A 112,530-nucleotide genomic window follows, 5' to 3' on the forward strand; every position below is an offset into this window, starting at 1 on the left:
GCGAAGAATGGGGGATCTGCAGGAAGCCGTCAGCCTTTACGTGAGCCGGGCCGCTGTGAAACTGCGGCGTCAGGCATCCCTAGCAACGGTTGTTCAAGTCTTCATCATGACGAACCGGTTCAAGTCAGAAGTGCCCCAGTATTCCGGCGCCCTGGCTGTACCACTCACCGAGCCCACGGACGACACCCTGCGGCTGCTCCGGGCCGCACGATATGGGTTGCAGCGGATCTATCGGCCAGGGTTTGAGTACGTGAAAGCTGGAGTTTCTGTGTTCGGTTTGGTGTCCAGCACAGGATGGCAGCCGGGTTTGTTCGAAGCTCCTGGACGAGCGGTGGAGCGTGGCCGGCGGATCGCGCTAATGGCCGCAATGGATCAGGTCAACGCGAAGTGGGGGAGGGGGACACTTGGGCCGGGAGTTGTTGGGCTACAGGAAAGCAGGGTGTGGTCAATGAAACGCGGGAAGATGTCGTTACGCTACACAACCCAGTGGGACGAGTTACCGCTGGTTTTGGCGAAGTAATGGACCCGAAAATAGGTGGTGAGCGTTCTACAAAACGCACTGGCGGCAAGCAACCATGCGGGATACGAGCGAGGAAGGATCGGGCGTTAGTAGATTTGGAATCGGCGCAAGGTGCTGAATCGCAAAGAAACTGCTAAGGATTGTGATTCCAGGTGTCACCGGTTCGATCCCGGTATGTCGCCCCAAAATAAATCCCGCATAATCGCAAGGTTATGCGGGATTTTTCTTTTGTGTTTTGAATCGCTTGATTCGGTCAGGCTGTTTTCCCTCCCTTTACGAGCGTTCAGTGCGATACAAGGCCAGCTTCACGCTGGCCTTGCCTGTTTTGGTATGATAAATCCCTGTCTTGCCCTTGAGAATTTCTCTTGCTCGCTTGGGTGAAGCGTATGCCGAGAGAGGCTCAAAGTTGCAGTTTTACGGTCATTCGTAATTGCTGGCAATTTTTTCCCCGAAATTAATAAATTCCATACCGCATTCCCGGCTTTTGGTGAGTCACCGTATTGTGTTTTTATCCAAGACCAATCCGGGGCTTTCAAGCATGCCTAAGCCTTGTCCCCAACTCGCAAGGGGCTCTGAGGGCGTGTGGGGCATCCGTTGAGACAATCAAGGGGGTAAAGTTTTCTGTGTGGGTTGGGGGAGCTCCTGGAGCGACTCGCTCACATCCCCGTTTGCATCATGACTTTCGAGGCCATCGCGACCGTCGGAAAGCTGCTTGCACCAGACCCGCTCGTGCAACTTCCATCCAGTGACCACTTTGCGCATCACCCAAATCTGATCACCCCGGCGGCTGAGGTTGGCAACCGCGCTGCTAGGTGTCCATTCTCCATCTTCGACATGGACGTGCAGGGGATCAGCTTCCGTTTGCTTGAACTGGTGGAGAAAAACCTGATCGATCACCCCGTGTTGCATCGTGATCATGGAAATTCCGTAGAAGCCCATGGCAAGCCTCCTTGCGCCAAACGCAACAAGCTTCTCTCTTATCCTAGCCTGCCTGCCAGGGAGCACCAGGCGGGCTGCGGGCTTAGTGGTGTGTGGTGATGGCTTAGGAGGGAGGGGGCTGCTTGCGATACGGGGAAGCACTGGGCGCGCCATGCTAGGCCTCATGGGGCTAAAAGGAACCATGGGGCGTCTCGTAATGCGCGCCTGAGCTACGGGTCAGCGATTTTCCAGACGGTTGTAGTCGAGCAATCCCCCTTCGATGGGCGCGCTGCGGATCACTTCGGTGTGGAGCGCGTCGCTGACACTCCAAAAATCCGAGCGGCTGCGCCGTACGCCAAAACGGTCGACCAGGGCTTGGTAGCCGTCATCGGAGCTAAGTTCGGCCACGGCTGCGGTGAAAGCGGGGAGATCCCCCTGGCGAACCCGGTAGATCGCGTTGGGGTAGGCACCAATCAGGCCGGGCAAGACATCCAGGCTGTGCTCTTCGGGAACGATGGTCTTGCTCTCCAGAAGCAACTGGGAGACGTTGAGGTGGCCAGTGTTGCGCACCAGGGTCAGGTAGTGCGCGTGCCCTGCAGGATCGTCGACACGCAGGAAAGCGAGTTCCGGCACCCAGGTCAGGGACTTGCCTTTCAATCCTTGCAGTTTGGCGAGGGCAGGCTGCAGTTTGGGATCGGCCACCCAGGCCGGGTCGGGGTTGCGTGGCAGCACGGCGGCCAGGCGGTGGCCGAGTTGCGTGAACAACTCGCCTTGAGGATCTGCGCCGGTCAAGGGTACGCCGGATTCACCGTCGAAGTAGGCGTGGCGACCATAGACGTAATCCTTGGTATCGTCGGAGACGCCGCGGTACCAGTAATCGCGGATGGGCAGACGACTTTCCTTGGGCAGCAGGATGAGGAAGTTGAATTCTCCTTCCATGCGTAGAAAGTCCATGTACAGACGGGTATTGAGCTGATGGCCGATATTGCCGAACACGTCGTAGCCGGCGACCAGCAGATAGTGGATGCGTTCGAGCAGAGGGTAGGTCAATACCCAAGCCGTCTTGGGTCTTTCGCCCACCAGGCCCTTAAGGACCGTGGCGCTGTCGAAATGTCGGTAAACGGTGAGTGCGGCATTCGGGTTGCTGCCATCGCCGTCCCAGACCGTGCTCAGGGTGAGTTTATTTGGGGAGTCGATCCGCTGGGCGAGATAGCGTGACTTGGCTTCCAAGTAGTCGACCTGTTGGCGCGAGTATTTGAACCAGGGGCCAAGCACCGGTGCATTGCTTTTTAACTCGGCCGGCATGCTCAGATTGCGGCTTTCACGCTGCAGGAATTCGGTGTCGCTTTCCTTGAAGGCCTCCGGGTCCATAAAAAATACCCAGAAGTGATCTTCGATCACGTTCAGTGCAGTCTGGCCGCGGCATACCGGTCCCTTGATGAAACCCATGATGGTGAACTCCGCTTCGTCGAGCATGAAGCGATAGCGGGCTTCTACCGGTAGGGCCTGGAAGGTGAGAAAGGGGTTGGCGGCGGTTTCCGCAGAATAGGAGGGGAGTTCCTCGACTGGATAGTCCGGGGTGAGGAAGAGCTGCCGCCAGCGCGCCATACGCGCCTTGTTGAGGGCGTAGGGCATGTGCGACTTGATCGAGATGCTCTCCTGCTCCACGGCCAGCCGGTAATACACCCGTTCAAGGCCAGGGTCGTCGAAGGGGCGGCGTGTGGTCAGCGGCCGCAGCGGTGTTCCCGGTGGCGTGGCGGAGCGCACCAGGCGGAAGAAGCGGTGCTGGGGATCATCGTCGAAATAGAGGTGACCGAGGAACAGGTGTTCGTACACGTAGCGGCTAACCAAGCGTTCCTTGAGCGAGTCGCCATTGAGGAATTGCTCCCAGGCGGTCACTTGCTGCTGTACCGAAGCACTCAGGGGCTCGCTGTCCTCGTGGGGGGCGCCCAGCTGTAGCCAGTGCTCCAGGGTGGCGGTTTCGCCCGCGCTCAGGCCGGGCAGGCCGAAGGGCATACCCCACAGGGGATGGTCGCGCTCGAAGCGATCGAATTCCTCGATACGCGGGCACTGCTGCTCCCGGTCCAGGGAAAAATCGAAGGTGTCCGGCAGTACGGTGTTTTCCGGCAAAGGGTGGCGCTGCTTGAGACGCAGCATGCGCGCCAGGGGGCTGGCGGCCAGTTCAGCGGCCGGTGTTCCCGGGCGCTCGTTGAGCACCGGATAGAAGCCCTTCTCTCGCCATTCCGACGGCTTGTCGGCGTCGAGGAACAAGCGGGTGGGGGGGGCTTCGAGCAGCCGGGTGCCGTCATAGACCTGGGCCTTGGAGGCGCCCCGGGCGATACCCTCCCAGGCGCTCAGTTTGAGTTGGCAGGGTCCGTCGTAGCAGGCGTGACAGACGACGCAGCGGTTGTCGAGGATCGGCTTGATGTCGCGCCGGTACGAGATCGGCCCCTGGCCGGGCAGGGCATGGTCGAAACGGTCCGGCTGTTCCGGGCCGTAGACCTGGTCCAGGTTGTGGCGGGCCAGGGTCATGCAGCCGGCAAGCAGGGCTGCGGCGAGCAGCAGGGCGGAGGATTTCTTCATCGGCCGGTCGGTCGGGTAATGCCGAATGGTACGTCAGGCCGCCGGAATTGCCGCAGGTTCCGGCGCAGAAAACGAAGCGGCCGGCCCAGGGGGCCGGCCGAAGGGACGAGCAGCGGGAATTCCGGCGCGGCGCCGGGAATCAGTTGCCCGGCAGGTCGGCGGCGGGGAGCAGGAAGACGAACTCGTTGCCGCTTTCGGTTTCCAGCCAGGTGAACGGGGTGTCCGGGTAGGCCGCTTCCAGGTCGTCCCGATTGTGGCCGATTTCCACCACCAGGAGGCCGTTTTCCGTGAGGAAGCGGGGTGCCTCGCGCAGGATGGTATGCACCAGGTCGAGGCCGTCCTCGCCACCGGCCAGGGCCATTTCCGGCTCGCGCCGGTATTCCTCCGGCAGGGTGGCCATGGAGGGGGCGTTCACATAGGGTGGATTGGACAGAATCAGGTCGTAGCGCTTTTGCGGCAGGGCCTGGTAGAGGTCGGAGTGGTACAGGGTGACCGTGTCTTCCAGGCCGTAGTCGGCCACGTTGAGGCGGGCCACCTCCAGTGCATCGGTGGACAGGTCCACCGCATCGACCTTGGCATTGGGGAAGACGTGGGCGGCGACGATAGCCAGACAGCCGGAGCCGGTGCACAGCTCCAGCACGTTCCCGATGGCTTCCGGATCGTCGATCCAGGGAGCCAGGTCGCCGTCGAGCATCAGCTCGCCGATGAAGGAACGGGGCACGATCACCCGTTCGTCCACGCGGAAGCGGTAGGGGCCGAGGAAGGCTTCCCCGGTGAGGTAGGCGGCGGGCACCCGTTCTTCGACCCGGCGGCGCAGCATGGCCAGCACCGCTTCCCGCTCGGCCTGGGTTAGGCGGGCATCGAGAAAGGCGTCGATGCGCTCCAGGGGCAGGTGCAGGGCGTGGTGTACCAGGTAGGCGGCTTCATCCCAGGCGTTGTCGCTGCCGTGACCGTAGAACAGGCCGGCCTCTTCGAAGCGGGTCACGGCAAAGCGCAGCAGGTCGCGCACGGTGCGCAGCTGGGCGCGGGCGTCGTCGTAGTGGTCAATCATGGGCAAGGAGCTTTTCGAGCATGGAGCGGTAGATGGCGGCCAGTTGGGGCAGGGCGGCCAGGTCGATGTGTTCGTCGATCTTGTGGCTGGTGGCGTTCACCGGGCCCACTTCCACCACCTGGGGGCAGATCGGGGCGATGAAGCGGCCGTCGGAGGTGCCGCCGGTGGTGGACACCTCGGTGTCGATGCCGGTGACCTCGCGGATGGCGCTCACCGCCGCGTCCACCAGGGGGCCGCGGCCGGTGAGGAAGGGCTTGGCGCCCAGGGTCCAGTCCAGGTCGTAGTCGGCGGGGGCCAGGCCGTGCCTGGCGAGCACGGCCACCAGCCGCGCTTGCAGCCCTTCCGGGGTGCTGGCGGTAGAGAAGCGGAAGTTGAACTTCACCTCCACGGTGCCCGGGATCACGTTGGTGGCGCCGGTGCCGCCGTGGATGTTGGAAATCTGCCAGGTGGTGGGGGGGAAGTACTCGTTGCCCGCATCCCATTCCACCCCGGCCAGCTCGGCCAGGGCCGGGGCCACCATGTGCACCGGGTTCTTGGCCAGGTGCGGGTAGGCGATGTGGCCCTGGATGCCCTTGACGGTGAGCTTGCCGGAAAGGGAGCCGCGCCGGCCGTTTTTGATCATGTCGCCCAGGGTGCCGACCGAGGTGGGCTCGCCAATGATGCAGCAGTCGAGCTGCTCGCCACGCTGGGTGAGGGCCTCGACCACGGCCACGGTGCCGTCGGTGGCGTCGCCCTCTTCATCGGAGGTGAGCAGGAAGGCGATGGAGCCCGGGTGGTCGGGGTGGGCGGCGACGAATTGCTCCACGGCGACGACGAAGGCGGCCAGGGACGACTTCATGTCGGCGGTGCCCCGGGCGTAGAGCTTGCCGTCGCGGCGGCTGGGGGAAAAGGGCGGGGTGGTCCAGCGCTCCACCGGGCCGGTGGGCACCACGTCGGTGTGGCCGGCCAGCACCACCAGGGGCCGGGCGGTGCCGCGCCGGGCCCACAGGTTGCGGGTGTTGCCCCGGTTGATGAATTCGATGGCAAAGCCCAGGGGCGCCAGGCGCGCGGCGATCAGGTCCATGCAGCCGGCGTCGTCCGGAGTGACCGAGGGCCGGGCGAACAGGGCTTCCGCCAACAGGGTGGTCGGATCGTCGGGGTTGAGGGGTAGGGGGCTGGAAGTGCTCATGGATAAAGGCTCTTAAAGCAGCACCCCTGGCGATCGGCCAGGGGTGCGGAGTTTCAGAGGGGGCTGCTGGAGATCCGCGCCAGTCCTCATTCTTCGGACAGGGTAATCTTGAATTCCTGGAATGAGGGAATCGACTGGGTAAGGTCGGTGACCACCGGCGCCGGGTCGGTGGCGTCGGCCTGGGCCGGCACGCCCAGGTCCGAGTTGTTGATCAGCCAGGACAGGTTGGTGGGCGAGTCGGCGTTGGCCAGGGCCTCGTCCAGGGTGATGGTGTTCTCGCGGTAGAGGCGGAACAGATCCTGTTCGAAGGTCTGGGAACCGGGGGCCAGGCTTTGCTCCATGGCCTCCTTGATGCCGTTGATCTCGCCGCGCTCGATCAACTCCTGAATGTGGCGGGTGTTGAGCAGGATTTCCACCGCCGGGAAGCGTTTACCGTCGGGCTTCTTCACCAGGCGCTGGGACACGATCGCCTTGAGGGTTACCGACAGATCCAGGTACAGGGCCGTGCGGTTTTCCAAGGGGAAGAAGTTGATGATGCGGTTGAGCGCGTGGTAGCTGTTGTTGGCGTGCAGGGTGGCCAGGCACAGGTGGCCGGTCTGGGCGTAGGACAGGGCCGCCTGCATGGTCGTCTTGTCGCGGATTTCGCCGATCAGGATGCAGTCCGGCGCCTGGCGCATGGCGTTCTTCAGGGCCGCATCCCAGTCGGCGGTGTCCATGCCGATCTCGCGCTGGTTGACGATCGACTTCTTGTGCTTGAAGAGGAATTCGATCGGGTCTTCCACCGTCAGGATGTGGCCGGAGCGGTGGGTGTTGCGGTAGTCCAGCATCGAGGCGATGGTGGTGGACTTGCCCGAACCGGTGGAGCCGACGATCAGGATCAGGCCGCGCTTGGCCATGATCAGCTCCGAGAGCACCGGGGGCAGGCCCAGCTGGTCCAGGGGCGGGATGTTGCCCTGGATGTAGCGGATCACCACCGAGATCGAGCCGCGCTGACGGAACAGGTTGATACGGAAGTTGCCGACACCGGGAATGCCGATCGAGAGGTTCATCTCGTGGTTCTGGGCGAAGCTGCGCGCCTGGTCGGCGCTCATCAGCTCGGCGGCGATGCGCTCGATGGTGGCCGGATCCATGGTCTGCTGATTGACCGGGACCGTGTTGCCCTGGATCTTGATATGGATCGGCGCACCGGCGGAAATGTACACGTCCGAGGCCTGTTTTTCGGCCATCAGCTGGAACAGCTTGTCGAGGATCATGCGGGGCTCCGCCGGGAGGTCGGGTGGGGAGGATATAGGAGGGGGCTGCAAGGGGCTACGCACCCCGGGCCGCCGTAGCGGCCCGGGGCAGGGCGGAATTAGTCGCCGCGCAGCAGGTCGTTGATGCTGGTCTTGGCCCGGGTCTGGGCGTCCACCTTCTTGACGATCACGGCGCAGTACAGGCTGTAGGAGCCGTCCTTGGAGGGCAGGTTGCCGGACACCACCACCGAACCCGGGGGCACGCGGCCGTACATGATCTCGCCGGTTTCCCGGTCGTAGATCTTGGTGGACTGGCCGATGTAGACGCCCATGGAGATCACCGAACCTTCGCCGACGATGACGCCTTCGACCACTTCGGAACGGGCGCCGATGAAGCAGTTGTCCTCGATGATGGTCGGGTTGGCCTGCAGGGGTTCCAGCACGCCGCCGATGCCGACGCCGCCGGAGAGGTGCACGTTCTTGCCGATCTGGGCGCAGGAGCCGACGGTGGCCCAGGTATCCACCATGGTGCCTTCATCCACGTAGGCGCCGATGTTCACGTAGGAGGGCATCAGCACCACGTTCTTGGCCAGGAAGGAACCGCGCCGGGCGGTGGCCGGCGGCACCACGCGGAAGCCGCCCTGCTGGAAGCGGTGGGTGTCGTAGCTGGCGAACTTGGTCGGCACCTTGTCGAAGAAGCGCAGGTCGCCGGCTTCTTGCACCTTGTTGTCTTCCAGGCGGAAGGACAGCAGCACGGCCTTCTTGATCCACTGGTGGGTGACCCAGTCGCCGTCGATCTTCTCGGCCACGCGCAGCTTGCCGGAGTCGAGTTGCTCGATCACGGCGGCGACGGCTTCGCCGATCTTCGCCGGGGCGGTGCCGGGTTGCAGGCTGGCACGGTTTTCCCAGGCGTCTTCGATGATGTTTTGGTAATCCTGCATGGTGTGCTCTCTGAAAAGGGGGGGGTAAAACGGATTGAGGGGACTGTGAAAAATGCCGGCCAACCGTACGACGGTCGGTGCCGGCGTTTGGAATTAGTTACTGGCTGAGGCTGCTGGCGAACTGGCGGATGCGTTCTGCCGCCTCCAGGCACTGTTCCAGCGGCGCCACCAGGGCGATGCGGACAAAGTTCGCGCCCGGATTGACCCCGCCCGATTCCCGGGCCAGGAAGCTGCCGGGCAGCACCACCACATTATATTCAGCATAAAGACGACGGGCGAAATCCGTGTCGGCAATGGGCGTGCGGGCCCAGAGGTAGAAGCCGGCATCGGGCAAGGCGGTATCGAGGACTTCGGCCACCAGGGGGGTCACCGCGTCGAACTTGGCTCGGTACAGGCTGCGGTTCTCGGCCACGTGGGCCTCGTCCTCCCAGGCCACCACCGAGGCGGCTTGCACCGCCGGTCCCATGGCGCTGCCGTGGTAGGTGCGGTAGAGCAGGTAGTTCTTCATCACCTCGGCATTGCCCGCGACAAAACCGGAGCGCATACCCGGCACGTTGGAGCGCTTGGACAGGCTGGAGAAGACCACCAGCCGGGCGAAGTCGCTGCGGCCCAGCTGCTGCGCGGCGGTCAGGGCGCCCAGGGGCGGTACGCCTTCGTCGAAGTAGATTTCCGAATAGCACTCGTCGGCGGCGATGACGAAATCGTAGCGATCGGCGTAGTCGAATAGGCGCTTCCAGTCGGCCAGGGATAGCACCTTGCCCGTGGGGTTGCCCGGGGAGCAGATGTAGAGCAGCTGAACACGCTTCCATTCGTCTTCGGACAGGGCGTCCAGATCGAAGGTGAAGCCGTTTGCCGGCAGGGTGTTGAGAAAGCGCGGTTCGGCACCGGCCAGGTAGGCCGCCCCTTCGTAGATTTGGTAGAAGGGGTTGGGGCAGACCACCAGGGGCGTATAGCCCCGGGTCGGGTCGATCACCGTCTGGGCGAAGGAGAAGAGGGCTTCCCGGGAACCGTTCACCGGCAGGATTTGGGTCTCCGGGTTGAGGTCCACGCCGAAGCGGCGCTCGATCCAGGCGGCGATGGAACGGCGCAGGGGCGGGTTGCCTTGGGTCGAGGGATAGTTGGCCAGTCCGCCCAGATTGGCGGTGAGGGCTTCCTTGATGAATCCCGGCGTCGGGTGCTGGGGCTCGCCGATGGACAGCTTGATTTCCCGCAGGCTCGGGTTGGGGGTTACCCCCGCAAACAACTGGCGCAGCTTTTCAAAGGGGTAGGGGTGCAGCTTGGCGAGATGGGGATTCACGGTGAAAGCCTTCAATGATTCCGGGGGCGCCGCCAAGAGAGTCTGCCCGGTTTGGGGCAAGGTGGGCGGCGGTTGGGCAGAAACGCGCCATTATACGAGAGCTGGAGAGCGCTGGACGGCGGCGACGGTCCCCGCAGCATGGCCCGCCGGGGTGGGGGCGTACTGTGGCGGCGGGGCATGGGCACGGGAAAATTGAGGAAGTGGGCCCTTTTCGGCTATCATTCCTTTTTCCCGCAGCACGTTCTCCCATGACCAAGTACGTCTTCGTTACCGGCGGTGTCGTGTCCTCTCTGGGCAAAGGCATCGCTGCCGCCTCGCTGGGGGCGATCCTCGAATCCCGAGGCATCACCGTCACCCATCTCAAGCTCGATCCCTACATCAACGTCGATCCCGGCACCATGAGCCCTTTCCAGCACGGAGAGGTGTTCGTCACCGAGGATGGCGCCGAAACCGACCTGGATCTCGGCCATTACGAGCGCTTCACCAGCGCCAAGATGAGCAAGCGCAACAACTTCACCACCGGTCAGATCTACGAATCGGTGATCAAGAAGGAGCGGCGCGGCGAGTATCTGGGCAAGACCGTTCAGGTCATCCCCCACATCACCGACGAGATCAAGGCTTCGGTCAAGCGCGGCGCCGAAGGCGCCGAGGTGGCCATCGTCGAAGTCGGCGGCACCGTGGGCGACATCGAATCCCTGCCGTTCCTCGAAGCTATTCGCCAGATGGGTATCGAGGAAGGCCGCAACAACACCTGTTTCATGCATCTCACCCTGCTGCCGTACATCGCTACGGCGGGTGAGCTGAAGACCAAGCCGACCCAGCACTCGGTCAAGGAACTGCGCGAGATCGGCATCCAGCCAGATGTGCTGCTGTGCCGTGCCGACCGGGAAATCCCCGAGGACGAGCGGCGCAAGATCGCCCTGTTCTGCAACGTCATGCCCGAAGCCGTGATCGAGGTGCTCGACGCCGATTCGATCTACAAGATTCCGGCCATGCTGCACGGTCAGATGCTCGACCAGATCGTCTGCCACAAGCTCGACATCCTGGCCCGTCCTGCCGACCTGTCGGTGTGGGACCGCCTGGTTGAGGCCATGGAGCATCCCGAGCACGAAGTGGACGTTGCCTTCGTCGGCAAGTACGTGGATCTGACCGAGTCCTACAAGTCCCTGATCGAGGCCTTGAAGCACGCTGGCATGCACAATCGTGCCCAGGTCAATATCCACTACCTGGATTCCGAGGATATCGAGAAGGACGGCGTCGGCGTGCTCAAGGGCATGGACGCCATTCTGGTTCCCGGCGGCTTCGGCAAGCGCGGTACCGAGGGCAAGATCGCGGCGATCCGCTATGCTCGCGAGAACAAGATTCCCTACCTGGGCATCTGCCTGGGCATGCAGCTCGCCGTGGTCGAATTTGCCCGCGATGTGGCCGGCATGGCCGGTGCCCACTCCACCGAGTTCGACAAGGCCTCCCCGTACCCGGTGATCGGCCTGATCACCGAGTGGCAGGACCGCTCCGGCAAGGTGGAAAAGCGCAGCGAGGATTCTGACCTGGGCGGCACCATGCGCCTGGGGGGGCAACTCTGCCATCTCAAGGAAGGCAGCTTGGCGCGCAAGATCTACGGCAAGGCCGACGTGACCGAGCGCCATCGCCACCGCTACGAAGTTAACAACACCCTGCTCGCCGAGCTCGAAGCCAAGGGCCTGGTGGTTTCCGGCCGGGCGCCGGGCACCGACCTGTGCGAGATGGTGGAACTGCCCACCGACCAGCACCCCTGGTTCGTCGGCTGCCAATTCCACCCCGAGTTCACCTCCAATCCCCGCCAGGGCCACCCGCTCTTCTCCGCCTACGTGCAGGCCGCCATGGCCCAACGCAAGGCGGCCAAGTAAGGTTCCGGGCAGGTTGTCCGTTTTGCGAGGTAGCGCATGAAACTCTGTGGCGTTGAAGTCGGCCTCGACAAGCCGCTGTTCGTCATCGCCGGGCCGTGCACGGCCGAGTCCCTCGAGCTGTGCGTCGAGGTGGCAGGCACGATGAAGGCTCTGTGTGATCGTCTCGGCATCCACTACATCTTCAAGGCTTCCTACGACAAGGCCAACCGCAGCTCCGGCAAGTCCCCCCGGGGGCCCGGGCTGCAGGGTGGCCTGAAGATGCTCGACGAGGTGCGCCGCCAGGTCGGTGTGCCGATCCTCACCGATGTGCATACCGAGGGCGAAGTGCCCGAGGTGGCGGCGGTGGTGGATGTGCTGCAGACCCCTGCCTTTCTGTGCCGGCAGACCGATTTCATCCACGCCGTGGCCGCCTCAGGCAAACCGGTGAACATCAAGAAGGGCCAGTTCCTGGCCCCCGCGGACATGAAACAGGTAGTGCTCAAGGCCAAGGAAGCCAATGGCGGTGCCGACACCATCATGGTCTGCGAGCGTGGCGCTTCCTTCGGCTACAACAACTTGGTGTCGGACATGCGCAGCCTGGCGATCATGCGCGATACCGGCTGTCCGGTGGTATTCGACGCTACCCACAGCGTCCAGCTTCCCGGTGGCCAGGGCACCAGTTCCGGCGGTCAGCGCGAGTTCGTGCCGGTGCTGGCCCGGGCGGCGGTGGCGGCCGGTGTGGCCGGGGTGTTCATGGAAACCCATCCCTGCCCGGAAAAGGCCTTCTCCGACGGCCCCAACGCCTGGCCCCTGGACCGGGCCGAGTCCCTGCTCACCACCCTGGCGGCTATCGACCGCCTGGTGAAGGCTGGCCCCTTCGACGAAACCGCTCTGTTGCAAGGACGCTGAGATGGCCGCCTACCTGATGGCCGAAGCCAAGGTCACCGATCCGGACGCCTACGAGACCTACAAGCGCCTGGCCCAGGTGGCCATCGCCCAGTACGGTGGGCGTTACCTGGTGCGTGGCGGTGCCGTGGATGTGCTCGAAGGGCATTGGACGCCACCCCAGCGCCTGGTGGTGGTGGAGTTCCCCTCCGTGGAACAGGCCAAACGGTTTTACGATTCCCCCGAATACCGGGCGGCGCGGGAGGCGAGAGCCACCGCCGCCGACATGAACATGCTGGTGGTGGCGGGCATCTGATGCCGGCTTCCATCGCCACGTTTTTATCTTGAGAAAGGGAGTGCAATGAGCGCTGTTGTTGATGTCGTCGCCCGCGAGATTCTCGATTCCCGCGGCAACCCCACCGTTGAAGCCGATGTGCTGCTTGAATCCGGCGTGATGGGCCGCGCTGCGGTGCCGTCCGGCGCCTCTACCGGTTCCCGCGAAGCCATTGAACTGCGTGATGGCGACGCCGCCCGTTACCTGGGCAAGGGCGTGCTGCGCGCCGTGGAGAACGTCAACACCGAGATCTCCGAAGCCATCATCGGTCTGGACGCCCAGGAGCAGGCCTTCATCGACAAGACCCTGATCGACCTGGACGGCACCGAGAACAAGTCCCGCCTGGGCGCCAACGCCATGCTGGCCGTGTCCATGGCTGTGGCCCGCGCCGCTGCCGAGGAATCCGGCCTGCCCCTGTACCGCTACTTCGGCGGCATGGGCCCGATGCAGATGCCGGTGCCGATGATGAACATCATCAACGGTGGCGCTCACGCCAACAACAGCCTGGACATTCAGGAATTCATGATCATGCCCGTGGGCATGGGGTCCTTCCGTGAAGCCCTGCGCTGCGGCGCCGAAGTCTTTCACGCCTTGAAGAAGCTGCTCGATAAGAAGGGCTTCTCCACCGCCGTGGGCGACGAGGGCGGTTTCGCCCCCAACCTGGGCAGCCACGCCGAAGCCATCCAGTTGTGCATGCAGGCCATCGAGAACGCCGGCTATACCCCGGGCCAGGACGTGCTGATCGCCTTGGATTGCGCTGCTTCCGAGTTCTACAAGGACGGCAAGTACCACCTGGCCGGTGAAGGCCTGCAACTGACCTCCGCCCAGTTCGTGGACTACCTGGCCAACCTGGCCGACCAATTCCCCATCGTCTCCATCGAAGACGGCATGGCCGAAGGTGACTGGGACGGCTGGAAGCTGCTCACCGAAAAACTGGGTGGCAAGGTTCAGATCGTCGGCGACGACCTGTTCGTCACCAACACCAAGATCCTCAAGGAAGGCATTCAGAAGGGCATCGCCAACTCGATCCTGATCAAGATCAATCAGATCGGTACCCTGACTGAGACCTTCGCTGCCATCGAAATGGCCAAGCGCGCCGGCTACACCGCCGTCATCTCGCACCGCTCCGGCGAAACCGAGGACAGCACCATCGCCGACATCGCCGTGGGCCTCAACGCCGGCCAGATCAAGACCGGCTCCCTGTCCCGCTCCGACCGCATGGCCAAGTACAACCAACTGCTGCGCATCGAGGAAGATCTGGGCGACACCGCGACCTACCCGGGCCGCGAGACGTTCTACAACCTCAAGTAAGCGGTTGCCGGCATGAGAGAAAGAGCGCGAGGATTGAACGGTCCTCGCGCTCTTTTTTGAGCGCCGATACCCCGACCTCATTCCATGCGCTGGCTTTCCGTCGCTCTTCTCTTTGTCCTCGCCCTGCTCCAGTACCCCCTGTGGCTGGGCAAGGGCGGTTGGCTGCGCGTCTGGGACGTGGACCGGCAACTCGAACAGCAGCGCGAGGCCAATGCCCAGCTTGAGGCGCGCAATGCCGGCCTGGATGCGGAAGTCCGCGACCTCAAGCAGGGATTTGACGCCATTGAGGAACGGGCCCGCTTCGAGTTGGGGATGATCCGCAACGACGAGGTGTTCGTGCAGGTTCCGGAGCGTGGCGAGACCGCCGCGGCGCCTGCACCGCCTGCCGAGGCGCCACCCCAGGCCCAGGCCAAGCCCAGCGCAAAAAAAGCCGGACGATAGTCCGGCTTTTTTCTTGGCTCTTGGGCTGAGGTCGTCGTGCTTACTTGTCGAGTTCGATCTGTCCCGACACCGTCACCGTCACCTGGCTCTGCCCTGCCTCGACCGGCATCGGTGCCGCCGCGGCATCGGCCATCATCGGCGCGGCCATGCGGTACATCGGCCCCGGTGCGCGGCTATGGCTGCTCACCGACAATTGCTTGATCTTGTAAGGCTGGCCCAGGGTCGCGGAGATGCGCTTGGCGCGCTCCTTGAAGGCGGCGATGGCTTCTTCCGTCGCGGCATCCTCGGCCTTGGCTCGGGTTGCCGGCGAGGGGGCGAAACTGAGGGAGCCGAGACCCAGATCGGCGGCCTGAAGCTTGCCGAGCAGTTCGGACAGCACCGTCGGATCGGCCGATTCCAGCTGGAGTTCGGAACGCACCCGCCAGCCTTCGACCTTGCCGTTCTTGCCATAGGTCGGGTAGGTCTGAGTGCCACTGCTTTGCACCTGCACGCCGTTGGCGGCCTTGGCCAGGCGAAGGGCCTCGCCCAGCTTGCTGTTGACCTGCTTGCCCGGCTCGCCCGGAGTCGCGCCGCTGGCCTCGGTAAACACCGTGGCTCGAGCCAGGTCGTTGGGAGCGGTGCGGGTCGCTTCCGCTGACAGTTCTACCGTGGTGTCGGCCCATGCGGCCGCATTGGCACCCAGCAGGGCGCTGCCGGCGAGGAGGAGGGGCAGCAGCGCAGTGCGGCGCGGGCGAACGGCGGGCTGGGATGTGCCGCCGCGCTTGGTGGCAATCTCAATCTTTTTGCTGGCAGGATTCATGGCAACTCCCGTGACAAATGAATAACCATTCTAGGCTGCGGCGGCGTTGCCCGTCTGTGGTCGCGATGTGACGATTAGTAAGGGATGCCCGCGGTGGCGGGAGCGGGGGGGCTCCGCTAGAATTCGGCTGTTCTCCCTTTTCTTTCACCGTGGCGACGGTGTGCGGCTGACCGCCGTACCGCCGCCGCGGCCAGCCATCCGGAGCCTTGCATGACCCAGACCATTCTCAAGAACACCGTCGTCACCCTGGACTACAGCGTGACCGACCCGGACGGCAATGTGGTCGATCCTGGCGAAAAGCCCATGGTTTACCTGCACGGCGGCTATGGCGACATCTTCGACAAGATCGAGGAAATCCTCCAGGGCAAGAACGTCGGCGAAACCATCAAGGTCAAGCTGCAGCCGGACGAGGCGTTCGGCGACTACGATCCGGAATTGGTCCAGGTCGAACCGCGCAACCGCTTTCCCAAGGAACTGGCGGTGGGCATGCAGTTCGAGGGCGGGGCTGAGGACGCCGACGACGACGATTTCATTCTCTACCGCGTCACCGACATCGCCGGCGACAAGGTGGTGCTCGACGGCAACCATCCCCTGGCTGGTACCGCCCTGGTGTTCACCGGCACGGTCATGGAAGTGCGGCCGGCCAGCGAAGAAGAAATCGCCCATGGCCACGTCCATGAAGAGGACGACGACGAAGACGGCATGAGCCTGACCGTCGGCAGCAGCCACTAAGGCCCTTGCATCGCCCGGGGCATGCTCCGGGTGGTGTCTGCCTGATCACGCCACCGCGTTCGCCGGTGGCGTTTTGCTTTGCGGGCAAGCTGTAGGAGGGAGTCGGTGAGCGCCCATGAGAAAGGCCGCCTCGTGGGGCGGCCTTTCTCATGGGGGTTGGCGAGGTGCTCAGCGGAGCAGGCGGCCGTCCTGGTTGAGGATGGTGATGTCCACGTAGCGGGAGCCGGCGTGGTTGGTGCCGCTGAAGCCCAGAATCAGGCCCCCAACATCGAAGTCCTTGAGGGTCTCCAGAGCGTCGCGCACTTTCTTCGGTGTCGGGTTCGGGCCGGCGCGCTTGAGGGCCTCGACCAGCACCTTGGCGCCGACGTAGCCCTCGGCCACGGTATGGTTCAGTTCGATGTCCTTGGGCGGAAAGCGCTTGAAGGCATCGGCCAGTTCCCGCGATAGGGGGGTGGTGCGGGCCAGGGGGTCGGGCACCACCTGGACCACCGACAGTCCCCGGGCGGTGGCATTGCCGATCAGCTTGGCCACCTGGGGTCCGTCGGTGACAGACAGGGCTACCAGCTGGGCCATGTTGCCGGCCGCACGCAATTGCTTCATGAACTCGGCGGAGGCGGCGGTGTTGGACACCAGGATCACCGCCTGAGGATCGGCGGCGGCGATGGTTTTCACCGCGGCGTCCACCTTGGTGGTGTTCTTCTCGTAGCTGCCCTTGGCCACCAGGCTGGCGCCTGCCGCCTTCAGGTAGGTTTCGGCTGCGGCCAGGCCGTCGTGGCCGAATGGGTCGTCCTGGTAGAACACAGCGATACGCTGGAAGCCGATGGGCACGAACTGCTCCACCACCTTCTTCACCTCGTCGGCGTAGGTCGCCCGGGTGACGAACAGCCAGGGATTGGCCGGCTTGACCAGGGCCTGGCCGCCGGAGCGCACCGTTACCAGCGGAATACCGACCTCGGCCAGCACCTTCTCCTTGAGCAGGGCTTCCCCGTTGCCGGTGCCGACCACGCCGAAGAAGGCGATGGGTTGGACTTCCTTGGCCAATTCGCGGACCACCCGCACCGTTTCCGGCGCCTTGTAACCATCGTCCCGAGAAACCAGGCGCAGCTTGGCGCCGTGCACCCCGCCGGCGGCGTTGACCGTATCGAAATAGATTTGGGCTCCGGCGCGCAGTCCGCTACCGGTGGGGGCAAGGGGGCCGGAAAAGGGGGCGGATTGGGCAATGACCAGTTCGCCGCCACCACCGGAGCTTGCCGCGGGAGCGGCGTGGGCTGCGCCGCCGGCCAGCAGACCGAACAGAGCAGCAAGCAGGATCTGGCCGGCGGAACGGAGCGGATGGGAAAGCGTAGCGGCCCGCGGCTGACGCAGGCGGAGGATGGCGCGGTACATGTATTCCCCTGAGAGAACTATATTTATGCGTAATTTTATTGCGAACCCTACAACCCGCAGGCCGATCGGCCTATGCGGGTTTTCCACAGGGTGGCCGCGGCGTTAGCGGGGCGGCCAGGCGCGGGTTTCGAAGCGGAACAGGGTCGGGCTGGCCGGGTCGATGATGCCCTTCACCCAGCCCATGATCGGGTAGCCGAAGGTTTCCACCCGGGTGAAGCGTTGCAGCGGTTCCCGAGTGATGGGGTCGCGCAGCGGATGGTCGATGCGGTTCCAGTGGGTGTCACCGTGTACCAGCACTACTGGGCCATCGAAAGCGAGGGTTTCGGCCTTGAGTTGATCGAGGAAGTCCCGATAGCCCTGGTGGGTCAGGCCACCTTCGTAGTGCTTCCAGCCCGGATTGGCCTGGATGATCACCACTACCCCCTTAGCCCCTTCCTGGCGGGCGAGGGCGAAGGATTCGCCCAGCCAGGCCCGGTTGGCGGCGCCGCGGCGCATGAACTCGGCGCTAGGCTTGGGGCCCGGGCCGTAGTTGTTGTTGCTGCCGGTGACGTTGAGGGTGATGAAACGCACCGGGCCCAGGGTCCAGCGGGCGTTTTCCTGGTACTCGGACCAGGGACCGGTGGGCTGTTCCAGAGGCAGGGTGGTGCGGCCCAGGGAGCGGCCATGGGCGAAGAACAGGCGGCGCAGGGCGGCCAGCCGTTCTTCCGGCTGGAAGTGGCCGGCCGTGGCCCGGTCGCAATCGGTCCATTCGTTGTCCCCTGGCGTGTAGAAGAGCGGCACCGGCGAGGCGTCGAGCATGGTGTGGCGCTCGCGTAGCAGGGCGTCGGAGCAGGGCTCCCGGCCGCCCTTGATGTCGCCGTCGTGGACCACGAAGGCGACGTTTTCCTCGGCAATGGCGGCGAGCATCTTGGGCAACTCGGCCCGTTCGTAGCCCGAATAAGGCACGTCGCCGATCAGGGCGAAGGTGTAGCGCTCCTGAGCGGTGGCGGGCAGGGGCGCGGTGGCCAGCAGGGCGGCCAAGACGGCGGCAAGCCGGAGGGGCAACAGGGGGCGCTTCGCTGTCCGGGCGGCCTGCTGGCGGCGGAGGAAGTGGTTCATTGTGCCAGGGCCTTCAGTTCGTACAGGGCGGCCAGGGCTTCCCGGGGCGTGAGGGCGTCCGGGTCGATGCCAGCCAGATGGGCGGCCACGGCCTTGGCCTGCAGGTCTTCGGGCGTTGCCTGAAACCCCGCGTCCCTATTGGCTTTCCAGGGGGCATCGTCAAACTCCGCGTCTGGCGCGGAGTTCGGGGCGGGGGCGGCGAACAGGTCCGGCTGGAGTGGGTCCAGGGTGGTGCGGGCTTCCAGCTCCCGCAGCTCGCGTCGGGCCGACTTGAGCACCGCCGTGGGCATGCCGGCCAGGGCGGCGACGTGGACGCCGTAGCTCTGGCTGGCCGGACCGTCCTCCACGGCGTGGAGGAAGACGATCTTCTCGCCGTGCTCCACCGCCGAGACGTGCACGTTGGCCAGCACCGGGTATTCGTGGGAGAGCCGGGTCAGCTCGAAGTAGTGGGTGGCGAACAGGGTCAGGCTGCGGTTCTTTTCCACCAGGTGGCGCAGGATGGCGATGGCGATGGCCATGCCGTCGAAGGTGGAGGTGCCGCGTCCCACCTCGTCCATCAGCACCAGGCTATGCTCGCCGGCCTGGTGCAGGATGGCGGCGGCCTCGGTCATCTCCACCATGAAGGTGGAGCGGCCCGAGGCCAGGTCGTCGGCGGCGCCGATGCGGGTGAAGATGGCATCCAGTGGCCCGAGCACGGCGCGCTTGGCCGGCACAAAGCTGCCGACGTGGGCGAGCAGGGCGATCAGGGCCGTCTGGCGCATGTAGGTGGACTTACCGCCCATGTTCGGGCCGGTGACCAGCAGCAGGCGGCGTTCCGGCGACAGGTCCACGTCGTTGGCGATGAAGGCCTCGCCCTTGGCCGAAAGCTCGCCTTCCACCACGGGGTGGCGGCCGGAATCGATCAGCAGCCCCGGGGTGTCGGCAAATTCCGGGGCGCACCAGTTGCGGTTGGCGGCGGTGTCGGCCAGGGCCGCCAGCAGGTCCAGCTCGGCCAGGGAACGGGCCAGGGCTTGCAGGCCAGGCACCGCCGGTTGCAGCGCGTCGAGCACCTGCTCGTAGAGCCATTTTTCCCGAGCCAGGGCCCGGTCCTGGGCGGACAGGGCCTTGTCCTCGAAGGCCTTCAGCTCCGGGGTGATGTAGCGTTCGGCGTTCTTCAGAGTCTGGCGGCGCCGGTAGTCGTCGGGAATCTTGGCGGTATGCGCGTGGGTGACCTCGATGTAGAAGCCGTGCACCCGGTTGTATTCGACCTTGAGGCTGGGGATGCCGGTGCGCTCCCGTTCCCGGGCCTCCAGTTCGATGAGGAAGGCGCCGCAGTTGTCGTGGATCGCCTTCAGCTCGTCCAGTTCCGGGTCGAAGCCTGGGGCGATCACCCCGCCGTCGCGGATCAGGGCCGCCGGCTCGGGCAGGATCGCCCGGGCGAGCAGTTCGGCCACGCCTTGCGGGGCGTCCAGGCCGGCGAGCAGTTCCCCCAAGTGAGGGGCGGCCGGGCCGGTGGCGCCGAGCACGGCTTGCAATTCCGGCAGCCGGTGCAGGGTGTCGCGCAGGCTGGAGAGATCCCGGGGCCGGGCGTTGCGCAGGGCCACCCGGCCGGTGATGCGCTCCACGTCGGCGATGCCCTTCAGGCGCTCACGCACCTGGTGGGCCAGGCGCAGGTTCTCGTCGAGCAGCTCGGCGATGGCCTGGTGGCGGGCCACCGGCAGGGTCCGGTCGCGCAGCGGGTGGTGCAGGGCGTGGCGCAGCCGGCGCGAGCCCATGGCGCTGACGCAGGTGTCGAGCAGGGAGAACAGGGTGGGGGAGGGTTCGCCGCGCAGGGTCTCGGTCAGTTCCAGGTTGCGCCGGGTGGCCGGGTCCAGGCCCAGGTAGGCCGATTCCCGCTCCACGATGAGGCCGCGCACATGGGGCAGGGCCCGGGCCTGGGTGGCCTGGGCGTATTGCAGCAGGGCGCCGGCGGCGGCCAGGGCGGGTTTCACCCCCTCGGCGCCGAAGCCGCTCAGGTCCTGGGTGGCGAAGTGGGCGGTGAGCAGGCGCTTGGCCGCGTCCAGGTCGAAATGCCAGTCGGGACGGCGGGTCAGGGGCACGTCCACCGCCAGGGCCAGGGTGCCGAGCTGGGCGCTGTCCGGCACCAGCACTTCGGCCGGGCGGATGCGCTCCAGCACGGTGGCGATGCGCTCCGGTGCCACGTCGGAGACACGCAGTTCGCCGCTGGCCAGGTTGAGCCAGGCCAGGCCGTGGGCACCCTTGGCCGTGGTGCCGGGCAGCCAGGCGAGCAGCAGCAGGTCGCGCTTTTCGTCGAGCAGCGCCGCGTCGGTGATGGTGCCCGGGGTGACGATGCGCGACACGGCGCGCTCCACCGGCCCCTTGCTGGTGGCCGGGTCGCCGACCTGTTCGCAGATCACCGCCGATTCGCCCAGCTTGACCAGCTTGGCCAGGTATTGCTCGACGGCGTGGTGCGGCACCCCGGCCATCTTGATCGGCATCCCCGCCGACTGGCCCCGGGTGGTGAGGGTGATGTCGAGCAGCCGGGCGGCTTTTTCGGCATCCTCGAAGAACAGTTCGTAGAAGTCACCCATGCGGTAGAACAGCAGGGTGCCCGGGTGCTGTGCCTTCAGACCCAAATACTGCTGCATCATCGGCGTGTGGGCGGGCGCCGTCGCCACGGCGGATTTCTCGTCTTTTTTATTCAATTTCAAAACGTTGCTGCCATCAGGGCAAAAGGAAGAATCAGGAGAGTCGGGAAAGGCGGGGCGGCAAGCTTAGCGTGCCTTGAAATCGTCGAACATCGGTACGGCGGCCAAGAGCAGGAGCAGGGCGGCCAGGGGAACAGTGGAAACGAAACCGATGTGCTTGAACCCCAGGGCGCCGAGCAGGCCGCCGATGAAAAACATTCCGAGTAGGGAACCGAGAAGCTTCAAGCGACGCCGATTGGCCAGCACCGGCGGGGGGGCCTCCGCCCGGTCGATACGGTTCCAGTAGAACAGCTTGCCCAGTTCGATGCCAATGTCGGTAACCAGGCCGGTGACGTGGGTGGTACGGATCTCGGCCTTGGAGATCTTGGTGATGATGGCGTTCTGCAAGCCCATCACGTAGCAGAGCAGGGCCACGGTGGTGGGCACGAAGAGCAGGCGGTGCTGCTCCAGATTGGCGCCGAGCAGGCCAAACCCGAGCAGCAGCAGGGCTTCCAGCAGCAGCGGCAGGGCGTATTCGCTATTGGCGTTGTGGCGCCGCCCCCAATTGATCAATACGGCCGAGGTCGCCGCACCGATCAGGAAGGCGAGAAAGGCGCCCAGGGCGGAGATGGCCAGGGCGATTTCACCGATGGCCAGATCGTCGGCCACCGAGGAAACGATGCCCGACATATGGGAGGTATATTGCCCCACCGCGAGGAAGCCCCCGGCGTTGGCCGCGCCGGCGACGAAGGCCAGGGAACGCCCCAGGTGCCGGTTGGCGTCGTCGGTACGCTGACGTCCCGTGAGGCTGCGGAGGTAATTGATCGGCACGCGGCGGGTCCAGTGAAGAGGCTGGTGGGGCAAGGGGGCCCCATGGGCAAGACCGGGAGTTTACCCGAGGCACGGGCCGCTGGTATCGGGACAAAAGACGACCGGTCGGCCGCCCGGGGTCGGCTTGGCGTTGGGTTTGCAGGCCGGGGGCTCGTAAGCTGGGCGAACCCGGTCGGGGAATTGGCAACGTTTCAGGAAAGGTAATTCAGCCCCCTGCCGGGTTATCACCGTCGGCGATACGGCCGACAATGGCGTCTTAAGCCGTGGGTCGCGCCCCCGTGTCCTGCCGGTTCCGGCAAGGCGGCACTCGCGGTGGGCTGCGGCTATAACGGTGATGACGCTTTGGAGGATTGCACCATGCACATCGATTTGTCGGGCAAAACCGCCCTGGTTACCGCATCCACGGCCGGCATCGGCCTGGCCATCGCCGAGGGCCTGGCGCGGGCCGGGGCCGCCGTGGTCATCAATGGCCGTCATCAGGAAACGGTGGATCAGGCCGTGGCCGGGATCGTCGCGCGCATCCCCGGGGCGGCGGTGCGTGGCGTGGCCGCCGACGTGGCGACGGCGGCGGGGTGCGCCGCCCTGGTGGCCGCGCTGTCCCAGACGGATATCCTGGTCAATAACGCCGGGATTTATGGCCCTCAGGATTTCTTTGCCACCGACGACGCCGAGTGGCAGCGCTATTTCGACACCAACGTCATGTCCGGCGTGCGTCTGGCCCGGGCCTACCTGCCCGGCATGGCAGCCCGGGACTGGGGGCGGGTGGTGTTCATTTCGTCCGAGTCGGCCTTCAATATTCCGGCGGACATGATTCACTATGGCTTCAGCAAGACGGCGCAACTGGCCGTGTCCCGGGGGCTGGCCAAGCGGATGGCCGGCAGCGGCGTGACGGTGAACGCGGTGCTGCCCGGTCCAACCCTGTCCGATGGAGTCAAGGCCATGCTTCAGGATACGGCCCGCGAGCAGGGCAAGAGCATCGAGGAAACCGCCCGGGATTTCATCAAGCAACACCGGCCCAGCTCCATCATCGGTCGGGCGGCCACCACCGACGAGGTCGCCAACATGGTGGTCTATGTCTGTTCGCCCCAGGCTTCCGCCACCACCGGCGCTTCCCTGCGGGTGGATGGCGGGGTGGTGGATTCGCTCTAGCCGGATGCGGATGGATACGCCATACGATTCCCGGCCAGCCATCGTCCATGAGCCGTTGGATGTGACCCTGACGCGGCAGGCCAGGGCGGGCCGGTTTTTCTCGGCCTCTCCCCGCACCTTACCGTTCGAGCCCCGGGATTACCCGGAGTGGCATCGGGGCCGTACCACCTACGGCGTCTGGATGGTCGATGCCGATATCGCACCGCTGCGTGCCCGGGTAGCCCGAGCCCGCGATCACCTGGACGGGGTGTTGACGGCGCACCAGCGCCAGCCCCACGTCACCCTGTTCGTCTGCGGGTTTTGCGCCGACCGGCCGATGAGCGACGACGATTTCACCCCGGCCATGCTGGCCCGGCAGCGGCGGGCCCTGGAGGCGGCTGCGGTGGCGCCGTTCGAACTGGAGATCGGTGGCCTGGCGAGTTTCGATTCGGCGGTGTTCCTCGAGGTGCGCGATCCCGACCATTGCCTGGCCCCGATCCGTGCCGCCCTGGCCCACGGACAGGGGGAGGTCTGTCCTCACGAGGTTTACACGCCACATCTCACCGTCGGCCTGTACCGCGATGCTTTCGACAAGCCGGCGGTGACCCGGCGCCTGGCGGCGTTTGCCGAGGATGCACCCCTGCGCCTGGCCGTTACGGGCTTGCACTTTGCCGTCTATCCGGCCCAGCACCCCTGTGGCTTGCTGGAGACCCGCGAGGTGTTTCCGCTGTCGGGCCCCGTGCGAGGTTGAGACTTGGCTCTGGCTTGGACTCTGCGGATGGGGTTCGTATCGCCAGCGGAGCGGCCGACAAAAAACCCCGCCTAGGTGGCGGGGTTTTTTGTCGGCCGAAAACGGCCCGGGGCGAGGCCTCCGTTACTGCTTGATCGCTTCGAGGGCGATGGTGATGGTCACGTCGTCGCCCACGTGCGGCGCGTACTTGCCGGCGTTGAACTCGGTGCGCTTGATCACGGTGGTGGCGTTGGCGCCGATGGCGTCCTTCTTCAGCATCGGGTGCGGCATGGCCTGGAAGGAGGTCACGGTCAGGGTCACCGGCTTGGTGATGCCTTTGATGGTCAGGTTGCCTTCGACCTTGCTCGGCTTGTCGCCTTCGAACACCACCTTGGTGGACTTGAAGGTGGCGGTGGGGTACTTGGCGGTGTCGAGGAAATCGGCGCCCTGGATGTGCTCGTTAAAGACGGGGAAACCGGTGTTCACCGATTTCATGTCGATGGTCACATCCACCGCGCCGGTACGGGCTTCCTTGTCGAACACCACGGTGCCGCTGGTCTTGTCGAAGCGCGACAGCTGGGTGGAGTAGCCGAAGTGGCTGTAGGCGAAGCGGGAGAAGCTGTGGCTGCTATCGAGCACGTAGGACTCGGGGGCGGCAAAAGCGGAAGCGCTCAGGGTGGCACCAAGGGCCAGGGCGATCAGGGAGGATTTCATCGTTAGGGTTCTCCGTTGGGTTGGGGGAGTGGGGAGGGGGGTGGGGTAAGGCTTACTTCTTGGCGCCGGGCAGGGCGTAGAACTTGAACTTGACCTGCACGTCGTCGGCGACCACCGAGGGATCGGACCAGGAACCTTCGCCGATCTTGTAGGGCAGGCGCTTCAGGGTGAAACCACCGTCGAACCAGGCGCCATTGCCTTCGGGGCGGACGGTGAACACGGCCACCACGTCACGGCTGATGCCCTTGATCGACAGCGGGCCGTGGGCCTCGAAACGGCCATCGGCCAGCTTCTTCACGCTGGCGGCGGTGAACACGGCCTTGGGGAAGGCGGCGGTGTTGAACCAGGGTTTGCCCTTCACCTCGCCGTCGGCCTCGGCATTGCCGGTGTCAATGCTGGCCAGATCCACCTCGATTTTGGCCTGGGCGGTTTCGGGCTTGGCCGGGTCGAACTTGACCTGGGCATCGACGCGCTTGAAGCGGCCGTCCACCGGCACGTTCATTTGCTTGCTGACGAAGGTGATCTGGCTCTTGTCGGCGCTTACCTGGGTGAATTCGGCGGCGTGGGCGGCGGACAGGCTGCCCAGGGCGAGCAGGCTGCTGCCCAAGGCCAGGATCAGGCGGGTGCCGGGAGTGCGGCGGGAGGTTGCGGTCATGGGTGTTCTCCGTAACGGGGGGCAGGGAGGGGAAAGGACGTCAGTCGGCGGGTCTGGCGGTCACGCACGCTTGAAACGCATGCGGTCGAGCAGCCCGTCCTTGTCGATGAAGTGATGCTTGAGGGCGGCGCCGACGTGGGCGGCGACCAGGGCCAGCAGGGTGTAGTTGAGCAGTTCGTGCACCTCGCGCAGCAGGTCGCCCAGGGCCTTGTCCTTGGCCACCAGGTCGGGCAGGGGCAGCACGCCGAACCAGACGGTCTGGAAGCCCTTGGCCGAGCTCATCAGCCAACCGGACAGGGGCACGACCAGCATCAGCACGTAGAGCAGGTGGTGAACGGCGGTGGCGGCCACCTGCTGCCAGCGCGGTCCGGCGGGCGCCGGCGGCGCCGCGTGGGTGGCGCGCCAGGCCAGGCGGATGGCCACCAGCAGCAGCACGGTGATGCCGATCCATTTGTGGTACGAGAAAAGCTGCAGCTTGTTCGGCGAGAAGGGCAGGTCGGCCATGTACATCCCCAGGGGGAAGGCGGCGAAGATCAGCAGGGCGACGAGCCAGTGCAGCAGGATGGCGGTGCGGGTATAGGTCATGGCTTACTCGGCAAGATCGGAAGAGGTCGGTTGTCCGGAAGGCTGGTGGGCGAGGAAGGAGCGGCGCAGGGTGTCCAGCCCGGCTTCCAGGCTGGCCCGGGCTTCCGGCGTGAGGCAATCGAAGGCGGGCCGGCAGAAGTCCATGTGAGCCGGGAAGACCCGCTGAAACAGGGCATCGCCCTCCGGGGTCAGTTCCACCCGGGTACAGCGACGATCCGACTCCAGGCCGACGCGGCGCACCAGACCCTTTTCCTCGAGCCGATCCACCACGCCGGTGAGGGTGCCCTTGGTGATCAGGGTCCGCTCGCCCAGTTCGCGAAACGTCATGCCCGGGGTGTTGCCCAGGGTGGCGATGATGTCGAACTGGGGCGGCGTCAGTCCCAGGGAGCGCACGTGACCGCCGGAGAAGGCCTCGAAGGCCTGGTAGCAGCGCACCAGGGCTGCCAAGGTGGACAAGTGGGGTTCGCGAGGCATGACGTTGGGTCCGTAATTAGTTCTAACTCGAACTAATATTGTTCGAGTTAGAACTAATTGTCAACGCGCGGTGCGTAACGTTGTGTTACCGCAAAAAAACCAGCCTCCCGAGGGAGGCCGGCAACGTGCCAGGATGCAAGGCCCGGCACAGGGGGGCGGTCATGGCGCCCTGTGGCGTCAGGCGACCACGCTCAGGGTGCTCACCAGGCTGTTGCTGGCGGTGCTGCTGGCGTTGCGATACTGCTGCAGCAGGGCGTTGATGAAGGACGACAGTTCGTTGCCGTTGCTCGACGAAGTGTCGGACGTGTCCGATGAGGACGACGAATCGGCACCGCTGGCGGCCGACACCTGGTCGCCCCTCTGGCCGCTGGGCGGGGCCGGCGGCGGGCCGCTCTGGGCCATGCGGCTTTCCATATCGCTGCGGCGCTTGTCCATGGCGCTGGTGAATTCGGACTGGCTGATCGCCCCATCGCCGTCGCTGTCGTCCTGCTTGAGGATTTGATCGACCTTGGAGGACACATCGCGGCCCTGGTCGCTGGATTTACTCTGCAGCAGGCTGGTCAGCTCGCTCTTGCTGATCGAGCCGTCGCCATCGCTGTCGGCATCGGAGAACATCTTCGCCGGATCGCCGCCGGGGCCACCCGGGCCACCGGGACCATGGGGGCGGCCGCCGCCCATGGCGCTGCTCAGCTGGCTTTGCAATTGTTCGAGCACCTTGCTGATGGCGGCCGAGGTCTCGTCCTTGGAAACGCTGCCGCTGCCGTCGCTATCGAGCGCCGAGAACAAAGTATCGATATCGCTGCTGCTACTGCCCGACCCGTCCGAGGACGCGTTGCTCTTCAGCAGGGACGACAGTTCGCTTTTGTCGATGCTGCCGTCGCCATTGGCGTCGGCTTTGGCGAACAGCTTTTCCTGCAGCTTGGACAGGTCCGGGCCTCCCCGGCTTCCGCCCATGCTGGAGAGGGTCATGGAGGAATACCCTCCGCTACTGACTCCACTGATCATGGCTGGCTCCTTGCACGTTGGATGACCCGTCTGCAAGACGCACGACGGGCCGTGCCATGCTCGGGTCCCCGTGTAACCAGCGGTTGTGCGATTTGTAGCGGCACCGATACACAGCCAGGCCAAACCCCGCGCCAATAAACGATCTCCGGGCGGTATGCCTGGAGATGCCCGTGGATACTGGGGTTTGGCGAGGCCCCCCTGGAAAGCCAGGCCAGAAGCCAGCCTTCGCGGGGGCAGCCTCGACGGTGGTCTTGGGCGCACGCACCTTGGTACCCATCGGATTGACGGCCACGGTCCGTACCACCACCCGCAGCTCCCGGGGCGAACGGGGGCTGGCCGCCTGGTTCGACGTGCTACCGCCGTCGGATCGATTCCGATACGGGGGCAGGGCGCGTAAACACGCCGCACACCCGCCGTACACCACGAGGTAACGGGATCGGGGCGGGGAGGAATTTCCGCACAGGCATCCGGAGGCTACCGCCGGATAATGGCGGCACTGCCCCACCGGAGCACTGATGTGCCGCTCAATGTCCTGATCATCGACGATTCGGAAATCAACCTTACCCTGTTCCGGGCCCTGGTCGGCCGTATCGACGGGGCCGTGCCCCTGACCTTCCTGTCTTCCGCCGAGGCGCTGGCGTGGTGCCGCCAGGGGAGCCCGGACGTGGTCGTGGTCGATTACATGATGCCGGCCCCGGATGGGCTCGATTTCATCCGCCAACTGCGCCGCCTGCCGGGTTGCGCCGATCAGCCGGTGCTGATGGTGACGGCCAACGAACAGAAAGACGTGCGCTACCAGGCCCTGGACGAAGGCGCCACGGACTTTCTCACCAAGCCGGTGGACAAGCGGGAGTTCATCGCCCGGGTGCGCAACATGTGTGCTCTGCGCCAGGGCCAGCGGGCCATGGCCGATCAGGCGGCCTGGTTGGCCGACGAGGTGGCCAAGGCCACCGCCGCCCTGGTGGCCCGGGAAAAGGAAACCATCCTCTGCCTGTCCCAGGCGGCCGAGTACCGGGATCCGGAAACCGGCGCCCACATCCTGCGCATGGCCCATTACTCGCGCCTGATCGCCCGCAATCTGGGGTTATCCGAAGCGGAGCAGGATCTCATTCTGGAAGCGGCGCCCATGCACGACGTGGGCAAGGTCGGCACGCCGGATTTCATTCTGCTCAAACCCGGCCGGCTCACCGAGGAAGAGTTCGCGGTGATGCGCCAGCATGCCCAAAAGGGCTGCGACATTCTGGCGCGCAGCACCTCGCCGATCCTTCAGAAGGCGGCAGAGATCGCCCTGACCCATCACGAGAAGTTCGACGGCAGCGGCTACCCCAACGGTTTGGCGGGGGAGGCGATACCCCTCCATGGACGCATCGTCGCCGTGGCCGACGTGTTCGACGCCCTGACCTCGTCGCGCCCCTACAAGCCGGCCTGGAGCCTGGATCGGGCCCGGGATTACCTGCGCGAGAGCGCCGGCGGCCATTTCGACCCCCGCTGCGTCGAGGCCTTCCTGGCCGATTGGGAGGCGGTGCTCGACATCCATGGCCGCTTCCAGGACGAACACCGGGACTGAACATGCACCACCTGCTTACCCGGCAGCTGAGCCGCTTTCTCGGCGTTGCAGACCCCGCCCAGGGGGCGCGGGTCCTGGCCGACCTGCGCCAGTTGGCCGCACGCCCCGATGTCGCCCCGGAAACCGCTGCCGCCCTGGCCGGCCTGGAAGGGCTGTTGGCCGCAGTGGATGAGGCCTACCAGCATCAGGATCGCACCCTGGCGCTGCAAACCAGCAGCCTGGAACGGAATGCCCGGGAGCTGGAGGAAGCCAACGCCCGACTCTCCCAGGATCTGGCCGTCCGCCGGGGGGCCGTCGAATCCTTGCGCGAGATCGCCAACCGCATGCTGGCCCAGGCCGGCCTGCCCGCCATCAGCCCCCAGGACGATAGCCTGGAGGCCATCACCCTGTTGCTCGATGACCTGGTGCTGGAGCGGGAGAGCACCCGGGCCCAGTTGGACGGTGCGCTACGGGCCCTGGAACAGCAGCAGGCGGCGGTGGACCGTCACGCCATCGTCAGCATTGCCGACGTGACGGGCCGGATCACCTACGTCAACGACAAGTTCGTCCAGATCAGCGGCTACAGCCGGGACGAACTGCTGGAGCAAAACCACCGGATCCTGAATTCCGGCCACCATCCCCCCGAATTCTTCGACGACCTGTGGCGCACCATTGCCGCGGGGCAGGTCTGGTCCGGGGACATCTGCAACCGCAGCAAGAGCGGCCACAACTACTGGGTGAACGCCACCATCGTGCCCTTCGTCGATGCCCAGGGACGACCCTACCAGTACGTGGCGATTCGCACCGATATCACCGCCCGTATCGAGGCCGAGGAAAAGCTCGATGCCCAGCTGCATTTCACCCGTCAGCTCATCGAGAGCATTCCCGTTCCTCTCTATTTCAAGGATACGGAGGGGTTCTACCTGGGCTTCAACAAGGCTTTCGAAGATTTCTTCTGTCTGCGCCGGGAGGAGTGGCTGGGCCGCCATGTGCGCGACCTGCTGCCCCCGGATATCGCCGCATTCCACGCCACTCGCGACGAAGAACTGATACAGCACCTGGAGCGGCAGAGTTATGAACTGGAAGTGGTGACCTTGCGCGGCGAGCGGCGGGTGGCCTTCTATAGCAAGGCGCCCCTGACCCGGCCCGACGGCACGGCGAGCGGCCTGATCGGTACCATTCTCGACATCTCCGACCGCAAACGCTGGGAACAAGAGATCCTCCGGGCCAAGGAGGCGGCTGAGGCGGCCAACCAGACCAAGAGCGATTTCCTGGCCAATATGAGCCACGAAATCCGCACGCCGATGAACGGCATCCTCGGCATGACCGAACTGGCGCTGGACACGGCGCTGGACGAGGAGCAGCGAGAGTACCTGCAAGCCGTCAAGCGCTCGGCGGATGCCCTGCTGGTCGTGATCAACGACATCCTGGACTTCTCCAAGATCGAGGCCGGCAAGCTCGATGTCGAATCGGTGCCTTTCGACCTGGAGCCGGTGATCGGCGACGCCCTGCGCGGCGTGGCCCTGCGCGCCGAGCAAAAGGGCATCGAATTGCTGGCGGACATCGACGCCGATGTCCCGGGCCGGCTGCTGGGCGATCCGGGGCGGTTGCGTCAGATTCTCCTCAACCTGCTGAGCAACGCCGTCAAATTCACCGCACGGGGCGAGGTGGCGGTGGGCGTGCACCTGGAGCGCCAGGATGCCGACGGACTGCTCCTGCACTTCACCGTGAGGGACTCGGGCATCGGCATCGCGCCGGAAAAGTGCCAGATCATCTTCGAACCCTTTTCCCAGGAAGACGCGTCCACCACCCGCAATTACGGGGGTACCGGCCTGGGCCTCACCATCTGCAGCCGCCTGGCCGCCTTGATGGGGGGGTACATCTGGGTCGAGAGCACGGTCGGCAAGGGCAGCACCTTCCAGTTCACCGTGCGTCTTCAGCCCTTGAGCCCGCAATCCGAGCCGCCCTTGCCCCTGGCCGGGCGGCGTGCCGTGGTGGCGCTCCGTCACCCGGAACAGGCCGCCACGCTGTGCCGGCAACTGGCTGCCCTGGGCATGGCGGCATGCCCGATCGAGAATGCCGCCGCTCTGGCGACGACAGATGCGGCCGATCTCTACGCCATTGATGTGGATCTGCCGTTGCCTGCCGGTACGACCTGGGAGGCCGTGCTCGACGCTACCGGAGTCATGCCTGCCCAGGTGCTGTTGCTCACCCGCATTTCGGCGCCGACCGGGGGGGGGCTGCGTGACTGGGGCGTTCGCTGGGCCATTCCCAAACCGGCCTTGCCCGGGGAGCTGCGCCACGCTTTGGCCCAGTGGTGCGGCCAACCCGGGGAGAAGGGCGTGGCCGGGCGGCCGTTACGCGTGTTGCTGGCCGAAGACCACCCGGTCAACCAACGCCTGATGAGCAGTGTGCTGGCCCGTCTTGGGCACCAGGTGGTAGTGGCCGAGGACGGGGAAGCGGCGGTGGAAAAGGCGCGGGACGAGACGGTGGATCTGATCCTGATGGACATGCAGATGCCCCGTCTGGACGGCCTGACAGCCACTGCCCGGATTCGCGCCGAAGCCCGGCGCGCCGGGCGACGGCGGGTACCGGTGTATGCCCTTTCTGCCGCAGTGGAGGACGTGGATCGCGGTGCCGGCGAGGCCGCCGGGCTGGACGGCTATCTGGGCAAACCCCTTGCCCAGGAAGCGCTGCGTAGCGTCCTGGAGAGCGCTGCCGTGGCGCTGGGACCGGCCCGGAAAACGAGCGGTGGCACGCCGGTGGCCCAGGAGGCTCAGGACGCTAAGGAAGATTACGCCCGTCTGTTGGCCCAGGCCGACCCGGACATCGTCGGCATCATCGGCCAGGTTTTCATCGAGACCGCCCCACGGGACGCCCGGGCCCTGGCCGAAGCCCATGCCGCCCAGGACTGGGAGGCCCTGGCCCGGGTGGCCCACACCATCAAGGGCAGTATTGCCAACTTCGCCGCCGAAAATCTGGTGCACCAGGCAGGAGCCCTGGAGGCGGCGGCCCATAGTGGGCAGGTCGAGCCCGCAGCGGTGGAAACCCTGGCGGCCGAGTACCAGCGCTTTTGCGATGCCCTGGCGAGCTACCTGGCCCGGACCGAGGCCTAGAAAAAGGGATCTCGGAACGAGGGTATGGGTGCGGGAATGCACTCGGTGTAGGAAGGGGCTTGCGCCTCCCATTCCTGCCGGCCGGGCAGGGGCCCGGGGAGGCGGCCCCGCTCCCGCCTTCTGTTCAGGCGATGCCCAGGGCGCGGATCAGCACTTCCCGATTGATCGGCTTGATCAGCAGTTCGCTGAATCCGGCTTCCATGATGCGGGCCTTTTCGTTGCTGAAGGCGTGGGCGGTGTAGGCCACGATGTGCAGCTGCTCGCCCCCGGGCTGGCTGCGCAGGGTCTGGCAGACCTCGGTGCCGCTCATATCGGGCATGCTGACGTCGAGCAGGATGTGGCTGATTTCCGGATGTTCGGCGACTTTTTGCAGGGCGTCCTGGCCCGAGGCGGCTTCTTCCACCGCCACACCGAGCTTGCGTAGGATCACGCAAGGCAGCATGCGATTGACGTCCTGATCGTCGACTACCAGTACCTTCATGCGACTTTTTCCTTGCGGGGCGCCGTGGCGCTCAGGGTGAAGTAGAACTCGCTGCCTTCGCCGGGGGCCGAGCGGACATCCAGATGCCCTCCCATGAGTTCGACGAGTTGGCGCGAAAGGGCCAGGCCGAGGCCGGTGCCCGAGTGTTTGCGGGTGATGAAGTGCTCGCCCTGGCGGAATTTCTCGAAGATGGCCCCTTGATCGGCCAGGGCAATGCCGGGGCCGGTATCGCTGACCGAGAAGCGCACGCCCTGGGGTGTCCTGCTCACCTGGAGGACGACCTGGCCCTGGTCGGTGAACTTGAGGGCGTTGTGCACCAGGTTGTTGAGCACCTGGATCAGGCGGGTTTGGTCGCAGTGCAGGGTGGCGGGGACGGCGTCGTCTACCTTGGCTTCGAAGCCCAGCCCCTTCTGCCGGGCCGTGGGCAGGTGGGTGCGGTGCACCTGCTCGACCAGGGCGCGGCAATCCTCATCGGCGAATTCCAGGTCGAGCTTGCCGGCCTCGATCTTGGACAGGTCGAGAATCGAATTCACTAGGCCGAGCAGGTGGTTGCCACTGTCGTAGATGGTGGCGGCGAAGACCTGCTGCTCCGCATCCGGGGCCAAGTCGCGGAGCAGTTCGGCGTAGCCGATGATGCCGTTGAGGGGCGTGCGCAGTTCGTGGGACATGGAGGCGAGAAACTCGGATTTGAGCCGGGTGGCGGCCTCGGCCTCGGCCCGGCTGGCTTCCAGGCGGCGCAACAGGCCCGAGGACGAGAGGGCAAAGGCCAGGATGAGCAGGCTCATCACCACGGCAAAGACCACGTAGGCCTGACAGCGGGCATAGTAGCCGGCCAGGGCTTCCCGTTCGCTGACGCCCACGGCCACCACCATGGGGTAGTCGGGGAGGCGGCGGAAGGCGGTCAGGCGGACGATGCCATCGACCTTGCTGCTGGCGGTGTATGTCCCCTGGTCGGTCCGCGCGAGCATGGTGAGCATGGGGGCACCGCTGATGTCCTGGCCCACGGTCATGTTGTCGCCGCTCTTGCGCGCCCGGATGATGCCGTCGGTACCGGCCAGGGTGATCACCCCGCCCTTGCCCAGGTCGACGTCGCTGTAGAGGTTGGTGAAGTAGTAGGGGTCCACCGATACCACCACCACCCCGCCGAAGCTGCCGTCGGGCTTGTTGATGCGCCGGGTCATCTGGATCGACCACTTGCCCGAGGCCCGGCCGAGCACTGGCTTGCTGATGAACAATGCTTTGCTATCGACGTCCTTGTGTACCCGGAAGTGTTCCCGGTCGGAGAGGTCGATGGTCTTGTGATTGGCCAGGTTGGAAAGGATGTACTGGCCGTGCTCGTCGATCACCCCGATCTGGTTGAAGAAGGTGGAGACGATCAGTCCCTTCTCCATGTAGTCGTAGATGTCGACATCGCCCTGGTTGTGCTCGTACTGGTACTTGAGGAAAACCACCGCCTGATCCACGCTCTTCAGGGTGCGCAGGGTGTGTTCTTCCAGGGAGCGGACTAGGTTGACGTTGCTGCGGTTGGTGTCGTCGATTTCCTGCTTTTCTTCCAGGTGGATCTTGTAGCCGATGGCGAACCACAGCATGCCCAGCAGGAGCAGGGCAAAGCCCCAGATGCGCCGCGTGATGCGCGACGAGGCCGGGGTAGAGGCAAGGGGAGTGCGGTGCGTGTTGGGCATGGAAGATAGAGCAGGCCAGGCGCGGCGTGCCTTGCGCTATGGTAATGAAAGCGCGGCAAAACACCCGTGAGGAATTCGGCATTTACCGGTCGAACTTCCCATGAAGCCTGCCGCCGGTCGTGCCGGGGGCATTTGGGTCAGGATTTCGCGGTAGCCTTGTCCCTGTCGCCCCATTCCCTTTCCATGTGCTGGCCGTGGCTGCACCGGGGGAGGGGCGTTGCCGATCCCGTTCTTCCCGACTTAGCGTTTTCGACACCACCATGCCTGCCCTGTCCCGCCTTGCCATCGACCGGCTTCAGCCCGGTGTCTTCATTTCCCTCGGCGACCTGGGCTGGATCCACCATCCGTTTCTGCTCAACGAGTTCCGTATCTCCAGTACCAAGCAGATCCAGGTGCTGCACGGGCTGGGACTGACCGAGGTGTTGTGGGACCCGGCGCGCAGCACCGCCGAGCCGCTCCCTGCGTCCAGTGCCTCGGCGGCAGCCGAGGTGGGCGAGGAGGAGTTCGACTTCGCCAGCGCCGCCTTGGCCGGCATGCTTGATGAAAAGCGCCACCGCATCGAGCGGGTGCGCTCCCAGCGCGACGTGTTTGCCCGGCGCGAGCGGGAATACGAGACCGATGCCGCCTCCATCGGCGAAATCCTGCGCACCTTTACCGCCCAGCCGGCGGAGGCCCATAGCGAGGCCCTGGGCCTGGTCGGCCGGGTGGTGGATGGCCTGATGGATGCGCCCAGCGTGGCCATCCACCTGATCAACCAGAAGAGCAAGGACAGCGGCCTGGCCTTCCACTCCCTCAACGTCATGGTGCTGACCCTGCTGCTCGGCAAGACCGCCGGCCTCACCGCCGAGGAGATGCGCCAGGCCGGCCTGGGCGCCATGTTGCACGATGCCGGCAAGAGCGAGATTCCGCCGCGCATCCTGCGCGCCACCTCGCGTACCCCGCCGGAAGAGGAGTTTTACCGCGCCCACATCGGCTATGGCATCAAGGCTGTGGCCGGGGCGCGCAACCTGTCGGTGGCGGCCAAGAACGTGATCGCCTGCCACCACGAGCGCTGGGACGGCAGCGGCTTTCCCAACAAGCTGGCCGGTGAGCGCATTCCGCGCCTGGCCCGGGTGGTGGCCATCGCCAACCGCTACGACAACCTGTGCAACCCCTTTGACATCAAGCGCGCCCTGACCCCGGCGGAAGCCCTGGCCCAATTGTTCAAGAAGGAAACGGCCCATTTCGACCCGGATCTGCTGCAGCGCTTCGTCAAGACTCTGGGCATCTACCCGCCGGGCAGCTTCGTCGCCCTGTCCAACGGCGCCACCGGCCTGGTCATCGAGACCGACCCGGCCCGGCTACTGTCCCCCACGGTGATGCTCTACGACGCGGAAATCCCGCGCAACGAGGCTCTGGTGGTGGATTTGAAGGAAGCGGAGCTGGCCGTCGAGTCGGTGGTCAGCCCGGCCACCCTGCCTTTGGCGGTGGTGGAGTACCTGGCGCCGCGGGGGCGGGTCGATTACTACGTCGAAGGTTCGGCGTGAGGATTCGCGCCTGAGGGGCCCCGAACGCCGCGCCAGTCGCGGCGTTTCAGCATGGGGGGCTGGAAACCCGCGTCCTTCCTTGTTGTCGGCAGGGCATGCCTGGAGATGACCGACTGGCGCGGGGTTCGGAGCGGTGGTTGGTGCGGCGGCCTCGGCCGAAGGGGGGGAGAAAGCCTGGCGCCTGCCGCGCGGCCCCATCCGGGCCGCATCAGAGCCCATGGCGACCCACCATCCGCGCCGGCGGTGCCCAGTCTCGGCGCTTACCGTGATTTTGTCTTGCTCGGGGCGTGCGGCGGTTCGCCGGGGCGGAGCCCCTCCTGCGGCCACTCGCCACACCACGGCCGCCATGCTTCCCCTCAGGCGTATTGTCCGCCCATGAAAAAGCCCCGCCGGGTCAGGGCGGGGCTTTTCGTTGCTGCGATGATGCTCAGTTGGCCGGCTGGCCTGGCGCAGCGGCATTGGCCGCCACCGGGGCGTTGCGCGGGCTGCTGTCCTGCCAGCCGCCGCCGAGGGACTTGAACAGGTCCACCGTGGCGCTCAGGCGCGTCTGGCGGGCCGAGATCAGGTCCATCTGGGCGTCGTTGGCGGTGCGCTGGGCATCGAGCACTTCCAGGAAGGGCGAGTAGCCCGACTTGTAGCGCAGCTGGGCCAGTTCCAGGGTCTTTTGGGCCGCGTCGGCCCGGGTCTGCTGGGCGGCTTCGCCTTCGCCAGCCTCGCGTACCGAGACCAGCGCGTCGTTGACCTCCTTGAATGCGGTCTGCACTGCCTTCTGGTAGGTCGCCACGGCCTGCTTCTGCCGCGCCGTGGCCTGGTCAAGTCGGGAAACGTACTTGCCGGCGGCGAAGATCGGCATGGTCAGCCCGGCACCGTAGGACCAGACACTGGCCGGGGAGGTGAACAGGCTGGACAGGGATTGGCTTTCGCTGCCCAGGTTGCCGGTGAGCGAAATGGTCGGGAACAGGGCGGCCTTGGCCACCCCGATCTGGGCGTTGGCCGACACCAGCAGCTCTTCGGCCTGACGCAGGTCGGGACGGGCCTCCAGCAGGGTGGAGGGCAGGCCCGCCGGCGGTACCGGCGGCAGGGGCAGGGTGCGCAGATCGCCCGCCGCCACGGTCAGGTCGGGGCGACCGGTGAGCAGGGCCAGTTGGTTGAGGGTCAGGGCCCGCTGGCGACGCAGGGTGGAGGTCTGGGCCAGCAGGGTGGCCCGGTTGGTTTCCGCCTGCTGCACGTCCAGGGCCGAGGCCAGGCCGCCGCGCTGGCGGTTCTGGGCGATGGTCAGGGCCTCTTCCCGGCTCTTCAGGCTTTCCTGGGCCGCCACCAACTGGGCATCGTAGGCGCGCAGGGTGAAGTAGGCCTGGGTTACTTGGCCGGCCAGGGTCAGCTCCACCGTGTCACGGTTGTAACGACTGGCCAGCGCCTGGGCCCGGGCTGCCTCGCTGGCGCGGCGCAGTTTGCCCCACAGGTCGAGTTCGAAGGAGGTGGCGAGCACTGCCCGGTGGTTGACCCGGACCGGGTCCACCGAGGCAGGCAGCGGCGTGGCGGTCACCGAGCTGATGCGCGAACGGGAACTGGCGCCTTGTGCGCTGATCTCGGGGAAGAAGGCCGAGTTGGCCTCCCGTACCAGACCGTCGGCCTCTTCGAGGCGCGCCACCGCCAGCAGCAGGTCGGTGTTGTAGGCGCGAGCCTGCGCCACCAGATTATTGAGGGTCGCATCCTGGAACAGGGTCCACCACTCCTTGTCCACCGCCGTGGCGCTGGCCTGGGCGGTGGCCTCCGCCTGGGCGAAGCGCTCGGGCAGGGCCGTGTCGGGACGTTGGTAGTCGGGCCCCACGGCACACCCTGCCAGCAGCAGGGCGGCGGAGAGGGCGGCAGCCAGGGTTTTCAGTTCAGGGCGTTGCATTACTGGCCCTCCTTGTCGCTGGCCTGAGCCGGTGCACCGGTCGCAGGTTCCAGCTGATGATGGGGGTGGTGGCCGGTGGGGCGGCGCATCTTGCCCCGGGACAGCCAGCTGAAGAACATCGGGATGAAGATGGTGGCGATGAAGGTCGCCGCCAGCATCCCGCCAAACACGCCGGTACCCATGGATTTGCGCGCTGCGGCGCCGGCCCCGCTGGCCTTGACCAGGGGGAACACGCCGAGGATGAAGGCCATGGAGGTCATGACGATGGGGCGGAAGCGCAGACGGGCGCCTTCCTGGGCCGCTTCGAGCACACCCATGCCCTCGGCACGTTTCTGGGCGGCGAATTCCACGATCAGGATCGCGTTCTTGGCTGCCAGACCGATCAGTACCACCAGGCCAATCTGGAAGTAGATGTCGTTGGGCATGCCGCGGATCATCACCGCCGCCAGGGCGCCGAACAGGGCGAAGGGCACGGCCATGATCACCGCCAGGGGCAGGGTCCACTTCTCGTACTGGGCCGCCAGGATCAGGAACACCATGATGATGCCGAAGCCGAAGGCCACGGCGGAGGTGGTGCCGGTGCGCTTTTCCTGGAAGGCTTGGCCGGTCCAGGCCAGCTCGTAGCCGGCCGGCAGGGTTTCCTTGGCCACTTCCTCAACGATCTTGATCGCGTCGCCGGTACTGACCTTGGGGATGGAGTTGCCCATCACCTTGGCGGCGAGGAAGCCGTTGAAGCGTTCCAGCTGCTCCGGACCAACGATCGACTTGACCTTGATCAGGGCCGAGATGGGCACCGCGGCGCCGCTGCTGGAGCGTACGTAGACCTTGCCCAGATCTTCCGGCTTGGCCCGGTAGGCGGCGTCGGACTGAAGCTGGACCCGGTAGGTGCGGCCGTTGAGGTTGAAGTCGTTGACGTAGAGCGTACCGATGGAAGCCTGCAGGGTCTGGTAGACGTCGCTGACCGGAATACCCATCGAGATGGCCTTGGCCTCGTTCACTTCGACGTAGAGCTGGGGCGAGGTGGGGCGGAAGAAGGTGTTGATGCCCACCAATTCCGGCCGCTTCTTCAGGCCATCCATGAACTGCTGGATGACGCCGGCCAGTTTCTGCGGGTCGGCCTCGCCCCGGGCCTGGATGTAGGCCTCGAAGCCGCCGGCGGCGCCCAGGCCGCGGATGGCGGGCGGGTTGAAGACGATGCCCAGGCCGTCCGGCAGCATCATGCCCATGCCGGTGAATTTCTTGGCCAGGTCGTCGGCCACGCCGGTCCGTTCCTTCCAGTCCTTGAGCGGGATGAACACGGTACCGGCATTGGGCTTCATGCCGCCGCCGATGATGTCGTTACCGGCAATGACGAAGACTTTGTCCACCGCTTCGTCCTGCTTGATCATCGACTGGAACTGCTCGCCGGTGGTCCGGGTGCGCTGCAGGCTGGCGCCGTCGGGCAGCATCAGGGCGCTGATCAGGTAGCCCTGGTCTTCGGCCGGCACGAAGCCGCCGGGGACCGCGCGGAACATGAAGATCGAGCCCCCCAGGATGATGACGCAGGCGACGGTACCGATGATGCGGTGGTGCAGGGTCTTGTGCACCGTGTTGGTGTAGGACTTGGTGAAGCGCTCGAACAGACGGTTGAAGGGTCTGAAGATCGCCGGCTCCTCGTGCTTTTCCTTGAGCAGCAGGGCACACAGGGCCGGGGTCAGGGTCAGGGCGACGACCCCCGAGATGGTCACCGAGATGGCCACCGTCACGGCAAACTGCTGGTACAGCTTGCCGGCGATGCCGCCGAGGAAGGCCACCGGGATGAACACCGCGCACAGCACCAGGACGATGGCCACCACCGCGCCGGACACCTCGCGCATGGCTTCGATGGCCGCCTCCTTGGGCGCCATCTTTTCTTCCCACATCAGGCGTTCGACGTTCTCCAGCACCACGATGGCGTCGTCCACCACGATACCGATGGCCAGCACCATGGCGAACAGGGTCAGGGTGTTGATCGAGAAACCGAACAGCCACAGGCCGGCGAAGGTGCCGATCAGGGAAACGGGCACGGCCACTAGGGGAATGACGGTGGCGCGCCAGTTCTGCAGGAAGAGGAAGACCACCGCAGCCACCAGCACCAGGGCTTCGACCAGGGTGTGCACCACTTCACTGATCGAGGCCTGGACGAACTTGGTGGTGTCGAAGGGGATGACGTAATCCATGCCGCTGGGGAACTTCTGCTTCAGTTCCTCCATGCGTTTCTTCACTTTGTCGGCCACCTCCAGCGCGTTGGCGCCGGATTGCAGGAAGATGCCGACGCCGACCACGGGCTTGCCCAGCAGGGTGGTGCTGGCATCGTAGTTCTGGGCGCCCAGCTCGACCCGGGCCACGTCCTTCAGGTACAGGGCGCCCTTGGGGCCATCGGCGCGCACGACGATATTGCCGAATTCCTCGGGGGAGTTGAGGCGACCCTTGGCGGTGACGGTATAGACCAACTGTTGGCCGTTGGGAGCCGGTTCCTGACCGATCTTGCCGGCAGCGTTCTGCTTGTTCTGCGCGCTGATGGCGTTGGCGATCTCGGTAGTGGTCACCCCCAGTTGGGCCATGCGGTCCGGCTTCAGCCAAATCCGCATCGAGTAGTCCAAGGCGCCGAAGATCTGAGCATCGCCCACGCCGGGAATGCGCTTCAGGTCATCGAGAATGTTGACCAGGGCGTAGTTGGACAGAAAGAGCGGGGTGCGGCTGTTGTCCGGCGAGGTGACGGTGGCCACCAGCAGGATGTCGTTGGAGCGCTTGGCCACGGTCACGCCGAACTGGCGCACCACGTCCGGCAGGCGAGGCTCGGCGATCTTGACCCGGTTATTCACGTTCACCGTGGCCATGTCGATGTTGGTTCCAACCTCGAAATTGGCGGTGATGGTGAGGGTGCCGTTGGAGGAGGCCGTGGAATTGAAATACATCAGGTTTTCAATCCCGGACAGCTGCTCCTCGATGGGGCCGGCCACGGTCTTGGTCAGGGTCTCGGCGGAAGCGCCGGGGTAGGAGGCGGAAATGATCACCGTCGGCGGAGCGATTTCCGGGTATTGGGCGATCGGTAGCCCCCGGGCCGCCATGATCCCGGCAATGACGATGATGATCGAGATGACCGATGCGAAGATCGGTCGATTAATGAAAAAGCGTGACATGGTAGGGGTGCTTCCCTTTCTGGCGCAGCTTACTGCTTGCCTTGAGCGGCAGGCTGGGCGGACGCCTTGGCGCCGTCGGCGGCAGCCTTGTCGGTTGCAGCAGGGGCTTCGGCCGGCTTGGCGGCGGGCTGGCCCTGGGCCGGCGCGGCGCCAGGCGCTGCCTGGGGACCGTGGGGGGCCACCGGGGTGCCGGGGCGGGCCTTCATCAGGTTGTCCACAATGACCTTGTCGCCGGCCTTGAGGCCGCCGGTGATGACCCAATCTTTACCGCGCCATTCGGCGGTCTGCACAGGGCGGGGAGCGACCTTGCTTTCCGCATCCACCACCATTACCAGGCGGGCCTGTTCGGTCTGCAGCACAGCAGCCTGGGGCACCAGGAAGACGCCTTCCCGATTGCCGGTGAGCAGGCGCACGCGCACAAACTGGCCGGGCAGCAGCTTGCCGTCGGCGTTGTCGAACTCGGCGCGCAGCTGTTGAGTGCCCAGGGTGGGGTCGATGGTGGAGGCGAGGAAGTTGATCTTGCCCGGCTTCGGATAGACGCTGCCGTCCGGCAGGATCAGCTCGACGCCGCTGACCATGCCGGGTTTGATCTGGCCGCCGGGCAGGGAGGCCGTGTCGGATTCGGACAGACCGAAACGCACCCACATCGGATTGGACTGATACACCGAGGTAAGCAGGCTGGCATCGGAGGTATTGATCAGGTTGCCTTCAGACTTCACGGCCCGGCCGGAAACACCGGACACGGGGGCGGTGACGGTGGTCCACGACAGATTCAGCTGGGCCTGGCGCAGGGCAGCCTGGGCAATGGCGTTATTAGAGACAGCGTCGTCGTATTCCTTTTGGCTGACGGCCTGCTGGGCGATCAGGCCTTTCAAGCGGGCTTCTTCCCGAGCTGTCTGGTCGGCCTTGGCCTTGGCTTCGGCCAAGGCGATCTCATAAGGAGCCGGGTCGATCTGGAAAAGGGGCTGACCGGCCTTGACCGGCGCGCCTTCCTGATAGAGGCGCTTGAGCAGGATGCCACCCACCCGGGCACGCACCTCGGTTTCCTTGGCGCCTTCGGTCTGGGCCATCAGTTCCAGAGCGCTGGGGATATTTTGCGGTTGAACTTCTTGCACCGTGACCGGTAGCCCGCCTGGAGGCATTCCTCCACCCGGCCCGCCGGTTTCGGCGGGCTTGGAACAGGCGGCCGCGAGGGCCGCTACGACTGCCAATACTCCAGCCCGCACGGTTTGGCGGGCGATCCACATGTTCTTATGGTGTTGCATGGAATTCTCCGTTGGAGGCGTAATCGGTGCTATTATATACAGTCATGATTGTATGTAAATCATGTTTTGCATTTCCGTTTTGTATTTATACAGGTAGCCATGGCCCGCAAAACCAAAGCCGAAGCCGAACGGACTCGACAGCAAATCATTGATGCTGCACGACAGGTATTTCATGCCAGCGGCGTCAGCCGAACCTCGCTGGAAAAGGTCGCCCAGGCGGCCGGGGTCACCCGTGGTGCAGTGTATTGGCACTTCGCCAATAAGGCCGAGTTGTTCACGGCCATGCGCGAGCATTCCCACACCCTGATCGAACCCGCCGATCGGCTCGTCCTGTCCGAGGATTTTGCCGATCCGCTCGACGCCGTCGAGCAATCGATGCTGGCTTTTTTCCGCGTCCTGGAAGAGTCGGAAGAGTTGCGCCAGACCTTCGAGATTATGTCGCTGCGTTGCGAATACGTGGACGAGTTTTCCACCGTACTGCACGAAGTCAATGGCCCCTGCCTGGAGTTCCTCGGCAAGCTGGAGATCGCCTACGCCCGCGCCCGCGACAAGGGCACCCTGCGCGAGGGGTTGAGCCCGGAAGCCTTGGCCCTGGACACCATCTCGTTTACGACCGGCGTGTTCCACAACTGGCTTTCCAGCCAGCCCGGGGAACGCTTGCGCACCGAGGTGCCGTCCATGATCCGCACCCATATCGCACTGCGTCGCCGCTAACGCTAAAACAACCAGACCCGACAAAAGGCTTTGACTAATCCCGGAAGTTTGCTACTATGCGCGCCTTCCACACGGAGAGGTGGATGAGTGGTTTAAGTCGCACGCCTGGAAAGCGTGTGTAGGGTAATACCCTACCGCGGGTTCGAATCCCGCCCTCTCCGCCAGTATTACGAAAGGCCCGATTTCTAAACCTAATCAATAGGTTGCTGAAGTCGGGCTTTTTTCGTTTACCACACGCTTTTACCACACACTCGTTGTTTCTTAGTTGATGCCGGTAATTGCACATTGACAACCTTTGCCCCCGTTGCAGCAATTCTTGGCTCCGCTTACTTCCTCTTCAACAAGACCAAGGAGGTAATGCCTATGCTCTTCATCCATCGTCCCGTGTTTTTCCGCCTGGGTCGCCTTGAGGTGTTCGCTGAGGGCTGGAGTCATCAGAGCGGGGAGCGGTGGATTCAAACCGAGAACAAAACAACGGAAGCCGCAAGGGAGTTCCAACTCTGGATGCCGGGGCTTCACCTTGTGGCGTGTCTGCTGCGTCGGCGTGAAGTTGCCGAAGTGTCAGCCTGATGGTCTGACAAAAAGGACAGATAGGCACGTGTCATGACAAAAATCGTGCCAGATTTACGAAAAAAGCCCAAGACCACCTTTCGAGGGGTAGCTTTGGGCTTCTTTGTTTGTGTCAGTCGCGGATTGACTCGATTCCGAGATTCGCCAGAGCATCAGCGCGTTCGTTGCCGGGGGTCCCATTGTGGCCTCGCACCCAATGCCACTGAATGTCATGGACTGAGGCCATCTCATCAAGCGCCTTCCACAGGTCGGCGTTCTCGACCGGCTTTCCGTCAGCCTTGCGCCACCCCTTGGCTTTCCACTTAGGGAGCCATTGGGTGATGCCCTGAACAAGATACTTGGAGTCCGTGTAGAGGATGGCAGGAAGGGGGCGTTTGAGGGCTTGCAGTGCCTTGATGACCGCTGTCAGTTCCATCCGGTTGTTTGTGGTCTCAGGTTCTCCCTCGTACCGTTCCTTGTACTGTTTGCCTCTGCTCAGGGTGACACCCCAGCCACCGGGGCCGGGATTGCCTCGACAGGCACCATCCGTGTAAATCGTAACGGGTTGATCAGCCATGCTGCCACCTGTCTCTGTACGTCCTGACGGACTCAGGCACACAGAGCGGAGACGCCCTGATCGACGAGCTTCTCCATCAGCGATACAGGGAGATCAAACTTCAGCGCGGCCTCTTGGATTGCCCATTCGCTACTCGCTTGGCTTCTGGCTGGTGATTTCCAGTGATCATGCTCAGTCTGCCTGTCGTAGTAGCGAAGAGCAGGGAGAGCATTTTCTCGGATGGTCTTGTGAAGAGCGGCCACCAATGTTGGTGACAGGCTCTCCTGACCTGCCAAGTAACCGCCATGCTGACGGATCGAGGGAAGCACTGTGGATGTAACCCATTTCTTGAAACGCTTGGCTTCCTTTCGGCGACTCCTAAGGATGGCAGAGTAGAGACCCGATTCGTTGATGATCAGGACTACTTGATCGCCGCCAAGGGTACCCACAATCTGGGTATCCTTTTCGTCGTCATCAAGATTGCGAACCATCTTTTCCGCATCCCGGTAGCCAAGGATTTGAGCAACATCTTTGGCGATGAGCCAAGGTTCGCCATCACGGGAAAACGCCCGGACAGGGGATTGAGATTCTGCGGAGTGATCGGCAGATGGAAATGCGAAGGTAATCACGTTCATGCGTGTAGTCTTCCTATCGGTAAAACCCGCGTGAAGCCCCTCCATGTCAGCCACCAGCCCCCACTACACGGGGAACTGACATGGCAACACACGGGCTTTACGGATCGGGCTGGTTAAGGGAATGGCCTTGGGGAGGCCGGGGTGAGGTGCACAGGAACACCAAAGCGGTCACGCTCGGTTCATCACCGGGTGGCCTTCGGTATCACCTGTGTTGGGTCTTCATCTTGGTTATTCATGGATGAAGAACATGGAGGCGGGGTCACCTCGGAAAGATGCTGGTCTCTCCGATGTCACACGTTGGGGGAACCTTCGGTGACACCATCGGTATCACCAGCGTTGATACTGAAGATGCTGATGATCAGGGATTGACCCTAGATCATCTTCAGATTCCCCTCCACCCTCTCATCCACCACGCCGCGGCATACACAAACCCAAGCGGCTGTGCGCTTAGGCTGGTTGTCGAGGATTACCGTGTGGTCTGCCTCGATGCTGGTTCCACCACCTCCAGCACCGGCTACGTCAAGTTCGCCACATCTACTCGTCTGCCTCGATTGGCGGCAGATTGAACGAATCCCATGATGATTCGCGGAGCGATGGACGCTTGAAGACCCAAAGGACAAGGGCAGAGGAGCGCGTCGGTTTCATGGGCTTGACCCTGAGTCACCTTCGAGTTCCCCGGAAGGGCGTTCCTTCCTATGGGGTGTCTTAATTGAAAATCGTTGAAAAATCAGTTGGTTGCCAATATCATAAAATGACGATTGGTTTGCCGATTGATGGGTTCTTCGGCAAGGCGCACGAAACTCACTACAAGCGGTTTTCTTGATTGGGTAATGGGTTGGTGTTGCCAGGCTTCAAAAAACGGCTTTTGTGCACCTTTGCATTCGTCTGAGCGGTGTTGCTCAGGTGGTGGAAGTCTCGCTTTCCCTAATCCGCATGATCGTTTGGCGGCTGGTGTTGAAGTCACGGGCAAGCGCAGCGACAGCTTCACCCTGTTGGAGTCGCTGAAGGACTTCGGCTCGTTGCTCTTCGGTCAGAGCAGCAGGGCGTCCACAGTGCTTCCCTTCCGCCTTGGCTCTGGTGAGTCCCTGCTGGGTACGTTCGATCAGCAGGTCGCGTTCAAACTCGGCAACAGCGGCGAGAACCTGCATGGTCATCTTCCCTGCTGAACTTGTCAGATCAACACCACCCAAGGCAAGGCAATGAACCCGGACACCGATCTGGGCCAGTGCTTCGACAGTTGCCCTGACATCCATCGCATTACGTCCAAGGCGGTCGAGCTTGGTGACAACAAGGATGTCTCCTTCTTCGAGTCGATCAAGGAGCTTGGCAAAGGCTGGACGTGCAGAGGCTTGGGTAGAGCCACTGATGCACTCAGAGACGATTCTCTTGGGGTCAATGCTGAACCCTGCCGCTTTGATTTCCTGAACCTGATTGTCGGTGGTCTGATCGGTAGTGGAGACTCGGCAGTAAGCGAAGAGACGGGACATGGACAACCTCGTGTGTACGAAAACGGTGTCCGTATATTCGATGTGTCCGAAAATTCTGTCAAGCTATGTTTCGGACATGTCTGGGCGAGGTGTCCGTAAGGGGTCGGTTTTGGACTGCACCCCAAAGGGCTTCAGGGGCAACGCCGACCAAGACACTCATCGGTCAGATGAGTCCGCTCAAAGATTGTGGGCAGAGAAAGAAAGTCGCAGGTGGTTTCTGGGGCGCGAGGGGGTGGAGGGGGGAGTCGTCAGGTCTCACTCCAACGATTCCCCTCTGAGATTTTTGCGGCGTTTTCAGACCGACATTTTCCGGAGGTCATCGCGTGTCAGGTGCTGCTATGGGACAATATTCGAATGGTAGACACTCGCACTGCACAGAAGCGTAGCGAGATCATGTCGAAAGTTCGCTCAAAAGATACGAAGCCTGAGCTTGTGGTGAGACGAATGATCTTTGGCATGGGGTATCGTTACCGTCTGCATGTCGCTTCATTGCCCGGAAAACCAGACATTGTGATGGTTGGGAGGCGAAGGATTGTCGATGTGCGAGGTTGCTTCTGGCATGGACATGAAGGGTGCAGGTATGGAAGGTTACCCAAGACCAGAGAGGATTTCTGGGGGACGAAAGTCGAGCGTAATCGAGAGCGGGATAGGCTGAATCAGGCCAAGCTGGAACGCGCTGGTTGGCGTGTGCTGGTGGTCTGGCAGTGTGAGTTGAAAAATCAGGAAGTATTGAAGGCAAGGCTGCATGAGTTCATCGAAGCAAAATAATCGTCCGATTGGTATTGATCTCTTCGCGGGGGCGGGCGGGTTGTCGCTTGGTTTTGAACAGGCTGGATTTGACGTTGCCGCTGCTGTTGAAATCGACCCAATTCACTGCGCTGTTCACGAATACAACTTTCCAGATTGCGCGACCATCTGCGCGAGTGTTGTTGATCTGACGGGGGAAGAGATTCGTCGTCGCGCAGGATTGGGCAACAAAGAAATCGACTGTGTTTTCGGTGGGGCACCTTGCCAAGGATTCTCGATGATCGGAAAGCGGGTGCTGGATGACCCACGAAACCAACTGGTGTTTCACTATGTTCGCTTGGTTCGAGAATTACGCCCGAAATACTGCGTTTTTGAGAATGTTAAGGGACTTACAGTAGGGAAGCACAAGCAGTTCCTGGCCGAGCTAATCGAAGCACTCGCTCAAGCGGGATACGATGTCCTGCTGCCATATCAGGTACTGAATGCTGCTGATTTTGGTGTTCCGCAGGATCGTCGCCGTCTTTTCCTTATCGGGACTCGAAAAGGTGAAACTATGCCGGATTACCCTTTACCCACGGGTCGGGTAACCGTAAAGGAGGCGATTGGAGATTTGCCTAATGCTGATGATTTCAGTCAGTTAATGCTCACGGATTCTATTTCCGTTAAGTTCAAAACTGAAAGCGAATACGCCAAGCGACTGCGTGGATTTGATGTCGATCCGGAAGACTTGAGCTACCCCCGCGATTTCGATCCTCATGTTCTTTCGTCCAGCCTTCGTACCGAACATACTGAGGTGTCTCGGAAGCGTTTTCTTGAAACTGCGCACGGCAAAAATGAACCAGTCAGCCGTTTCCACAAGCTGAACCCGGATGGGGTAAGCAACACCCTTCGCGCAGGAACAGACAGTGCAAGAGGTGCATTTACGTCACCTCGCCCAATTCATCCTTACCACCCGCGTGTCATTACGGTAAGAGAAGCGGCTCGTCTCCACTCCTACCCCGATTGGTTCCGTTTTCATGTTACCAAGTGGCATGGATTCAGGCAGATTGGGAACAGTGTTCCTCCACTACTTGGAAGGGCTGTGGCTGGTCAGATAGTCAAAGCACTTGGTGTTAAGCCAACGAAGCCATCTGAAACAGTCTCGCTCGATGATTGCGATCAACAGCTACTGAGCTTTGACATGAGTAAAGCAGCGAGTTACTTCAGTGTTCCACCTTCGGTGATTGCGCAGAGGACACGGAAATCCTATGACAAAAAAGAAGAAAGCGAGGCGGCGAGTGTCTAAGAAAGAGAAGAATCGCTACGACGCGATCATTGAGAATATTTTCGCGAATCATTACTCAACCAAGAAGAACACGTTCGAATTCACACGCGAAGAGTTCGAGGAAACCGCTACGAAGCTGGAAATCAAACTCCCGAAGAATATCGGCGATGTCTTGTATTCCTTCCGCTACCGCAAAGATTTGCCCGCTACCATCACCAAAACTGCACCGGATGGGCTGGAGTGGATCATTGAGGGGGCGGGGCGAGCTAAGTACCGTTTTCGTTTGGCGAGTGCCAACCGGATTGTTCCCAGCACCACTCTGGTTACTATCAAAGTGCCGGATGCAACCCCGGAAATCATTACGGCTTATGCCCAGTCTGACGAACAGGCACTGCTGGCAAAGGTTCGCTACAACCGCCTAATCGACATTTTTCTTGGAATCACGACTTACTCACTCCAGAATCACCTGAGAACCACGGTGAAGGAAATTGGGCAGATCGAGATTGATGAAATCTACGTCGGAGTTGATAAGTACGGTCGTCAGTTTGTCATTCCTGTACAGGCCAAGGGGGGGGGCGATAAGCATGGCGTGGTACAGACGCAGCAGGACATTGCTTGTTGTGCTGCAAAGTTTCCGTCACTTATCTGTCGTGCTGTTTCGGCGCAGTTCATGCACGATGACAAGATCGCCTTGTTTGAACTGACCGTAGAGGATGGGGACATCAAGGTGGTTGAAGAACGGCATTACCAACTCGTTGCCTCAAAAGAGATTTCTCCCGCAGACCTGAAGGCATACAGCGTTCGGAGAAGCTGAAATATTAGGCGGATTGGTCTGAGAATGGGTAGGCTACTCGTTCAATCGCTTCCTTCTTCACAGCCAGCGTTGCGCCGCCAGAGTACAGCCCGTAGGTAATCCGGGGCTTTTCATGTCCAACGATGTCGGCGGCAAGGTTCTCGCTAATACCTGCATTTTCCAACAGCGTAATCAAGGTTGAGCGCAGAGAGTGGAACGTGTAGGCATCGGAAAATCCAAGAGATTCCTTCAGTCGCCCGAATCGCTTTCCTATGGCGTTTGACCTGTCGCCATACTTGTTGAAGGTCAGGTCGGAAAGCAGGTAGCCATCGCCCGAGTCTTTCACCAATCGCCGAACGACAGGCAGCAATGCCGAATGAATTGGAACCTCTCGGTGCCCTGCCTCTGTCTTGGAATCCGTGATCCTGAACGAGTCTTCCGCAACTTCGGAAACCTTCAATGAGCAGAGTTCTTCAATTCTCGCGCCAGTGTAAGCACCCAGCATGATCAGGTCGGCCAATTGGGTATCGAATGGGGCGTTTTTGGCCCTGCCGACCCTCCGCTGTTTGGCTGTCTCCCAGAGTTTCACTACCTCTGCCGGGGAATAGGGAAGATTCGAGGCTTTTGCCCGATTATTTCCGTTCTTGCCCTTGCTGAGTGTGAGTATGCCGTGGAACGGATCAAGGTCGGAAGGTACGGCATCATGTGACTGAAGGTACTTCCAGTAGTTGCGGCAGAAACTGAGGATACGCTTTTGGGAGGCAATGCCCTTTCCTGACTTGGCGATGTCATCCATCCACTTTCTGATGCCAGACTTGGTGACTTCCTCCAAGGTTGCAAACCGCTTGGTCAATAGCTGGACATCCTTGATCGCCTGATCCTGGGATTTGGCCGCAAGGGTAAGCTGCGCTTGCCATTCGGGGAATAGCTCAGAAGTGAGACGGGCTTTGCCAGTGGCTATGCCGTAGAAACGGCTGGCTGCTTCCTCACCCACTTCGTTTTCAAGTGTGATTGCCCGCTCTCGTAGTTCATCGCGTAACACCTCAAGGCCGGTCACGTACAAGCTTTCGCCGGATTGAGCCGACGTTTCCTGCATCGAAAGGTGACGCTGCCAACGTTTCGCCTCTTCGGTCAGTGCGTCTTTCTCGCCCCTCGCTTCGGCAATCATGGCTTTCCACTTGGCAATCAGAGGGAGTTTTTCTTGGTCGGCCTTGCGTTTGTCGGGGGTGCCAAGAGATTGAACAAAGCGGATTTTTCCGAGGGCGTCCCGTGCATCTTCCGGGATAGTCAGTACGGCGTACCAGAGGTTTCGGCGGCGTTCGAGGTAAGACATGGTTCAGTTGTTGCGTATGGATTTACCACACATTTTTACCACACGTCCAGTTGCTTTGAAAGCCTCTTTTCAAGCTATTCAATGGGTTGTATTGGTTATGGCGGAATGTCCCGCCCTCTCCGCCAAGTTATGAGAAAAAGCCCTTGATTATTCAAGGGCTTTTTCTTTTGTTTGGTCAGGTAGAGGCGCCTCAGCGTTAGGGCCGGCGCTCTTTGGTACTGCCGTGCGCCTGTCCTTCCTGTAGAAAAAAGCCCTTGGGATCACCAAGGGCTTTTTTCATGGGATCCGCTGCATGCCTCGAGCTCAGTTATTTGCGGCCAGGGCTAGGGCCAGGGACTGGCGGCTTTTCTCCAGATAATCGCTCATGGCCTCCGCCGACATGGGGCGTTCGAAGTGGTAGCCCTGGGCTTCGTTGCAGCCGAAGCCGCGCAGTTGCTCCAGAACGTTTTCGTTTTCCACCCCCTCGGCGATGGTGCGGAGCCCCAGGCTGTGGGCCATCTGGACAATGGCGCGGATGATGGCGGCGTCGTCGGAATCGTGGGTCAGGTCGCGGACGAAGGATTGATCGATCTTGAGCTTGTCCACCGCGAAGCGCTTCAAGTACGACAGGCTCGAATAGCCGGTGCCAAAGTCATCGATGGAGAATTTGACGCCCAGCTTCTTCAATTCCCGTACAGTGGTGAACACGCTGTCGGTCCCCTGGAGCAGGATCGACTCGGTCAGTTCCAGCTCCAGGAACTGAGGGTCCAGGCCGGAGGCGTCGAGGGCGCGCACCACGGTGTGCTCCACGTCGCCCCGGCGGAACTGGATGGCGGATAGGTTCACCGCCACGACTATTTTTGGCAGTCCTGCCCGTTGCCAGCACGCCGCCTGGCGGCAGGCCTCCTGGATGACCCACTCGCCGATGGGTACGATCAGGCCGCTTTCCTCGGCCACCGTGATGAAACGCCCGGGGGCCATCAATCCCAATTCAGGGTGCTGCCAGCGGATCAGGGCCTCGACACCGATAACGGTACCGCTCGCCAGGTCGATCTGGGGCTGGTAGTGGAGCACGAACTGGTCGTTGTCCAAGGCCCGGCGTAGCCCATTACGCAGGCTGAGGTTGGCGACGACCTCGCTGTTCATGGTTTCATCGAAGAAACGATAGGCGTTGCGCCCGGCCTCCTTGGCCTTGTACATGGCCGTATCGGCCTTTTGCAGCAAGGTGTCGAAATTGGCCCCGTCGTCAGGGTAGAGGGCGATACCGATCGATGCCGAGGTGGTGATCTCGGTGTTGTCGATGACGATGGGCGCCTGAATGTCGCTCATGATCTTGCTCAGGATCGGCGTGCAATCCTCGCTGCTGTTGAGTCCGGGAACCAGCAGCACGAACTCGTCGCCCCCCTGGCGGCTCAGGGTGTCGGTACTGCGCAGGCTGCCCTGCAGGCAGGTCGCGAGCTTTTTCAGCAGGGCGTCGCCAACGGTGTGGCCAAGGGAGTCGTTGATCGTCTTGAAATTGTCGATATCGATGAAGATCAGTGCGACCCGGGTATGACTCCGGTCGGCCCAGACCATGGCCTGCTCCAGCCGGTCACGGAGCAGCAGGCGGTTGGGCAATTCGGTGAGCGGGTCGTGGTAGGCAAGGTGCTCGATCTTGTGCTCGGCCTGTTTGCGTTTGGCCACGGCAACCTTGAGGCGTTGGTAGGGGTCGCGCACGCTGGCGACGAAAATGGCCCGGTAGATGAACAGGTAGGCGACGATCTTGTAGATATGGCCAACCAGATTGAACAGGTCGTACACACTGGCGTACAGGGTGAAGCAGAGTTCGCTCAGGATGCCGATCATGCTGGCGGCGAACAGGTTGGCCGCATCGAAAGCGGCGCCTTGGCGATGCAGTTGCCGGAAGCGGATAGCGGCCAGGGCGAGCATGGCGATCACGCCGAGTTCAGCTCCGATCTTGAACGCGGTCAGTCCCTGGCCTTCGATGAAGGTACGCGGCCAGATCGAAGGGAAGAACAGCTGCAGCACGAAGATGAGGGCCGTTCCGGCCAGCACCCCAGCCAGCAGGCGGTAGCGGGTGGCGCTCTTCTGCAGCGGCGTCCACGGCCGCAGGGCGACGGTAAGTAAGGTAGCGGCCGAGAGGTAGCGCGCCGCGAGCCAGAAGTCGATCGCTTTTTCCGCCGAGGCGGGGGTGACCAGGTCGGGCATGCCCCGGTAGGAAAGGGCGTGGCCGAAATCGAGGAGGCCGACGCCAAGGAAGCCGCAGGCCAGAATCAGGATATTGCTCGGGCGCTCCCGGGCATAGGTGTTCCAGGCGACGGCAAAGACCAGGGCGGCGACGACAACCGCGAAGATTTCCGACAGGGTGTGGAGGGCCAGGGGATAAAGGGAATGGTCGTTCTTCAGCGCTTCCAGCGGCATCAACCAGCAAACCAGCACCACCAGCGCCATGCCGGTGATGGGGCGCCAGGGCAGTTCTGGTGCCGGAGCCCCGGTCGCAGTCACGGCGGGGATGAGCGATGGCGTGTCGTGGTGTGACATGAGCGGTTGCGGCGGTATCGGTTTAGGAATCACCCCGCCGGGTTGGGCGGAGAGGCCGGTTGAAGTTTGCTACGGTCTGTCACGAAGTGTTTTGCCGCACTCCGGTAGCATTGGTCGATGCCCATGCCGGGCATGCGCGTTGATCCTACCTGGCTCGTATTATGACACCAGGGCGTGCCCCGGTTGGCGCTTGCCTGCAACTCTGCCTGCGGAGGCGTGAATGGTCGCGCCTCCGGCCACCGGGACGACCCGGTGCGCAATTTCGTTTGGGGACGGCCCCGTCTGGAGTTCCCCATGTCCTTCCTCCCGCCGTTATCCGCCGCTGCCGCTTGGCTGGTGCTGATCGTCGCCGCACTGTGCGAAATCGCCTGGGCCATCGGCCTCAAGTACAGCGACGGCTTTACCCGCCTCATTCCCTCCCTGGCCACGCTCCTGGCCATGGCCGTCAGCGTGGTGCTGCTCGGCTGGGCGGCCCGCACCCTGCCGATCGGCACCGCCTACGCGGTGTGGACCGGCCTGGGTGCGGCGGGCACGGTGCTGCTCGGCATCGTCCTGTTCGGCGAGGCCGCGACGGCCCTGCGCCTGCTCTGCGTGGCCCTCATCCTCGGTGGCGTGCTGGGCTTGAAGTTCGGCTGAGGCGGCAGGCCCGGGGCTTGAAATTCTCCGGCGGGGCTCCATATATCAGCATATCCTGATCGACCGGAGCCCTTTCATGTCCACCGCCACGTCCTCCTCCCTCCATGCCGTCTGTCCGGCCTGTGGAGCCGTTAACCGGGTCGCCGCTGCGCGGGTTGGCGAAGGGCCGGTCTGCGGCCAGTGCAAGGCTTCCCTATTGCCGGCCACACCGATTGCCCTGGGGGCCGGCGGGAGCGACTTCGACCGCTACGTGGGCCGTTCGGACCTGCCGGTTCTGGTGGATTTCTGGGCCGCCTGGTGTGGTCCATGCCAGGCCATGGCGCCGGCCTTCGCCGCAGCGGCGGCGCGCCGGCCCGGGGTGCGTTTTGCCAAGCTTGACACCGAAGCCAACCAGGCCCTGGCGGCACGCTACGGCATCCGCAGCATTCCCACCCTGATCCTGTTCCAGGGCGGCCGCGAGGTGGCGCGCCAGTCCGGCGCCCTGTCCGCGGAGCAGATCGATACCTGGCTGGCGCGTCTTCTCTAAGCGCCATATTGCCGGGCTGCCACGCAGCTAACCACGACCGACGCCGCCGTTGGGCGTCCTTCTGCTACCGTCATTCACCCGGCCGTGCCGGGTAGATGGCGCGCCGGGTGTGGGCCGCTGAAACGCAGGCGGCGGCCGTCCGTCAGCATTTGCTTGCACTTCCTTACCGGGGGTCATCAAACTTTGTGTCAACGTTATGGCGTTTCGTGCGTCAAATAGAGACGACTGACAGAGGAGACCCCCAATGAAACGCTTTCTTTCCGCCCTGGCTCTGGTGGCCGTCGCGGCCCCGGCGGTTGCCGACGTGGGCGTGTCGGTGAGCATCGGCCAGCCCGGCTTCTACGGGCGCCTCGACATCGGCGACTATCCGCCGCCGGTACTGCTTTATCCCCAACCGATGATCATCCAGCGCGGGCCGGTGATGCCGCCGCCGATCTATCTACGCGTGCCCCCGGGCCATGCCAAGAACTGGGCCAAGTACTGCCGCCGTTACGAGGCCTGTGGCCGCCCGGTCTATTTCGTTCAGGACCGCTGGTACAACGATGTCTACGTGCCCCGCTACCGGGAACAGCACTACGGCGGCCCCGGTGGTTATGAACGGCGCGGCGATGGCTGGCGCGGTGATGAGCGCCGCGGCGACGATCGCCGTGGTGATGGCTGGCGGGGCGACGACCGCCGAGGTGGTGACCGGGGCGATCGGGACAATGGCCCGGGACGCGGCAATGGGGGCGACCACGGTCGTGGCCATGGCCGTGGCCGTGATTGATCCGCCCTGACTGACCACGCCGTGCCGCCGTGACGGCGCGGACAGCAAAAAAGGGAGCCGGCGGGCTCCCTTTTTTATGGTCGCCGGCCTTCCTGCCGCCGTGGCCTGGGGGCGTCAGGGGCGGCGGTAGATCGTCTCGCCGAGGATGTGGGTGGCCCGTACCGCCCGATCATCGCCGAGCAGCATCAGGGCGAAGAGGATTTCCCCGGCCGCGGCCGCCAGGTCGCCCCCGGCCCGTTCCCGGGCCCGGGAGGTGCGCCGTGCCAGCACCGGGGTGGCAGCGGGGTCGAGAATGACGAAGTCGGCCTCCTTGCCGGGCAGGAAGTTGCCGATCTGCCCCTCCAGCCCCAAGGCCTGGGCCCCGGCCAGGGTGGCCAGGTAGAAGCCGCGCCAGGGGCTGAGGCTCTGTCCCTGCAACTGCAACACCCCGTAGGCCGAGGCCAGGGTGCGCAGCAGCGAATAGGCGGGGCCCGCTCCCACGTCGCTGCCCAAGCCTACAGTCACGCCGGCCTCGCGCGCCCGGGTCAGGTCGAACAGGCCGCTGCCGAGGAATTCATTGGAAGAGGGGCAGAAGGCGAGGGCCGTGCCGGTGGCCGCCAGGCGGGCCCGGTCGGCATCGTCCAGGTAGATGCCGTGGGCGTAGATACAGCCTGGGCCGAGCAGGCCGTGGCGCTCATAGACGTCCAGGTAGCTGCGCGCTTCCGGGTACAGCTCCTGCACCCAGGCCACCTCGGCCCGGTTTTCCGCCACGTGGGATTGGACCGCCAGGCCGGGCACCTCGCGGCGCAACTGGCCCATCCAGGCCAGCTGTTCGGGGGTGGAGGTGGCGGCGAAGCGAGGCGTGAGGATGTAGCGCAACCGATCGTGCCCGTGCCAGCGGGCGATCAGCCGCTCGGTGGCAGCCCGGCCCCGATCGGGGCCGTCGCGCAGGGCCTCGGGGCAGAGGCGGTCCATGCCGACCTTGCCGCAGACGATGCGCAGACGGCGCCGGGCGGCCTCGGCGAACACCGCCTCGGCGGCGCCCTCATGCACCGTGGGAAAGATGCAGGCGCTGGTGGTGCCGTGGGCGGCCAACTGGTCGAAGAAGAACGCGGTAGCCGCGGCGGCGTGGGCCGGATCGGCGAAGCAGGCTTCTTCGGGAAAGGTGTAGCGCTCCAGCCAGTCGAGCAGTTGGGCGCCGTAGGAGGCGATCACGTCCACCTGGGCGGCGTGGATGTGGGTGTCCACGAAGCCCGGCACGATCAGGTCGTCACCCCAGTCGTGGCGGCGGGCATCCGGGTAGCGGGCAGTGAGGACCGTCGCCGGCCCCCGCGCCACCACCCGCCCGGCCTCCACGGCCAGGGCGCCCTGAGGGATGAATTCCCAGGCCGTGGGGTTTCCGGGGCCGGGACCCGGGTCGGCCAGGCAATGGAAGAGGGTGCCGAGGTGCAGGTCCATGGAAGGTTCTCGTGAGGCGTGGCAAGACGGCGAGGCGCGCTGAGGTAGCGCTTGCCAAGCGGGGCATCTACCCGATGCACCGGGGCACCGGTCGGGGGGCGCCCGACGCTCCGCTGTGGCGGAGGGCAGGGGCGAGCCTGGAGTCATTGTCTCGCCGCCGGACAAAACCGTCACCCGGGACCGACTGGACACCTTGCCCAGGGCAATGGCGGCAGGAATGGTCCGAGGCCTGGCGCCCCGCCTAGCGATCCACCAGGCGGGGCGCGGCGTTTCAGATGGTGGCCTCGGAACGCCGCGTCCTGCCTTGTTCTCCAGGCCACATGCCCGGAGAACAAGGACTGGCGCGGGGTTTGCCGCGGGGGGCTGCAGCACGTACCAGGGGAATTGGGTGACCCGTTGTCTGCCCCCGCGGATTCCTCCCGGGGTCTGGGCGAAGAGGGCATGCCACCGCTTGCCGTGAGCACCGCCCACGCAGCCCCGCCTGTGCTCGGACCGTGCAATCCACGGCGGCCCTTCGCCGCGCCGTGGTTCAGGCGATGGCGCGTTCCACGCCCCGGGCTTCCGCTTCGATCTGCTCGCCGTAGTAGGCAATGGCGCGGGTTCGGGCTGTCGGCAAGACCGCTGCCGGCACGTCCCCGGCCAGGGCGTTGGGGTTCAGGCTGGCGGCGGCCGGGACGAAATCGGACAAGTGGGTGTTGGCGATCAGGGCCGCGTAGAGGGGCTCCTTGACCAGGCTTTGTTGCCGGGCAAACGGATCTGCCAACAGCGCTTGCAGTGCCTGGGCAGCCCGGGACGCCTGCTGGTCGGCTGCTGCCGCATCGTTGGCAGCAGTGCTCGGCGCCGCCTGCGCCGCCCCACGGTTGGCGGCGGCAATGGGCGTGGTGGCCGTGCTTGGGGTGGTGACCGCCGTGGTGGTGGTCGCGGTGGCCAGGGCCTGGGTCAGCAGGGTGAGGGGCGTGGTCGCCGTGGTCTGGTCGGTGGTCAACAGGGAGGCGGCCGTGAGCAGGCTGGGGCTGGTTTGCGTGCTGCCGACCACCTGGGCCTCGAAGGCCGCGATCTGGGTGGTCAGGCTTTGGCTGGTCTGGGCGAGCAGGGCCTGGGTTTGCGCGGGCGCGGTGGCGTTCGCCGCCTGGAGCAGGCTCTGGAACAGCTCGGGGGAGGTGAGGGTGCCCAGGGTGTCGAGGGCGCTGGTGGTTGTGGCGGTGGTGTCCGGAATCAGGGCCGGGCTGAACAGCGTTGTGCCCCCGCTCGTATCGGTCAGGGCCGTCGCATCGAGGTTTTGCAGGAATTGCGCAACCAGGGAAAGGGGCGACGGGGTATCGAGCAGGGTTGGCAGGGTGCCGATGTTCTGTAGCAACGCATTGAAGGCGTTGCTCACGTCCTGGGCCGTGGTGTTCAGTGCGGCCGGGTCGGCGCTGGCCAGGTTGGCCTGGGCGGCCTTGAGGGTGTCGGCCAGGGTGCCCAGGGCCGATGCCAACTGCCCCTGGGGCGACAGGGTCACGACGCTCGAACGGCTGGCCGGGGCCGTGGGCGCCGTCGTGGCGGCGGCTGCCGGGGGGGAAACCGTTGTCGCGGTTACCCGGGATGTGCCGGACGGCGCGAGCACTGCTCCGGCAAGGGAGACGTCCATGGCATCAGGCATGTGCTTCCCGTGGCCGTTGAGGAAGCCAGGTGATTTTCCGCCGGCCAACCCTTCTCCGCGTTCTACTGGCGCGCATCGAAGGCCAAGAACCTGTTTCTTGCCAATTGGAACGCGTTGGGCGCGAAGAATTCCCGGTGATGGGCCTATGCCTGCCGGCGCGGGGCGCTTGCCGCACAACGAGAAGAGGGGCCGGGGTTGATTCGGCTCATCACCGCCAGGAGGGCCCGTGGCCCGGGCGGACTTGCTCGCAGGACAGCCCGACGCCGTGCCGGACGCGGCGGATTTGCCGTCAGGCCCGGAGCGCTTCCGGTAAGACCCGGCGGTGCTGCCGGGCTGTTAGGCCAAGGCGGCGCCCCGGCTTAGCCGTAGCGCCGCGCCGCTTCCACCGCCAGGCCGGCGCCGATGCTGCCGAACAGGTCGCCTTCCACGGCACGGGCCTGGGGCAGCAGGGCGGCGATGCGCTGGCGCAGGCGGGGGATGCCGCTGGAGCCGCCGGTGAAGAACACGGTGTCGATGCTCTCTGCCGTTACGCCGGCATCGCGCAGCAGGGCGGCGACGGTGGCCTCCACTTTGTCCACCAGCGGTGCCCCGGCCTGATCGAATTCGGCCCGGCTGATCGGCTGGCGCAGCGCGGCCTCCAGCCGGTCGAGCTGCAATTCGGTGCTCTCCTGGTCGGACAGGGCGATCTTGGCCTGTTCGACCTCGTTGGCCAGCCAGTGGCCGGCCCGCTCCTCGATCAGGGTGATCAGGCGCGCCGTCTTTTCCGGCTCCGCCGCGTCGAGGGCCAGGCGCTGCTGCTCGGCCAGCACCGGCCGGGCATAGGCGAAGTTGATGGTGTGCCAGGTGGCCAGGTTGAAGAAAATGCTGGAGGGCATTTCCCGGGAGGTCTTCAATCGGCTGCGGTAGCCGAGCAGGGGCATGACACAGGCCAGGCTGAGCTGACGGTCGAAATCGGTGCCGCCGATGTGCACGCCGCCGTTGGCCAGCAGGTCGTCGCGCCGGTCGGTCAGCTTGGCCCGCTGCGGCGATAGGCGGATCAGGGAGAAGTCGGAGGTGCCGCCACCGATGTCGGCCACCAGCACCAGTTCTTCGTGGTGGATTTCCGTCTCGTAATGGAAGGCGGCGGCGATCGGCTCGTACTGAAAGCTCACTTCCTTGAAGCCGACGGCGTGGGCGATCTCGGCCAGGGTGGCTTCGGCCGCCTGGTCGGCGGCCGGGTCGTCGTCCACGAAGTAGACCGGCCGGCCCAGCACCACCTGCTCGAAGTCCCGTCCCGCCTGCCGGTCGGCGCGCTGCTTGAGTTCGCCGATGAACTGGCCGAGCAGGTCGCGGAAGGGCAGGGCGCGGCCCTGGACTTCGGTCTTGCCGTCGATCAGGCGGCTGCCGAGCAGGCTTTTCAGGGAGCGCATCAGGCGTCCCTCGTAGCCCGCCAGGTAATCCGCCAGGCCGGCACGGCCGAAGCGGGTGGCCTCTTCCTCGGCGTTGAAGAACACCACGGAGGGAAGGGTGGCCTTGCCGTCTTCCATCGCCAGGAGCGTGCTCTGCCCGGGGCGCAGGCAGCCCACGGTGGAGTTCGAAGTACCGAAATCGATGCCGCAGGCGCGGGCGGAGGAGGCGGGAGACATGGGGGAGCGAGGCGGTGGGTGGTGCGGCAGCAGGGGGCGGCGATGCTAAGCGAGGCGGCAAATGATGTCCAGAAATGATCGCCTTTCCAAGCACAACGGAGTGGCGCCGCCGGGCGCGTGGCGTTTGTCAGGGCCCCCTGGCGTTGCCGGCGGGGCGGGGGGCTGGATGAGCGGGCCGCTCGGCCCCGATTCGTTCCGCTCGATCCGAAGCGATGCGCCGCCGTTGACGGAATAATCGCAGCCGGACATGAAATCTGCTGGCCAGAAGCGGACAATAGCGGCTGTTGTGCGCGGCGCCACCTTTGCCGAGGCCCCGTTTGGAGCCCGCCGCCGCGCCGTCCCTCCCTTTTCTTGCGCCCGCCCCCTTCGCGATGAATCTGGCCCCAGACCAGCTCAAGCCCTGCCTTGCCCGACTTTTCGGCCTGCTGCGCCGCCCCACCCGCCGGGGCCTGTTCCTGGCCCTGGTGACCCCACCGGCCCTGTTCCTGCTCTACGTCCTCCTCCTGATCCCGTTCACCCCGGGTATCAGCGACATCCGCAAGGCCAAGCAGGAGCAGCCGGCCCAGGTGCTGTCCGCCGACGGCAAGGAACTGGCGGTGTTCAAGCGCGCCAATCGGGAATGGGTGCCCTTGGCCGACATCTCGCCCCGGGTGGTGGAGGCCTTGGTGGCCACCGAGGATCACCGCTTTTACCAGCACCACGGCATCGACTGGCGACGCACCGTCGGGGCGGCCCTGCGCACCTTCTCCGGCGACCGCCAGGGCGGCTCCACCATCACCCAGCAGTTGGCGCGCAACCTCTACCCGGACGATATCGGCCGGGCGCCGACCCTGACGCGCAAGCTCAAGGAGGCCATCACCGCCTTCAAGATCGAGGCCCTGTACACCAAGGACGAGATCCTCGAGACCTACCTGAACACGGTGCCCTTCCTCTACAACGCCTACGGTATCGAGATGGCGGCGCGCACCTATTTCGACACCAGCGCCGGCAAGCTCGACGTGCTGCAAAGCGCCACCCTGGTGGGCATGTTGAAGGGCAACAGCTACTACAACCCGGTGCTCAACCCGGAGCGGGCCGTGCAGCGGCGCAACACGGTGCTGGCCCAGATGGTCAAGCGCGAGCACCTGACGCCCGCCCAGTTCGAGGCCCTGAAGAAGAAGCCCCTCAACCTGGACTTCGAGCGCCAGACCGAGCCCCCCGGGCCGGCGCCCCATTTCGCCCAGCAACTACGCAAGTGGCTGATCGCCTGGGCCGACGACCACGACTACAACATCTACGCCGACGGCCTGGTGGTGCGCACCACCGTCGATTCGCGCCTACAGGCCTGGGCCACCCAGGCGGTGGCGCGCCAGGGCGCCCAACTCCAGGGCCTGGCCGACGGCATGTGGGCCGGGCGCTTCCGCCGCGGCACCAAGGGGGTGGCCGATCCGCTGCTGGCCGCCTTCATCGCCGAGACGCCGGACTACAAGGCCGCCCGGGATGCCGGCCTGGATCAGGCCCAGGCCATGAAAAAGCTGCTCGCCGACCGTAGCTTCATGGAAGGCCTGCGCAAGCAGAAGGCCACCATCCAGACCGGCTTCCTTGCCCTGGACCCGCGCACCGGCCAGGTGCGGGCCTGGGTGGGCAGCCGGGATTACCTGCAAGACGGCTTCGACCATGTGCAGCAGGCCCGCCGCCAGCCCGGCTCCACCTTCAAGCCCTTCGTCTATGGCGCCGCCTTTGCTCAGGGCGCCAAGCCCGACGACACCCTGGTGGACCAGGCGGTGGAAATTCCCCTCAAAGGCGGCGAGGTGTGGCGCCCCGGCGACCACAGCCCGCCCAGCGGCCAGCCCATGACCCTGGGCGACGCTTTGGCCTATTCCAAGAACACCATCACCGCCCAGCTGATGCAGACCGTGGGCCCGGCCAAGGTGGCCAAGCTGGCCCAGGCCATGGGGGTGCGCCAGAGCCCGCTGGAGCAGGTGCCGTCCCTGGCCCTGGGCACCAGCCCGGTGACCCTCAAGGAAATGGTCAGCGCCTACGGCACCATCGCCAACGGCGGTGCCTATATTGCGCCGACCATGGTCACCCGCATCGAGGACCGGGACGGCAAGGTCCTGGCCGAGTTCGCCCCGGCGGACGCGGAGCCAGCCCTCTCGGCGAAGGCCGCCTACACCCTGCTCGACGCCATGCGCGGGGTGGTGGACAAGGGCACCGGCGTGGCCATCCGCAGCCGCTACGGCATCCGCGCCGATGTGGCGGGCAAGACCGGTACCACCCAGGGCAACACCGACGGCTGGTTCATCCTGATGCACCCGGAGCTGGTGGCCGGCGCCTGGGTCGGCTTCAACGACAACCGCATCACCCTGCGCAGCGACTACTGGGGCCAGGGCGCCCACAGCGCCCTGCCCATGGTGGGCGACTTCTTCCAGCGCGCCCTGCGTGGCAAGGCCATCGACGCCAAGGCCCGCTTCGAGGAACCGGAGAAGAGCTTCGTCGTGCGCTGGTGGAACCGCTTCACCGGCTGGGTGGCGGAATGGGCCCAAGGTTTGTACGAGACACTGCACGACCGCCTGTTCGGCCCGGCGCCGCAGGCGCCTCGGCCCGTTGCGCCGCCGCCGGAAGCGCCGGCGGAGGTTCCGCTCGAACCCCAGGAGGCGGCGCCGGTGGAGGACATGGGCGCGTCCCCGCCCAATCCCGATCTGCCGCCGGACCTGGTGCCCCCCGAGGCCCGGGGACTGCCTGGACCGGCGGGGGCGCCGGGATTAGGGGGCAGTGGTGCCAGTGCTGGCAACAACGGTGGAAGCAGCAGCGCGCCGCCCGGAGGCGCCGCCAATCCCCCGGGCAGCGCCCCGGGGGGCGCCGTGCCCGGGCCAGCCAGTGGCGCCGCCCAGCCGTAACGCCCCGCCGCCAGGATGCTGGCCGGAACGCCGCGCCCTGCTTCGATCTCCAGAGGGTGGCTCTGGAAACCCGCGCCAATCCTTGCGTTTGAGGCGGACTATCTGAAAGTCCGCCTCCCTGTTGGGTTTCCGGCCGGTTGGCTTTTGGGGGCCCCGGGGCGCCCGGGATTTTTCAGCGCGGCGGCAGGGCCGCCAACAGGGCGGTGAGGAGCTGCCAGCACTTGGCCACGCTGGCTACCTCGACCCGTTCCCCCGGGGCGTGGGCGCCGCGGATGGTGGGGCCGAAGGAGAGCATGTCCAGCCCCGGGTAGGCGGCGCCGATGATGCCGCACTCCAGGCCGGCGTGGATTACCTCCACCTTGGCCACGCCGCCATTGTCGGCGGGGAATTCCTTGGCGAACACCTCCTGCGCCAGGGCCAGCAGGGGCGACTCCGGGTTGGGCCGCCAGCCCGGGTAGTTGTCGCCGGTGGTGACGCGGCAGTCCGGGCCCGCCGCAACGAAGGGGGCGAACAGGTCGGCAATCGCCCGGGCGTGGGCCAGGGCGGCCGAATCCACCAGGGAGCGGACCATGAAGTTGGCCCGGGCGCGGCCCCCGGCCAGGGTCAGCACGCCCAGGTTGTTGGAGGTTTCCACCACCCCGGCCACGCTCTGGCTCATGCGCGCCACGCCGTGGGGCGCGGCGTTGAAGGCCGCCAGCAGGGCGGCCTGGGCGGCGGCGCTGAGGACGGGGGAGGGGGCCTCGTCGGGTGCCCCCGTGGAAAGCCGCGCCGATAAACGATCTTCAACCCCTGCGTATTCCCGGCCAATAACGGCGGCCTTTTCCAGAAGGGTGGCCTGAAGATCGGCCAGGGACGCGGGGTTTGCCGCGAGGGTGGCCGAGGCTTCCCGCGCCAGGGCGTTGCGCGCCGTGCCGCCGTCCAGGCCGGTCAGGCGGAAGGCGCCCGGGTGGGCGTCCGCCAGGTCGCGCAGCAGGCGCACCAGCAGCTTGATGGCGTTGCCCCGGCCCTTGTCGATGTCGATGCCCGAGTGGCCGCCACGCAGCCCGGCCAGGTCGATGCGCGCCGCGGTCCAGCCCGCCGGCGCGGGGTTACTGGGCAGCGTCCAGTCCACATTCACGTCCAGCCCGCCGGCGCAGCCCAGGTAGAAGTGGCCCCATTCCTCGGTGTCGATGTTGATCAGCCGGGTGCCGCGCAGCCAGCCCGGTTGCAGCCCCAGGGCGCCGCCCATGCCGGCTTCCTCGTCCACCGTCAGCAGCACCTCCAGGGGCGGGTGGGAGAGGCCCTCCGCCTCTAGCACCGCCAAGGCCAGGGCCACGCCCAGGCCGTTGTCGGCCCCCAGGGTGGTGTCCGGCGCCACCAGCCAATCGCCGTCCCGTACCGGGCGGATCGGGTCGCGGTGGAAGTCGTGGTCGGTGCCACTGTTCTTCTGGCAGACCATGTCCAGATGGCCTTGCAGGATCACCCCGGCTTCATCCTCCCGCCCCGGGCTGCCGGCCTTGCGGATCAGCAGATTGCCGGCCCCGTCCTGCTCCGTGGCCAGCCCGCGCTCCGTCGCCCAGGCCGCCAGATGTGCGCGCAGGGCGGCCTCGTGCTTGGACGGCCGGGGAATGGCGCACAGGGTGGCGAAGTGGCGCCAGACGGGGGCGGGGGTGAGGTCGGCGAAGGGGGCGGTGGGGCAGGAATGGTTCATGGGACACGGGGGAAAACAAGGAGTGCGGAACGGGGGGATTGGATCGGTGGGTTTGCTGGGCGATGGCTGCCGCGCTGCGTGGGACAGCCCCGGCCGGCCAGGGCGCTACCTTAACAGATGCCCGAAGCACCATGGCCGCCCTGGACGGATTGGATCGGGATGCCCGATCGGCGCAGATTGTTGCTCCACATCCACGTTATTTTTTAATAAGTTTTTCTGCCTAAGGAATCGGCGGCGGCCTTGCTACCGTGGCGGCCTTCCGGAGCGATCCAGCGCTCCACCCCCCACAACACGACAACAAGGTCCATCCCCATGATTCCTGCCGCATTGCCGCGCCGGGGCCCGATTGCCCGGGCGCTGGCGACCGCCTTCCTTTCCCTGGCCGCCGTGGCGGTCGTTCCTTCCGCCCAGGCCCGGGTGGTGGCCCTCGATGTGGTGTCGGTGGAGCCGGCCTTCGCCGGCCGCAGCTTCGGCACGGTGGGCGCCTACGAGCGGGTGGTGGCCAAGGCCCGCTACGCAGTCAGTCCGGCCGATGGCCACAACGCCGGCATCGTCGATATCGACAAGGCGCCGCGCAACGCCCAGGGCGAGGTGGAGTTCAGCGGCGACGTGGAAATCCTCCGTCCCGTCAGCGCCGGGCGCGGCAACGGCCGCCTGCTCTACGACGTGCCCAATCGGGGCGCCAAGCTGGGGCTGGCCCTGTTCAACGACGCGCCCTACAGCAACGGCACGAGCAAGGCCGAAGAGGCGGGCAACGGCTACGTCTTCGCCCAGGGCTACACCGTGGTGTGGAGCGCCTGGCAGCCCGACGTGGCGCCGGGAGCCGGCCGCCAGGTGCTCCAGGTGCCGGTGGTGCCCGACAGCCGGGGCCTGAGCCGGGAAGAGATCGTCTTCGACAACACCACCAACCCGGCGGTGCTCGACCTGACCTATCCGGCCGCCAGCCTGGATCCGGCCCAGGCCACCCTGACGGTGCGCAACAACGAGGCCGATCCTCGTGCCTCCTTGCCGGGCCTGTCGTTCCGCTACCTGAGCCCGACCCGCATCGAGATCACCCGGCCCGAGGGCGCCCACCTGGGGGCCATCTACGAATTCATCTATCCGGCGGCCGACAGCAAGGTCAGCGGCCTGGGCTTCGCCGCCGTGCGCGACCTGGTGTCCTACCTGCGCTACGAGGCGCCGACGGCGGTGAGCGGCGGCAAGCGCCCCGTGTACGCTTACGGCTTCGGCTTCTCCCAGAGCGGCCGCTTCCTGCGCGGTTTCGTGCAGGAGGGCTTCAACAGCGACGAGCGGGGACGCCCGGTGTTCGACGGCATCATCCCCCATGCCGCCGGCTCCCGGGGCGTCTACCTCAATGCCCGCTTCGCCCAGCCTGGCCGTTATTCCCGGGAGCATGAAGACCACGTCTATCCCGGCGACCAGTTCCCCTTTGCCTGGGGCGTGAGCCGCGACCCGGTGAGCGGCAACAAGGGCGGCCTGCTCAACCAGGGGCGCAACCAGCCCAAGGTGATCCAGACCGACACCGCTCTGGAGGTCTGGCAAGGCCGCTCGTCCCTGCTCAACACCGACGGTGCCGGTAATCCGCTCAAGGTGCCGGACAACGTGCGCCTGTTCCTTTTGGCCGGCCTGCCGCACTTTCCGGTGATCGGCCAGAAGTCGGCGGTCAGCCCGGTGTGCAAATACCCGACCAACACCCTGTTTCCAGGCGCTCCACTGCGCGCCCTGCTGCACGACCTGGACGAATGGGTGAGCGCCGGCAAGAAGCCCCCCGCCAGCCGCTTCCCGGGCAGCGCCCCGGGCCAGTGGGTGACGCCGGAAACGGTTCCCGCCGCCCTGGCCAAGGTGCCCGGCTTCACCTGGACCGGCGCTATCAACCGCATTAGCGTGGTGGACCACGGCACGGTGCCGCCCAAGGAGGGCAAGCCCTACCAGGTACTGGTGCCGCGCACCGACGACAACGGCCACGAAATCGACGCCCTGCGCCTGCCGATGATCGAGGTGCCCCGGGCCACCTACCTGGGCTGGAACACCCGCCGCTACGGCTACGGCGACCCTCACGTCTGCGGCCTGGCCGGCAGCCGCTTGCCCCTGGCCGCCACCCGCGCCGAGCGGGAAAAGAGCGGCGACACCCGGGCCTCCCTGGAAGAACGCTACCCGACTCCGGCGGCTTACGTGGCCCAGGTAAAGAAAACCGCCGACACGTTGGTGGCCGACCGCCTGCTGCTGCCCGAGGACGCGGAGCGCTTCGTGCGCCTGGCGGGAGAGGGCGGATTGGAGTGATGTGCGTTATGGCGCGCTGACCCTTTTCAGCTGAATGACAAAGCGGCCACTCTTTGGAGTGGCCGCTTTTCTTGTGGAGGCGTTATGACGTTGCTGTCTCGGCGATTGGGGCTATTCGTCGTCGCTCCATCCTGCGTTGTCTTGCTCCCCCGAGTTGCAGCCGCAGTCCGCATCGGCGGCTCCCCGCCAGCCTTCCTCGCCATCGTCGAGTTCCTGGATCCAAACGGTGGTCAGGCATTTGTGGCATTGGTGATTGACGGTGCTCATTGAGCGCCCCCTTTTCCTGTGGGCAGGCCTTCCGGGTTGGAAAACTCATCACGGCCTTGTTTGATGGCGAGCTTGTCTTCCTGGATGTAATGCCGGCGGCTGGCCGCGTCGTCGAGTTTTTCAAGCGCCAGCTGTTGAAATTCCTCAAAGCTCTTGCCGGTTTTCAATGCGACTCGCCATAGGTTGATCGATTCATTCAGATAATCGAGATGGCGGCGAAGCTCCCACTCCAGTGACGCTAAGGCTGCAGGAAGTACGGTCAAGTTGGTGGCGGCCCATTCTTTTTGCAGTTTTTCTTCCGAGTCGATTTCACGCTCGGCGTAGTCGACGCCAAACCGGTTCTTTACCTCCCATGCCGTCAGCGGGGCCTCTGCCGGGCGCGCCACCGTTTGGGGTGGCGGTGCGTAGGTTTCCAGGGCCGCAACCGCCCACTCGGGGCAGGTACGACTACTGCGCTTGGTCGGCTCGGCAAGCCAGGCCTGGATGGAACGTGCCGATATCGTTTTGCCGGAAATACCCGAAATTACGCTGGCTGCACGGTAATTGTCTCCGCCGAGTTTGTTGCGGATGAGAGAGCTCAATTGCAGTCGCAGATCTGCTTGTTTCCATACGCGCTGCATTTCCAGCCACAGGTCGGCTTTTAACTGCTCCAACTCTTCCGGCAACCATGCGTTGATTGACCCGTCGGGAGGAACGAGTTCGAAATCGGCGGGGGAGTCCAGCCGTCTGCTGCTCCGTTGAATCTTGAACGTGGCCTGGCTTTCCAGGTTCAAGGCCAGATGGTTGAGAGCATCGTATTTCCAAGTCATAGGTTTGTACGTTTTGTGCGATATTTGTGCGTTTGTGCATTATTCGCGCGCACGTGGGTGCAGTCAACCCGCTCCGTTACCTGCCCGTCCAGAAGCCATTTGCCCGCCTGCGATGAATGCGTTTAGGGGTGCCGACAAAGGTGGATAGGGGCTAAACACTCTTCCGGCTAGCGATTCAGTGAAGGTTTTTCCCCCGCGATATTTGTCAGATCGCACCGTGATGTTGGGTCTGGCAGGTATGTACGGCTCAACCCTCGCCCTACCAGGAACGGGCGCCGAACTTGTAGGTGCGTGTTTCTTGGGACGGGGTCGGTTCCGTGGACGCAACGGCCGGCGCAGGCGCTACCGCCGGCAGCAGCAGGGCGCGCAGGCGCAGGACCATGACCAGCAGCTCTTCGTCCTCGGCGGCATCCTCGATCTCGGCGAGCCGGGCCTTGGCGTAGTCCGGATCGTGGGCCAGTTGCTCCAGGCTCACGGATTGGTCGAGGGTGCGGCGCACTTGCAGCTTGAAGCGGGCCAGCAGGCGAGCGGTTTCGAGGGAGTCGGGCAGGGGAGCGTCCATGGCAGTCTCGTGGCGGTTGGGCGGGCCAGTCTTGTGGGTCAGCCAGGCTCCATCCGCATCAATCGGAAGTGATGGGCCGTTCGCAGCGATTTTCATGCCAATCAGATAGGTTTGCTTGGTTGCACTGGCATGGCCGGGTTGCACAAGCCAGGGCCCGGGGTATGGGCGTGCGCACCCGCGAGCCGTGGGGCGCCGGCCTGGTGCGTGGTGGCGCCCCCGGGCGGGAACCATGCACCAAAAGGGCCCGCAAGCCGGGCTACAATGCCGACCCGGCCACGGCTCGGCCCAACCGCCGTGGCCCTGCACCGCCCCCCGCCATCTTCGGAGCCCGTCCATGAAGTTCGAGATCGTCCCGGTCACCCCCTTCGCCCAGAACTGCACCGTGCTGTGGTGCGAGGAAACCCGCCGCGCCGCGGTGGTGGACCCGGGGGGCGATGTGGAGCGCATCGCCGCCGCCCTGGAGCGCCACGGCCTGACCCTGGAGCGCATCCTGCTCACCCACGGCCACCTGGACCATGTGGGCGGCACGGTGGAAATGCGCGAGCGCTACGGCGTGCCGGTGGAAGGCCCCCAGGAGGAGGATCGCTTCTGGCTCGACGGCCTGCCGCGCCAGGCCCAGATGTTCGGCTTTCCCCACACCGACGCCTTCCTGCCGGACCGCTGGCTCAACGACGGCGACACGGTGACCGTGGGCAACGCGACCCTGGCGGTGATCCACACCCCGGGCCACACCCCGGGCCACGTGGTGTTCTTCCATGAGCCGTCGCGGCTGGCCCTGGTGGGGGACGTGCTGTTCGCCGGCTCCATCGGCCGCACCGATTTTCCCAAGGGCGACTACCAGACCCTGATCGCCTCGATCAAACAGCGCCTCTTCCCCCTGGGCGACGACGTGGCTTTCATCCCCGGCCACGGCCCCATGTCCACCTTCGGCGACGAGCGGATCGACAACCCTTTCGTCAGCGGCCGGGCCGGCTGAGGCTGCGGGAGACGGGCATGGGAGCACGGGCGGCCCCTATCTCTCCCCAGGGTGAGCCTGGTGCTGCCACAGTGGCCGCCGATACGGCACCGGCGCCTGGGCCAACCACCTACCGCCTGCACATCCGCGTCGCGGCGCTGCTCACCGTGACGGTGGGGCGGCTGGGGACGTTTGCCTTTCCGGCCGGGGACTACGTCTACACCGGTTCGGCCCGGCGCAATCTGGAGGCGCGGGTGGCCCGCCATTGCCGCCGGGCCACGGCGGAGCGGCCCAAGCCCCTGCGCTGGCATATCGACTATCTGCTGGCCAGGCCGGAAGCGGCGGTGGTTCGGGTGGAGCGGCTATGCGCCGATGAATGTGCTGCCAATCAGGCGATGGGCGGCACCGTGCCGGCGCCGGGGTTCGGCGCCAGCGACTGCGCCGCCGGCTGTATCAGCCATCTACGCTACCTGGGACCGGGGGAGGCCAGCCCGGCTGGGCGTTAGCAGCCCCTTGGTGGGTGTCGGGCTTAGTGGGTGGTTGCCGGGGTGGCCGAGGCGATGCCGGCGGCGCCATTGACCCGGGCCAGCAGGGCGGCGAACTCGTCGGCTGGGAGCGGTGGCGAGAAGTGGTAGCCCTGGATCTCGTCGCAGCCGGCTTCGGCGAGGAAGCGCAGTTGGGCCTCGGTCTCCACCCCTTCGGCGATGACGCACAGCTTGAGGGCCTTGGCCATGCCGATGATGGCCCGGGCGATGGCCGAGTCGTTGGCGTCCTCGGGCAGGCCGCGGACGAAGGATTGGTCGATCTTGAGGTTGTCGATGGGAAAGCGCTTCAGGTACGCCAGGCTCGAATAGCCGGTGCCGAAGTCGTCCAGGGACAGGGACAGGCCGGCCTGCTGGAATTCTTCCATCATCGCCACCACCCGTTCCGAGTTGTGCATCAGCATCGACTCGGTGATTTCCAGTTCGAGCACGTCGCCGGTGAGGCGGTGGCGCGCCAGGGTGTCGCTGATCTGCTGTGGCAGGCCGGGCTGGAACTGGCGGGATGAGAGGTTAACCGCCAGGCGCACCAGGGGCAGGCCCTGATCCTGCCAGGCGCGGGCCTGGGCGCAGGCGGCATTGATGACCCACTGGCCGATAGGGATGATCAGGCCTGTTTCTTCGGCCAGGGGAATGAACTCGGCCGGCGGGATCGGTCCCATTTCCGGGTGGCGCCAGCGCAGCAGCGCTTCGGCACCGACGACCCGGTGGCTGGTCAGGCACAACTGGGGCTGAAAGTGCAGGCTCAGCTCGCCCTGCTCCAGGGCCCGGCGCAGGGCGCCTTCGAGCTTGAGACGTTCCCGGGAGCGACGGTTCATTTCCTGGGAATAGAACAGGAAGCCGTCGGCGGTGGATTGCTTGGCCCGGTACATGGCCACGTCGGCGTGGCGCAGCAGGGTTTCGGCGTCGCGCCCGTCGTCGGGGAAGAGGGCTATGCCGATGGCCGCCGAGATGCGCACTTCCTCGTGGCTGCCGTCACCGGCCTGGAAAGGGTGGTGCAGGGCATCGAGCACCTTGTAGGCGACCCGGGCGGCATCGTCGCGATGGGCGATGTCGAGCAGGGCGATGACGAATTCGTCGCCGCCCAGCCGGGACACCACGTCCTCGGCGCGCACCGCCTTGGTGAGGCGCTCGGCCACGTCGCGCAGCAGGTAGTCGGCGGCGGCATGGCCGTAGGAGTCGTTCACCGTCTTGAAGCGGTTCAGGTCGATGAACAGCAGGGCGCCGTGGGACTGGCGCCGCTGGGACTCGACCAGGGCCTGGGCGAGCAGGGAAAAGAGCAGGGAGCGGTTGGGCAGGCCGGTGAGGCTGTCGTAATAGGCCAGCCGGTAGATCTGCTGCTCCTGGGCCTTGCGCTCGGTCAGGTCGGAAAAGACGAAGAAACGGTGGGTTTCCTCGCCGGCGGTGTTGCGTACCGCGGCCAGGGATACCCAGGCCGGGTAGCGCTCGCCGCTCTTGCGCTCGTCCCACAACTCGCCCTGCCAGGCACCGCTGGTGGCCAGGGCGAATTCCACCTCGGTGGTGGCGCCCGGGTCGCGGCGTACCGACTCCAGGATGCGCGGCGGCTGGCCCAGTACCTCGTCCTCGGCAAAGCCGGTGATGTCGCTGAAGGCCCGGTTGACCGAAACCACGTGGCCCCGGTGATCCACCACCACGACCCCCTCGCTGCTCTGCTCGAAGATGTGGGCATGCAGCCGCAGCTTTTCCTGGGCGGCCAGTTGGTCGGTGATGTCGATCAGGTAGCCGATGATCGAATGGGGGCGTTCCTGGGCATCCCGGGCCAGGGAAAGGGTGATGCTGGCCCAGAATTCCGCTCCGTTCTTGTGCCGGCCGCGTACCTCGAATTCGCGCTGGTTGCCTTCGAGGAAGGCGTTGAACATCCTGTCTTCCTCCCGCTCGTCGGCGTAGAGGAACAGGATATGGCGGCCGATGGCCTCGCTGGCGGCATAGCCGAACAGGCGTTCGGCGCCCTTGTTCCAGCCAGTGATGAAGCCGGACAGGTCCATGGTCAGGACCGAGTCGTGAATCTGGTCGAGGATCGCCCCCTGCTGGGCAAGCTTGGCTTCGGTACGGGCCAGGGCGGCTTGGCGCTCCTGCAGTTGCTGGCGCACGTGCAGGCCGTGGGCGAGCAGGCCGGCGATTTCGGCAAAGCGTTGCTGTTCGGCCCGGCCATAGCCGCCGCTGCGCCCGGCGACGCCGACCATACCCAGGGGCACCTGGCCGTAGCGCAGGGTGACGCCCATGCGAGTGCTAGCGCCTGTGGCCGGATCGCTGGCGGCAACTACCGGCAGGCCGGTTTCCAAGGCCTGGAGGAACAGTTGCCGCCAGGGAAGCGGCAGGGCGTCCCGGTAAGCGGCGAAGCAGGTTTCCGGCCCGACCAGGGTCAGGGGCGAGGGCGTCGCGGCCGCCACTCCGTCACCCAGGCAGCTGACGAAGCAGCCCTCGGGGCTTTCCAGGGCGCTGCAGCACAGCGCCTGGATCAGCTCCTCGGGTACCGGGCCGGTGCTGCCGACCAGGGTCGCGGCCAGGCGGGCGGCGAGGTCCAGGTCGCTGATCCGGGCGGAAGACATGGCGGTGGGGGAGGGGATCGGGTCGAATTCGGGGGCCACGTTGATCCTGGCGCGTTAGTTGTCCACCGCCAACTGGCTGGTCCAGCCAAAGGCTTGCTGCTGAATGCGCAGCCAGGTTTCGGGGGCGACTCCTGCCTTGCCGAGGGCCGCGCTGGCCTCGTCGAAGCGCCCCTGTTCGGCGGCGGCGATCAGGGCGAGGCCCCAACCCAGGGTGCCGTCGCCCTCGAGCAGGCCGCGCCCGACTTCATCGGGCAGCGGCAAATTGACCAGGATGTCGGCCATGGGCAGATGCAACAGGGTGGGCAGCAGGGAGAACACCCCGACCATGTAGGCGCAGTCCGGGCATTCCTCGGCACCCCGCTCGGCGATGGCGTCGTGGAGCAGGCCTTCGAGCAGGCTGCCCCGGTAGGCGGCCTGCTTGAGCAATGGGTTGGGCTGCTGATGGGCCTGGCTGAACTGGTTGGCGTAGATGAGCAGTTGCAGCCAGCGTTGCAGCTGGCGGCGGCCGAGCAGCATCAGCGCCTGGGACAGGCTGCTGACCTTGGACGGGCTGCCCACCGAGACCGAATTGACCAAGCGCAGCAGGTTGTAGAGCAGTTTGGGCTCGCCGCGGAAGACTTCTTCCAGATCCTGGGTCGGGGCGTCCTGCACCACCAGGGAGAGCAGGCGGAGCAGCTTGAGCTTGGTCGGGTCGGTGGGGGCGTTGGGGTCGGTTTCGCTGCGGCTGATGAATTCGGCGCTCAGCAGGGTAAAGCCCCGGGCTGCACACCAGTCGAACAGGTTGCGGTTGGTGACCTGGAGACCGACCAGGGGGCGTCCTTCCTCGCGAAAATGCAGCAGCAGATGGGGCGAGATCGCTTCCCGGGCCAGGTGGGCATCCACTACGTCCGCAGTGATGCCGGCGAATTGGCCGTCCACCAGGGCTTGAAACGACAAGGCGTCGGAATGCCACAGCGCACTGCCCAGTCCGGCCTGGGTCAAGGCAGCGGTGCGCTGTCCATCGGCCTGCTCTGGACGCAGGGGAATGAAGAACGGAGTCAGGGGAGCACCCAGGCCGTAGCCTTTGGGCGGGGGGACCGGGTCGCCATCGATCGCTTCGGGCTGGACCGTGCGCGCCAACACCGGCCAGCGGGCGGCTTTGCCGGGGCCAAAGGCGGCGATGAAATCGCTGGGGAAAAAACTGGTGGGAAACGCCTCGGGAGGCGGTTGATCGGACTTGGCTGCCGAAGCTGCCGGCGGTGCCAGGACCAGGTCGATGGCGGCCCAGGACTGATCGGCGGCCAGCAGAGGGCGCAGGAAGGCGTAGCGGTTAGTCACGATCGCGGGAAATCCTCGGTAGCCCAACACTGCATATGCAGGATGGGAGTAATGGGGCAATGCCGGGTTGAAACCGCTGCAGAGTCGTTGTTGTTAGGCGTGGTGACGCTGGTGCAAACGGAAAGCATGAGGCCGGAAACAGAGGAAAGCGCCGCTTGAGGTTTTATTCTGGAAAAGAATAGCGCGAAGGTGCGCAAACACCAATCCGGCCCGCGGGATTGTGATGCCCCTTGGGGCTCGGGCGGGTTGATTTTAAACAAATATTGCCGCAAATATTATTCTCCCGTGGCGCGGGTTTCTTGCGCTTTTGTGGCCTCGGCCACCCGTTCGAGGGCTTCGGCCGTATTTAGGTTGGCAAAAGCGTCAGGGTCGGGGAATGGGACAACGGCCGTTGCAAAGCGTTCATGCCAACCGCGTATCGAACGGCCGCCGCCGGCCAAATAGGCCGCCAGATCCGCCGCCAGATTCGTGCGCAACAGGGCGCAGGCGTAGTGCTGCCGGCCACCGGCTTCGGCCAGGGCCAGAGCTGCGCCGCTGCCGGTCAGCGCCCGGTGCAGGCACACGGCCAGATCGGCGGGAAAATTCGGAGTATCGCAAGGCACTACCACCAGAAATTGGGGGGGCGCATCGCTGGTCGCCAAGGTGTCCAGGGCGGCCAGAATGCCTGCCAGGGGGCCGTTGAAGCCGGGTTGGGCGTCTTGCACCACCGGGTAGCCGAAGCGCCGATAGTCCTCCAGGTGACGATTGGCGCTGATCACCACCCGTCCCACCTGCTCCTCCAGGCGCCGGGCGGCATGCAGGGCCAGGGGGATGCCGTGGTGCAGCAGCAGGCCTTTGTCCAGGCCCCCCATGCGCCGACCTTCGCCGCCGGCCAGTACCAAGCCGGCCACCACCCCCGGGGGCAGGGGCACGTCTTCCGCCAGCGTGCCGGTGGGGGCGGGAACAGGGGAGGCGAGGGGACTTGGTGCGGCCGGCGGGGGGGATGTAGGCGGGGTAGGCATGAACGAAATGGTAGCGGTGTTTTCACACCGGACGATGAATTAACCGAGGGAAGGAGCAGGAAGCGCTACGGCCGGTGTGCGACTTGGGGCGCGGCCGCTTCCGCTTGCGATCATGGTTCCAGACTATTGGCCCGCCGCGACCCGGGCCCTTGCTGCCGACGATGCGGTCATGGCCGAGCTGGTGCGCCGCTACGCGGGCTTTACCCTGGTGTCCCGGGGCGATGCCTTTACCACCCTGGCCCGGGCCATCGTCGGCCAGCAGATCTCAGTCAAGGCCGCCGATGCGGTGTGGGCCCGCTTTGCCGCCCGGCTGGAGCGCGAGGGCGAGATGCGCTCCGGTCGGACGGGACCGACCCCCGAGCGGCTGCTGGCCATCGGGGCGCCGGGGCTGGCCGGCTGCGGACTGTCGGCACGCAAGACCGACTACCTGCTCGACCTGGCCCGGCATTTTGCCGAGGGGCTGCTCCACCCCGGGCGTTGGCTGACGATGGACGACGACGCGGTGATCGCCGAACTGACCGCGGTGCGCGGCATCGGCCGGTGGACGGCGGAGATGTTCCTCATCTTCAACCTGCTGCGCCCGGACGTATATCCGCTCCAGGACCTGGGCCTGGTCAAAGCCATCCGCCTGCACTACTTCGCCGGCGAGGACGTGCCCCTGCCGGCCCTGGCGGCCTTCGGCGAACGCTGGCGCCCCTGGCGCACGGTGGCCACCTGGTACCTGTGGCGCAGCCTCGATCCGGTGCCGGTGACCTATTGAATGGATTGAACGGATCAGTGGCTGAAGGTCTGCCAGGCCACCTGGCCGAGCAGGAGCACGGCCATGACCGCCAGCGAGACGTTCAGCCACTGCCGGTATTGGGCCGGCGAGGTGCGCGCCTGCAGGCGCATGCCGACCAGCAGGGCGAGCACCGCCAGGACGGTCAGGGCCAGGTTGCCCGGCATGTCGGCCCAGTGGATCTCACCGGCGGCGGCCAGGGAGCCGGCCTGGGTGAGTTTGCCGACGATGAAACACAGGTTGAAGATCTGGATGGTGGCGATCGGCGACAGGCCCAAGGCCATGAAGTAGATGGCGAGGGGCGGTACCGAGATGTTGACGGTGCCCGCGAGCAGGCCGCCGGTCAGGCCGGCCACCGCCTCCCAGGTCCGCGGCGCGCGGCGGATGAAGCCCCAGTCGAAGCCCTTGATGCGATTCATCGCCACCGACACCAGCATCATCAGCGCCAGCAGCACCTTGAGCGGCGCGCCGGGCACGCCGATCAGGAAGTGGGTGCCGACCAGGCTGCCGAGCAGCACATAGACCGGCAGGCGCCAGTGGGGCAGCAGGCTGGCGCCCAGGTTGCCGCCGCGCAGGATCGACAGGATGTTGAGGGCGATGTTGGGGATGACAGTGAGCACCACCGCCGTCTTCAGGTCGGTGACCGCCGCCAGGGTCGGCGTCGAGATGAGGGGGAAGCCGATGCCGATGAAGCCGTGGACCCAGGCGGCCAGGCCGACCAGGACAAGGGTGAAGGCGAGCAGCAGGGGATCGTCGAGCACGGTGAAGTCGCTGGGGTAAAAATTGGCACGCTACAGGAATGCCCCGTCCTGACAATCCGGGATTGCACGGAGAGGCGCGCCGGTAAAGGCGTTCCGAGGAGGTCGGGTGGGAGGCCGCGCCAGTTCTCGTTCTCCCGATAGGGTGGCTGTAGAACAAGCATTGGCGCGGGTTTCCGGCAAGGTGGCTGATGATTTTTGGCACCCTCTGCCGGGAAAAAAGCCCGGGCCGCCAGCCGTGTAGAATACGTCGCCCCAGGCCTGCTTCGGGTCGTTTTTTCGCCGTCCCACCGTCTTGAGCGCTCCGCCTTCCTCCCCCCGCTCCCGCCGCCTCGCCCCATCCTTCCGCAGCCTGCTGACGGTGGCCTTCCTGCTCGCCGCCTTGCCCCTGGTCGGTGCCCTGGTGGAGAGCGTGATCAGCCTCGAACGGCTCTCCCGTGAAGCGCGCCAGGCCGTGACCCAGGCTGCCGCCGGCGCCCGGGCCAGCCGCCAATTGGCGGACCAGGCCCTCACCCTGGAGCGCATCGCCCGCCAGGTGCAGATCCTCGACGACGCCTCCCTGCTGGCCGATTACCGCACGGTGCGCCAGCGCTTCAAGGCCACCTCCAGCGAACTGGCCCTGCTGCCCTTGTCCGAGGCCCAGCTGGCCACCCTCAACCAGGCGGTGGAAACTGAGCAAACCCTGTTCGCCCGCCTGAGCGATGCCGCCGAGGAAGGGGTCAAGGCCGCCAGTCTGGTGGAGGGCTACCGGCGCCTGTCGGACAGCGCCACCCAGCTGCTGGCGGCGAGCAACGAGATCAACGACCGGGAAGTGGCCCGCCTGGGCACCCTGGCCACCGACACCGAACGCCAGCTGTGGTGGCGCCTCACCGCCATGATCGGCCTGTCCCTCACCGGCGCGGCGCTGGCGTCCTGGCTGGTGGCCCGCCCCCTGAAAGCCCTGGGCCAGGCCGTGCGCCGCCTGGGGGAGGGGGACTTCACTCGACCGGTGGCGGTGAGCGGGCCCGCCGACTTCGAAGAATTGGGACGCCGCCTGGAATGGACCCGGCAGCGCCTGGAAGAGTTGGAGAGCCAGAAGCAGCGCCTGCTGCGCCATGTCTCCCACGAACTGAAAACGCCCCTCACCGCCCTGCGCGAAGGCGCCGCCCTGCTCAAGGAGGGCGCCCTGGGGCCGCTCAACCCGGCCCAGGGCGAGGTGGTCGGCATCCTCGACGACCAGTCCCGTCAACTCCAGGCCCTGATCGAGCGTTTCCTCGACTACCAGCGGGCCCTCCAGGATCTGGGCCGGGTCGAACTGGCCCCCCTGGACCTGGCCGATCCGGTGCATACGGCGGTGGAAAGCCATCGCCTCGCCGCCCAGGCCCGGGGGGTAGCGTTCGTGCTGGACGAGGCCGCTGCGCCCCTGCGGGTGCGTGGCGACGCCGACAAGCTGGCGACGGTGGTGGACAACCTGCTCTCCAATGCCGTCAAGTATTCCCCGGCCGGCGGCCGGGTGCTGGTGCGCCTGACCGCCCGGGACGGCGCTGCCGTGCTGGAGGTGTGCGACCAGGGGCCGGGGATCGCCGCCGAGGCCCGGGACCAGGTGTTCCAATGGTTCTACCGCGGCGCCCCGGGTCATTCCGCCCTGGCCGGTTCCGGCCTGGGCCTGGCCATCGCCCGGGAACTGGCCGAAGCCCAGGGCGGCCGCCTGGTGCTGGGCGAACCGCGCCTGCCCGACTACCCTGGTGCGGCATTCAGCCTCACCTTGCCGCGCCTGACCGAGTGAACGGCCGGCGCCGACGAAAGATGCGACGATGACTTTTGCTTTTTATTTTTTCCCCAGCCGGCGCTGGCTGCGCCGGCTCGCCCTGGCGGCCTGGCTGCCCCTGGCCGCCTGCCAGAGCCTGCCGCCGGCAGCCAGCCTGACGACCATTCCCGGCAGCGACGGTGCCCGGGTTCTCGATGCCCTGGCCCTGGGCCAGCGCATGAGCAATGCCGGCGGCGACGAGCAAAAGCGCGAGTTGAGCCACGCCCAGCAGGCCTACAACCGGGAAAAATCCCTGGAAAACCGCCTCAACCTGGCGACCCTGCTGGCCTTGCCGACCCCGCTGCTGGGTGACGAAACCCGTGCCATTGCCCTGCTGGAGCCGGTGGCTGCCGGTTCCCCCGGCCCGGCCCGGGATTACGCCGGGTATCTGCTCGCCCACCTGCGCGACCGGGTGCGCGAAGGCAAGTCGGCCCGCCAGTTGAAGGAACAGCTCGACGCCCTGAAGTCCCTGGAGCGCCAGCTGATCGAACGGGGAGGGCGCTGAGCCATGGCCGCCCCGATTCCCGACATCCTGGTGGTGGATGACGAACCCGATCTGCTGCGCCTGATCGGCCTGCGCCTGACTGCCGCCGGGTATGCGGTGCAGGCCGCCGATAGCGGCGAGGCCGCCCTGGCCATGTTCGACGCCTACCAGGAGGCGCGCCCGCGGCTGGTGATCACCGACCTGAAAATGGGCGGTATGGACGGTCTAGCTCTGTTCGACGCCTTGCAAAAGCGGGCGCCGGGCCTGCCGGTGATCGTGCTCACCGCCCACGGCACCATTCCCGACGCGGTGGAGGCGGTGCAGCGCGGCGTGTTCGGCTTCATTCCCAAGCCTTTCGAGGGTTCGACCCTGCTCGCCGAAGTGCAACGGGCCCTGGCCCTGGCCGCCCTGCCGGGGGGCAACGGCAACAAGAGCGGCTGGCGCGACGAGATCATCGCCGTCGGCCCGGCCATGCGCACCGTACTGGAACGGGCCGAACTGGTAGCCGCCACCGACGCCCCGGTACTGGTGCTGGGGGCCAGCGGCAGCGGTAAGGAGGTGCTGGCCCAGGCCATCCACCGCGCCAGCCCCCGGGCGGCCCGGCCCTTCGTCGCCATCAACTGCGCGGCGATCCCCGAACACCTACTCGAATCCGAGTTGTTCGGCCACCGCAAGGGCGCCTTCACCGGCGCCGCCTACGACCACAAGGGCCTGTTCCAGCAGGCCGAGGGCGGCACCGTCTTTCTCGACGAGATCGGCGACATGCCTCTCATCCTCCAGGCCAAGCTGCTGCGCGTGCTGCAGGAGCGGGAGGTGCGCCCGGTGGGGGCGTCGGCATCCCTGCCGGTGGACGTGCGGGTGGTTTCCGCCACCCACCGCAACCTGGACCAGGCCATTGCCGAGGGGCGCTTCCGCGAGGATCTCTACTACCGGCTCAACGTGGTGTCCCTGGTGTTGCCGCCCCTCTCCGAGCGGCGCGAGGACATCCCGGCCTTGGCGCGCCACTTCCTGCAGCAGGCGGCGGCGCGCTACGGCCGCCCGATCAGTGGTTTTGCCCCGGAGGCTCTGGAGCTGCTGGTAGCCGCCCCCTGGCCGGGCAACGTGCGCCAGTTGCAGAACGCGGTGGCCCAGGCCGTGGCCCTGACCCCCTCCGGCGTCGTGCCGGCGGAGCGGGTGCGCGAGGCCCTGCGCGAGGAGTCCGTGGCCCTGACGCCGCTGGACGAGGCCAAGCTGGCCTTCGAGCGGGATTACCTGGTGCGCTTGCTCAAGCTCACCGCCGGCAACGTCACTCAAGCCGCCCGCCTGGCCGAGCGCAACCGCACCGAGTTCTACCGCCTGCTTGAACGGCACAGCCTCGATCCAAAGCGTTTCAAGGACGTCGGCTAAACCGGGTCTCGGGCCGGGTAGAGCGCAGCAGCCCCACTGTCGGGGCTAAACGACAGCCGATAATCCCGTTAAAACAATGCGTTGGTTGTTCGCGTCGGGTTCTCTGCCTACCGGGCTGTCGTGCTGGCCCGACGGGTCCGGGGCGTTGTCGTCACGATTTCGTCCGGGCCCCGGCTGCCGCTGCTTTTTAGTGTTCCTAGTTCCTTGATGTAGTGATGTTTTTTCTTCCCCGGGATGGTCCTGGCACGGCTGTTGCGATGGACTAGACAACGATGCCCACTCGGGCGTCGATCCTGGAGGAAAAAAACATGTCTCGCACCCGTCGTTTCGTGCTCCCCGCTGTGCTGGCCGGTCTAACCGCCGCCCTGCTGGGAAGTGCCACCCCGGCGCTGGCCCATGGTGGCTTCAGCGGTGACGCCGTGATTGGCGGCGCCCTGGGAGGCGCTGCAGGCGCGGCCGTCGGCTCCGCCGTGGGCGGTCGCGATGGCGCCATTGTCGGCGGGGCCCTGGGGGCCGCCACCGGGGTGGTCGTCAGCGGTTCCCGCCCGTCGTACTACGCCCCGCCCCGTCCCGCCTACGTCTATGGCCCGCCGCCGGTAGTCTATGCGCCCCCGCCGCCGGTCTACGTGGTGCCGGCCTACGCGCCCCGTCCGGTCTATGCCCCTTATCCCTACTACGGCCCGCCGGGACGCGGCTGGGGCCGTCATGAGCATTGGCGCGGCCGCCACGGCTGGCGCGATGACGATTGATCGCCCGCTGCGATTCATCTGCTACCCGGTGCCGCACTAGCGCTTGGCGCTGCCGGCACCCATCAACGACAAGAACTCAGGAGATCCCCATGAACGCTTCGACGACGATTCCGACCTCCCCGACCGGTGCTTCGCCCCAGGATGCCGCTTCCCCCAGCCTGGCCGCCAAGCCCCGCTTGCATCCGCTGCTGACCGCCGCTGCCGTTTCGGTCACGGTCTTCAGCCTGATGGGGGTGGCGGCCATGACGGGCTTGCTGCCTCATGCCCAATCCACCACCCCGTCGGTGCAAAGCGCCGCCGCCGAGGGGGCGGCCAAGGCCTTGGTGCCGGAGGAGGGCGCCCGCAACGGGGCCGAGGTGAATCGCAGCGCAGAGCCTCTGGCGCCGCCGGCAGAGCCCCGTCCGGCCGCCGCGCCGCGCAGCCACCGGCAGGCGCCCTTGCAGGTTCGCTCCGGCGCTGCTAGTAACCCGGCCGCTAACGCCAGCGAAGCAGGTCAGATGGCCGCCGCTCCGATCTGTGCCAGTTGCGGCGTGGTGGAATCGGTGCGGGCCGTTGAGGTGGAAGGCAGTGGCAGCGGCCTGGGGGCCGTGGCCGGCGGGGTGACCGGCGGCCTGGTGGGTAACCAGATGGGTAATGGCAACGGCCGTACCGCCATGACCCTGCTTGGCGCCGTTGGCGGTGCCTTCGCCGGCAACGCCATCGAGAAGAATGTGCGCAAGGAAACCACCTACCGCATCACAGTGCGCATGGACGATGGTTCCTACCGCACGGTGTCCCAATCCCACGTCCCGGCCGTGGCCGTGGGCGACAAGGTAAAGGTGGTGAACGGCACCGTTACCGCCCGGACCTGAGCTCCTGAATTTGACTGCCGGGCGAGCGGCGGCGTTGTTGCGGTGCCACCCGATGTGATGTCCGATCAGGCAAGCCCTGTGGCAAAGCTGCTGTCGGGATAGGGGCTGTCGATAGCTCCCCGATTCCGTCACCCAGAACCGTTTTCCTCCCCCTTGCCCGGTGTTCGCTTGCGACGCCGGGTTATTTTTTTGTGATTTGGCCTGCTGCTGTCCGGATGAAAAAAACGGGAGCCCGCGGGCTCCCGTTCGGCTGTATTGCGGCCGTACTGTCAGGCGGGCAGGCGATCGCCGCGATGGGCCTGGATGATCGGCAGCAGTTGGCCGAACACCTTGGGGTTGCCGGCGACCACGTTGCCGCTGTCGAGGAAGTTGCCTTCGCCGGCCAGGTCGGAAATTAGCCCGCCGGCTTCGAGAATGAGCAGGGAGCCGGCTGCGCTGTCCCAGGGGGCCAGGCCAAATTCCCAGAAACCGTCGAGGCGGCCGCAGGCGACGTAGGCCAGGTCCAGGGCAGCGGCGCCCGGGCGGCGTACGCCGGCGGTCTTTTCGGTGATTTCGCGGAAGATGTTCAGGTAGGCGTCCGCATGGTCGAAGGTGCGGAAGGGGAAGCCGGTGCCGATCAGGGTTTCGGACAGCTTGACCCGGTTGGAGACGCGGATGCGCCGGTCGTTGAGGAAGGCGCCGCGGCCGCGGGTGGCGGTGAACAGCTCGTTGCGGTTGGGGTCGTACACCACGGCCTGGGTGACCACGCCCTGGTGGGCCAGGGCGATGGACACGGCGTACTGGGGAAAGCCGTGGATGAAGTTGGTGGTGCCGTCCAGGGGATCGATGATCCACTGGAATTCCTCGCCCTGGGCGCCTTTGCCGGGAGTGGCGCCGGTCTCTTCTGCTAGAATTCCGTAATTCGGATACGCCTCTTTCAGGACTTCCAGGATGGCCGCTTCGGCTGCCTGGTCCACCTCGGTGACGAAATCCTTGGGGCGCTTGGTGGCCACCTGGATACGGTCCAGGTCCATGGAGGCACGGTTGATGATCTGACCGGCGCGGCGCGCCGCCTTGATGGCGATATTCAGGGCTGGATGCATGGTGATAAAGAACCGAAATGCGGAACCGGATCCCGGTTCCGTTAGTGCCGGACTAGCTGGGTCGCTAGCCGCCAACTTCGCTAAAAAATAGCAAATCGGGCGGCGCCTGCTGGGGCCGCCCGACTCGTTTAATGGCTGCATTTTACTATGAACACCGTTCTCACGCCTCTCCTTCCTTCCCCGGGCCCTGTCGAAGCGGCTCTGGCGCGTATCCGCATCGTGTTGTGCCGGCCGAGCCACCCGGGCAACATCGGGGCGGCCGCCCGGGCGATGAAAACCATGGGGCTGACCCGGCTGGTGCTGGTGTCGCCGAAGAGTTTTCCCGATGAAGAGGCCACCACTCGGGCAGCCGGTTCCCAGGACGTGCTGGAAGCCGCTCACGTTTGCGCCACCCTGGACGAGGCCCTGGCCGGCACCGTGATGTCCCTGGCCCTGTCGGCACGCAAGCGCGAAGTGGGGCCGCCGCCCCTGGCTGCCCGGGAGGCGGCGGCGACCCTGGTCGATCTGGCGTCCCGCCCGGACGAGGCAGGGGGAGGTGAGGTGGCCCTGGTGTTCGGCAACGAGACGGTTGGTTTGTCCAACGATGAGGCGCTGCGCTGCAGCCGGCTGGTGACCATTCCCTCCAATCCGGCCTACAGCTCCCTCAACCTGGGGGCCGCGGTGCAGTTGCTCGCCTGGGAGGTGCGCATGGCGGCCTACGACCAGCGTCCGCCGGAATCGACCGTGGCCACGCCGTTTTCGTCGCCGGCGGCGGCGTTCGAGGACGTTGAAGGGTTCATTGCCCATCTGGAACGGGTGATGATCGACAGCGGCTTCCATAACCCTGCCCAGCCCAAACGCCTGATGCCCAAGCTGCGCCGCCTGTTCGCCCGGGCCGGACTTGAGCGAGACGAGGTCAATATCCTGCGCGGATTGCTGGCGGCGGTGGAGGCCAAAATGGCGCCCGCCAAGGCATCGTCCCCGGAATAAAAGTTGAGTGAAAAAGTCGGGTAATTTAGAATTTAATCAAATCCCGTTTTTCTGCTTTCCTCTCAATCCCCGTAGCCCGAAGAGACCGCTTCCATGTTCAAGCGCATGCGCGAAGACATCCGTTCCGTATTCGACCGCGACCCGGCCGCCCGCTCGGTGTGGGAGGTGCTGACCTGCTATCCGGGCATGCACGCGGTGTGGATGCACCGGATCGCACATTGGTTCTGGGGGCATCGCCTGCGTTGGCTGGCGCGCTTCACCTCGCACTTGGCGCGCTTTTTCACGGGCATCGAGATCCACCCCGGCGCCACCATCGGCCGGCGCTTCTTCATCGACCACGGCATGGGTGTGGTCATTGGCGAGACGGCCCTGATCGGCGACGACGTGACCCTCTATCACGGCGTCACGCTAGGCGGCACCTCGTGGAACAAGGGCAAGCGCCATCCCACCCTGGAAAACGGGGTGGTGGTGGGGGCCGGCGCCATGATCCTCGGCCCGATCACCATTGGCGCAGGTGCCAAGGTTGGCTCCAACGCGGTGGTGGTCAAGGAAGTCCCCGCCGGTGGTACCGCCGTGGGTAATCCGGCCCGGGTGGTGCTGCGTGAGGAGGGCGACAAGGACAAGGCGCGCATGGAGATGGCCCAGCAAATGGGCTTCTCCGCCTACGCCGTGGGGCGCACCGAGGACGATCCCCTGACCAAGGCCATCCATGGTCTGCTCGACCACGCGGTGGAAACCGACCGCCGTCTTGCCTTGCTGATCGCCCGTCTGGAGCAGATGGGCCTGTCGGCGGAAGAGGCCTTGGAGACGGCCGACAAGTTCGATCCCAAATACCTGAGTAAAATAGTTGACTAAATAGTTGACTGAAAAAAACGGGTATTGCTATAGTTGACTAAACGGATCAGGTATTGGGCTGGCCTTGTGTTGAGGCTGTGTTTACCGATTTCCTGAATCATTACGTCATAGAGATCGAAAATCGAGACTGCGAGGTTGCCATGCGACTCACCACCAAGGGACGTTTTGCGGTTACGGCCATGATCGACCTGGCCCTGCGCGGTCAGGACGGGCCCGTGACCCTGGCCGGTATCAGCGAACGGCAAAAGATTTCCCTCTCCTACTTGGAACAGCTGTTCGGTAAATTGCGCCGGCACCAGTTGGTGGAGAGCGTGCGCGGTCCCGGAGGCGGTTACTGCATGGCCCGGCCCCTGGATCAGGTTTCCGTAGCCGACATCATCCGTGCGGTAGACGAGCCTCTCGATGCCACCCAGTGCGGCGGACGCGAGAACTGTCACGGCGAGCACCGCTGCATGACCCACGATCTGTGGACCACGCTCAACCTCAAGATGTACGAGTACCTGAGTTCGGTGTTTCTCGCCGATCTGGTTTCCCAGCAGCAGGCCCGCCATGTCGATGCGGACGCTGCTGCGGTGGCCGGCGGCGTGACCAATATCCCGGCTGCGTCGCTGCAGCGTAGCCCGGCCAAATCCATGGCCGCGGTATAAGGCCCTTCGTTGATCTTGCTTTCCCTGGATACCCAAGGCTGACGCCGTGTTCGCCCCCGCTTACCTGGACCACAACGCCACCACCCCGGTCGCTCCCGAGGTGCTGGAGGCCATGCTGCCCTACCTGCGCGAGCAGTACGGCAACCCCTCCAGCCGCCACGAGTACGGCCGGGCGGCGCGCCGGGCAGTGGACGAGGCCCGGGAACAGGTGGCGGCCGCCGTCGGTGCCCATCCCACCGAGGTGGTGTTTACCAGCGGCGGGTCGGAAGCCAACAATCTCTTCCTCAAGGGCGCCACCTTGGTGGGCAAGCCCGGTGCCCTGGCGGTTTCGGCCATCGAGCACCCCTGCGTCATCAAGCCGGCCGAGCAGCTGGCGCGGGCGGGCTGGGCCGTGACCAAGATTGCCGTCGATCCGCTTGGACGCCTGTGCCCCAATGCCTATGCGTCGGCCCTGGCTGCCCATCCGTTGCTGGTGTCGGTGATGCTCGCCAACAACGAAACCGGGGTGGTGCAGGACGTGGCGGCCCTGGCGGCGCAAGCCCGCGCGGCAGGGGCCTGGTTCCACACCGATGCGGTGCAGGCCCTGGGCAAGATGCCGGTGGACTTCCGCGCCCTGGGCGTGGCCGCCATGACGGTTTCGTCGCACAAGATCTACGGCCCCAAGGGCGCGGCGGCCCTGGTACTCGACAAGCGTGTCGATCTCCAGCCCCTGATTGCCGGCGGTGGCCATGAGCGTGGCCTGCGCTCCGGTACCGAGAACGTGGCGGCCATCGTCGGTTTTGGCCATGCCTGCACTTTGGCGGTGGCGGGCCTGGCCCGTCGGAGCGAACACATGCGTACCCTGCGCCAGGCGCTGGAAACGGGCCTGGTCGGCCTGGGGGCGACCCGTTTCGGTGCGGAGGGGCTGGACGATGCGGCGCGCCTGCCCAATACCAGCTACTTTGCGTTTTCCGGCATCGACGGCGAAACCTTGGTGGGCAAGCTCGACCGGGAAGGCTTCGCTTGCGCCAGCGGCGCTGCCTGCTCCTCCGCCAACCCCGAGCCCTCCCATGTGCTCGCGGCGATGGGCGTGGACGCCGGCCTGGCCCGGGGCGCGGTGCGCGTCAGCGTGGGGGAGGGCAACACCCTCGCCGACGTGGAGCGTTTTTTGCAAACCCTAAAACAGACGGTGGAACGCTTGAAAAGCCTATCCACCTTGGCAGCTTGACCGGGCGCAGGCGGTAAAATACTGCCCCGCCCCTCGACCCTATTGACTCAACGGAGCACAGAAACATGCTGAAACTGCCGATTTACCTGGACTATTCGGCCACCACCCCGGTGGATCCCCGGGTCGCGGAAAAGATGATCCCCTACCTGGTGGAGAATTTCGGCAACCCCGCTTCCCGTTCCCACTCCTTCGGCTGGACTGCCGAAGCGGCGGTGGAAGAGGCCCGCGAGCAGGTGGCTGCGCTGGTGGGGGCCGATGCCAAGGAAATCGTGTGGACCTCCGGCGCCACCGAGTCGAACAACCTGGCGATCAAAGGGGCGGCCCATTTCTATTCCGGCAAGGGTAAGCACCTGATCACGGTGAAGACCGAGCACAAGGCTGTGCTCGACACCATGCGCGAACTGGAGCGCCAGGGCTTCGAGGTCACCTACCTGGACGTTCAGGACAACGGCCTGCTCGACCTGGACGTGTTCAAGGCGGCGATCCGTCCCGACACCATCCTTGCCTCGGTGATGTTCGTGAACAACGAAATCGGCGTGGTTCAGCCCATCGCCGAGCTCGGCGAGATCTGCCGTGCCAAGGGCGTGATCTTCCACGTGGATTCCGCCCAGGCCACCGGCAAGGTGGATATCGACCTGGACAAGCTCAAGGTCGATCTGATGAGCTTCTCTGCCCACAAGACCTACGGCCCCAAGGGCATTGGCGCCCTGTACGTGCGCCGCAAGCCGCGTATCCGCCTGGAAGCCCAGATGCACGGTGGCGGCCATGAGCGCGGCATGCGTTCTGGCACCCTGGCCACCCACCAGATCGTCGGCATGGGCGAGGCCTTCCGTATCGCCAAAGAAGAGATGGCGGCCGAGAACGTCCGCATCGCCACGCTGCAGCAGCGCCTGCTGAAGGGTCTCACCGATATGCAGGAAGTCTATGTGAACGGCGATCTGGAGCACCGGGTGCCCCACAACCTGAACATTTCCTTCGCCTACGTCGAAGGCGAATCGATGATCATGGCGGTCAAGGACCTGGCCGTGTCGTCCGGCTCCGCCTGCACCTCGGCCTCCCTGGAACCGTCCTACGTGCTGCGTGCCCTGGGCCGCAACGACGAACTGGCCCACAGCTCGATCCGCTTCTCCATCGGCCGCTTCACCACCGAGGAAGAGATCGACTACACCATTGACCTGATGCACAAGAAGATCGGCAAGCTGCGCGAGCTCTCTCCCCTCTGGGAGATGGTGCAAGAAGGCATCGACCTGAACACCGTGCAGTGGGCTGCCCACTAAGTCACCAATACTGGCCCACGCACCCCTGACCCTAGGAGAAACATCATGGCATACAGCGTAAAAGTGCTGGATCACTACGAAAACCCCCGCAACGTCGGCTCCTTCACCAAGGACGAAGAAGGCGTCGGCACCGGCATGGTGGGTGCTCCCGCCTGCGGCGACGTGATGAAGCTGCAAATCAAGGTGGGCAAGGACGGCGTCATCGAAGATGCCAAGTTCAAGACCTACGGCTGCGGTTCCGCCATTGCCTCCAGCTCCCTGGTGACCGAATGGGTCAAGGGCAAGAGCCTGGACGAGGCCCTCGAGATCAAGAACACCCAGATCGCCGAGGAACTGGCCCTGCCGCCGGTGAAGATCCACTGCTCCATCCTCGCCGAGGACGCCATCAAGGCGGCCGTGGCCGACTACAAGAAGAAGCAGGACGACAAGTAATCCCGCCGCGGGGCCGCCCACAAGGCAGCCCTGCCGGCCGACCGTTTTTTCTAGTCTTCTTCAGGAGTCATCATGGCTATCACTCTCACTGAAAACGCCGCCAAGCACGTCACCGGTTTTCTCAGCAAGCGCGGCAAGGGCGTCGGCCTGCGCCTGGGCGTGCGTACCAGCGGCTGTTCCGGCATGGCCTACAAGCTGGAATTCGTCGACGAGCTGGGTGACGAGGATCAGGTGTTCGAGAGCCATGGCGTCAAGGTGGTGATCGATCCGAAGAGCCTGCCCTACCTGGACGGCACCGAGCTCGACTACGCCAAGGAAGGTCTCAACGAGGGGTTCAAGTTCAACAACCCCAACGTCAAGGATCAGTGCGGCTGCGGCGAAAGCTTCAAAGTCTGATGGATCTGAGCGCCAACTACTTCGCCCTGTTCGAGTTGCCGACTACTTTCGAGCTGGACCGGTCGGCCCTCGACAGCCGCTACCGGGTGCTGCAGGCCGAGGTCCATCCGGATCGCTTCGCCGGCAGCACCGACGCCGAACGGCGCCGTTCGATGCAGTGGGCCACCCGGGTCAACGAAGGCTACCGGGTGCTGCGTCGCCCGCTGGAGCGGGCCCGCTATCTGCTCGAACTGCACGGCCATGACGTGGATGCGGAACGCAACACCGCCATGGCGCCGGAGTTCCTCATGGAGCAGATGGAGTGGCGTGAAGGGGTGATGGAGGCTCGCATTGCCGGCGATCTCGCCGCCCTGGAAGACATCCATCGCCGTCTCAAGCACACCCTGGCCGAACGCTACGACGAGCTGGGGGCGTTGATCGACCAGCAATCCGCTTACATCGAGGCTGCGGACAAGGTCCGCGAATTGATGTTTCTGGAAAAACTGCTGACCGAGGTAGACGACGCTCTGGCCGATCTGGAAGACGCCTGACGATTTTCCGTTTTGCCCCGGGCCCGAGTTGCCTGACGCCGTTACGACGGCGCCGTATCTAACCTTTTTCTACCCGAGAGCCATGGCCCTTCTCCAGATCGCCGAACCCGGCCAGTCCGCCGCCCCTCACGAACACAAGCTCGCCGTGGGCATCGACCTGGGTACCACCAATTCCCTGGTCGCTACCGTGCGTAGCGGCATGGCCAAGGTGCTCAACGACGAGCAGGGCCGCTCCATGCTGCCCTCGGTGGTGCGCTACCTGCCCGACGGCAGCATCGAAGTGGGCCGGGAGGCCCAGCGCCACCAGGCCGACGATCCGCGCAACACCATCGCCTCGGTCAAGCGCTTCATGGGTCGCGGCCTGCAGGACATCGCCCACGCCGAAGCGCTGCCCTACGAATTCGAATCGGCCCCGGGCATGGTCCGGGTGCGCACCCGGGCTGGGGTGAAGAGCCCGGTGGAAATTTCCGCGGAAATCCTCAAGTGCTTGAAGGTGCGCGCCGAAGCCGCCCTGGGCGGCGATCTGGTGGGTGTGGTGATCACCGTGCCCGCCTACTTCGACGATGCCCAGCGCCAGGCGACCAAGGACGCCGCCAAGCTGGCCGGCCTGAACGTGCTGCGCCTGCTCAACGAACCCACCGCGGCGGCCATCGCCTATGGCCTGGACAACAACTCCGAGGGTGTCTTCGCCATCTACGATCTGGGCGGTGGCACCTTCGACATTTCGATCCTGCGCCTGGCCAAGGGCGTGTTCGAGGTGCTGTCCACCGGCGGCGATTCGGCCCTGGGCGGCGACGATTTTGACCACCGCATCTATTGCTGGATGCTGGAGACCGCCAAGATCAGCCCGCCGTCGGCTGAGGACGCCCGCCGCCTGATGGAGCGCGCCCGGGAGGCCAAGGAATACCTGACCACCCACGACACCGCGCCGATCAACCTGCGCCTGAAGAGTGGCGAGACGGTGGACGTGGTGCTGACCACCGAAATCTTCACCGAGATTTCCCAGACCCTGGTGTCCAAGACCATCCAGCCGGTCAAGAAGGCCTTGCGCGACGCCGGCCTGCGCCCGGACGACATCCAGGGCGTGGTGATGGTGGGCGGTGCCACCCGCATGCCGCAGATCCAGCGCGCCGTGGCCGAGTACTTCAAGCAGGAACCGCTCAACAACCTGGACCCGGACAAGGTGGTGGCCCTGGGCGCCGCCAAGCAGGCCGACCTGCTCGCCGGCAACCGCACCAGCGACGACGACTGGCTGCTGCTCGACGTGATCCCCCTGTCCCTGGGCCTGGAAACCATGGGCGGGCTTACCGAGAAGATCATCCCGCGCAACTCCACCATCCCCATCGCCCGGGCCCAGGAATTCACCACCTTCAAGGACGGCCAGACCGCCCTGGCGGTGCACGTGGTGCAGGGCGAGCGCGAACTGGTGTCCGATTGCCGTTCCCTGGCCCGCTTCGAGCTGCACGGCATTCCCCCCATGGTGGCCGGCGCGCCGCGCATTCGCGTCACCTTTCAGGTGGATGCCGACGGCCTGCTTTCGGTGACCGCCCGGGAGACCATCTCCGGCGTGGAAGCCAGCGTCACCGTCAAGCCGTCCTACGGCCTGAGCGACGACGAGATCACCACCATGCTGCAGGACTCCATGGCCCACGCCAAGGACGACGCCTTCCTACGAGCCCTGACCGAATCCCGGGTGGAAGCCCAACGCTTGATCGAAGCGACCCAGGTCGCCCTGGCGGAAGATGCCCACCTGCTCAACCCGGCTGAACGAGAAAAAATCGACCAGGCGCTGGCCAAGCTTCAGGACGTGCTGCAAGGGGACAACCGTCGCACCATCAACCTGACCATGGACGCGCTGGTGGATTCGACCAACGAATTCGCCGCCCGCCGCATGGACCAATCCATCCGCCGCGCCCTGGCCGGCAAGAAAGTGACCGAAGTAGCCGAAAGCGCCTTGGGCGGCGCTGCGGCCGGAGAAGAAAAGCAATGACCCAGATCATCGTCCTGCCCCACGGGGAACTGTGCCCGGAAGGGGCCCTCATCGACGCCGAACCCGGCCAGACCATTTGCGAAGTGCTGCTCAAGCACGACATCGAGATCGAGCACGCCTGCGAGATGTCCTGCGCCTGCACCACCTGCCACGTGGTGATCCGCGAAGGCTTCGAGAGCCTGGGTGAGGCCGACGAAACCGAGGAAGACCTGCTCGACAAGGCCTGGGGCCTGGAGCCCACCTCGCGTCTGTCCTGTCAGGCCAAGGTGGGCGATACCCCGCTGACGGTGGAAATCCCCCGTTACTCGATCAACATGGCCAAGGAAGGACACCGGTGAGCACCATGAGCGGATTCAAGTGGACCGACACCCTGCGCATCGCTGAAGAACTGCTCGATGCGCACCCGGACGTGGACCCGACCAAGGTCAATTTCGTCGACCTGATGAACTGGGTGATGGCATTGCCCGATTTCGCCGACGATCCCAAGCACTGCGGCGAGCGCATCCTGGAGGCCATCCAGGCCGCCTGGATCGAAGAAGCCGAGTAAGCGGCAGAGAGCGGGGCGCCCATGAGCACCATGTCCGACCTGCCCGGTGGCGGGCCTCAGCTCAACGTCTTCGGCGAGCCCCTGGCGCCGTGCAGCGGTGGCCAGGGCGCGCCGCGTACCGGCTTCTACCGTACCGGCTGTTGCGAAACCGGGCCCGACGACCTGGGCAGCCACACCGTCTGCGCGGTGATGAGCGCCGAGTTCCTCGAATTCTCCAAAGCCCGGGGCAACGACCTCTCCACCCCCCGCCCCGAATACGGCTTCCCCGGCCTAAAACCCGGCGACCGCTGGTGCCTGTGCGCCCCGCGCTGGCAAGAAGCCTTCGTGGCCGGCCACGCCCCCCAGGTGGTGCTGGCCGCCAGCCACTACGGCGCCCTGCAATACGCCCGCCTCGACGACCTGCGTCAGTTCGCGGTGCAGGGCTGAGGCCGCCTCGCCTTGGTCGCGCCGTTCGACGCCATCCTCCCCTGGCCGGCCGCCTCCCCTGAGAACGATAGTTCGCCGCTGACGGCGGAGATCTCCTGCGCCACCTGTCGCGCCTGCTGCTGTCAGCTCGAAGTGATGCTGATGGGCGACGACGACGTGCCCGAACCACTCACCGAGCAGGATGCCTGGGGCGGCTGGGTGATGGCCCGCCTCGACGACGGCTGGTGCGCAGCCCTGGACCGGGACACCATGCTCTGCCGCATCTACGAGCGGCGCCCGTTCATCTGCCGCGAGTTTGCGCTGGGGGAGAGCGATTGTCTGGCGGAGCGGGCACAGTTGGAGCCGTTGCAGGGGTGATCCAGTCCAGTCTTGGAGCGGACGGTCAAGACCGGCTGCTTTAGGGGCTGTTTTCGGTCAGTCTAGTTCGTAGCTGCAATCTTTGGCCTATCTAATAGTCAGCGTCTACAGAGAGCCAATGGCAACCTTGAGCATCGCCAACCGAGACATGTTGTATTCGCTATCGTGGTACATGTTCGCAAGAAAGACTGCACTGCGCTCCGCACTCTCTTTCCGCGCACCGCTCTCAGTCACTGACCGGACGGACATCAGAGTCCATTACTCTGGCTACTTTTTAAATCTTCTTGCAGCGACCGAACTATTCCGCGAAACGACTACGCTGCAGCCAAATAACTTTGAAGCGCAATTGTATTCGCGCTTTGTGTTTGATGGATTCCAGGACGGAGAGGCGAACTACTTCTATATTCGTGAGCTGCGCAATGCGATTGTTCATCGCGGGTTGGACATCACGTCTGCTGCTCATTTTGATGGCGACTTTCCAATGATTCTTGCGGAGCCGGAGGTTAAAAATCGGAATGGAAGAATTACATTCGTTGCCTTTGACAAATACTTACTGCACGTCATAGAAAAGTGTGAATCGGTCGTTGGCTCGGTGATGCTTAATTGTTTGAATGCAGCAGGAATCTTTGAAGCCGCGATGGATGCAGAAGCTTCCGTTACTGAATACTATGAGGCTGTTGAAAATTCCGGAGTCATTCCTGCGTGCATCAAGAGGATGGCCTTGGCAATGGAATTCAAGCCCGAGTGGGTAGCGGTCGCCCACAGCGATGCAATGACGAAGTTGCGTGAAGCGTTGGCACCGTGTAATGCCATTAAGCCATCCATGCCTTAGAACTTTCGCATACTCAAATGCGGATTTTAGAGGTCAGCGTAATCTCGACCTAGACCTGAGCAGAATGTCAGCTTTCGGGCTGCAAGATTTGAAACCGGGATGTCGCAATTGGGTCGTTAGCCGATATAAAGGCTGAGTGCTAACACGCAGTTTTTGCGTAAGAAAAAGGGCCGAATTCCTTGTGGAATCGGCCCTTTTGCTATGTGACACAGCTTCGTTGTGATGTGTTTCTTACCCGTGGTTCGATGCCTCCCGCGGCTCCAGGTGCGTCGTCACCGCCAGGTCGGGCAGGGTGGCCTCTAGCCGGGCTTCGACCGCATCGAGCAGGTCGTGCCCCCGGGTGACGCTCCAGTCGCCGGGGACCAGGATGTCCACCTGGACGAAGGACTGGGTGCCGGCGCGGCGGCTCTTCAGGTTGCGGTAGGTGGCTTCCGGCGGGAGCACCGCGTCCAGGGCGGTGGTGAGTTCCGCCAGTTGCTCCGGTTCCAGACTGCGGTCCATCAGGCCGTCCACCGACGTTTGGCCGAGGCGCCAGCCTTCCAGCATGATGTGCAGGCCCACGGCGATGGCGATGACCGGGTCGAGCCAGTTCTGGCCGGTGAGGGCCACCAGCAGCACGCCGGCGACCACGCCCACCGAGGTCCACACGTCGGTCATCAGGTGGCGCGAGTCGGCGGTGAGGGCAATCGAGTTGAAGCGCTTGCCGGCCCGGGCCAGGGTGAGAGCGACAACGAAGTTGATCAGGGTGCTGAGGCCGGAGAAGGCCATGCCCCAGCCCAGGGCTTCCAGGGGTTCCGGGTGGAGCAGGCGCTGCACGCCGGTGCCGACGATGGCCAGGGCGGCGACGAAGATCAGGCCACCTTCAAAACCGCTAGAGAAGTATTCCGCCTTGCCGTGGCCGAAGGGGTGGCCGTCGTCCGGCGGGGTGCGGGTGACCAGGATCATCCACAGGGCGAAGCCGGCGCCGGCCAGGTTGACGAAGGATTCCAGGGCGTCGGAGAGCAGGCCCACCGAGCCGGTGATCCACCAGGCCACGGTCTTGAGGGTAATGGTGAGCAGCGCGGCGGCGATGGAGAGCCAGGCGTAGTGGTGACGTTGGGCGGTATCGGGCAGCACGGTTTTGGGGAGCGATCCGGAAAGCCACGCCAGTCGGGCATCTTCGGGCAGGGGGTCTGAAGATGCCCGACTGGCGCGGGGTTGCGGGCAGGCGGGTCGGAGCGCCAATACTGGCGCGGCTTTGCGACCTGCCTATGACAGGATTACACGATTACACGAACAGGTTGACCAGCCCGTCCAGGCCGACGTGGTTGAAGGCGACCGAGGCTTTTTCCCGGGTCGCCGGTTTGGCGCGGAAGGCCACCGACAGGCCGGCCTCGGCCATCATCATCAGGTCGTTGGCGCCGTCGCCCACGGCGATCACCTGGTCGCGGGTCAGGCCCAGCTCGTCGCGCAGGCGGCACAGGTGGTGGGCCTTGGCGCTGGCGTCCACGATGTCGCCGACCACCCGGCCGGTGAGTTTGCCGCCGGAAATCTCCAGTTCGTTGGAGGTGGCGAAGTCAAAACCCAACTCGATGCGCAGGCGCTCGGTGAAGTAGGTGAAGCCGCCGGAGAGGATGGCGGTGCGCAGCCCGGCGGCCTGGACCGCTTCGAGCAGGGGGCGGGCGCCGTCGGAGAGCAGCAGCCGTTCGCCATAGACCCGGGCCAGCACCCGGGCATCGAGCCCGGCCAGCAGGGCCAGGCGGCGGCGCAGGCTTTCCCGGTAGTCGATCTCGCCGCGCATGGCGGCTTCGGTCACGGCCGAGACTTCCTTTTTCTTGCCGGCGAAATCGGCCAGCTCGTCGATGCACTCGATGGTGATCAGGGTCGAGTCCATGTCGAAGCAGATCAGGCCGTAGTCGGACAGGGCCTTGCCGGCGGGAACGAAGGCCCAGTCGAGCTTTTCGGCGGCGAGCAGGGGTTCCAGGGTGGCGGCGAAGTCGGCCGGCCGGGTCACGCCGTAGAGCCGGTGCAGCTGGGGCGCGCGGGGCTCGGCCCGGGCGGCGCCGGTGGCCTGGACGAGGCGATCGAGGAGGAAGGTGGGCAGGGGGCCGCCCTGGATGACGAGGTCGAGCATGGCAGAAAGTCGTGCGGCGGCCGAGGGGCCGCCGCGGTAAGGGTGAAGGAGTCGGGTCTACGAAGAGTCAGCCGCGGCGGCTGGGCAGCACGTCGCGCAGCAGGGTGGCGGCGTCGCGCAGCATCTTCTCGGTGGTGGCCCAGTCCACGCAGCCGTCGGTGACCGAACAGCCGTACTTGAGCTGGGACAGGTCGGCGGGGATCGGCTGGTTGCCGGCCTCGATGTTCGATTCGATCATGGTGCCGACGATGGACTTGTTGCCCAGGCGGATCTGGTTGACCACGTCGGCCATCACCAGGGGCTGCAATTCGGGCTTCTTGTAGCTGTTGGCGTGGGAGCAGTCCACCACGATGTTGGCCGGCAGCTTGGCCTTGGTCAGGGCGGCCTCGGCCAGGGTGATCGACACCGTGTCGTAGTTGGGACGGCCGTCGCCGCCGCGCAGCACCACGTGGCCGTAGGGGTTGCCGGTGGTGCGCACGATGGTCACGCCGCCGTCGTAATTGATGCCGAGGAAGGAGTGGGGCCGGGAGGCGGAGAGGATGGCGTTGACCGCCACGGTCAGGTCGCCGCTGGTGCCGTTCTTGAAGCCCACCGGGGTCGAGAGGCCGGAGGAAATCTCGCGGTGGGTCTGGGATTCGGTGGTGCGGGCGCCGATGGCGGTCCAGGCGATCAGGTCGCCCAGGTACTGGGGCGAGATCGGGTCCAGGGCCTCGGTGCCGGCGGGCAGGCCGAGCTCGTTCACGTCGCGCAGGAACTGGCGTGCCTTGGCCATGCCCTCGTCGATGCGGAACGAGTCGTCCATGTACGGATCGTTGATGTACCCCTTCCAGCCCACGGTGGTGCGGGGCTTTTCGAAGTAGACGCGCATCACCAGCACCAGGGTGTCGGACACCTCGTCGGCCAGGGCCTTGAGGCGCCGGGCATAGTCCAGGCCGGCCACCGGGTCGTGGATGGAGCAGGGGCCCACCACCACGAAGACGCGGTGATCCTTGCCATCCAGGATGGCCTTGAGGGTTTCCCGGCCCTGCACCACGGTGGTGGCGGCGGCCTCGGTCATCGGGATCCGGTCCAGGACCTCCCGGGGCGTGGGCATGGGGTCGAATGCGGCGACGTGCAGGTCTTCGATGGCTTGCTCAATCATGGCGTTGGCTTCTTGCGCTTTCTTGCGTTAAGGGGCGCCCGGGAGGGGCGCCGGTGCATCAGGCGGTCAGTTTCTTGAACAGGTCCTTTACCGCGGCCACTCGGTCGGCAAGGGTCGGGCAGGAGCGGGAAAGAGCGAGTTTATCCTGTCCGGCCAGCTTGTAGTTCCGGTCGGTCTGGATGAGGTTGATGATCTTGATCGGCTCGATGGGCGGATTCTTCGAAAATTCCGGGCTGAACTGCACCGTCACCTGTTCCCGGGTGGCATCGAGCTTTTGCACGCACAGGGGCTTGGCGAGCAGGCGCAGGCGGTGGGTGGCGAGCAGCGACTGGGCCTGGGCGGGCAGTTCGCCGAAACGGTCCACCAGTTCTTCCTGGAGGGCGCCGATCTCGTCGTCGGCCTCGCAGTTGGCCAGGCGCTTGTACAGCGACAGGCGCTCGTGCACGTCCGGGCAGTAGTCGTTGGGCAGCAGGGCCGGCACGTGCAGGTTGATTTCGGTGGCCACCCCCAGGGGCTGGGCCAGGTCCGGCTCGCGACCCTGCTTCAAGGCCGCCACCGCCCGGTTGAGCATCTCGGTGTACAGGTTGAAACCCACCTCCTGCATCTCGCCGGACTGGTTCTCGCCCAGCACCTCGCCAGCGCCACGGATTTCCAGGTCGTGCATGGCCAGGTAGAAGCCCGAGCCCAGCTCCTCCATCATCTGGATCGCTTCGAGGCGCTGCTTGGCTTGTTTGGTCAGGGCCTTTTCGTCGAATACCAGCAGGTAGGCGTAGGCCTGGTGGTGGGAGCGGCCGACCCGGCCGCGCAGCTGGTGCAGTTGGGCCAGGCCGAACTTTTCGGCCCGGTTGATGAGGATGGTGTTGGCGTTCGAAATGTCGATGCCGGTCTCGATGATGGTGGTGCACAGCAGCAGGTTGGCCCGGCCCTGGGTGAAGTCGCGCATCACCCGTTCCAGGTCTCGCTCCGGCATCTGGCCGTGGCCCACGGCGATGCGCGCTTCCGGCAGCAGCTTGGTCAGCTTCTCGCGCATGTTGTCGATGGTGTCGACCTCGTTGTGCAGGAAGTACACCTGGCCGCCGCGCTTGAATTCGCGCAGCACCGCCTCGCGGATGATGCCGTCGGAGAACTTGGAGACGAAGGTCTTGATCGCAAGGCGCTTCTGCGGCGCCGTGGCGATGGCCGAGAAGTCCCGCAGCCCTTCCAGGCTCATGGCCAGGGTGCGTGGGATCGGCGTGGCGGTCAGGGTCAGCACGTCAACCTCGGCGCGCAGGGCCTTCAGGGCCTCCTTCTGGCGCACGCCGAAGCGGTGTTCCTCGTCGATGATGACCAACCCCAGGTTGGGGAACTTCACGTCCTGCTGGATCAGCTTGTGGGTGCCGATCAGGATGTCGATCTTGCCCTCGGCCAGATCCTTCACCGCCTGGGCGGTTTCCTTGGCGGTCTTGAAGCGGGAAATCTCGGCGATCTTCACCGGCCAATCGGCGAAACGGTCGCAGAAGGTCTGGTAGTGCTGCTCGCAGAGCAGGGTGGTGGGGCACAGCACCGCCACCTGCTTGTTGCCGGCCACGGCCACGAAGGCGGCGCGCAGGGCCACCTCGGTCTTGCCGAAGCCCACGTCGCCGCACACCAGCCGGTCCATGGGCTTGCCCGACTTCATATCGTCGATCACCGCGGCGATGGCGGCGGCCTGGTCCGGGGTTTCCTCGAAGCCGAAACCGTCGGCGAAGGCGTCGTAGTCGCTGGCCTTGAAGGCGAAGGCATGACCCTGGCGGGCGGCCCGGGCGGCGTACAGCGCGAGCAGTTCAGCGGCGGTGTCGCGGGCCTGCTCGGCGGCGCGGCGCTTGGCTTTTTCCCACTGGCCCGAACCCAGGGTGTGCACCGGGGCGGCGTCCGGGTCGGCGCCGGAGTAGCGGGAGATGACGTGCAACTGGGACACCGGCACGTACAGCTTGGCGTCGTTGGCGTATTCCAGGTGCAGGAACTCGGTGTTGCCTTCCCCCAGGTCCAGGGTCACCAGGCCCAGGTAGCGGCCGATGCCGTGCTGCTCGTGCACCACCGGGTCGCCGACCTTGAGCTCGGTCAGGTCCTTCAGCCAGTTGTCCAGGCTGGCTTTCTTTTGCGCTGCCCGTTTGGCGCGGCGCGGGCTGCCGGCGTACAGCTCGGTCTCGGTGACGAAAGCCAGGGCGTCGCTGCCTGCACCAACGATGAAACCCGATTGCAGAGGGCCGACCCCCAGGGCCAGTTGGGGTGCCCCCGGGCTGGCAAAGGCCGCCAGATCGGCACTGGCCGCCGGCTTGAGGCCGTGCTCGGCGAACATCTCGTTGAGGGTTTCACGCCGGCCGGCGGATTCGGCCAGCAGCAGCACCCGCCCGGCAAAGCCGCCGGTAAACGCCTTCAGGGCGGTAAGCGGATCCTCGGCGCGGCGGTCCACCGCTACGGCTGGCAGGGATGCCGCCAGTTCTGCCGCGGCACTGACTGCCGGGCGCAGGGCCAGCCGCCCGTAGTTTTTTGCAGCGACAAAGAACGCCTCCTCGTTGAGGAAAAGCGTTTCCGGCGGCAGCAGGGGGCGGGCCTTGTCCCCCTGGAGGAGGTTGTAGCGCGACTGGGTGTCCCGGGCGAAGTCGCGGATGGCTTCGTCCACCGCGCCGTGCAGGCAGAACAGGGCGTCCTTGGGCAGGTAGTCGAACAGGGTGGCGGCGTCGCCTTCCTCGAAGAACAGGGGCAGGTAGTACTCGATGCCCGCCGAGGGGATGCCGTTGGAGATGTCCTTGTAGACCCCGGACTTGGCCGGGTCGCCCTCGAACACCTCGCGGAAGCGCTGGCGAAACAGCGTGCGCCCTCGGTCGTCCATGGGAAATTCCCGGGCCGGCAGCAGCTGCACCTCGGGCACCGGGTAGAGGCTGCGCTGGGAATCGGCGTCGAAGGCGCGCAGGGTCTCGATCTCGTCGTCGAACAGGTCGATCCGGTAGGGCAGCGGCGAGCCCATCGGGAACAGGTCGATCAGCCCGCCGCGGATCGAGTATTCGCCCGGGGAGACCACCTGGGTGACGTTGGTGTAGCCGGCCAGGGTGACCTGGGCGCGGAAGGCCTCGGCGTCGAGCTGCTCACCCTTCTTGAAGTGGAAGGTATAGGCCGCCAGGAAGGCCGGCGGGGCCAACCGCACCACAGCGGTGGAGGCGGGTACCAGCACCACGTCGAACTCGCCCTTGTACAGCGCCCACAGGGTGGCCAGACGCTCGGACACCAGGTCGTGGTGGGGCGAGAAGTTGTCGTAGGGCAGGGTTTCCCAGTCCGGCAGCAGTTTGACCCGCAGCCCCGGGGCGAACCAGGGGATTTCGTCGAGCAGGCGCTGGGCGTCCTGGGCCGAGGCCGTGACCACCGCCAGGGGGCGCTTGATGCGGGTGGCTGCCGCCGCCAGGTAAAGGGCGTCGGCGGAGCCGGGCAAGGAGGGGGCATCGGTACGCTCGCCGGGGGCGGGCAGGCGCGCCGGCAGGGCCGCCGCCATCAGGTCGAGCAGGGCGGATGCGGCGTTCGTCGCGGGGGAAGAGGCAGGGGCAGTCAACGCAAACCGGGCCCAGAGCGGATGCAGTGGGCCTAAAAAACGGGAAAGGCTGAATTATAGGCCCAGGGAGAAGGAGGGGCGTCCCCGCCCGTGGGGCGGTCTGAATGGAACGTTACGGCAGGTGGTGGGTGGCGTTGCTTACGGCCAGGAACACTTCACGCAGGAAAATACCCAGGCTGGCAATCAGGGCGACCATGGCCAGGATGAACAGCACGGCCACCATGCGGGCCAGGTCCACGGCCAGGAGCGCGCCGAGAAAGGCACCGGCCACCACCAGACAGACCAGCAGGGCGCCGGACACGGCGGCCAGGATGGCGAAATAGATGAGGCGGATGCGCCGCAGCAGGATGCGCAATTCCAGCCGGTCGGCGGCGGCATGGCCATCGGCCTTGTTCAGGCGGTCCTGCAGCAGACGGCGCCGGTCCACGTTGCGGCCGAGGCGCACGTTGAGGGTGGACACCAGGGTGGCGACGGCGGTGAGCAGGAATACCGGAGCAACCGCCAGCTGGATGACCCGGGAAATGTCGGAAAGATGGGATTCCATGGTTGTGGAGGCGCGACAGAGTTTTTGGCGAAGTTTGCTCCAGCTTAAGGTAAGGCCCGGGACAGCGGTCTAAAATTCGCTATTAATTTTGTATATAGCGATCCGCCTGCCCGGTGGATACGCACGCCAGGAGCCCGATACATGCCCTCGCCGTCCCGGCTTAATGCCCACGTTGCCCAAATTCCTCCACCCCCGGCGGGGTTTTCCCCGCCTCGTGCCCAGACCGTGCTGGCGCCGGGGGATCTGGCCCTGGGGCCCGTCCCCCTGGGCCTCCATCTCGAAGGTCGCTTCTGGCTGACCATCGGCGAGTCCGGCTATGCCGGTGAGGGCCGGGTGGCTCTGCTCGAAGCGATCGACCGGGAAGGCTCCTTGAACAAGGCGGCCAAGGCCCTGGGCCTGAGCTACAAGTCGGCGTGGGATGCCCTCCAGTTCCTCAATAATGCGGCGGGCGTGCCGCTGGTGACCGCCAGTACCGGCGGGCGCGGTGGCGGCGGCAGCCAGCTGACTTCGTCCGGACGCTGGCTGGTGGAGGTGTTCAATCGGGTGAAAAGCGTTCACCGCCAGTTTCTCGATGCCCTGGCCGCGGCGGTGGTGCGTAGCACGGCGGCGGGGGAGGGGGCCGGCGCTCCGGGCGCCCTGGAGCGCCTGTTCTTGCGCACCAGCGCCCGCAACCAATGGCTGGGGCGGATGGTGGCCCTGCATCAGGAGGGTATCTCGGTTCTGGTGGAGGTGGATCTGGGCGGTCCGCGCCTGCATGCCCGCCTGACCGCCGCCAGCGTCAGCGAACTGGGCCTGGAACCGGGCATGTCGGTCTGGGCCCTGGTCAAGGCCCAGGCGGTGCGGCTGGCGGCCCCCGACGAAATCGTGACGGGAGATGCACGGGCGCACAACCGCCTTTCCGGTCGTGTCCTCCCCGCGCCGCCGGTCGATGGCGGCGGTAGCGTCGATAGCGACGAACTGGAAGTCGCCCTGGCCCTCGACGGCGGTAATACGGTGCACGCCGTCCTGTCGCGGGCGCGGGCAGAGGCCTTGGGAGTGTCGGAGCGGGCCGAGGAACGGGAACTGCTGGCCGTGTTCGACCCGGCCCAGGTCATCCTCGGCGTGTTAGCTTAACCTTTGAGTGCACGCCTGGAGAGCGCCTTAGGGGTGTAACCAGCGCCGCAGCCAGGCGGTGACGGCCTGGGCCGTATCCTGGCGGCGCTGGCTGACAATCAGGTCGTGGGGCGCGTTGATCAGGGTCAGGGCGTGCTGGGCCGCGCTGGTTTCGGTGGAGGGGAGGGCCTCGCTATCGCCATGGCGGGCGTGCTCCTCGCCCACGTAAAGCAGTGGCACGCTTAGGTAGCCGAGGGCGTGGCGGCCCGCCTGGTCGATGAAGCCGTTGCGGCAGGCCAGCACCCGGCAAGCCCCCTGGCGGCTGGCGGTCAGCCGCAGCGCGGCGGGGGCGGCACCGCCGCTGGCGACGATGCCCAGCCCAAGCCCGCTCGGCAGGCCGAGGATGCGGCAGTCGTTGCCTTGCAGGTATTGCAGGCAGGAGGCCAGCCGGCTTTCGAGCAGTGCCACGTCGCGCAACAGGTCTGGATAGCGGGTGTCGTTGGGCGTCAGCAGGTCGATGCGGAAAACGGCATAGCCGGCGGCAAGCAGGGCTTGGCCGATGGCGTAGGGGCCGGCGTCGCGGAGGGAGGCCGGCTGCACCACCACGGCCAGCCCCAGGGGCGGCGCCGAGGCGGCCGGAAAGGCCAGCTCGCCGGCCAGTTGCGCCCCGTCGCTGCGCAGGGTCAGCGGGTAGCCGGTCGGCGTATCGAAGACGATGCTGGCAGGGTCTGATTCCGCCAGTGGTGGCACAGCGATTGCAGGCTGGGCGGTCATGATCCTTACCCCGCTATCCATGATGCGGTGCCTAGCCACCAGCCCCCGAGGCCGCCGATAGCCACGGCGCTGAAGCCGAGGGCCACCCGTTGCGCCAGTTGGCGCCCCGCCACGACCGTGACCACCGCCAGTTTGAAGCCCAGGTTCGCCAGCACGGCCAGGCCCACGGCGGTGACGGCCTGGTGAGCCGTGACCCGGTCCAGGCTGTACAGGCGCAGGCTGGACAGGGTGATAGCATCCACGTCGGTCAGACCCGAGGCCAGGGCCACCAGGTACAAGCCCCGGCTGCCGGCGATGTCGGCCAGCCAGGCCGAGAGGAACAGCACCACTGCATAGATGGCGCCGAAGGTCAGGGCCGTGCGGATTTCGGTGGGGTTGCGCAGTTCCAGCTCGGGGAGGTCGTCCTGGCGCCCCATGTGGCGCCACATCAGCACGGCCACCACCAAGCCGGCCAGGGCGCCGCCGAGCATTTGCGGCAGCAGGTCGCGCAGCAGGCCGGGCTGAACCACGGCGGTCAGGGTGCTGAGCCGTACCAGCACCACCAGGTTGGCGGTGAGGATGACGACCAGGGCCAGGCGGTTGAGGGTCGGCGTTTCCCGGCTATGGCGGGCATACACCAGGGTGGTCGCGGTGCTCGATACCAGCCCGCCCAGGACGCCGAGGAGCGGCGCGCCGTGGCGCTGTCCGGCAACGCGTAGGGCTCCGTAGCCGGCCAGGGAAACTCCGGAAATCAGCACCACCATCCACCACACCTGGTAAGGGTTGATGGCCTGGTAGGGGCCGAACCCCTGGTCCGGCAGGATCGGCAGGATGACCAGGGAGAGCACGGCGAACTGCAGGATGGAGATGATGTCCCGCTCGGTGAGCTTGCTGGTGAGGCGCTTCAACTGGGCCTTGAAGTAGAGCAGGACGGTGCTGACGATCGCCAGCATGACCGCCTGGGAGCGGAATTCGTCGTACCAGGCCATGGCGCCGAAGCCGAAGGCGAGCAGCAACGCCACTACCGAGGTGGTGCCCGGATCATTGGGATCGGGGCGAACCGAATAACTGGCGATCATCATCGCCGCGACCGCCAGCAGGCCGGCACCGATCAGCCAGGGGGCGTCGAAATGGCTGGCCAGCAGGGCGCATACGGCGCCAAGCAAGGCCGTCAGGCCGAAGGTGCGCAGACCTGCCCGGGACGTGGTGCGCCGTTCCCGTTCCAGGCCCATGAGCAGACCCAGCCCCAGGGCGGTAAGAAATCCCTGGGCGAATTCGAGGCCGACGTTGGTGAGTAGGGTAGTCACGATAGATAAAGCTTAGTGGATCGCCGCCCTGGGCGCACGGCGTGCCGGACGGCCGGGCGAAAGCCCCCGTTGATGAATGCGGAAAGTGGAAAAACGGCACCCGGTCGGGCGGATTTGATCTGGGTGCCGGGGGAAGTCCTGCCTGCTTCCGGTAGAATCGATGCTTGCCGTACCCGCGGTTCGACCGCCGGGCCAGTCGCCCGATTTTCCCTTGTCTGGCGCCCATTGTGCCCGAACCCAGCGCGCTCCCGCTCTCCGCCTGCCTGCGATCCTGACTTCACCGCTCCCCATGCCCGACCCCGTTACCGCTTCCGCCACGCCCGTTTCCGCCAAGTACTACGCCATCGTCCCGGCGGCGGGGCACGGCAGCCGCTTCGGTAGCGAAACCCCCAAGCAGTACCTGCCCCTGCTCGGGCGGCCCTTGCTCTACCACACTCTGGCGGTGCTCTGCGCCTGTTCGGCCATCGACCGGGTGATCGTGGTGCTGGCGCCGGACGACTCCTGGTGGGGCGCCTTCGAGTGGACTTCCCTCGGTGCCAAGCTGGAAACCGTGCGCCAAGGTGGGGCCACCCGGGCGGCCAGCGTCCAGGCCGGCCTGGCGGCGGCCGCTACCGCCGCCGCGGGTACTGACTGGGTGCTGGTGCACGATGCGGCACGGCCGTGCCTTTCCGCCGCCGCCCTTGGCCAGTTGCTGCAGACCCTGGCGGATGATCCGGTGGGCGGGCTGCTGGCGGTGCCGGTGGCCGATACCCTGAAACGCTCTGATCAGCGCGACCGGGTGGCCGCGACGGTGCCCCGGGACGGCCTGTGGCAGGCCCAGACGCCCCAGGTGTTCCGCTATGGCCTGCTCTGCGACGCCCTGGCCCGCTTTGCCGACGTTACCGACGAAGCCGGCGCCATGGAGGCCGCGGGCCACGTGCCCCGCCTGGTGCGGGGCGAACTGGCCAACCTGAAAGTCACCTATCCGGCCGACCTGGCCCTGGCCGAACGCCTGCTGGCGACGGCTCCCCGGGTCGGCTGATTTTCTTCCTGTTCAACTTTTCGGAATCCCTACTGTGCTCAGAATCGGACAAGGCTACGACATCCACGCCCTGGTGCCCGGGCGACCCCTCGTCATAGGCGGCGTCACCATCCCCTTCGACCGGGGCCTGCACGGCCACTCCGACGCCGATGTGCTGATCCATGCCGTCATTGACGCCCTGTTCGGCGCCGCCGGCCTGGGCGATATCGGCCGCCACTTCCCTGATACCGACCCCCGGTTCAAGGGGGCCGATAGCCGCGTACTACTGCGTGAGGCTATCGCCCGGGTAACCGCGGCTGGCTACGGCATCCTCAACCTGGATTGCACCGTGGTGGCCGAGGCGCCCAAGCTGGCGTCCTACATTCCGGCCATGGTGGCCAATATCGCTGCCGACCTGGGGCTGCCGGAAAAGGACGTGAACGTGAAGGCCAAAACCGCCGAGAAGCTCGGCCCGGTCGGTCGTGGCGAAGGCATGGAAGCCCAGGCCATCGTTCTCCTCGGCGAGCTGGCCGACGAGGATGAGCACGACCACGATCACGACCACTAAGCTCCTGCACGCTCCTCTTTTCCGGCTGTTTCCATGATCAAGAAAATCCCCGTTGCCCAGTTGCGGGTCGGCATGTTCGTCCACGACTTCAACGCTGGTTGGATGGACCATCCCTTCCTGTTCAACAAGCTGCTGATCAAAAGCGAGGGGGACTTGAACAAGGTGCGCAACAGCCGCATCAAGGAGCTGTTCATCGATACCGAGCGCGGTTTCGATGTGGAAGAGGACGTGGCTCAGGCCGATGCGGGCAGCACTCCGGCGGCGGTGGAGGCAGCCACGGCGACGGCGCCCGACCAATCCCCCGCGCCGGCGGAGGCCGTCGCGGCGGGAGACAAGCCGGCTGCCGATGCGGCGAGTGCCGCTTCGGACGGCGGGGCCCCCGGTGAGCGCGTGGCGGTGTCCCGGCCTTTGCCTGGCTATGCGGGAGCGGCTTCCGGGGTTTCCCTCGGGGCGGAAATGAGCCGGGCCCGGGCGGCTTTCGGCGAGGCCACCCGAGCTGTCCGTTCGGTGATGGACGACACCCGTGTCGGTCGGCAGGTCGAGCTGGCTCCGGTGCGGGCGGTCGTGGAAAAGATCACCGCCTCGGTGCTGCGCAACAGCCACGCCATCCTTACCCTGCGCCGCCTGCAGCAGCGGGTGGACGACTACACCTACAACCACTCGGTGGGTGTCTGCGCCATGCTGGTGGCCTTCGGCAAGTCCCTGGAACTGGACGAGACCATGCTGCATCAACTGGCCTTGGGCGGGCTGCTCCACGACGTGGGGCTGATGAAGCTGAGCAATGAACTGATTTCCAAGCCGGGCAAGCTGACCGACGACGAATTCAAGGTGGTGCGCTCCCATGTGGTGATGGGGCTGGATATTGCCGCTTCCCTGCCCGGGCTGCCGCGCCATGCCCTGGAAGTTCTGGCCGAACACCACGAACGGATCGATGGCACCGGCTACCCCAAGGGGCTGACCGGCGAGAACATCTCTTTGGCTGGGCGTATGTCCGCCATCGTGGACGTCTACGACGCCATGACCTCGCCCCGGGCGTATCGGGGTCCCACCCAGGCGGCGGACGCCGTGCGTCGCCTGTTCGAGGGCGGCGGAACCCTGTTCGACGCCGACCTGGTGAAAGCCTTCGTCAAAAGCGTCGGCATCTACCCGGTGGGTTCCTTGGTGCGGCTGGAAAGCAACCGCCTGGCGATCGTCACCGCCCTGCACCGGGACAACCTGCTCACTCCTTCGGTGCGGGTCATCTACGATGCAAAGCGCATGTATTACATCCCCCCCGAGGACATCGACCTGGCGCGTAATGCGGGGGAGCGCATCGCCGCCGCGGAGGATGCCGGTAAGTGGGGCATCGATGTCGCCCGCTTCCTGATCTGAGGGCTGGACGCGTCAAGTGGCCGGACGTACCAAGTCCATGCCTTGGTTTTTTCGCTCGCACCGGCGGGTTTCCCAACGTAATATCCATCGCTACAAAAAAGATCATGTGGAGAGGGAGACGCTTTGATCGAAACGAGGGATAGGGACAAGGACGATCGTCCCGTCGGCCATCGAGCGGAATTGGGCCTGCTGCACTTCGAGCAACTGGCCAACAATCTGCCGGAAAGCTTCTGGCTGATCGACATCGCAACCAAGCAGGTGGTGTTCGTCAACGAGGCTTACGAGCGCCTCTGGGGCGGACGCATGGAAGACCTGCGGCGCGACCGTTTTTCCTGGCTGTCCTGCGTCCATCCCGATGATCGGCCCCGCTTGCGCCGCGTCATCGCCGAGAACCGCTTCGGCGGTGTCAACGAGACCCTGCGAGCCCTGCACCCCGATGGCAGCGTGCGCTGGCTGCAACTGCGCAGCTTCGCCATGGCCGATGATCACGGCCGCATCCACAGTGTTGGCGGCATTGCCCTCGACATCACCCAGGTGGTGGCCCAGCGCGATGAACTCTCGGCCAGCATCGCCATCAACCGCTCGATTCTCGATGCCCTGCCGGCTCACATCGCCCTGCTCGATCAGGACGGATGCATCCTCGCCGTGAATGCCGGCTGGCGCCAGTTCGCCGAAGAGAACGACTATCCTGACGATACGGCCGGGGTTGGACTCAACTATCTGAGCCTGTGTGCCAGTAGCGGCGTGGCAACCGCCGAGAGTTCCGCCCATATCGAGGCCGGCCTGCGCGCGGTGCTCGACGGGCGGCAGAGCGAGTATTCCACCGTCTATCCCTGCCATGGCAACACTACCGAGCGCTGGTTCCGCCTGCTCGCGACCCCGTTGCATAACCCGGGGCGTGGGGCGGTGGTGATGCATATCAACGTCACCGAGAGCGTCAAGGCCGAGCGCCAGCTGGCCCAGGCGGCCCACTACGATGCCTTGACCGGGCTCCCCAACCGCCTGCTGGTGAAGGACCGGATCGAGCAGGCCCTGGCGGCGGCCAACCGCCAGCACACCAAGGTGGCGGTGCTGGTGATCGACCTGGACCGTTTCAAGCTGGTGAACGACACCTTTGGCCACGGCGTCGGTGATGCCTTGCTGGTGGCCGCGGCGGACCGTATCGCCACAGCGCTGCGGGAAAGCGACACCGTGGGCCGCATGGGTGCCGACGAATTCGCGATCGTCATTCCCGACCTGGAGTCGAGCGAAGATGCCGCCATGGCGGCCCAGCGCATCATGGATGCCCTGGCCCGGCCAATCCACGCCGAGGGGCAGGAGCTGTACGCCCAGGCCAGCGTGGGCATCGCCCTTTTTCCCGAGGATGGTTCCGAGGCGCAAACCCTGATCCGCAACGCGGATACCGCCATGTACCGGGCCAAGGAGGTGGGGCGCAACAACCTGCAGTTCTATACCGCATCGCTGAATGCCCGGGCCCAGGGGCAACTGCAGATGGTGATCGATCTGCGCCGCGCCCTGGAACGTGATGAGTTCTGCCTCCACTACCAGCCCAAGGTCAGCTGTGTCAGCGGCGAGATCGTCGGCTTCGAAGCCCTGCTGCGCTGGCAGCACCCCACCCTGGGGCTGGTGCCGCCGGACCGCTTCATCCCCTTGCTTGAAGACACCGGCGGCATCATCCCAGTGGGTGCCTGGGTGTTGCGCCAGGCCTGCGACCAGGCTGTCGCCTGGCATCGCCTCGGCGTCGGCACCCCTTCGGTGGCGGTTAACCTTTCGGTACGCCAGTTGCAGCAAAGCGATCTGGTCGCCCTGATCCGGGATGAGTTGGCACGTTCCGGTCTGGACCCAGCGGCCCTGGAGCTGGAGATCACCGAGAGCATGCTGATGCACAACGTCGAGGACTCCATCGCCACCCTGGACGCCTTGAAGCAGTTGGGCGTACGGATTTCGGTCGATGACTTCGGCACCGGCTACTCGAGTCTGTCCTACCTGAAGCGCTTTCCCCTCGATTCGGTCAAGGTGGATCGCAGCTTCGTCCAGGACATCGTCGCCGACCCCGGCGACGTTTCGATCACCCGGGCGGTGATTACCCTGGCGCACAACCTCAAGCTGCGTGTGGTGGCCGAAGGGGTCGAAACCGAAGCCCAGTTGGCGCTGCTGGCCAGCAACGGCTGCGACGAGATCCAGGGCTACTACTTCAGTCGACCGATACCGGTCGCCGAGACCGAGGCCATGCTGCTCGCCGGCCGCTGTCTGCCCGCCAACCTGTTGCACGCGCATGGAACCCATTTGCCGGCCGCCGAAGCATTGCCGAGCCTGGCCGTGCCGGCTGCGCCGATGTCCACTCCGACGACGGGTGGCCTGCAAGGATTGCTGAGCCGAACGGTGCTGGATGTGACCCAGGAGGTACTGAATTTCTTCCCTTGGCCGATGCTCGGGGTGGATGAAAACGGTCTGGTGATCGCCATCAACCCGCAAGCCGGAAACTGGCTTGGCAATGCCGCCTTGCTTGGCGAAGCTGCCCGGGATTGCTTGCCAGAACCCCTGCTCGGCATCCTGGCTCTGCGCGATTCCCGCCCCCGCCGGGTGATCATCGCCCACCATGCCCATCATGTATTTTGTCGCCCCCTGGGTACTGCCGAGCAGCCCCGTGGGTGGCTGTTGATTGCCTTGCCTGAGGAGCGCTCATGACCTTGAGTCCATTGACCCTGCCCGAACTGGAGGGCAGCCTGGGGCGCCTGCCTTCCATGCCCGCGGTCGTTACCGAATTGCTGTTGCGCCTGGAAGATCCCGATCTCGACACCCGTCAACTGGCCCACGATATTGCCCGGGACCAGTCCTTGGCAGCGAAGACCCTGCGCATCGCCAACTCGCCGTTCTATGGTTTGCGCGGCCGGGTGGCCAGCATTCAGGACGCGGTCACGATCCTGGGACTGCATACGGTCCGTACCCTGATGCTGGCGGCCGCGGCGGGTGAAACCCTGGGGCGTCTCAAGGCCGAAGGCCTGGACACCACCACGTATTGGCGCCACTGCACGGCGACGGCCATCCTGGCCCGAATTCTGGCGGTGCGGGCCCGGGCCAATCCGGAAAGCGCCTTTGTTGTCGGGCTGCTCCACGATATCGGTCGCCTGGTCATCGCCACCAATTTTCCTACCCACTACCGGGCGGTACATGAGCGTTCCAAGGCCGAATCCCTATCGCTGCTGGAGGCGGAGCGGCTCTGTCTGGGAATCGATCACGTCCAGGTCGGTGAACTGCTGGCGCGGCGCTGGGTGTTTCCGCTGACGATCGTCGAGGGCATCGCCGGGCATCATGCGCCGGAAAAATGGGGACATCAGCCCTTGGCCGCCGTGGCCAGCCTGGCCGACAGCGGTGCCCATGAGCTGGGCAAGAATCTGCCCGGAGCATGGACGCCGCCACCCCGTTCCGACTATGCCTGGGCCGCCCTCAACCTTGATGATGCCGCCTGGGCTGCGATCCTGGCCGAGGCTGGGCCGGCCGCGGAAGAGTTTTCGCAGGTTTTTGTGGCATAAACCGCCTGTTCAGGCGCGCCGCGGCAGACTGATCCGGGCGCGCAGGCCGCCCCCCTCGCGGGGGAGCAGATCGAGGCGGCCACCGTGGGCCCGGGCCGCGGCATCGACGATGGCCAGGCCCAGCCCGGTGCCGGATACGCCCCCCCGGGCGGCATCGCCGCGCATGAAGGGCCGCTTCAGGGTTTCCGCCAGGGCCGGGTCGATGCCCGGGCCCCGATCGAGGACTTCCAGTACCACCTGGCGTTGCCGGCCGCTGCCTTCTTCGCTCAGGCGGAAGGTCAGGCCGGCGGGCGCCGTGTCGGCCGGATCGGTGCTGCCGGCGTAGCGGCGGGCGTTTTCTCCCAGGTTGGTCAAGGCCCGTTCGAGTACCCGGCGCTTGAGGGGCAGGGGGGCGACCGTCGCCAGCTCCACGTCCGCCTCGGGAAAGCGCCGGGCCACAGCCGCCACGATTTCGCCCGGATCGCTTTGCACCGGCGTTTCCTCGCGCACACCGCGGGCGTAGTCGAGGAATTGGCTGAGCAGGCCATCCATGGTTTCCACGTCGGCAACCATGCCGCTCTTCAGACCGTCGTCGCTGGTACTCATCTCCAGGGCCAGGCGCAGCCGCGCCAGGGGAGTGCGCAGGTCGTGGGAGATGCCGGCCAGCACCTGGGCGCGCTCGTCCTCGACAGTAGCCAGATCGGCGCTCATGCGGTTGATGGCCTGGGCCAGCACAGCCAGTTCGAGGGGGCCGTCGTCGGTCAGCGGTGCCGGCCGTTCGCCCCGGCCCACCGCAACACAGGCCCGAGCCATGTCGGCCAGGGGGCGTCCGACCCGGGCGACGATGGACCAGGCGCCGGCGAGGGCGAAGGTGAGGGCCAGGGCGCCCCACCCGAGCCATTCCCAGGGGGTGCGCCGCCGTGCCCGCTCTTCAGGCAGCACCACCCAGTATTCGTCCTCCGGGTCGTCGGCGGCGACGTGAAAGCTGGTCCACAGGCCGTCCTCACCATTCAGGGCGATGGCGATGCGGGTGGAAAAACCCAGTTCCAGGCGTACCTGGTTGGCGTAGGTGTTGAAAAAGAAGTTGTCTGGCAGCGGCGTCAGGTCATCGCTCTCGTCGGCCGGTACTACCCGGATGCCTTCGCGCAGGGCTAGGTCGTCGAGCAGCGCCAGGCGCTCGCTGGGGGCGGCGTGGAGCAGGGCGGAGCGGGTCAGGTTGACCACGCTGGTGGTCAGCTCGGCCAGTTGCCGGGCTCGAGGCTCCCGTTCCGAATAACGCAGCAGCAGGGCCCAGCTGGTCACCGCCAGGATCAGCACCAGGGCGATCAGCAGGAAGGTGCGCCAGAGCAGGGTGCGCGGCCACAATTGGGCCCAGTAGAGGCGCCAGCGCGGCAGGGAGGGGGCGGGGCCGCTCACGGCGCCGGAGCGGGGGCGGCCGGTGCGGCGCTCGCAGGTGGGGAGCTTCCCGCTTCGTCCGGCACGAACACGTAGCCGAAGCCCCACACCGTCTGCAGGTAACGGGGGCTGGCCGGATCGGGCTCCACCAGCTTGCGCAGGCGCGAAACCTGGACGTCGATGGCCCGGTCGAAGGGACCGTGCTCCCGGCCCCGTGCAAGCTGGGTCAGGCGATCCCGGGAGAGGGGCTGGCGCGGGTGTTCCATGAGCACCTTGAGCACGGCGAACTCGCCGGTGGTGAGCCGGGTCACTTCGCCCTGGCGGCTGATCTGGCGGGTGGACATATCCACCTCCACGTCGCCAAAGGTGACGGTGCCGGGTTTGGTCGCCGGGGCGCCCGGGGGCGGCAGTCCGCGCCGGCGCAGCACCGCCTGGATGCGCGCTACCAGCTCCCGGGGGTTGAAGGGCTTGGGCAGATAATCGTCGGCGCCCATTTCCAGGCCGACGATGCGGTCGATCTCGTCGCCCTTGGCGGTGAGCATGAGGATGCCCAGCTGGGGGTCGGCGGAACGCAGACGGCGGCAGATGGATAGACCGTCCTCTTCCGGCAGCATCAGGTCGAGCACCAGCAGGTCGAAGGCTTCCCGGGCGAGCAGCTTGTCCATGGCCGGGGCGGCGTCGGCGGCCTTGACGGTGAAACCCTGTTCGGTGAGATAGCGGGTCAGCAGGTCGCGCAGACCCCGGTCGTCGTCCACCACCAGGATGCGTTTGGGCGTAGTCGTATTCATGGCTGGCATCGTAGCGCGCCCGATGCCGGGCGGGTAGGGTGGCGAACGGACCGGGGGGCGGAGAATCGTCAGCAGGTGTTTCGAAACTACCCGCGTGTCACATTTTCTTACAACTGGATGCAGCCCGGGAAAGCGCGACCGGCAGGGCTCCCGCTAAGATGAGTCCATACGCTACGACCGGCCCGCGCCGCTTGGCCCGACCGGTGTCCTTGGAGCCCCCAATGTCTTCCCCCCGTTTTCTTCCCTTTTCCGGCAGCGTGCTGCGTCAGACGGCCCTGGCCTGGGGATTGGCCGCCAGCCTCGGCAGTGTGCCGGTGCTGGCCCAGGCGGCCGGTATGCCGCCGCCCCCTCCGGGCAGCACGGCCGTCGCTCCACCTGCACCGCCCCCCGCCGTGACGGGGCAGGGCGGAGGCGCGCCCCAGGTCGACCTGGAGCGCTGGAAGCGCATGACGCCGGAAGAGCGCAACGCCGAGAAGGAACGGCTGCGCGGCAAGTGGCAGCAGATGAGCCCGGCCGAGCGCCAGGCAGCCCGCCAGGCGATGCGCGATCGGTTCGATTCCCTGTCTCCCGAGCAGCGTCAGGAGTTGCGCCAGCAGTTGCGCACCGAAGGACGGGACGAGTGGCAGAAGTTGTCGCCGGAAGAGCGCCAGTCGAAGCGTGAGGCGGTGCGTGAGCGCTGGCAGGCCATGCCGCCGGAAGAGCGCCAGCAATTGCGCGACCAGTTGCGCGAACGCCACGCCCAGGAACGGCCTCCGGCCAAAGGTCCGGGCCGGGGCCCCGAGCGGCGCGATCCGGCCGAGTCTCCCCGGCCCAGGCCATGAGCGCCTCCGGGATGTCCGCCAAGCGCTGCGCCGTCGGCGCGCATGTGAGCCGCCGCCGTTGGTTGCAGCGTGCCGGAGCGGGTGTCCTGGGACTTACCC

General features: G+C 65.5%; 98 protein-coding genes, 1 tRNA gene and 2 pseudogenes (2 of these 101 only partly in view). 54 read left to right on the forward strand and 47 right to left on the reverse strand.

Annotated features, from left to right (window positions below):
- On the forward strand, nt 1-520 hold the final stretch of the coding sequence (locus tag OTERR_RS06800) for a Y-family DNA polymerase (RefSeq protein ID WP_149425246.1). 773 nt of this gene lie to the left of the window's left edge; only the last 520 of its 1,293 coding nucleotides appear in the window; its start codon lies off the left edge, out of view; it ends in the stop codon at nt 518-520.
- Between the two features lie 675 nt (nt 521-1,195).
- Nucleotides 1,196-1,558 carry a hypothetical protein gene (locus OTERR_RS06805; RefSeq protein ID WP_149425247.1) on the forward strand — a complete coding sequence of 121 codons (363 nt, stop codon included), beginning with the start codon at nt 1,196-1,198 and terminating at the stop codon, nt 1,556-1,558.
- A 117-nt stretch (nt 1,559-1,675) separates the two neighbouring features.
- On the opposite strand, the gene OTERR_RS06810 is transcribed toward OTERR_RS06805, so the two are convergent.
- From OTERR_RS06810 to dapC, 6 genes are all read right to left on the reverse strand, one after another.
- Nucleotides 1,676-4,021 carry a fatty acid cis/trans isomerase gene (locus OTERR_RS06810; protein WP_149425248.1) on the reverse strand — a complete coding sequence of 782 codons (2,346 nt, stop codon included), beginning with the start codon at nt 4,019-4,021 and terminating at the stop codon, nt 1,676-1,678.
- A 139-nt stretch (nt 4,022-4,160) separates the two neighbouring features.
- Nucleotides 4,161-5,072 (reverse strand): 50S ribosomal protein L3 N(5)-glutamine methyltransferase, encoded by a 912-nt coding sequence (gene prmB, locus OTERR_RS06815; protein ID WP_149425249.1) that lies wholly within the window; start codon nt 5,070-5,072, stop codon nt 4,161-4,163.
- Nucleotides 5,065-6,240 carry a succinyl-diaminopimelate desuccinylase gene (dapE, locus tag OTERR_RS06820; protein WP_149425250.1) on the reverse strand — a complete coding sequence of 392 codons (1,176 nt, stop codon included), beginning with the start codon at nt 6,238-6,240 and terminating at the stop codon, nt 5,065-5,067. Before dapE ends, prmB begins: the two co-directional genes overlap by 8 nt.
- Before the next feature lie 86 nt (nt 6,241-6,326).
- Nucleotides 6,327-7,493, reverse strand: coding sequence for a PilT/PilU family type 4a pilus ATPase (locus tag OTERR_RS06825; RefSeq protein WP_054620572.1), 1,167 nt, complete (start codon nt 7,491-7,493; stop codon nt 6,327-6,329).
- A gap of 98 nt (nt 7,494-7,591) precedes the next feature.
- The gene (gene dapD, locus OTERR_RS06830; RefSeq protein ID WP_149425251.1) at nt 7,592-8,413 is read right to left on the reverse strand and encodes a 2,3,4,5-tetrahydropyridine-2,6-dicarboxylate N-succinyltransferase; all 822 of its coding nucleotides are present in this window, start codon (nt 8,411-8,413) and stop codon (nt 7,592-7,594) included.
- A 97-nt stretch (nt 8,414-8,510) separates the two neighbouring features.
- Complete coding sequence (gene dapC / locus OTERR_RS06835; protein WP_149425252.1) at nt 8,511-9,710, reverse strand: succinyldiaminopimelate transaminase; 1,200 nt, start codon at nt 9,708-9,710, stop codon at nt 8,511-8,513.
- A gap of 248 nt (nt 9,711-9,958) precedes the next feature.
- Between dapC and OTERR_RS06840 the strand changes: the two genes are divergently transcribed.
- The 5 genes and pseudogenes from OTERR_RS06840 to ftsB form a co-directional block, all read left to right on the forward strand.
- Nucleotides 9,959-11,596 (forward strand): CTP synthase, encoded by a 1,638-nt coding sequence (locus tag OTERR_RS06840; protein ID WP_149425253.1) that lies wholly within the window; start codon nt 9,959-9,961, stop codon nt 11,594-11,596.
- 36 nt (nt 11,597-11,632) lie between these two features.
- Nucleotides 11,633-12,484 (forward strand): 3-deoxy-8-phosphooctulonate synthase, encoded by an 852-nt coding sequence (gene kdsA, locus OTERR_RS06845; RefSeq protein ID WP_149425254.1) that lies wholly within the window; start codon nt 11,633-11,635, stop codon nt 12,482-12,484.
- A gap of 1 nt (nt 12,485) precedes the next feature.
- A complete protein-coding gene (locus OTERR_RS06850; protein ID WP_054620576.1) occupies nt 12,486-12,776 on the forward strand; it encodes a DUF1330 domain-containing protein in 291 nt (96 codons plus the stop codon).
- A 45-nt stretch (nt 12,777-12,821) separates the two neighbouring features.
- On the forward strand, nt 12,822-14,105 hold the full coding sequence (gene eno, locus OTERR_RS06855) for a phosphopyruvate hydratase (RefSeq protein ID WP_054620577.1): 1,284 nt from the start codon (nt 12,822-12,824) through the stop codon (nt 14,103-14,105).
- Nucleotides 14,106-14,189: 84 nt separating this feature from the next.
- A pseudogene (gene ftsB / locus OTERR_RS06860) lies at nt 14,190-14,459 on the forward strand (cell division protein FtsB); the annotation flags it as partial.
- A gap of 127 nt (nt 14,460-14,586) precedes the next feature.
- Here the strand turns inward: ftsB and OTERR_RS06865 are convergent.
- Complete coding sequence (locus tag OTERR_RS06865; protein WP_149425256.1) at nt 14,587-15,345, reverse strand: SIMPL domain-containing protein; 759 nt, start codon at nt 15,343-15,345, stop codon at nt 14,587-14,589.
- A gap of 210 nt (nt 15,346-15,555) precedes the next feature.
- Between OTERR_RS06865 and OTERR_RS06870 the strand changes: the two genes are divergently transcribed.
- On the forward strand, nt 15,556-16,077 hold the full coding sequence (locus OTERR_RS06870) for an FKBP-type peptidyl-prolyl cis-trans isomerase (protein WP_054620579.1): 522 nt from the start codon (nt 15,556-15,558) through the stop codon (nt 16,075-16,077).
- A gap of 168 nt (nt 16,078-16,245) precedes the next feature.
- Here OTERR_RS06870 and OTERR_RS06875 read toward each other — a convergent pair whose 3' ends face one another.
- The 4 genes and pseudogenes from OTERR_RS06875 to OTERR_RS06890 form a co-directional block, all read right to left on the reverse strand.
- Nucleotides 16,246-17,463: an ABC transporter substrate-binding protein gene (locus tag OTERR_RS06875; protein WP_149425257.1), complete on the reverse strand. Its 1,218-nt coding sequence runs from the start codon at nt 17,461-17,463 to the stop codon at nt 16,246-16,248.
- Between the two features lie 102 nt (nt 17,464-17,565).
- Nucleotides 17,566-18,561 (reverse strand): metallophosphoesterase family protein, encoded by a 996-nt coding sequence (locus OTERR_RS06880; RefSeq protein WP_149425258.1) that lies wholly within the window; start codon nt 18,559-18,561, stop codon nt 17,566-17,568.
- Nucleotides 18,558-21,188 (reverse strand): DNA mismatch repair protein MutS, encoded by a 2,631-nt coding sequence (gene mutS, locus OTERR_RS06885; protein WP_425466033.1) that lies wholly within the window; start codon nt 21,186-21,188, stop codon nt 18,558-18,560. The genes OTERR_RS06880 and mutS overlap by 4 nt, the downstream gene beginning before the upstream one ends.
- A gap of 129 nt (nt 21,189-21,317) precedes the next feature.
- Nucleotides 21,318-22,058, reverse strand: a pseudogene (locus tag OTERR_RS06890) (YoaK family protein); the annotation flags it as partial.
- Between the two features lie 357 nt (nt 22,059-22,415).
- Between OTERR_RS06890 and OTERR_RS06895 the strand changes: the two are divergent.
- On the forward strand, nt 22,416-23,207 hold the full coding sequence (locus tag OTERR_RS06895) for an SDR family NAD(P)-dependent oxidoreductase (protein WP_149425260.1): 792 nt from the start codon (nt 22,416-22,418) through the stop codon (nt 23,205-23,207).
- A gap of 10 nt (nt 23,208-23,217) precedes the next feature.
- Nucleotides 23,218-23,937 carry a 2'-5' RNA ligase family protein gene (locus OTERR_RS06900; protein ID WP_187775323.1) on the forward strand — a complete coding sequence of 240 codons (720 nt, stop codon included), beginning with the start codon at nt 23,218-23,220 and terminating at the stop codon, nt 23,935-23,937.
- A gap of 123 nt (nt 23,938-24,060) precedes the next feature.
- Here the strand turns inward: OTERR_RS06900 and OTERR_RS06905 are convergent, their stop codons facing one another.
- From OTERR_RS06905 to OTERR_RS06925, 5 genes are all read right to left on the reverse strand, one after another.
- On the reverse strand, nt 24,061-24,630 hold the full coding sequence (locus tag OTERR_RS06905; RefSeq protein ID WP_054620586.1) for a YceI family protein: 570 nt from the start codon (nt 24,628-24,630) through the stop codon (nt 24,061-24,063).
- A 52-nt stretch (nt 24,631-24,682) separates the two neighbouring features.
- On the reverse strand, nt 24,683-25,285 hold the full coding sequence (locus OTERR_RS06910) for a YceI family protein (protein ID WP_054620587.1): 603 nt from the start codon (nt 25,283-25,285) through the stop codon (nt 24,683-24,685).
- Between the two features lie 60 nt (nt 25,286-25,345).
- On the reverse strand, nt 25,346-25,870 hold the full coding sequence (locus OTERR_RS06915; RefSeq protein WP_054620588.1) for a cytochrome b: 525 nt from the start codon (nt 25,868-25,870) through the stop codon (nt 25,346-25,348).
- 3 nt (nt 25,871-25,873) lie between these two features.
- On the reverse strand, nt 25,874-26,344 hold the full coding sequence (locus tag OTERR_RS06920; RefSeq protein WP_054620589.1) for a MarR family winged helix-turn-helix transcriptional regulator: 471 nt from the start codon (nt 26,342-26,344) through the stop codon (nt 25,874-25,876).
- A gap of 177 nt (nt 26,345-26,521) precedes the next feature.
- Nucleotides 26,522-27,313, reverse strand: a complete 792-nt coding sequence (locus OTERR_RS06925) for an EF-hand domain-containing protein (RefSeq protein WP_054620590.1) — start codon at nt 27,311-27,313, stop codon at nt 26,522-26,524.
- A gap of 523 nt (nt 27,314-27,836) precedes the next feature.
- Here OTERR_RS06925 and OTERR_RS06930 point away from each other — a divergent pair.
- Entirely contained in the window at nt 27,837-28,916 is a 1,080-nt protein-coding gene (locus OTERR_RS06930; protein ID WP_054620591.1) for a response regulator, read from the forward strand.
- A 2-nt stretch (nt 28,917-28,918) separates the two neighbouring features.
- Nucleotides 28,919-32,011 carry a hybrid sensor histidine kinase/response regulator gene (locus tag OTERR_RS06935; RefSeq protein ID WP_149425263.1) on the forward strand — a complete coding sequence of 1,031 codons (3,093 nt, stop codon included), beginning with the start codon at nt 28,919-28,921 and terminating at the stop codon, nt 32,009-32,011.
- A 124-nt stretch (nt 32,012-32,135) separates the two neighbouring features.
- Here OTERR_RS06935 and OTERR_RS06940 read toward each other — a convergent pair whose 3' ends face one another.
- Complete coding sequence (locus tag OTERR_RS06940) at nt 32,136-32,492, reverse strand: response regulator (protein WP_149425264.1); 357 nt, start codon at nt 32,490-32,492, stop codon at nt 32,136-32,138.
- Nucleotides 32,489-34,174 carry a sensor histidine kinase gene (locus tag OTERR_RS06945; RefSeq protein WP_149425265.1) on the reverse strand — a complete coding sequence of 562 codons (1,686 nt, stop codon included), beginning with the start codon at nt 34,172-34,174 and terminating at the stop codon, nt 32,489-32,491. Before OTERR_RS06945 ends, OTERR_RS06940 begins: the two co-directional genes overlap by 4 nt.
- A gap of 260 nt (nt 34,175-34,434) precedes the next feature.
- On the opposite strand from OTERR_RS06945, the gene OTERR_RS06950 reads away from it, so the two are divergent.
- Nucleotides 34,435-35,700, forward strand: coding sequence for an HD-GYP domain-containing protein (locus OTERR_RS06950; protein WP_246154381.1), 1,266 nt, complete (start codon nt 34,435-34,437; stop codon nt 35,698-35,700).
- A 427-nt stretch (nt 35,701-36,127) separates the two neighbouring features.
- On the opposite strand, the gene OTERR_RS06955 is transcribed toward OTERR_RS06950, so the two are convergent.
- The 3 genes from OTERR_RS06955 to OTERR_RS06965 are packed head-to-tail and all read right to left on the reverse strand — an operon-like array spanning nt 36,128 to nt 41,831.
- Entirely contained in the window at nt 36,128-37,600 is a 1,473-nt protein-coding gene (locus tag OTERR_RS06955; RefSeq protein ID WP_149425266.1) for an efflux transporter outer membrane subunit, read from the reverse strand.
- Nucleotides 37,600-40,761, reverse strand: coding sequence for an efflux RND transporter permease subunit (locus OTERR_RS06960; RefSeq protein ID WP_054620595.1), 3,162 nt, complete (start codon nt 40,759-40,761; stop codon nt 37,600-37,602). The genes OTERR_RS06955 and OTERR_RS06960 overlap by 1 nt, the downstream gene beginning before the upstream one ends.
- Before the next feature lie 29 nt (nt 40,762-40,790).
- Entirely contained in the window at nt 40,791-41,831 is a 1,041-nt protein-coding gene (locus OTERR_RS06965) for an efflux RND transporter periplasmic adaptor subunit (protein ID WP_246154383.1), read from the reverse strand.
- Nucleotides 41,832-42,125: 294 nt separating this feature from the next.
- On the opposite strand from OTERR_RS06965, the gene OTERR_RS06970 reads away from it, so the two are divergent.
- From OTERR_RS06970 to OTERR_RS06980, 3 genes are all read left to right on the forward strand, one after another.
- Complete coding sequence (locus OTERR_RS06970) at nt 42,126-42,740, forward strand: TetR family transcriptional regulator (protein WP_054620597.1); 615 nt, start codon at nt 42,126-42,128, stop codon at nt 42,738-42,740.
- A 73-nt stretch (nt 42,741-42,813) separates the two neighbouring features.
- Nucleotides 42,814-42,904, forward strand: a tRNA-Ser gene (locus OTERR_RS06975).
- Between the two features lie 199 nt (nt 42,905-43,103).
- Nucleotides 43,104-43,310, forward strand: a complete 207-nt coding sequence (locus tag OTERR_RS06980; RefSeq protein WP_149425268.1) for a hypothetical protein — start codon at nt 43,104-43,106, stop codon at nt 43,308-43,310.
- Nucleotides 43,311-43,422: 112 nt separating this feature from the next.
- On the opposite strand, the gene rnhA is transcribed toward OTERR_RS06980, so the two are convergent.
- The 3 genes from rnhA to OTERR_RS06995 form a co-directional block, all read right to left on the reverse strand.
- Nucleotides 43,423-43,866 (reverse strand): ribonuclease HI, encoded by a 444-nt coding sequence (gene rnhA / locus OTERR_RS06985; RefSeq protein ID WP_149425269.1) that lies wholly within the window; start codon nt 43,864-43,866, stop codon nt 43,423-43,425.
- Between the two features lie 32 nt (nt 43,867-43,898).
- On the reverse strand, nt 43,899-44,480 hold the full coding sequence (locus OTERR_RS06990) for a BRO-N domain-containing protein (protein ID WP_149425270.1): 582 nt from the start codon (nt 44,478-44,480) through the stop codon (nt 43,899-43,901).
- 899 nt (nt 44,481-45,379) lie between these two features.
- On the reverse strand, nt 45,380-45,967 hold the full coding sequence (locus OTERR_RS06995; RefSeq protein ID WP_149425271.1) for a recombinase family protein: 588 nt from the start codon (nt 45,965-45,967) through the stop codon (nt 45,380-45,382).
- A 393-nt stretch (nt 45,968-46,360) separates the two neighbouring features.
- On the opposite strand from OTERR_RS06995, the gene OTERR_RS07000 reads away from it, so the two are divergent.
- From OTERR_RS07000 to OTERR_RS07010, 3 genes are read left to right on the forward strand one after another with little or no spacing between them, the layout of a single operon-like run.
- A complete protein-coding gene (locus OTERR_RS07000) occupies nt 46,361-46,735 on the forward strand; it encodes a very short patch repair endonuclease (protein WP_223116016.1) in 375 nt (124 codons plus the stop codon).
- A complete protein-coding gene (locus tag OTERR_RS07005) occupies nt 46,713-47,999 on the forward strand; it encodes a DNA cytosine methyltransferase (protein WP_149425273.1) in 1,287 nt (428 codons plus the stop codon). The genes OTERR_RS07000 and OTERR_RS07005 overlap by 23 nt, the downstream gene beginning before the upstream one ends.
- Entirely contained in the window at nt 47,962-48,792 is an 831-nt protein-coding gene (locus OTERR_RS07010; RefSeq protein WP_149425274.1) for an endonuclease, read from the forward strand. The genes OTERR_RS07005 and OTERR_RS07010 overlap by 38 nt, the downstream gene beginning before the upstream one ends.
- Before the next feature lie 4 nt (nt 48,793-48,796).
- Here OTERR_RS07010 and OTERR_RS07015 read toward each other — a convergent pair whose 3' ends face one another.
- Complete coding sequence (locus OTERR_RS07015; protein WP_149425275.1) at nt 48,797-50,104, reverse strand: tyrosine-type recombinase/integrase; 1,308 nt, start codon at nt 50,102-50,104, stop codon at nt 48,797-48,799.
- Between the two features lie 303 nt (nt 50,105-50,407).
- The gene (locus OTERR_RS07020) at nt 50,408-52,624 is read right to left on the reverse strand and encodes a putative bifunctional diguanylate cyclase/phosphodiesterase (RefSeq protein ID WP_149425276.1); all 2,217 of its coding nucleotides are present in this window, start codon (nt 52,622-52,624) and stop codon (nt 50,408-50,410) included.
- Nucleotides 52,625-52,918: 294 nt separating this feature from the next.
- Between OTERR_RS07020 and sugE the strand changes: the two genes are divergently transcribed.
- The 3 genes from sugE (at nt 52,919) to OTERR_RS07035 (ending at nt 54,552) form a co-directional block, all read left to right on the forward strand.
- Complete coding sequence (sugE, locus tag OTERR_RS07025) at nt 52,919-53,260, forward strand: quaternary ammonium compound efflux SMR transporter SugE (RefSeq protein WP_054620605.1); 342 nt, start codon at nt 52,919-52,921, stop codon at nt 53,258-53,260.
- 76 nt (nt 53,261-53,336) lie between these two features.
- Nucleotides 53,337-53,786 carry a thioredoxin TrxC gene (gene trxC, locus OTERR_RS07030; RefSeq protein ID WP_054620606.1) on the forward strand — a complete coding sequence of 150 codons (450 nt, stop codon included), beginning with the start codon at nt 53,337-53,339 and terminating at the stop codon, nt 53,784-53,786.
- Nucleotides 53,787-54,030: 244 nt separating this feature from the next.
- Nucleotides 54,031-54,552, forward strand: coding sequence for a hypothetical protein (locus tag OTERR_RS07035; RefSeq protein ID WP_054620607.1), 522 nt, complete (start codon nt 54,031-54,033; stop codon nt 54,550-54,552).
- Nucleotides 54,553-54,666: 114 nt separating this feature from the next.
- Here the strand turns inward: OTERR_RS07035 and guaD are convergent, their stop codons facing one another.
- The 3 genes from guaD to OTERR_RS07050 all read right to left on the reverse strand — a co-directional run bounded on the left by guaD (nt 54,667) and on the right by OTERR_RS07050 (nt 59,256).
- The gene (gene guaD / locus OTERR_RS07040; RefSeq protein ID WP_149425277.1) at nt 54,667-55,989 is read right to left on the reverse strand and encodes a guanine deaminase; all 1,323 of its coding nucleotides are present in this window, start codon (nt 55,987-55,989) and stop codon (nt 54,667-54,669) included.
- 529 nt (nt 55,990-56,518) lie between these two features.
- A complete protein-coding gene (locus OTERR_RS07045) occupies nt 56,519-57,631 on the reverse strand; it encodes a hypothetical protein (protein WP_149425278.1) in 1,113 nt (370 codons plus the stop codon).
- Between the two features lie 359 nt (nt 57,632-57,990).
- Nucleotides 57,991-59,256: an Hsp70 family protein gene (locus OTERR_RS07050; protein ID WP_149425279.1), complete on the reverse strand. Its 1,266-nt coding sequence runs from the start codon at nt 59,254-59,256 to the stop codon at nt 57,991-57,993.
- A 371-nt stretch (nt 59,257-59,627) separates the two neighbouring features.
- On the opposite strand from OTERR_RS07050, the gene OTERR_RS07055 reads away from it, so the two are divergent.
- A complete protein-coding gene (locus OTERR_RS07055) occupies nt 59,628-62,135 on the forward strand; it encodes a penicillin-binding protein 1A (RefSeq protein ID WP_149425280.1) in 2,508 nt (835 codons plus the stop codon).
- 172 nt (nt 62,136-62,307) lie between these two features.
- Here OTERR_RS07055 and OTERR_RS07060 read toward each other — a convergent pair whose 3' ends face one another.
- Complete coding sequence (locus tag OTERR_RS07060) at nt 62,308-63,825, reverse strand: aminoacyl-histidine dipeptidase (RefSeq protein ID WP_149425281.1); 1,518 nt, start codon at nt 63,823-63,825, stop codon at nt 62,308-62,310.
- A 312-nt stretch (nt 63,826-64,137) separates the two neighbouring features.
- Between OTERR_RS07060 and OTERR_RS07065 the strand changes: the two genes are divergently transcribed.
- Entirely contained in the window at nt 64,138-66,105 is a 1,968-nt protein-coding gene (locus tag OTERR_RS07065) for an alpha/beta hydrolase domain-containing protein (RefSeq protein WP_223116017.1), read from the forward strand.
- Between the two features lie 111 nt (nt 66,106-66,216).
- On the opposite strand, the gene OTERR_RS16010 is transcribed toward OTERR_RS07065, so the two are convergent.
- The 3 genes from OTERR_RS16010 to OTERR_RS07075 form a co-directional block, all read right to left on the reverse strand.
- Nucleotides 66,217-66,372: a hypothetical protein gene (locus tag OTERR_RS16010; protein ID WP_187775324.1), complete on the reverse strand. Its 156-nt coding sequence runs from the start codon at nt 66,370-66,372 to the stop codon at nt 66,217-66,219.
- Nucleotides 66,369-67,181: a hypothetical protein gene (locus OTERR_RS07070; protein WP_149425282.1), complete on the reverse strand. Its 813-nt coding sequence runs from the start codon at nt 67,179-67,181 to the stop codon at nt 66,369-66,371. The genes OTERR_RS16010 and OTERR_RS07070 overlap by 4 nt, the downstream gene beginning before the upstream one ends.
- 259 nt (nt 67,182-67,440) lie before the next feature.
- Nucleotides 67,441-67,743, reverse strand: a complete 303-nt coding sequence (locus OTERR_RS07075) for a hypothetical protein (protein WP_149425283.1) — start codon at nt 67,741-67,743, stop codon at nt 67,441-67,443.
- Between the two features lie 334 nt (nt 67,744-68,077).
- Between OTERR_RS07075 and OTERR_RS07080 the strand changes: the two genes are divergently transcribed.
- Together OTERR_RS07080 and OTERR_RS07085 are read left to right on the forward strand one after the other, a co-directional pair.
- Nucleotides 68,078-68,719: an MBL fold metallo-hydrolase gene (locus OTERR_RS07080; RefSeq protein WP_054620612.1), complete on the forward strand. Its 642-nt coding sequence runs from the start codon at nt 68,078-68,080 to the stop codon at nt 68,717-68,719.
- A gap of 17 nt (nt 68,720-68,736) precedes the next feature.
- Nucleotides 68,737-69,204 carry a GIY-YIG nuclease family protein gene (locus OTERR_RS07085; protein ID WP_149425284.1) on the forward strand — a complete coding sequence of 156 codons (468 nt, stop codon included), beginning with the start codon at nt 68,737-68,739 and terminating at the stop codon, nt 69,202-69,204.
- Between the two features lie 23 nt (nt 69,205-69,227).
- Here the strand turns inward: OTERR_RS07085 and OTERR_RS07090 are convergent, their stop codons facing one another.
- The 3 genes from OTERR_RS07090 to mobA form a co-directional block, all read right to left on the reverse strand.
- Nucleotides 69,228-71,846 (reverse strand): putative bifunctional diguanylate cyclase/phosphodiesterase, encoded by a 2,619-nt coding sequence (locus OTERR_RS07090; protein WP_149425285.1) that lies wholly within the window; start codon nt 71,844-71,846, stop codon nt 69,228-69,230.
- 15 nt (nt 71,847-71,861) lie between these two features.
- Complete coding sequence (locus OTERR_RS07095; protein WP_187775325.1) at nt 71,862-73,124, reverse strand: EAL and HDOD domain-containing protein; 1,263 nt, start codon at nt 73,122-73,124, stop codon at nt 71,862-71,864.
- Between the two features lie 275 nt (nt 73,125-73,399).
- A complete protein-coding gene (gene mobA, locus OTERR_RS07100; protein WP_149425287.1) occupies nt 73,400-74,125 on the reverse strand; it encodes a molybdenum cofactor guanylyltransferase MobA in 726 nt (241 codons plus the stop codon).
- Nucleotides 74,126-74,237: 112 nt separating this feature from the next.
- Here mobA and OTERR_RS07105 point away from each other — a divergent pair, with 112 nt between their 5' ends.
- On the forward strand, nt 74,238-74,885 hold the full coding sequence (locus tag OTERR_RS07105) for a DNA-3-methyladenine glycosylase family protein (protein ID WP_149425288.1): 648 nt from the start codon (nt 74,238-74,240) through the stop codon (nt 74,883-74,885).
- A 14-nt stretch (nt 74,886-74,899) separates the two neighbouring features.
- Here OTERR_RS07105 and OTERR_RS07110 read toward each other — a convergent pair whose 3' ends face one another.
- On the reverse strand, nt 74,900-75,664 hold the full coding sequence (locus tag OTERR_RS07110; RefSeq protein ID WP_054620615.1) for a sulfite exporter TauE/SafE family protein: 765 nt from the start codon (nt 75,662-75,664) through the stop codon (nt 74,900-74,902).
- Nucleotides 75,665-75,956: 292 nt separating this feature from the next.
- Here OTERR_RS07110 and OTERR_RS07115 point away from each other — a divergent pair, with 292 nt between their 5' ends.
- The 5 genes from OTERR_RS07115 (at nt 75,957) to OTERR_RS07135 (ending at nt 80,917) form a co-directional block, all read left to right on the forward strand.
- Nucleotides 75,957-77,426, forward strand: a complete 1,470-nt coding sequence (locus OTERR_RS07115) for a sensor histidine kinase (protein ID WP_149425289.1) — start codon at nt 75,957-75,959, stop codon at nt 77,424-77,426.
- Between the two features lie 28 nt (nt 77,427-77,454).
- Complete coding sequence (locus tag OTERR_RS07120; RefSeq protein ID WP_054620617.1) at nt 77,455-77,952, forward strand: hypothetical protein; 498 nt, start codon at nt 77,455-77,457, stop codon at nt 77,950-77,952.
- Between the two features lie 3 nt (nt 77,953-77,955).
- Nucleotides 77,956-79,317: a sigma 54-interacting transcriptional regulator gene (locus OTERR_RS07125; RefSeq protein ID WP_149425290.1), complete on the forward strand. Its 1,362-nt coding sequence runs from the start codon at nt 77,956-77,958 to the stop codon at nt 79,315-79,317.
- Between the two features lie 308 nt (nt 79,318-79,625).
- Nucleotides 79,626-80,066 carry a hypothetical protein gene (locus OTERR_RS07130; protein ID WP_054620619.1) on the forward strand — a complete coding sequence of 147 codons (441 nt, stop codon included), beginning with the start codon at nt 79,626-79,628 and terminating at the stop codon, nt 80,064-80,066.
- A gap of 89 nt (nt 80,067-80,155) precedes the next feature.
- A complete protein-coding gene (locus OTERR_RS07135) occupies nt 80,156-80,917 on the forward strand; it encodes an outer membrane lipoprotein (protein WP_149425291.1) in 762 nt (253 codons plus the stop codon).
- Between the two features lie 269 nt (nt 80,918-81,186).
- Here OTERR_RS07135 and OTERR_RS07140 read toward each other — a convergent pair whose 3' ends face one another.
- A complete protein-coding gene (locus tag OTERR_RS07140; RefSeq protein ID WP_054620621.1) occupies nt 81,187-81,999 on the reverse strand; it encodes an inositol monophosphatase family protein in 813 nt (270 codons plus the stop codon).
- A gap of 147 nt (nt 82,000-82,146) precedes the next feature.
- On the opposite strand from OTERR_RS07140, the gene OTERR_RS07145 reads away from it, so the two are divergent.
- The 14 genes from OTERR_RS07145 to OTERR_RS07210 all read left to right on the forward strand — a co-directional run bounded on the left by OTERR_RS07145 (nt 82,147) and on the right by OTERR_RS07210 (nt 92,464).
- Nucleotides 82,147-82,968 (forward strand): RNA methyltransferase, encoded by an 822-nt coding sequence (locus OTERR_RS07145; protein ID WP_149425292.1) that lies wholly within the window; start codon nt 82,147-82,149, stop codon nt 82,966-82,968.
- Nucleotides 82,969-83,061: 93 nt separating this feature from the next.
- Nucleotides 83,062-83,823, forward strand: coding sequence for a serine O-acetyltransferase (gene cysE / locus OTERR_RS07150; protein ID WP_054620623.1), 762 nt, complete (start codon nt 83,062-83,064; stop codon nt 83,821-83,823).
- 140 nt (nt 83,824-83,963) lie between these two features.
- Nucleotides 83,964-84,470, forward strand: coding sequence for a Fe-S cluster assembly transcriptional regulator IscR (gene iscR / locus OTERR_RS07155; protein ID WP_054620624.1), 507 nt, complete (start codon nt 83,964-83,966; stop codon nt 84,468-84,470).
- Nucleotides 84,471-84,516: 46 nt separating this feature from the next.
- A complete protein-coding gene (locus tag OTERR_RS07160) occupies nt 84,517-85,677 on the forward strand; it encodes a cysteine desulfurase family protein (protein WP_149425293.1) in 1,161 nt (386 codons plus the stop codon).
- A 65-nt stretch (nt 85,678-85,742) separates the two neighbouring features.
- Nucleotides 85,743-86,954: an IscS subfamily cysteine desulfurase gene (locus OTERR_RS07165; RefSeq protein ID WP_149425294.1), complete on the forward strand. Its 1,212-nt coding sequence runs from the start codon at nt 85,743-85,745 to the stop codon at nt 86,952-86,954.
- 45 nt (nt 86,955-86,999) lie between these two features.
- Entirely contained in the window at nt 87,000-87,386 is a 387-nt protein-coding gene (gene iscU, locus OTERR_RS07170; protein ID WP_054620627.1) for a Fe-S cluster assembly scaffold IscU, read from the forward strand.
- A 72-nt stretch (nt 87,387-87,458) separates the two neighbouring features.
- Nucleotides 87,459-87,782: an iron-sulfur cluster assembly protein IscA gene (iscA, locus tag OTERR_RS07175; RefSeq protein WP_054620628.1), complete on the forward strand. Its 324-nt coding sequence runs from the start codon at nt 87,459-87,461 to the stop codon at nt 87,780-87,782.
- On the forward strand, nt 87,782-88,312 hold the full coding sequence (hscB, locus tag OTERR_RS07180; RefSeq protein WP_054620629.1) for a Fe-S protein assembly co-chaperone HscB: 531 nt from the start codon (nt 87,782-87,784) through the stop codon (nt 88,310-88,312). Before iscA ends, hscB begins: the two co-directional genes overlap by 1 nt.
- An 82-nt stretch (nt 88,313-88,394) precedes the next feature.
- The gene (hscA, locus tag OTERR_RS07185) at nt 88,395-90,302 is read left to right on the forward strand and encodes a Fe-S protein assembly chaperone HscA (RefSeq protein ID WP_149425295.1); all 1,908 of its coding nucleotides are present in this window, start codon (nt 88,395-88,397) and stop codon (nt 90,300-90,302) included.
- Nucleotides 90,299-90,640, forward strand: a complete 342-nt coding sequence (gene fdx / locus OTERR_RS07190) for an ISC system 2Fe-2S type ferredoxin (protein WP_054620631.1) — start codon at nt 90,299-90,301, stop codon at nt 90,638-90,640. Before hscA ends, fdx begins: the two co-directional genes overlap by 4 nt.
- A 5-nt stretch (nt 90,641-90,645) precedes the next feature.
- Nucleotides 90,646-90,849, forward strand: a complete 204-nt coding sequence (gene iscX, locus OTERR_RS07195) for a Fe-S cluster assembly protein IscX (protein WP_054620728.1) — start codon at nt 90,646-90,648, stop codon at nt 90,847-90,849.
- Between the two features lie 21 nt (nt 90,850-90,870).
- Nucleotides 90,871-91,275 carry a DUF2237 family protein gene (locus OTERR_RS07200; RefSeq protein ID WP_054620632.1) on the forward strand — a complete coding sequence of 135 codons (405 nt, stop codon included), beginning with the start codon at nt 90,871-90,873 and terminating at the stop codon, nt 91,273-91,275.
- Nucleotides 91,276-91,410: 135 nt separating this feature from the next.
- Complete coding sequence (locus tag OTERR_RS16710) at nt 91,411-91,632, forward strand: YkgJ family cysteine cluster protein (protein WP_149426464.1); 222 nt, start codon at nt 91,411-91,413, stop codon at nt 91,630-91,632.
- Between the two features lie 118 nt (nt 91,633-91,750).
- Complete coding sequence (locus OTERR_RS07210; RefSeq protein WP_149425296.1) at nt 91,751-92,464, forward strand: hypothetical protein; 714 nt, start codon at nt 91,751-91,753, stop codon at nt 92,462-92,464.
- Nucleotides 92,465-92,695: 231 nt separating this feature from the next.
- On the opposite strand, the gene OTERR_RS07215 is transcribed toward OTERR_RS07210, so the two are convergent.
- The 5 genes from OTERR_RS07215 to OTERR_RS07235 all read right to left on the reverse strand — a co-directional run bounded on the left by OTERR_RS07215 (nt 92,696) and on the right by OTERR_RS07235 (nt 99,824).
- Nucleotides 92,696-93,580 (reverse strand): cation diffusion facilitator family transporter, encoded by an 885-nt coding sequence (locus tag OTERR_RS07215; RefSeq protein ID WP_246154385.1) that lies wholly within the window; start codon nt 93,578-93,580, stop codon nt 92,696-92,698.
- A gap of 151 nt (nt 93,581-93,731) precedes the next feature.
- Nucleotides 93,732-94,577, reverse strand: coding sequence for a phosphoserine phosphatase SerB (gene serB / locus OTERR_RS07220; protein ID WP_054620641.1), 846 nt, complete (start codon nt 94,575-94,577; stop codon nt 93,732-93,734).
- Nucleotides 94,578-94,644: 67 nt separating this feature from the next.
- Nucleotides 94,645-95,718 carry a 3-deoxy-7-phosphoheptulonate synthase gene (locus tag OTERR_RS07225; RefSeq protein WP_054620642.1) on the reverse strand — a complete coding sequence of 358 codons (1,074 nt, stop codon included), beginning with the start codon at nt 95,716-95,718 and terminating at the stop codon, nt 94,645-94,647.
- Between the two features lie 58 nt (nt 95,719-95,776).
- A complete protein-coding gene (mfd, locus tag OTERR_RS07230) occupies nt 95,777-99,223 on the reverse strand; it encodes a transcription-repair coupling factor (RefSeq protein WP_149426466.1) in 3,447 nt (1,148 codons plus the stop codon).
- Between the two features lie 169 nt (nt 99,224-99,392).
- Nucleotides 99,393-99,824, reverse strand: coding sequence for a DUF2721 domain-containing protein (locus OTERR_RS07235; protein ID WP_149425297.1), 432 nt, complete (start codon nt 99,822-99,824; stop codon nt 99,393-99,395).
- 141 nt (nt 99,825-99,965) lie between these two features.
- Between OTERR_RS07235 and OTERR_RS07240 the strand changes: the two genes are divergently transcribed.
- On the forward strand, nt 99,966-100,937 hold the full coding sequence (locus OTERR_RS07240) for a TOBE domain-containing protein (protein WP_149425298.1): 972 nt from the start codon (nt 99,966-99,968) through the stop codon (nt 100,935-100,937).
- A gap of 27 nt (nt 100,938-100,964) precedes the next feature.
- On the opposite strand, the gene OTERR_RS07245 is transcribed toward OTERR_RS07240, so the two are convergent.
- Complete coding sequence (locus OTERR_RS07245; RefSeq protein WP_149425299.1) at nt 100,965-101,690, reverse strand: dienelactone hydrolase family protein; 726 nt, start codon at nt 101,688-101,690, stop codon at nt 100,965-100,967.
- 5 nt (nt 101,691-101,695) lie between these two features.
- Nucleotides 101,696-102,976 carry an MgtC/SapB family protein gene (locus OTERR_RS07250; RefSeq protein ID WP_246154387.1) on the reverse strand — a complete coding sequence of 427 codons (1,281 nt, stop codon included), beginning with the start codon at nt 102,974-102,976 and terminating at the stop codon, nt 101,696-101,698.
- A gap of 289 nt (nt 102,977-103,265) precedes the next feature.
- On the opposite strand from OTERR_RS07250, the gene ispD reads away from it, so the two are divergent.
- The 5 genes from ispD to OTERR_RS07275 all read left to right on the forward strand — a co-directional run bounded on the left by ispD (nt 103,266) and on the right by OTERR_RS07275 (nt 109,448).
- Nucleotides 103,266-103,997, forward strand: a complete 732-nt coding sequence (gene ispD / locus OTERR_RS07255) for a 2-C-methyl-D-erythritol 4-phosphate cytidylyltransferase (protein ID WP_149425301.1) — start codon at nt 103,266-103,268, stop codon at nt 103,995-103,997.
- A 25-nt stretch (nt 103,998-104,022) separates the two neighbouring features.
- Nucleotides 104,023-104,544, forward strand: a complete 522-nt coding sequence (gene ispF / locus OTERR_RS07260) for a 2-C-methyl-D-erythritol 2,4-cyclodiphosphate synthase (RefSeq protein WP_425466034.1) — start codon at nt 104,023-104,025, stop codon at nt 104,542-104,544.
- 33 nt (nt 104,545-104,577) lie between these two features.
- Nucleotides 104,578-105,915: a cyclic di-GMP phosphodiesterase gene (locus OTERR_RS07265; protein WP_149425303.1), complete on the forward strand. Its 1,338-nt coding sequence runs from the start codon at nt 104,578-104,580 to the stop codon at nt 105,913-105,915.
- Nucleotides 105,916-106,095: 180 nt separating this feature from the next.
- Complete coding sequence (locus tag OTERR_RS07270) at nt 106,096-108,603, forward strand: putative bifunctional diguanylate cyclase/phosphodiesterase (protein WP_187775326.1); 2,508 nt, start codon at nt 106,096-106,098, stop codon at nt 108,601-108,603.
- Nucleotides 108,600-109,448: an HDOD domain-containing protein gene (locus tag OTERR_RS07275; protein ID WP_149425305.1), complete on the forward strand. Its 849-nt coding sequence runs from the start codon at nt 108,600-108,602 to the stop codon at nt 109,446-109,448. Before OTERR_RS07270 ends, OTERR_RS07275 begins: the two co-directional genes overlap by 4 nt.
- 9 nt (nt 109,449-109,457) lie before the next feature.
- Here OTERR_RS07275 and OTERR_RS07280 read toward each other — a convergent pair whose 3' ends face one another.
- Nucleotides 109,458-110,843: an ATP-binding protein gene (locus OTERR_RS07280; protein ID WP_054620653.1), complete on the reverse strand. Its 1,386-nt coding sequence runs from the start codon at nt 110,841-110,843 to the stop codon at nt 109,458-109,460.
- The gene (ompR, locus tag OTERR_RS07285; protein ID WP_054620654.1) at nt 110,840-111,610 is read right to left on the reverse strand and encodes an osmolarity response regulator transcription factor OmpR; all 771 of its coding nucleotides are present in this window, start codon (nt 111,608-111,610) and stop codon (nt 110,840-110,842) included. Before ompR ends, OTERR_RS07280 begins: the two co-directional genes overlap by 4 nt.
- 221 nt (nt 111,611-111,831) lie before the next feature.
- Here ompR and OTERR_RS07290 point away from each other — a divergent pair, with 221 nt between their 5' ends.
- Together OTERR_RS07290 and OTERR_RS07295 are read left to right on the forward strand one after the other, a co-directional pair.
- Complete coding sequence (locus OTERR_RS07290; RefSeq protein ID WP_054620655.1) at nt 111,832-112,431, forward strand: DUF3106 domain-containing protein; 600 nt, start codon at nt 111,832-111,834, stop codon at nt 112,429-112,431.
- A protein-coding gene (locus OTERR_RS07295) for a DUF1800 domain-containing protein (RefSeq protein ID WP_223116019.1) crosses the window boundary here: on the forward strand, nt 112,428-112,530 show its 5' portion. 1,550 nt of this gene lie beyond the right edge of the window; only the first 103 of its 1,653 coding nucleotides appear in the window; the start codon lies at nt 112,428-112,430; its stop codon lies beyond the right edge, outside the window. The genes OTERR_RS07290 and OTERR_RS07295 overlap by 4 nt, the downstream gene beginning before the upstream one ends.

It is taken from the genome of Oryzomicrobium terrae, from assembly GCF_008274805.1.
Lineage (GTDB): Bacteria > Pseudomonadota > Gammaproteobacteria > Burkholderiales > Rhodocyclaceae > Oryzomicrobium > Oryzomicrobium terrae.

Bases quoted from the DNA above. Each gene is read 5' to 3' on its own strand.
- OTERR_RS07000 (WP_223116016.1), top strand. From the start codon at position 46,361: ATGTCGAAAGTTCGCTCAAAAGATACGAAGCCTGAGCTTGTGGTGAGA.
- OTERR_RS06840 (WP_149425253.1), top strand. From the start codon at position 9,959: ATGACCAAGTACGTCTTCGTTACCGGCGGTGTCGTGTCCTCTCTGGGC.
- OTERR_RS07010 (WP_149425274.1), top strand. From the start codon at position 47,962: ATGACAAAAAAGAAGAAAGCGAGGCGGCGAGTGTCTAAGAAAGAGAAG.
- OTERR_RS07035 (WP_054620607.1), top strand. From the start codon at position 54,031: ATGAAACGCTTTCTTTCCGCCCTGGCTCTGGTGGCCGTCGCGGCCCCG.
- OTERR_RS06980 (WP_149425268.1), top strand. From the start codon at position 43,104: ATGCTCTTCATCCATCGTCCCGTGTTTTTCCGCCTGGGTCGCCTTGAG.
- OTERR_RS06825 (WP_054620572.1), bottom strand. From the start codon at position 7,493: ATGATCCTCGACAAGCTGTTCCAGCTGATGGCCGAAAAACAGGCCTCG.
- OTERR_RS07045 (WP_149425278.1), bottom strand. From the start codon at position 57,631: ATGCCTGATGCCATGGACGTCTCCCTTGCCGGAGCAGTGCTCGCGCCG.
- OTERR_RS07085 (WP_149425284.1), top strand. From the start codon at position 68,737: ATGGGAGCACGGGCGGCCCCTATCTCTCCCCAGGGTGAGCCTGGTGCT.
- fdx (WP_054620631.1), top strand. From the start codon at position 90,299: ATGACCCAGATCATCGTCCTGCCCCACGGGGAACTGTGCCCGGAAGGG.
- OTERR_RS07015 (WP_149425275.1), bottom strand. From the start codon at position 50,104: ATGTCTTACCTCGAACGCCGCCGAAACCTCTGGTACGCCGTACTGACT.
- mutS (WP_425466033.1), bottom strand. From the start codon at position 21,188: ATGCAGCAGTATTTGGGTCTGAAGGCACAGCACCCGGGCACCCTGCTG.
- OTERR_RS07080 (WP_054620612.1), top strand. From the start codon at position 68,078: ATGAAGTTCGAGATCGTCCCGGTCACCCCCTTCGCCCAGAACTGCACC.
- OTERR_RS07165 (WP_149425294.1), top strand. From the start codon at position 85,743: ATGCTGAAACTGCCGATTTACCTGGACTATTCGGCCACCACCCCGGTG.
- OTERR_RS07105 (WP_149425288.1), top strand. From the start codon at position 74,238: ATGGTTCCAGACTATTGGCCCGCCGCGACCCGGGCCCTTGCTGCCGAC.
- eno (WP_054620577.1), top strand. From the start codon at position 12,822: ATGAGCGCTGTTGTTGATGTCGTCGCCCGCGAGATTCTCGATTCCCGC.
- OTERR_RS06965 (WP_246154383.1), bottom strand. From the start codon at position 41,831: ATGGCCCAGACCGAAGGCGCCAAGGAAACCGAGGTGCGTGCCCGGGTG.
- hscB (WP_054620629.1), top strand. From the start codon at position 87,782: ATGGATCTGAGCGCCAACTACTTCGCCCTGTTCGAGTTGCCGACTACT.
- OTERR_RS07200 (WP_054620632.1), top strand. From the start codon at position 90,871: ATGAGCACCATGTCCGACCTGCCCGGTGGCGGGCCTCAGCTCAACGTC.
- cysE (WP_054620623.1), top strand. From the start codon at position 83,062: ATGTTCAAGCGCATGCGCGAAGACATCCGTTCCGTATTCGACCGCGAC.
- OTERR_RS06895 (WP_149425260.1), top strand. From the start codon at position 22,416: ATGCACATCGATTTGTCGGGCAAAACCGCCCTGGTTACCGCATCCACG.
- mobA (WP_149425287.1), bottom strand. From the start codon at position 74,125: ATGCCTACCCCGCCTACATCCCCCCCGCCGGCCGCACCAAGTCCCCTC.
- OTERR_RS07225 (WP_054620642.1), bottom strand. From the start codon at position 95,718: ATGATTGAGCAAGCCATCGAAGACCTGCACGTCGCCGCATTCGACCCC.
- iscA (WP_054620628.1), top strand. From the start codon at position 87,459: ATGGCTATCACTCTCACTGAAAACGCCGCCAAGCACGTCACCGGTTTT.
- OTERR_RS06880 (WP_149425258.1), bottom strand. From the start codon at position 18,561: ATGAACCACTTCCTCCGCCGCCAGCAGGCCGCCCGGACAGCGAAGCGC.
- hscA (WP_149425295.1), top strand. From the start codon at position 88,395: ATGGCCCTTCTCCAGATCGCCGAACCCGGCCAGTCCGCCGCCCCTCAC.
- OTERR_RS06810 (WP_149425248.1), bottom strand. From the start codon at position 4,021: ATGAAGAAATCCTCCGCCCTGCTGCTCGCCGCAGCCCTGCTTGCCGGC.
- trxC (WP_054620606.1), top strand. From the start codon at position 53,337: ATGTCCACCGCCACGTCCTCCTCCCTCCATGCCGTCTGTCCGGCCTGT.
- OTERR_RS06875 (WP_149425257.1), bottom strand. From the start codon at position 17,463: ATGTACCGCGCCATCCTCCGCCTGCGTCAGCCGCGGGCCGCTACGCTT.
- OTERR_RS07065 (WP_223116017.1), top strand. From the start codon at position 64,138: ATGATTCCTGCCGCATTGCCGCGCCGGGGCCCGATTGCCCGGGCGCTG.
- OTERR_RS07135 (WP_149425291.1), top strand. From the start codon at position 80,156: ATGAACGCTTCGACGACGATTCCGACCTCCCCGACCGGTGCTTCGCCC.
- OTERR_RS07020 (WP_149425276.1), bottom strand. From the start codon at position 52,624: ATGTCACACCACGACACGCCATCGCTCATCCCCGCCGTGACTGCGACC.
- OTERR_RS07070 (WP_149425282.1), bottom strand. From the start codon at position 67,181: ATGACTTGGAAATACGATGCTCTCAACCATCTGGCCTTGAACCTGGAA.
- OTERR_RS07120 (WP_054620617.1), top strand. From the start codon at position 77,455: ATGACTTTTGCTTTTTATTTTTTCCCCAGCCGGCGCTGGCTGCGCCGG.
- OTERR_RS07125 (WP_149425290.1), top strand. From the start codon at position 77,956: ATGGCCGCCCCGATTCCCGACATCCTGGTGGTGGATGACGAACCCGAT.
- OTERR_RS06925 (WP_054620590.1), bottom strand. From the start codon at position 27,313: ATGACCCTCTCCAGCATGGGCGGAAGCCGGGGAGGCCCGGACCTGTCC.
- OTERR_RS06945 (WP_149425265.1), bottom strand. From the start codon at position 34,174: ATGCCCAACACGCACCGCACTCCCCTTGCCTCTACCCCGGCCTCGTCG.
- OTERR_RS07290 (WP_054620655.1), top strand. From the start codon at position 111,832: ATGTCTTCCCCCCGTTTTCTTCCCTTTTCCGGCAGCGTGCTGCGTCAG.
- OTERR_RS07055 (WP_149425280.1), top strand. From the start codon at position 59,628: ATGAATCTGGCCCCAGACCAGCTCAAGCCCTGCCTTGCCCGACTTTTC.
- OTERR_RS06920 (WP_054620589.1), bottom strand. From the start codon at position 26,344: ATGCCTCGCGAACCCCACTTGTCCACCTTGGCAGCCCTGGTGCGCTGC.
- iscU (WP_054620627.1), top strand. From the start codon at position 87,000: ATGGCATACAGCGTAAAAGTGCTGGATCACTACGAAAACCCCCGCAAC.
- OTERR_RS07140 (WP_054620621.1), bottom strand. From the start codon at position 81,999: ATGCATCCAGCCCTGAATATCGCCATCAAGGCGGCGCGCCGCGCCGGT.
- OTERR_RS07210 (WP_149425296.1), top strand. From the start codon at position 91,751: ATGGCAACCTTGAGCATCGCCAACCGAGACATGTTGTATTCGCTATCG.
- OTERR_RS06805 (WP_149425247.1), top strand. From the start codon at position 1,196: ATGACTTTCGAGGCCATCGCGACCGTCGGAAAGCTGCTTGCACCAGAC.
- OTERR_RS07245 (WP_149425299.1), bottom strand. From the start codon at position 101,690: ATGACCGCCCAGCCTGCAATCGCTGTGCCACCACTGGCGGAATCAGAC.
- rnhA (WP_149425269.1), bottom strand. From the start codon at position 43,866: ATGGCTGATCAACCCGTTACGATTTACACGGATGGTGCCTGTCGAGGC.
- OTERR_RS16010 (WP_187775324.1), bottom strand. From the start codon at position 66,372: ATGAGCACCGTCAATCACCAATGCCACAAATGCCTGACCACCGTTTGG.
- OTERR_RS06935 (WP_149425263.1), top strand. From the start codon at position 28,919: ATGCACCACCTGCTTACCCGGCAGCTGAGCCGCTTTCTCGGCGTTGCA.
- dapE (WP_149425250.1), bottom strand. From the start codon at position 6,240: ATGAGCACTTCCAGCCCCCTACCCCTCAACCCCGACGATCCGACCACC.
- OTERR_RS06990 (WP_149425270.1), bottom strand. From the start codon at position 44,480: ATGAACGTGATTACCTTCGCATTTCCATCTGCCGATCACTCCGCAGAA.
- iscR (WP_054620624.1), top strand. From the start codon at position 83,964: ATGCGACTCACCACCAAGGGACGTTTTGCGGTTACGGCCATGATCGAC.
- OTERR_RS06950 (WP_246154381.1), top strand. From the start codon at position 34,435: ATGCCTGCCCTGTCCCGCCTTGCCATCGACCGGCTTCAGCCCGGTGTC.
- OTERR_RS06870 (WP_054620579.1), top strand. From the start codon at position 15,556: ATGACCCAGACCATTCTCAAGAACACCGTCGTCACCCTGGACTACAGC.
- OTERR_RS07005 (WP_149425273.1), top strand. From the start codon at position 46,713: ATGAGTTCATCGAAGCAAAATAATCGTCCGATTGGTATTGATCTCTTC.
- guaD (WP_149425277.1), bottom strand. From the start codon at position 55,989: ATGGACCTGCACCTCGGCACCCTCTTCCATTGCCTGGCCGACCCGGGT.
- OTERR_RS07265 (WP_149425303.1), top strand. From the start codon at position 104,578: ATGATCAAGAAAATCCCCGTTGCCCAGTTGCGGGTCGGCATGTTCGTC.
- ompR (WP_054620654.1), bottom strand. From the start codon at position 111,610: ATGAATACGACTACGCCCAAACGCATCCTGGTGGTGGACGACGACCGG.
- OTERR_RS06930 (WP_054620591.1), top strand. From the start codon at position 27,837: ATGGCGGCACTGCCCCACCGGAGCACTGATGTGCCGCTCAATGTCCTG.
- OTERR_RS07240 (WP_149425298.1), top strand. From the start codon at position 99,966: ATGCCCTCGCCGTCCCGGCTTAATGCCCACGTTGCCCAAATTCCTCCA.
- OTERR_RS07130 (WP_054620619.1), top strand. From the start codon at position 79,626: ATGTCTCGCACCCGTCGTTTCGTGCTCCCCGCTGTGCTGGCCGGTCTA.
- OTERR_RS06905 (WP_054620586.1), bottom strand. From the start codon at position 24,630: ATGAAATCCTCCCTGATCGCCCTGGCCCTTGGTGCCACCCTGAGCGCT.
- OTERR_RS06850 (WP_054620576.1), top strand. From the start codon at position 12,486: ATGGCCGCCTACCTGATGGCCGAAGCCAAGGTCACCGATCCGGACGCC.
- OTERR_RS06955 (WP_149425266.1), bottom strand. From the start codon at position 37,600: ATGCAACGCCCTGAACTGAAAACCCTGGCTGCCGCCCTCTCCGCCGCC.
- ispD (WP_149425301.1), top strand. From the start codon at position 103,266: ATGCCCGACCCCGTTACCGCTTCCGCCACGCCCGTTTCCGCCAAGTAC.
- sugE (WP_054620605.1), top strand. From the start codon at position 52,919: ATGTCCTTCCTCCCGCCGTTATCCGCCGCTGCCGCTTGGCTGGTGCTG.
- OTERR_RS07275 (WP_149425305.1), top strand. From the start codon at position 108,600: ATGACCTTGAGTCCATTGACCCTGCCCGAACTGGAGGGCAGCCTGGGG.
- OTERR_RS06865 (WP_149425256.1), bottom strand. From the start codon at position 15,345: ATGAATCCTGCCAGCAAAAAGATTGAGATTGCCACCAAGCGCGGCGGC.
- OTERR_RS07050 (WP_149425279.1), bottom strand. From the start codon at position 59,256: ATGTCTCCCGCCTCCTCCGCCCGCGCCTGCGGCATCGATTTCGGTACT.
- prmB (WP_149425249.1), bottom strand. From the start codon at position 5,072: ATGATTGACCACTACGACGACGCCCGCGCCCAGCTGCGCACCGTGCGC.
- OTERR_RS06960 (WP_054620595.1), bottom strand. From the start codon at position 40,761: ATGTCACGCTTTTTCATTAATCGACCGATCTTCGCATCGGTCATCTCG.
- OTERR_RS07075 (WP_149425283.1), bottom strand. From the start codon at position 67,743: ATGGACGCTCCCCTGCCCGACTCCCTCGAAACCGCTCGCCTGCTGGCC.
- OTERR_RS06900 (WP_187775323.1), top strand. From the start codon at position 23,218: ATGGATACGCCATACGATTCCCGGCCAGCCATCGTCCATGAGCCGTTG.
- OTERR_RS16710 (WP_149426464.1), top strand. From the start codon at position 91,411: ATGCTGATGGGCGACGACGACGTGCCCGAACCACTCACCGAGCAGGAT.
- dapD (WP_149425251.1), bottom strand. From the start codon at position 8,413: ATGCAGGATTACCAAAACATCATCGAAGACGCCTGGGAAAACCGTGCC.
- OTERR_RS06995 (WP_149425271.1), bottom strand. From the start codon at position 45,967: ATGTCCCGTCTCTTCGCTTACTGCCGAGTCTCCACTACCGATCAGACC.
- OTERR_RS07235 (WP_149425297.1), bottom strand. From the start codon at position 99,824: ATGGAATCCCATCTTTCCGACATTTCCCGGGTCATCCAGCTGGCGGTT.
- serB (WP_054620641.1), bottom strand. From the start codon at position 94,577: ATGCTCGACCTCGTCATCCAGGGCGGCCCCCTGCCCACCTTCCTCCTC.
- OTERR_RS06940 (WP_149425264.1), bottom strand. From the start codon at position 32,492: ATGAAGGTACTGGTAGTCGACGATCAGGACGTCAATCGCATGCTGCCT.
- OTERR_RS06970 (WP_054620597.1), top strand. From the start codon at position 42,126: ATGGCCCGCAAAACCAAAGCCGAAGCCGAACGGACTCGACAGCAAATC.
- kdsA (WP_149425254.1), top strand. From the start codon at position 11,633: ATGAAACTCTGTGGCGTTGAAGTCGGCCTCGACAAGCCGCTGTTCGTC.
- iscX (WP_054620728.1), top strand. From the start codon at position 90,646: ATGAGCGGATTCAAGTGGACCGACACCCTGCGCATCGCTGAAGAACTG.
- OTERR_RS07145 (WP_149425292.1), top strand. From the start codon at position 82,147: ATGAACACCGTTCTCACGCCTCTCCTTCCTTCCCCGGGCCCTGTCGAA.
- OTERR_RS06915 (WP_054620588.1), bottom strand. From the start codon at position 25,870: ATGACCTATACCCGCACCGCCATCCTGCTGCACTGGCTCGTCGCCCTG.
- OTERR_RS06910 (WP_054620587.1), bottom strand. From the start codon at position 25,285: ATGACCGCAACCTCCCGCCGCACTCCCGGCACCCGCCTGATCCTGGCC.
- OTERR_RS07060 (WP_149425281.1), bottom strand. From the start codon at position 63,825: ATGAACCATTCCTGCCCCACCGCCCCCTTCGCCGACCTCACCCCCGCC.
- mfd (WP_149426466.1), bottom strand. From the start codon at position 99,223: ATGGCGGCGGCCCTGCCGGCGCGCCTGCCCGCCCCCGGCGAGCGTACC.